At 61.6% G+C, this 89,902-nt stretch carries 77 protein-coding genes; 35 read left to right on the top strand and 42 right to left on the bottom strand.

Annotated features, from left to right (window positions below):
- The first annotated feature begins 174 nt into the window (after positions 1-174).
- From HMPREF2874_RS09575 to HMPREF2874_RS01870, 4 genes are all read left to right on the top strand, one after another.
- A complete protein-coding gene (locus tag HMPREF2874_RS09575) occupies positions 175-600 on the top strand; it encodes a metal-sensitive transcriptional regulator (protein WP_070648748.1) in 426 nt (141 codons plus the stop codon).
- A 63-nt stretch (positions 601-663) separates the two neighbouring features.
- The gene (locus tag HMPREF2874_RS01880; RefSeq protein ID WP_005507682.1) at positions 664-879 is read left to right on the top strand and encodes a heavy-metal-associated domain-containing protein; all 216 of its coding nucleotides are present in this window, start codon (positions 664-666) and stop codon (positions 877-879) included.
- Between the two features lie 75 nt (positions 880-954).
- Positions 955-1,341, top strand: coding sequence for a chorismate mutase (locus HMPREF2874_RS01875; protein ID WP_070648747.1), 387 nt, complete (start codon positions 955-957; stop codon positions 1,339-1,341).
- 299 nt (positions 1,342-1,640) lie between these two features.
- Entirely contained in the window at positions 1,641-4,031 is a 2,391-nt protein-coding gene (locus HMPREF2874_RS01870) for a heavy metal translocating P-type ATPase (protein WP_256388355.1), read from the top strand.
- Positions 4,032-4,227: 196 nt separating this feature from the next.
- Here HMPREF2874_RS01870 and HMPREF2874_RS01865 read toward each other — a convergent pair whose 3' ends face one another.
- From HMPREF2874_RS01865 to HMPREF2874_RS01855, 3 genes are all read right to left on the bottom strand, one after another.
- Positions 4,228-4,884 (bottom strand): NAD(P)H-dependent oxidoreductase, encoded by a 657-nt coding sequence (locus HMPREF2874_RS01865; protein ID WP_070648745.1) that lies wholly within the window; start codon positions 4,882-4,884, stop codon positions 4,228-4,230.
- Between the two features lie 123 nt (positions 4,885-5,007).
- Positions 5,008-6,426, bottom strand: coding sequence for an MATE family efflux transporter (locus HMPREF2874_RS01860; RefSeq protein ID WP_083309810.1), 1,419 nt, complete (start codon positions 6,424-6,426; stop codon positions 5,008-5,010).
- 86 nt (positions 6,427-6,512) lie between these two features.
- The gene (locus tag HMPREF2874_RS01855; RefSeq protein ID WP_005507918.1) at positions 6,513-6,905 is read right to left on the bottom strand and encodes an RNA-binding S4 domain-containing protein; all 393 of its coding nucleotides are present in this window, start codon (positions 6,903-6,905) and stop codon (positions 6,513-6,515) included.
- Positions 6,906-7,252: 347 nt separating this feature from the next.
- On the opposite strand from HMPREF2874_RS01855, the gene HMPREF2874_RS01850 reads away from it, so the two are divergent.
- Positions 7,253-8,080, top strand: coding sequence for a UDP pyrophosphate synthase (locus HMPREF2874_RS01850; RefSeq protein ID WP_070648744.1), 828 nt, complete (start codon positions 7,253-7,255; stop codon positions 8,078-8,080).
- Positions 8,081-8,223: 143 nt separating this feature from the next.
- On the opposite strand, the gene HMPREF2874_RS01845 is transcribed toward HMPREF2874_RS01850, so the two are convergent.
- On the bottom strand, positions 8,224-9,432 hold the full coding sequence (locus HMPREF2874_RS01845) for an AAA family ATPase (RefSeq protein WP_246823744.1): 1,209 nt from the start codon (positions 9,430-9,432) through the stop codon (positions 8,224-8,226).
- 159 nt (positions 9,433-9,591) lie between these two features.
- Between HMPREF2874_RS01845 and HMPREF2874_RS01840 the strand changes: the two genes are divergently transcribed.
- Together HMPREF2874_RS01840 and HMPREF2874_RS01835 are read left to right on the top strand one after the other, a co-directional pair.
- Positions 9,592-10,215: a TetR/AcrR family transcriptional regulator gene (locus HMPREF2874_RS01840; protein WP_070648742.1), complete on the top strand. Its 624-nt coding sequence runs from the start codon at positions 9,592-9,594 to the stop codon at positions 10,213-10,215.
- A 113-nt stretch (positions 10,216-10,328) separates the two neighbouring features.
- Positions 10,329-11,453: a sucrase ferredoxin gene (locus HMPREF2874_RS01835; protein WP_070648741.1), complete on the top strand. Its 1,125-nt coding sequence runs from the start codon at positions 10,329-10,331 to the stop codon at positions 11,451-11,453.
- 152 nt (positions 11,454-11,605) lie between these two features.
- On the opposite strand, the gene HMPREF2874_RS01830 is transcribed toward HMPREF2874_RS01835, so the two are convergent.
- From HMPREF2874_RS01830 to HMPREF2874_RS01820, 3 genes are all read right to left on the bottom strand, one after another.
- Positions 11,606-13,285, bottom strand: coding sequence for an NAD-dependent succinate-semialdehyde dehydrogenase (locus HMPREF2874_RS01830; protein ID WP_070648740.1), 1,680 nt, complete (start codon positions 13,283-13,285; stop codon positions 11,606-11,608).
- Positions 13,286-13,666: 381 nt separating this feature from the next.
- Positions 13,667-15,271, bottom strand: a complete 1,605-nt coding sequence (locus HMPREF2874_RS01825) for a glycerophosphodiester phosphodiesterase (protein ID WP_239665956.1) — start codon at positions 15,269-15,271, stop codon at positions 13,667-13,669.
- Between the two features lie 369 nt (positions 15,272-15,640).
- Positions 15,641-16,153: a PTS sugar transporter subunit IIA gene (locus HMPREF2874_RS01820; RefSeq protein WP_070648739.1), complete on the bottom strand. Its 513-nt coding sequence runs from the start codon at positions 16,151-16,153 to the stop codon at positions 15,641-15,643.
- A 335-nt stretch (positions 16,154-16,488) separates the two neighbouring features.
- On the opposite strand from HMPREF2874_RS01820, the gene HMPREF2874_RS01815 reads away from it, so the two are divergent.
- Positions 16,489-17,070 (top strand): arsenic metallochaperone ArsD family protein, encoded by a 582-nt coding sequence (locus tag HMPREF2874_RS01815; RefSeq protein ID WP_070648738.1) that lies wholly within the window; start codon positions 16,489-16,491, stop codon positions 17,068-17,070.
- A 159-nt stretch (positions 17,071-17,229) separates the two neighbouring features.
- On the opposite strand, the gene fbaA is transcribed toward HMPREF2874_RS01815, so the two are convergent.
- A complete protein-coding gene (gene fbaA / locus HMPREF2874_RS01810; RefSeq protein WP_070648737.1) occupies positions 17,230-18,258 on the bottom strand; it encodes a class II fructose-bisphosphate aldolase in 1,029 nt (342 codons plus the stop codon).
- A 293-nt stretch (positions 18,259-18,551) separates the two neighbouring features.
- Here fbaA and HMPREF2874_RS01805 point away from each other — a divergent pair, with 293 nt between their 5' ends.
- The 3 genes from HMPREF2874_RS01805 to HMPREF2874_RS01795 all read left to right on the top strand — a co-directional run bounded on the left by HMPREF2874_RS01805 (position 18,552) and on the right by HMPREF2874_RS01795 (position 22,167).
- Entirely contained in the window at positions 18,552-18,941 is a 390-nt protein-coding gene (locus tag HMPREF2874_RS01805) for a cobalamin ABC transporter ATPase (protein WP_070648736.1), read from the top strand.
- A gap of 379 nt (positions 18,942-19,320) precedes the next feature.
- Positions 19,321-20,940 (top strand): amino acid permease, encoded by a 1,620-nt coding sequence (locus tag HMPREF2874_RS01800; RefSeq protein ID WP_070648735.1) that lies wholly within the window; start codon positions 19,321-19,323, stop codon positions 20,938-20,940.
- Positions 20,941-21,114: 174 nt separating this feature from the next.
- Positions 21,115-22,167 carry an ornithine cyclodeaminase gene (locus tag HMPREF2874_RS01795; RefSeq protein ID WP_005504242.1) on the top strand — a complete coding sequence of 351 codons (1,053 nt, stop codon included), beginning with the start codon at positions 21,115-21,117 and terminating at the stop codon, positions 22,165-22,167.
- Positions 22,168-22,391: 224 nt separating this feature from the next.
- Here the strand turns inward: HMPREF2874_RS01795 and HMPREF2874_RS01790 are convergent, their stop codons facing one another.
- The 5 genes from HMPREF2874_RS01790 to HMPREF2874_RS01770 all read right to left on the bottom strand — a co-directional run bounded on the left by HMPREF2874_RS01790 (position 22,392) and on the right by HMPREF2874_RS01770 (position 26,952).
- Positions 22,392-23,198: a hypothetical protein gene (locus HMPREF2874_RS01790; RefSeq protein WP_070648734.1), complete on the bottom strand. Its 807-nt coding sequence runs from the start codon at positions 23,196-23,198 to the stop codon at positions 22,392-22,394.
- Between the two features lie 264 nt (positions 23,199-23,462).
- Complete coding sequence (locus HMPREF2874_RS01785) at positions 23,463-24,164, bottom strand: TrmH family RNA methyltransferase (RefSeq protein ID WP_070648751.1); 702 nt, start codon at positions 24,162-24,164, stop codon at positions 23,463-23,465.
- Between the two features lie 171 nt (positions 24,165-24,335).
- Positions 24,336-24,917, bottom strand: a complete 582-nt coding sequence (pyrE, locus tag HMPREF2874_RS01780) for an orotate phosphoribosyltransferase (protein ID WP_005504234.1) — start codon at positions 24,915-24,917, stop codon at positions 24,336-24,338.
- Positions 24,918-24,996: 79 nt separating this feature from the next.
- Complete coding sequence (locus tag HMPREF2874_RS01775; protein ID WP_070648732.1) at positions 24,997-26,592, bottom strand: anthranilate synthase component I family protein; 1,596 nt, start codon at positions 26,590-26,592, stop codon at positions 24,997-24,999.
- A 27-nt stretch (positions 26,593-26,619) separates the two neighbouring features.
- The gene (locus HMPREF2874_RS01770) at positions 26,620-26,952 is read right to left on the bottom strand and encodes a rhodanese-like domain-containing protein (protein ID WP_070648730.1); all 333 of its coding nucleotides are present in this window, start codon (positions 26,950-26,952) and stop codon (positions 26,620-26,622) included.
- A 310-nt stretch (positions 26,953-27,262) separates the two neighbouring features.
- Between HMPREF2874_RS01770 and HMPREF2874_RS01765 the strand changes: the two genes are divergently transcribed.
- From HMPREF2874_RS01765 to HMPREF2874_RS01745, 5 genes are all read left to right on the top strand, one after another.
- Positions 27,263-28,723: a peptide MFS transporter gene (locus HMPREF2874_RS01765; RefSeq protein ID WP_070648727.1), complete on the top strand. Its 1,461-nt coding sequence runs from the start codon at positions 27,263-27,265 to the stop codon at positions 28,721-28,723.
- Between the two features lie 319 nt (positions 28,724-29,042).
- Positions 29,043-30,233 carry a Fic family protein gene (locus tag HMPREF2874_RS01760; RefSeq protein WP_070648726.1) on the top strand — a complete coding sequence of 397 codons (1,191 nt, stop codon included), beginning with the start codon at positions 29,043-29,045 and terminating at the stop codon, positions 30,231-30,233.
- Between the two features lie 246 nt (positions 30,234-30,479).
- The gene (locus tag HMPREF2874_RS01755) at positions 30,480-31,004 is read left to right on the top strand and encodes a DUF4242 domain-containing protein (RefSeq protein ID WP_049332333.1); all 525 of its coding nucleotides are present in this window, start codon (positions 30,480-30,482) and stop codon (positions 31,002-31,004) included.
- A gap of 29 nt (positions 31,005-31,033) precedes the next feature.
- The gene (locus HMPREF2874_RS01750) at positions 31,034-32,119 is read left to right on the top strand and encodes an acyl-CoA dehydrogenase family protein (protein ID WP_070648723.1); all 1,086 of its coding nucleotides are present in this window, start codon (positions 31,034-31,036) and stop codon (positions 32,117-32,119) included.
- A gap of 235 nt (positions 32,120-32,354) precedes the next feature.
- Complete coding sequence (locus HMPREF2874_RS01745; RefSeq protein ID WP_070648719.1) at positions 32,355-33,689, top strand: uracil-xanthine permease family protein; 1,335 nt, start codon at positions 32,355-32,357, stop codon at positions 33,687-33,689.
- A 276-nt stretch (positions 33,690-33,965) separates the two neighbouring features.
- On the opposite strand, the gene HMPREF2874_RS01740 is transcribed toward HMPREF2874_RS01745, so the two are convergent.
- The 3 genes from HMPREF2874_RS01740 to HMPREF2874_RS01730 all read right to left on the bottom strand — a co-directional run bounded on the left by HMPREF2874_RS01740 (position 33,966) and on the right by HMPREF2874_RS01730 (position 36,435).
- The gene (locus tag HMPREF2874_RS01740) at positions 33,966-34,778 is read right to left on the bottom strand and encodes an HAD family hydrolase (RefSeq protein WP_070648717.1); all 813 of its coding nucleotides are present in this window, start codon (positions 34,776-34,778) and stop codon (positions 33,966-33,968) included.
- A gap of 62 nt (positions 34,779-34,840) precedes the next feature.
- A complete protein-coding gene (locus HMPREF2874_RS01735) occupies positions 34,841-35,386 on the bottom strand; it encodes a YbhB/YbcL family Raf kinase inhibitor-like protein (protein ID WP_070648715.1) in 546 nt (181 codons plus the stop codon).
- A 113-nt stretch (positions 35,387-35,499) separates the two neighbouring features.
- Entirely contained in the window at positions 35,500-36,435 is a 936-nt protein-coding gene (locus HMPREF2874_RS01730; protein WP_070648713.1) for a carbohydrate kinase family protein, read from the bottom strand.
- Between the two features lie 286 nt (positions 36,436-36,721).
- Between HMPREF2874_RS01730 and HMPREF2874_RS01725 the strand changes: the two genes are divergently transcribed.
- Positions 36,722-38,158 (top strand): glyceraldehyde-3-phosphate dehydrogenase, encoded by a 1,437-nt coding sequence (locus tag HMPREF2874_RS01725; protein WP_049344577.1) that lies wholly within the window; start codon positions 36,722-36,724, stop codon positions 38,156-38,158.
- A gap of 266 nt (positions 38,159-38,424) precedes the next feature.
- Here the strand turns inward: HMPREF2874_RS01725 and HMPREF2874_RS01720 are convergent, their stop codons facing one another.
- The 5 genes from HMPREF2874_RS01720 to HMPREF2874_RS01700 form a co-directional block, all read right to left on the bottom strand.
- A complete protein-coding gene (locus tag HMPREF2874_RS01720) occupies positions 38,425-39,009 on the bottom strand; it encodes an NAD(P)H-dependent oxidoreductase (RefSeq protein ID WP_005504206.1) in 585 nt (194 codons plus the stop codon).
- A 119-nt stretch (positions 39,010-39,128) separates the two neighbouring features.
- Positions 39,129-40,325, bottom strand: a complete 1,197-nt coding sequence (locus HMPREF2874_RS01715) for a putative glycoside hydrolase (protein WP_070648711.1) — start codon at positions 40,323-40,325, stop codon at positions 39,129-39,131.
- Positions 40,312-42,030, bottom strand: coding sequence for a GT4 family glycosyltransferase PelF (gene pelF, locus HMPREF2874_RS01710; protein WP_070648709.1), 1,719 nt, complete (start codon positions 42,028-42,030; stop codon positions 40,312-40,314). Before pelF ends, HMPREF2874_RS01715 begins: the two co-directional genes overlap by 14 nt.
- Before the next feature lie 89 nt (positions 42,031-42,119).
- Positions 42,120-43,475, bottom strand: a complete 1,356-nt coding sequence (locus tag HMPREF2874_RS01705) for a membrane protein (protein WP_049344570.1) — start codon at positions 43,473-43,475, stop codon at positions 42,120-42,122.
- Between the two features lie 508 nt (positions 43,476-43,983).
- On the bottom strand, positions 43,984-48,855 hold the full coding sequence (locus HMPREF2874_RS01700) for an NAD-glutamate dehydrogenase (protein ID WP_070648707.1): 4,872 nt from the start codon (positions 48,853-48,855) through the stop codon (positions 43,984-43,986).
- A 313-nt stretch (positions 48,856-49,168) separates the two neighbouring features.
- On the opposite strand from HMPREF2874_RS01700, the gene HMPREF2874_RS01695 reads away from it, so the two are divergent.
- Positions 49,169-50,092: a shikimate dehydrogenase gene (locus HMPREF2874_RS01695; protein ID WP_070648705.1), complete on the top strand. Its 924-nt coding sequence runs from the start codon at positions 49,169-49,171 to the stop codon at positions 50,090-50,092.
- 90 nt (positions 50,093-50,182) lie between these two features.
- Here the strand turns inward: HMPREF2874_RS01695 and HMPREF2874_RS01690 are convergent, their stop codons facing one another.
- Entirely contained in the window at positions 50,183-51,475 is a 1,293-nt protein-coding gene (locus HMPREF2874_RS01690) for an MFS transporter (protein WP_049347513.1), read from the bottom strand.
- 214 nt (positions 51,476-51,689) lie between these two features.
- On the opposite strand from HMPREF2874_RS01690, the gene HMPREF2874_RS01685 reads away from it, so the two are divergent.
- Genes HMPREF2874_RS01685 through HMPREF2874_RS01675 form a run of 3 tightly spaced genes read left to right on the top strand, consistent with a single transcriptional unit; the run spans position 51,690 to position 54,891 of the window.
- Positions 51,690-52,676: a glycosyltransferase family 2 protein gene (locus HMPREF2874_RS01685; RefSeq protein WP_049347514.1), complete on the top strand. Its 987-nt coding sequence runs from the start codon at positions 51,690-51,692 to the stop codon at positions 52,674-52,676.
- Between the two features lie 31 nt (positions 52,677-52,707).
- The gene (locus HMPREF2874_RS01680; protein WP_049344558.1) at positions 52,708-53,703 is read left to right on the top strand and encodes a glycosyltransferase family 2 protein; all 996 of its coding nucleotides are present in this window, start codon (positions 52,708-52,710) and stop codon (positions 53,701-53,703) included.
- A gap of 60 nt (positions 53,704-53,763) precedes the next feature.
- A complete protein-coding gene (locus HMPREF2874_RS01675) occupies positions 53,764-54,891 on the top strand; it encodes an acyltransferase (protein ID WP_070483123.1) in 1,128 nt (375 codons plus the stop codon).
- 74 nt (positions 54,892-54,965) lie between these two features.
- Here HMPREF2874_RS01675 and HMPREF2874_RS01670 read toward each other — a convergent pair whose 3' ends face one another.
- The 5 genes from HMPREF2874_RS01670 to HMPREF2874_RS01650 all read right to left on the bottom strand — a co-directional run bounded on the left by HMPREF2874_RS01670 (position 54,966) and on the right by HMPREF2874_RS01650 (position 60,766).
- Complete coding sequence (locus HMPREF2874_RS01670) at positions 54,966-56,426, bottom strand: hypothetical protein (RefSeq protein ID WP_239663176.1); 1,461 nt, start codon at positions 56,424-56,426, stop codon at positions 54,966-54,968.
- Positions 56,427-56,528: 102 nt separating this feature from the next.
- A complete protein-coding gene (locus HMPREF2874_RS01665; RefSeq protein ID WP_049332308.1) occupies positions 56,529-57,404 on the bottom strand; it encodes a glycosyltransferase family 2 protein in 876 nt (291 codons plus the stop codon).
- A gap of 50 nt (positions 57,405-57,454) precedes the next feature.
- Positions 57,455-57,832, bottom strand: a complete 378-nt coding sequence (locus tag HMPREF2874_RS01660; protein WP_049332306.1) for a DUF2304 domain-containing protein — start codon at positions 57,830-57,832, stop codon at positions 57,455-57,457.
- 2 nt (positions 57,833-57,834) lie between these two features.
- Positions 57,835-58,566 (bottom strand): glycosyltransferase family 2 protein, encoded by a 732-nt coding sequence (locus tag HMPREF2874_RS01655; protein ID WP_049347517.1) that lies wholly within the window; start codon positions 58,564-58,566, stop codon positions 57,835-57,837.
- Between the two features lie 181 nt (positions 58,567-58,747).
- Positions 58,748-60,766, bottom strand: a complete 2,019-nt coding sequence (locus tag HMPREF2874_RS01650) for a DUF6541 family protein (protein ID WP_049347521.1) — start codon at positions 60,764-60,766, stop codon at positions 58,748-58,750.
- Between the two features lie 407 nt (positions 60,767-61,173).
- On the opposite strand from HMPREF2874_RS01650, the gene HMPREF2874_RS01645 reads away from it, so the two are divergent.
- From HMPREF2874_RS01645 to HMPREF2874_RS01635, 3 genes are all read left to right on the top strand, one after another.
- On the top strand, positions 61,174-61,716 hold the full coding sequence (locus tag HMPREF2874_RS01645) for a flavin reductase family protein (RefSeq protein WP_049347522.1): 543 nt from the start codon (positions 61,174-61,176) through the stop codon (positions 61,714-61,716).
- Between the two features lie 120 nt (positions 61,717-61,836).
- Positions 61,837-63,066, top strand: coding sequence for an acetylornithine deacetylase (gene argE, locus HMPREF2874_RS01640; protein ID WP_070648704.1), 1,230 nt, complete (start codon positions 61,837-61,839; stop codon positions 63,064-63,066).
- A gap of 433 nt (positions 63,067-63,499) precedes the next feature.
- Entirely contained in the window at positions 63,500-64,105 is a 606-nt protein-coding gene (locus HMPREF2874_RS01635; RefSeq protein ID WP_049332290.1) for an aquaporin, read from the top strand.
- 221 nt (positions 64,106-64,326) lie between these two features.
- Here HMPREF2874_RS01635 and HMPREF2874_RS01630 read toward each other — a convergent pair whose 3' ends face one another.
- The 9 genes from HMPREF2874_RS01630 to HMPREF2874_RS01595 form a co-directional block, all read right to left on the bottom strand.
- Positions 64,327-64,953: an ArsR family transcriptional regulator gene (locus HMPREF2874_RS01630; RefSeq protein WP_141754196.1), complete on the bottom strand. Its 627-nt coding sequence runs from the start codon at positions 64,951-64,953 to the stop codon at positions 64,327-64,329.
- 32 nt (positions 64,954-64,985) lie between these two features.
- Positions 64,986-65,627 carry a VanZ family protein gene (locus tag HMPREF2874_RS01625; RefSeq protein ID WP_049344543.1) on the bottom strand — a complete coding sequence of 214 codons (642 nt, stop codon included), beginning with the start codon at positions 65,625-65,627 and terminating at the stop codon, positions 64,986-64,988.
- A gap of 223 nt (positions 65,628-65,850) precedes the next feature.
- Positions 65,851-66,303, bottom strand: a complete 453-nt coding sequence (locus HMPREF2874_RS01620) for a fluoride efflux transporter FluC (RefSeq protein WP_049344541.1) — start codon at positions 66,301-66,303, stop codon at positions 65,851-65,853.
- On the bottom strand, positions 66,303-66,779 hold the full coding sequence (locus tag HMPREF2874_RS01615; RefSeq protein ID WP_070648702.1) for a fluoride efflux transporter FluC: 477 nt from the start codon (positions 66,777-66,779) through the stop codon (positions 66,303-66,305). Before HMPREF2874_RS01615 ends, HMPREF2874_RS01620 begins: the two co-directional genes overlap by 1 nt.
- Before the next feature lie 73 nt (positions 66,780-66,852).
- Positions 66,853-67,932, bottom strand: coding sequence for an MMPL family transporter (locus tag HMPREF2874_RS09465; RefSeq protein WP_246823741.1), 1,080 nt, complete (start codon positions 67,930-67,932; stop codon positions 66,853-66,855).
- Complete coding sequence (locus HMPREF2874_RS09460) at positions 67,895-69,544, bottom strand: MMPL family transporter (RefSeq protein ID WP_246823740.1); 1,650 nt, start codon at positions 69,542-69,544, stop codon at positions 67,895-67,897. Before HMPREF2874_RS09460 ends, HMPREF2874_RS09465 begins: the two co-directional genes overlap by 38 nt.
- 348 nt (positions 69,545-69,892) lie before the next feature.
- Entirely contained in the window at positions 69,893-70,594 is a 702-nt protein-coding gene (locus HMPREF2874_RS01605; protein ID WP_070648700.1) for a TetR/AcrR family transcriptional regulator, read from the bottom strand.
- 153 nt (positions 70,595-70,747) lie between these two features.
- Positions 70,748-72,409: a sensor histidine kinase gene (locus tag HMPREF2874_RS01600; protein WP_053090124.1), complete on the bottom strand. Its 1,662-nt coding sequence runs from the start codon at positions 72,407-72,409 to the stop codon at positions 70,748-70,750.
- A 159-nt stretch (positions 72,410-72,568) separates the two neighbouring features.
- Positions 72,569-73,312 (bottom strand): response regulator transcription factor, encoded by a 744-nt coding sequence (locus HMPREF2874_RS01595; RefSeq protein WP_049344534.1) that lies wholly within the window; start codon positions 73,310-73,312, stop codon positions 72,569-72,571.
- 285 nt (positions 73,313-73,597) lie between these two features.
- Here HMPREF2874_RS01595 and HMPREF2874_RS01590 point away from each other — a divergent pair, with 285 nt between their 5' ends.
- The 6 genes from HMPREF2874_RS01590 to HMPREF2874_RS01565 all read left to right on the top strand — a co-directional run bounded on the left by HMPREF2874_RS01590 (position 73,598) and on the right by HMPREF2874_RS01565 (position 79,384).
- Positions 73,598-74,461: a PRD domain-containing protein gene (locus HMPREF2874_RS01590; RefSeq protein WP_049344532.1), complete on the top strand. Its 864-nt coding sequence runs from the start codon at positions 73,598-73,600 to the stop codon at positions 74,459-74,461.
- A 608-nt stretch (positions 74,462-75,069) separates the two neighbouring features.
- Positions 75,070-76,050, top strand: coding sequence for a mannose/fructose/sorbose PTS transporter subunit IIA (locus tag HMPREF2874_RS01585; RefSeq protein WP_070648698.1), 981 nt, complete (start codon positions 75,070-75,072; stop codon positions 76,048-76,050).
- Positions 76,047-76,913 (top strand): PTS mannose/fructose/sorbose transporter subunit IIC, encoded by an 867-nt coding sequence (locus HMPREF2874_RS01580; RefSeq protein ID WP_070648695.1) that lies wholly within the window; start codon positions 76,047-76,049, stop codon positions 76,911-76,913. The genes HMPREF2874_RS01585 and HMPREF2874_RS01580 overlap by 4 nt, the downstream gene beginning before the upstream one ends.
- 11 nt (positions 76,914-76,924) lie before the next feature.
- On the top strand, positions 76,925-77,779 hold the full coding sequence (locus tag HMPREF2874_RS01575) for a PTS system mannose/fructose/sorbose family transporter subunit IID (protein ID WP_049332279.1): 855 nt from the start codon (positions 76,925-76,927) through the stop codon (positions 77,777-77,779).
- A gap of 171 nt (positions 77,780-77,950) precedes the next feature.
- The gene (locus HMPREF2874_RS01570) at positions 77,951-78,724 is read left to right on the top strand and encodes an HAD-IIB family hydrolase (RefSeq protein ID WP_049332277.1); all 774 of its coding nucleotides are present in this window, start codon (positions 77,951-77,953) and stop codon (positions 78,722-78,724) included.
- Between the two features lie 156 nt (positions 78,725-78,880).
- A complete protein-coding gene (locus HMPREF2874_RS01565) occupies positions 78,881-79,384 on the top strand; it encodes a hypothetical protein (RefSeq protein ID WP_193389323.1) in 504 nt (167 codons plus the stop codon).
- Positions 79,385-79,487: 103 nt separating this feature from the next.
- Here the strand turns inward: HMPREF2874_RS01565 and HMPREF2874_RS01560 are convergent, their stop codons facing one another.
- The 4 genes from HMPREF2874_RS01560 to HMPREF2874_RS01545 all read right to left on the bottom strand — a co-directional run bounded on the left by HMPREF2874_RS01560 (position 79,488) and on the right by HMPREF2874_RS01545 (position 83,429).
- Positions 79,488-79,811 carry an ATPase gene (locus HMPREF2874_RS01560; protein WP_080978767.1) on the bottom strand — a complete coding sequence of 108 codons (324 nt, stop codon included), beginning with the start codon at positions 79,809-79,811 and terminating at the stop codon, positions 79,488-79,490.
- 9 nt (positions 79,812-79,820) lie between these two features.
- Positions 79,821-80,318 carry a hypothetical protein gene (locus tag HMPREF2874_RS01555; RefSeq protein ID WP_049332275.1) on the bottom strand — a complete coding sequence of 166 codons (498 nt, stop codon included), beginning with the start codon at positions 80,316-80,318 and terminating at the stop codon, positions 79,821-79,823.
- A gap of 174 nt (positions 80,319-80,492) precedes the next feature.
- Entirely contained in the window at positions 80,493-82,229 is a 1,737-nt protein-coding gene (locus HMPREF2874_RS01550; protein ID WP_049344524.1) for a cation:proton antiporter, read from the bottom strand.
- Positions 82,230-82,478: 249 nt separating this feature from the next.
- The gene (locus HMPREF2874_RS01545) at positions 82,479-83,429 is read right to left on the bottom strand and encodes a biotin synthase (protein WP_070648693.1); all 951 of its coding nucleotides are present in this window, start codon (positions 83,427-83,429) and stop codon (positions 82,479-82,481) included.
- Positions 83,430-83,721: 292 nt separating this feature from the next.
- On the opposite strand from HMPREF2874_RS01545, the gene HMPREF2874_RS01540 reads away from it, so the two are divergent.
- From HMPREF2874_RS01540 to HMPREF2874_RS01520, 5 genes are all read left to right on the top strand, one after another.
- A complete protein-coding gene (locus tag HMPREF2874_RS01540; RefSeq protein WP_049332271.1) occupies positions 83,722-84,324 on the top strand; it encodes a TetR/AcrR family transcriptional regulator in 603 nt (200 codons plus the stop codon).
- Between the two features lie 243 nt (positions 84,325-84,567).
- On the top strand, positions 84,568-85,965 hold the full coding sequence (locus HMPREF2874_RS01535; protein ID WP_049332270.1) for a galactokinase: 1,398 nt from the start codon (positions 84,568-84,570) through the stop codon (positions 85,963-85,965).
- Positions 85,966-86,415: 450 nt separating this feature from the next.
- Complete coding sequence (locus HMPREF2874_RS01530) at positions 86,416-86,619, top strand: hypothetical protein (RefSeq protein WP_070648691.1); 204 nt, start codon at positions 86,416-86,418, stop codon at positions 86,617-86,619.
- Between the two features lie 554 nt (positions 86,620-87,173).
- On the top strand, positions 87,174-87,494 hold the full coding sequence (locus HMPREF2874_RS01525; protein ID WP_049332267.1) for a glutaredoxin domain-containing protein: 321 nt from the start codon (positions 87,174-87,176) through the stop codon (positions 87,492-87,494).
- A gap of 1 nt (position 87,495) precedes the next feature.
- Positions 87,496-88,314 (top strand): shikimate 5-dehydrogenase, encoded by an 819-nt coding sequence (locus HMPREF2874_RS01520; protein ID WP_070648689.1) that lies wholly within the window; start codon positions 87,496-87,498, stop codon positions 88,312-88,314.
- Positions 88,315-88,658: 344 nt separating this feature from the next.
- On the opposite strand, the gene HMPREF2874_RS01515 is transcribed toward HMPREF2874_RS01520, so the two are convergent.
- Both HMPREF2874_RS01515 and HMPREF2874_RS01510 read right to left on the bottom strand, forming a co-directional pair.
- Positions 88,659-89,480: a rhomboid family intramembrane serine protease gene (locus tag HMPREF2874_RS01515; protein WP_070648687.1), complete on the bottom strand. Its 822-nt coding sequence runs from the start codon at positions 89,478-89,480 to the stop codon at positions 88,659-88,661.
- A gap of 46 nt (positions 89,481-89,526) precedes the next feature.
- Positions 89,527-89,902, bottom strand: a 376-nt coding sequence (locus HMPREF2874_RS01510; protein ID WP_141754198.1) for a rhomboid family intramembrane serine protease, incomplete at its 5' end; no start/stop codon positions are given.

The raw sequence follows: 89,902 nt of genomic DNA, 5'->3' as shown, positions 1-89,902 counted from the left end.
CCTCCAACCACACTCAACTCTGAAGAGCCGCTAAACCATGGCACAAATTCTGCACGGGTTACAGCCCCGTAGCGAAAATTCTCGGCGTAAAAAGTCTCGGCATGAAAACCCATACCGCGTAACAACTCGTAACACCCCCTTGCGGTATACCCCCCTAGGGTATATACTGGAGCCATGGAAACCACTAGCAACCAGTGCTGCCACAGCACATCCGACCAGGTCAGCACCGCATCCGACGCACCCGCCAAGGAACAGTCCGAGGCGCACACCGGCGCATGCTGCGGCGGCGAGGCGCCCGAAACCCAGCACGGTTACGCCTCCAACAAAGAGGCGCACCTCAAGCGCCTGCGCCGCATCGAAGGGCAGGTCCGCGGCATCGCCCGCATGGTCGATGAAGACAAGTACTGCATCGACATCCTCACCCAGGTTGCCGCGGTCTCCAAGGCACTCCACGCCGTCTCCCTGAACCTGCTCGAAGAGCACATCGGCCACTGCGTGACCGGCGCCGCCGTCGAATCCGAACGCACCGGCGACCCGACCATCGCAGAGGCCAAGGTCAAAGAGGCAACCGCCGCCATTTCCCGCCTCATGCGCAGCTAAACGCCCCGCACCTAAACACCGGGCGGACCCAAGTTTTCAACCCATTACCGAAAGGAAATCATTATGAGCACCACCACCGTTAAGGCAACCGGCCTGACCTGCAACCACTGCGCTATGAGCGTCAGCGAAGAGATCAGCGAAGTTCCCGGTGTCACCGGCGTGAACGTGGACGTCGTCAAGGACGGCGTCTCCACCGTGACCATCGAGCACGAGGGCACCCTCAACACCCAGGCTGTCGCAGACGCTATCGTGGAGGCTGGCTTCACCCCCGCCGTCTAATCGACCGCCACACAACAGCCCCGGGACAACTCAAACCGGTACGCTAGACATAGCAACCCACACCCAGGAGTCACCATGGCATACCCGGCTAACTACATCGCAATGGTCGTCGGCGCGGTTCGCACCCTCGTCGGCGTCGAAAACATGCACCTGCGCGACGCGATTGCCCGCGTCGCCCGGCAGATGAGCCTGGACCCCGCCCTGGTCGACTCCTGGGTCAAGCAGAGCCCCGAATATACGGCGCGTGAGGATGCGCCCGGCGCCTCACGACGCGGCGGCACCAGCGAAAATAAGCGTTCCGCCGAGCACGAGCTGGGTCTGAAGGCGCGTGAGAAGGCGAACGCTTCGCCGTTCCCGCGAGCTGCCGTGAAGCGTGCCTACGGTGTGTCTGATCGTGGCGCGAAGGTGACCGGTGTTCGCCCGCACACGACCCGCCCGGACGGGCTGCCCGGCGACCACTAAGCCGCCACAGCATTACTCCCGCCGCAGCTTTACTCCCGCCGCCGCGTTTACAGCCTCGCGCGCACTCAATGCCGCGTCCTGATAATGCACCAAGCACCGTCCGGGGCGGGGTCCTTCGGGGCCCTCCCCCGGCTTGGTGCGTGCCTTTTCTACCCTCCCGTTTTTATTTTTGAGGAAGTATTGTGTCTTCTACACAGCCTTCAACGGCACTCCAGAAGCCCTCATCACAGAGTGAGCGCTCTCTTTTTAATGCCGCCGGAACGACCGTAAAATCAACGGAGTCCACCCGAATCATCCACGTGGATATCCAGGGTATGACCTGTGCATCCTGCGTGGGTCGCGTGGAGCGTAAGCTCCGCAAAATCCCCGGCGTTGACCCGGCGGTGAACCTGCCGCTGGAGTCGGCGCGCGTCATCGTACCCGAGGGCGTGAGCGACGAGCAGATCGTTGAGACCATCAACAATGCCGGCTACAAGGCGCACCTCAAGAACGGGCCGCGCGCGGGTGCCGCCACTGATGCGAGCACATCCGACGGCGGCGGGCAGCACACCACCCCGAGCATGAAGGGCGGCTTCACTGACCGCATTATTTATGCGGCGATTTTGGGTGTGCCGATTTTCTTGATTTCGATGTTCCCGTCGTTCCAGTTCCCGAATTGGGGTTGGGTTGTGGCGGTTCTGACGGCGCCGGTTGCGTTTTGGTGTGCCGCGCCGTTCCACCGGGCGGCGCTTATTAATGCGCGTCATGGCTCGTCCACGATGGATACGCTGGTGTCTCTCGGCGTGGTGTTGGCGTATTTCTATTCGCTGGCGCAGCTACTCATGAACCCGGCGTTGACGGCGCATGTGCATCATGCGGGCGGTAGTTTCTGGTCGATGTTTACCGGCAACCATGCGCCGCTGTATTTTGATTCGGCGTCCATGGTGACGCTGTTCTTGCTGATTGGTCGCGCGATTGAGCACCGTACTCGCAATCGTTCTTCGGAGGCGCTGCGCACCCTGCTGAGCATGGGCGCGAAGGAGGCGACCCTGCTGCGCACCGACAAGCAGGGCGTGACCAAGCAGGTTCAGGTTCCGGTGGAGGACCTCATGCCGGACGACCTGTTCTTGGTGCGCCCGGGTGAGAAGATTGCCACGGACGGCGTGGTGGTTGAGGGTTCGTCGGCGGTGGATGCGTCCCTGCTGACGGGTGAGTCTGTGCCGGTTGAGGTGCATCCGGGCGATACGGTCACGGGTGCGACGGTGAATACGTCTGGTTCGTTGACGGTGCGTGCGACCCGTGTGGGCGCTGAGACGACTCTGGCGAAGATGGGTGAGCTGGTGGCGAGCGCGCAGGAGACGAAGGCTCCGATTGCTCGCCTGGCGGATCGTGTTTCTGCGGTGTTTGTGCCAGTGGTTTTGACGATTTCGGTGCTGACCCTGGTCGGTTGGTGGCTGATTTCTGGTGACGGTGCGGCGGCGTTTAATGCGGCGGTGACGGTACTGGTGGTGGCATGCCCGTGCGCCCTGGGTTTGGCTACTCCGACGGCGCTGCTGGCGGGTACGGGTCGCGGCTGGCAGTTGGGCATTTTGATTCGTAATGCGCAGGTGTTGGAGGCGACGAGCACGGTTGATCGCGTGGTGCTGGATAAGACCGGTACGGTGACGACTGGTGAGATGTCTGTGGCATTCTACGGCACCTTTGGTGACTATGAGTCGGCGGGTGACTTGTCCGGTATTTCGCCGGATTCTATCGGTTCCAAGAACGAGCGTTCTCTGTCTGTTCTGCGTGATGCCGCCGCCGTGGAGGCGCTGAGTGAGCACCCGATTGCCCGCGCGATTGCCGGTTTTGCCCGTGAGCAGGGCGTGCTGGCGGAGGGCGCTTCGGCACCGAGCGTGAGCGGCTTTGAGGGTGTTCCCGGCGGCGTACGCGGCGTGCTAAGCGGCGCGGGTGAAGATGCCGAGAATGGCGCCTCCCAGCTGGTTGTGGTGGGTACCCCCGAGTACCTGCAGGCGGCGGGTGCGCAGCTGAGCGAGGCTCAGTTGGCCCTGCTGGACCAGGCTCGCCGGGCGGGTCTGACGACGGTGGTTGTCGCCCGCGGTGAGGCTCCGAATAACGAGGCCGCAGAAAACGCTCCCGCCCCGCAGCCGGTCGGCATGATTTCGGTTGCCGACACCCCCAAGCCGGAGGCGGCAGAAACCATGGCGCAGCTGCGTGAGCTCGGCCTGGAGCCGATCCTGCTCACCGGTGACGCCCCGCAGGTTGCGCAGGCGGTCGCCTCGAAGGTCGGTATTTCGGCTGAGAACGTGTATGCCGGCGTGACCCCCGAGGGTAAGTCGCAGGTGGTGCGCCAGTTGCAGGAGGCCGGTCACCGCGTGGCGATGGTCGGCGACGGCGTGAATGACGCCCCGGCGCTGGCTCTTGCTGAGCTGGGCATTGCGATGGGTTCGGGCACGGACGTTGCCGCAGAGGCAGCCGATATTGTGCTGACCCGTTCGGACGTTGCTTCGGTGGTGACGGCACTGCGTCTCTCCCGCGCTACGCTGCGCACCATTAAGTCGAACCTGTTCTGGGCGTTCGCCTACAATTCGGCGGCTATTCCGGTCGCCGTGGCGGGCCTGCTGAACCCGATGATTGCGGCTGCGGCAATGGCGTTTAGTTCGGTGTTTGTGGTGCTGAATTCTATGCGTCTGACGGCGTTTAGGAAGTAACGAAATATAGCGCGAAATTGCCCGAACATTAGCTATACAAAAGCCTGAACGAAAATTTCAAAAGTACAGCTCACCGTGCTTTTTGCACGGTAAAAGATATAAAGAAATGCACCGCCCGTGTAAGGGCGGTGCATTTCTTTATATTTAGTTTTCACGGGCGGCGGCAAGAAAACCTCGCCGAGAACCCGGCAGAACCTTACGCCCAGGTGACCAGGTCCTCGATGGAGCGGCGGCTCTTCGGCGCGATCTCGCGGGCACGGTAACCGAAGGTCACAGCCACGGACACACCGAACTCCTCCGGGTCGAACAAGCCAGCAGAAGCCAGCAACTCGTTCACTGCATCGTAGTCCATACCCTCGATGGGGCAGGAGTCGATGCCGAGCATAGCGGCGCCGGTCATCATGTTGCCCAGGGCGATGTAGGTCTGCTTGGATGCCCAGTCGAAGAGCGCGCGGTCGTCTTCCAGAACCTTAATGCAGTTCTTCTGGAAGTCGCTGTAGCGTTCGAGTGCTGCCTGCATCTGCTCCTCGGTGAGGTTGCGACCTTCGAGGGTGCGGCGCATCCACGGGGTGTCGTAGCGCAGGCCCTTCTTCGCCAGCAGTACGACCAGGTGGCTTGCGGCATCAAGCTGACCGACCATGCCCCAGGCGATCGGCTTGAGCTTTTCGCGCAGTTCGGGGTCCTGGATGACCAGGAACTTCCACGGCTCGGTGCCGACGGAGCTGGGCGACAGGCGCGCAAATTCGAGGATTGCGGCGAAGTCTTCGTCGCTGATGCGGCGGGCGGGGTCGTAGGCGCGGGTTGCGCGGCGGCGGGCGAAAATTTCGAGGGCTTCTTCGCGGGTTACGGTCACGGTTTCATCCTTTGCATGAGGGTTTCAATACCCCGTCATGCTACACCCGCGGCGGGCGCTGGCGGTACGAAATGTGGCGAGTTACGCCCGCAGAAAATACGCGCGAGCACCGTTACCTACCCCCTACTCGGCGCCGGCCTTCATCCACACATCCGAGGCGGCACGGCGACCGAAAATGACCGCGCGGATTCCCTGGAAGTACAGAATATACGCCGCCCACAAGCCGCAATACCCGGCAAGCGCATCCATGGCACCGGCACCAACAGCCCAGTGCAGCCCGAGCATGACCGGCACGTACATGACCAGCATGATGAAGCAGCCGATTGCCAGGTATTTCACGTCCTGCGCGCCCATGAGGATGCCGTCCAGGGTGAACACGTACGCGGCGATGGGCTGGCCGAGCGCAATGATGACGGTGGCGATGGTGAAGAGGAACGCCACCTGCGCGTCCTGCGTGAACATCCAGGAGCCGAAGAAGCCGATGAGCGGGCAGATCAGGCCGGTGATCACGCCGTAGATGAGGCTCATGCGCAGCAGCCGGTTTTTCAGCTGACGCACCTTCACGCGTTCGGATTCTACGTTCAGGTCGCGTTCGCCGAGCTCCTTGCCGAGTAGCGCCTGCGCGGCGATGGCGAGGGAGTCCAGGGCGTAGAGGAAGAGGTTAAATACGCCCATGCCGAGCTGGTAGGCGGCGGTGTGTTCGGTGCCGAATCGCGCCACGACGAACACGGTCAGCAGGGAGGCGATACGCATGGACAGGGTGCGCAGCATGAGCCAGGAGCCGAGCGAGAGCACCGAACGCATGCCGGTCGCGTCGGGTGCCCAGCGGACGGCGTGTTCGCGGGTGCCGCGCATCATGACCACGCCGAGCGCGGCCGCCATACCCCACTGGGTGAGGGAGGTGCCGGTCGCCGAACCCGCAACACCCCAGCCGACCGGGTAGATGAGCAGCCAGTTCAGCGCAATGTTCACGACGGTGCCGACGGTGGCGACCTTGAGCGGGGTGACGGTGTCTTGGAGCCCTCGGAGCGTGCCGACCTGCGCGAGGATAATCATCATCGGCGGGATGCCCCAGAGCGAGTGGTGCAGGTAGTCCAGGGCGTAGCTGATGGTCTCGTCGGTCGCGCCGAGGCCGCGCAGCAGCGGGTCCGCGAAGGCGTATCCGGCGATCATGAGGAGCATGCCGAGACCGAAGGCGACCCACACGCCGTCTACGCCAATCTGCCAGGCGCGGCGCAGGTTCTTCTCACCGAAGGCACGCGCCACGGCGGGCGTGACCGAGTAGGCGAGAAAGTTCATGAGGCCCACAACCGTGGTGACGAGCGTGGCGGCAATGCTCATGCCCGCGAGTTCCGCCTTGCCGAGTTGGCCGATGAGGGCGGAGTCGGTGAGCACGAAGATGGGTTCGGCGATGAGCGCACCGAAGGCGGGTACGGCGAGCGCGAGGATGCGCCGGTTCAGCGAAGGCTCGGCGGTGTTGGTGCCGGCATTGGCGCTGGGGCTCGCGGCAGACGCGTTGTTCGGGTGCTTCTGTGTGCTCATCCTTCTAGGCTACTCCCCGCCGCCGCGGCGGGTGCCTGCGCGCGGGGCGGGGTGCACTCTACGAGATAAGTGTGCGAGATGCGCGGTTAGGCGCCTCGGCCGCGCAGTTCGTCGAGGGCGCGGCGTTCCTTCTTGGTGGGGCGGCCGCTGCCTCGTTCGCGTTTGGCAACCGGCGGCATGGAGAGGTAGGCGGGGCGCGGGCCGGAGAGGTCCTCGTAGCAGGTGACGGCGATGGGTGCGCCTACGCGTTTGACGAGGAGTTTTTCAACTTTGAAGACGCGTTCCCAGCCGGGGTAGCGCACGCGCACCACGTCGCCTTTTTTGAGTTTTTGGGAGGGTTTGGCGGGGGCGTCGTTGACGCGCACGTGGCCGCCTTTACATTCGTCGGCGGCGAGGGAGCGGGTTTTAAAGATGCGCACCGACCAGAGCCATAGGTCGAGCCTGGCGCTGGTTAGTGCGTTGGTGTCTTCTGCGGTCATGTGTTCATTGTGGCGCGAGGCGGGCGGGGCACCAAATCAGGTGCGCCCGCCTGCGCGTCCTGTCTCTCCACAGTTTTCGCAGTGATTCCACCGTATTTTTGCCGGGGTTTCGGCGGGGTTCCACCATGGCTTCGCCGAACCGCGCTGCAACCGGCTCAGAACCCGCCACGCGGCAGAAAATTTTCTATTGCACGCACCAGCCTATTGAGCACAAACCCGCATCCACTAGGGGTATTGTTAAGTCACCTTCTCAAGAAGTGTTCTCAAGGCCACCTAGTTCGCGTGGTCTACGGGGGGGGGTGTGGCCGCGACGCCACGGGCTCCCCGTAACAGATTGGATATACACCATGTCAGCTTTGAAAAAGCTTATGGCGGCTGCCCTCATCAGCACTGTGCTGTCTTCTTGCTCCTTCGGCCCTTCTCTGGAGAAGGACGAAAGCGCCCGCGCGATTTTCGACGCAGAAAATGATCGGGTGATCCTACCCCTGGACGCTTACAACACCGACGGCAAAGACGAATACTTTACCAAAGCCCTTGAGCTCGCCCGCAAAAAGTGCTTTGCCGAACACGGGCAACACTACAAGATGTTTGTCCGCACCGAGGGATCCGGCAGGAACCTGGGCAGGACCTACGGAATCTGGAACGTTGAGTACGCCCAAAAATACGGCCTCCACAAGAGCGAAGACTCGAATACGCTGGATCTGTCCTCCCCTGCGCCCTCATCCGACCCCGGGAAGGATGTCAGCACCGAATGTTATCAGCGCGCCAGCGAAGAGATGGCAAAAATCGGAGAGATACCATTCGGCTCCGCCACGTATAGGCGTTTGGAGACCGACGCTCGAAACGCCGCAGGCGATAGGCAGCTCAAAAAATCTCTCGACGACGAATGGAAGCGATGCGTCAAGGACAAGGGTCTCACCCCCGATAGTGAGATGACCGTCAAGGAAGAAAAGAATATTCGTCAGAGCACCACCCCCTCAGAAGAGGAAATTCGAATCGCTACTATCGAGGCGCAGTGCAATCAGGATGTAGGCCGTTCGCAGAAGCTCTACGACCTGGAGGCGCAGTACCAGAAGCCACTCGTCGCCAAGAACCAGGCTGCCCTGGAGAATGAGCTCAAAGAATTCAAACGCCGGGACGAGCAGTTCAAACAGTACGTTCTCGACAACCAGTAACAGCGAATAGCAGCCGGTAATAGTCGGTGTGCCGAAAGGGTGTGTGCCGTGTTCGGTGAACACGGCACACACCCTCTCCTGTTGTACCAGCTATGTTGTACTGGCTACGTTCGTACCGGTGGTCCAACCCGCGGCGGGGAGGTTTATGCCTCCACCTTTGCGGGGCGACGCTCTTTGAGAGCCCAGCCAATCACGCCGGTCAGTAGACCGAACGCAATCCAGGAGCCGAGGACCAGCCACTGGCCGCTCGTTGCGGCCTCCGGGAAGTACGCGATGGAACGGAGCAGTGTTGAGGAGGCACCCGGCACCATCATTTGACCGATCTGGCCCCAGGCACCGGGCAGGAACGCGCTCGGCATGGACGCACCCGAAATCGGGTTACCGATGAACATGGTCACCACGGCGCCCAGGCCCAGGCCGGCGGCGGGAACCAGCAGGGCACCCATACCAATCATGAAGGACGCGGTAGCCAGGTAGGTTGCGGCGAACGCAGCCCACAGGGCTGCGAAGTCACCGGGAATGAAACCGAACCAGGTGCTCAGAATCAGGGCGGTCAGCGCACCGGCGATGACGGCGTACAGGGTTGCGGTGGCGAAACGGCGCCAGGTGCCTTTGATCAGGGTCAGGGAGAGCACGCCGCCGATGGTTCCACCCATGACCAGGGGGAAGGCGGCAATAGCCAGGCCGGTACCGGAGGAGTCACTCTCGCTCAGGGGCACCACGGCGGTGGTCTTCACCGCCATCGCGGATGCCTGCTCGGCCTGCACCTTCATCTGCTCCAGCTGGGCGGCAGCCTGTGCGCCCTGCTCACCGCCGGCCTGCACCGCCTGGGTGAGGGCCTCGGTCTTAGCGGCGAGCGCCTTCTGCTGAATCTGCGCGTTCAGCTGGGTGGCTACGCCGTTGAGCATCTGGGTTGCTGCGGCGTTCGCGGCGGGGGCGGTCAGCACCTCGGGGGCGGCACCTTCGGTGAAGATGATTGCGCCGTAGGTTTCGCGCTGCTTGATCTGCTGCTCGGCCTCTTCGCGGGACGATGCCTGCTTCAGCTCGAAGGTTTCGATGCCCTTGTCCTTGAGGGACTGTTCGAACTGGCTGACGGTCACCGCGGGGCCCGCGATGGAGACGGGCAGGTTCTTTGCCTCCATGGTCTTGGTGGGCCAGGTGAAGGCGAGAATAACGACCGCGACAATCAGGGATGCCAGCAGGGAGGTACCGATGACCTTGATCCAGGAGGAGCGCTCGGCGGTTGCGGCGCTGGTGTCTGCGCCCTGGGCGGCTACGTTCTGGGATGCGCGCTCGGGGGCTGCGGCGGTCACCGATTCTGCGGTGACTGCAGTGGTGGTTTCGTTGTTCACGACAATCTCCAAACAAAATGCTTATTTCGTTTATGGATTAGAACTCTACTCCTGGTTTTGGCCACACACAAACAAAATAGCTATTTTGTTTGCAATGTCACAAAAAGAATCAGCATTGTGTTTATGCCTTCCGAGACCCAAACCCCCTAGACTGGAACCATGCCCCGACTAACAGACGCCACCAAAGCCGCCCGCCGAGCCCAAATCATCGAAGCTGCCATCGACTGCTTCCTCGAACACGGCTACACCAACACCTCCATGAGCGACATCATCAAAGCCTCCGGGCTGTCCTCCGGGTCCATCTACTCGCACTTCTCCGGCAAAGAAGACATCCTCATCAGCGCCATCAACGAGCGCCTCAACAACGTCAAGGAGCTCTACGCCGCCCTCCCCGAAGGCGCCGGACCCCAGGACATTCTCGAAACCATCTACACCAACCAGCTGGTCAACGAGAACTTCTCCGCCATGCTGCGCATCCGCCTTGAGTCCCTCCACGCACCCGAAATCGCCAGGGCAACCGCGAACGTCATGCCCCTATTGCAGGGCATCATCGTCAAGACCCTCACCCCCTGGGCGGCCGAACAGCTGAGCGTTCTGCACGAGATCGACCCCGATCCGGCACAGCGCACCCCCGAACAGGAGGCGCTCATCACCGACTACGCCCGCGATACCGCAGACGCCTTCATGATGGTCTTCCAGGGGTACATGCTCCGCTCCTTCTTCGGCACCCCCGAAGAGAAGGAGCACCTCCACCGCGTCGCTTTGGCGCTCCTTCCTGAGTAGTTGCCCCCCCGATAGGCCCCAAAAATCACCCTTGGACGGTTGTTTTTCAGCATTTAGACCGTACAGGGGCAATATAGGTCATTCACATCCTGCAGGCGTAGAATCGAGAAACCATGACTGAATCCTGCACCCCCGCAACCCCCGAGCCGCGCGCCACCAACCCCGCCGAGCTGAACAACCTGCGTGTCGCACACGCGGACGAGCTCTCTTCACGCACCCGCGCCACAAGCATCCCGGCAGACTCCTGCTCACTCTACGACGACGAGGCGCTCGGCGGCACCGCCGGACGCGCCACCGCATGGCTGGCACTCGAGCACGTGGGTCACTGGGGTCGCGACGTGCTGGACGGCTCCGCCCTCGGTGAGGAGCTTTCGGAGGCGTTGGGCGAGGCAGTCTCGCAGGCGGGGCTGAAGTTCCTGCTGATCCGCCAGGCGGGCAGGGCGGGGCGTGTACTGCACGGCGCGCCGGATGCATCCGGCAACCCGACCCACCGGGTGCTCTACGCGCTCTGCACCCCGGGTGAGGAGAAGCTCTACTCGTTCAGTGTGAGCACCCCCGAACAGCTCCTCGACCTACCCCTGGGCAACCCCCAGGAGTTGATTCAGGCGACCGGCGCAGAGCTCATAGATTCCCCCGCCATTCTCGTGTGCACCCACTCCAAGCGTGACCGCTGCTGTGCCCTGCGCGGTCGCCCCATTGCGGCGCACCTGGCGGATATCCTGCCGGGTAATGCGGTCTGGGAGTGCTCGCATACGGGCGGTCACCGCTTTGCCCCGGTCGGCATTATGCTGCCCACCGGCTACACCTACGGTCGCCTCTCGGAGCCTTCGGCGCTGGCGGCGTACCTGTCGCTGGCGGGCCGTGCCATTCCGTCGCTGCACGGCCTGCGAGGCCGCAGCACGGATACCCCGGTGGAGCAGGCGGCGGAGGTTGCCGTACGCCTCGAACTGGAGAAAAAGGGTGAAGAAGTAACCTCTGGAGGTTTGGTTTCACGTGAAACATCGGTGCAGGAGGCGCTGGATGCACTCAACGCGGCGAGCACCAACCCGGCGGCAGGCCCCTCCCCCGAGCTTTCTGCCGAGAACCCCGCCCTGGAAGCGGCGCGCGTAACGCTGCACGACGGACGCGCCTGGGTCGCCTTCTTTGAGCGGGTCACCCTCGAGCCGCGCCCCAACTCGTGCGGCAAGGGGCCCTCGGATGCGTTCAGCCGCGAGCTGCGCGGGCTGTTCCAGCTCTAGCACCCGCGCATGACTTAGACAGCACGAAGCCCCGGCGGGCACCTTCTCGGGTACCCGCCGGGGCTTCGCTGTATCCAGGATTCACTGCATCCAGGCTTCGCTATATCCAGGGTTCGTCGTAACCGGTATCTTGCCCTATCCGGCAAACAGCCTTACCCGGCGAACGGGTTCGGCGCGCCGATGTACTGCAGCTCGGTGTACTCCTCCAGGCCTTCGGGGCCGCCCTCGCGGCCCATGCCGGACTGCTTCACACCACCGAAGGGCGCCGCAGCGTTCGAGATGACGCCCGAGTTGTAACCGATCAGGCCGAACTCCAGGCCTGCCGCCATGCGCGTAAAGCGCGGGTGGTTGCTCGTGTACACGTACGCCGCCAGGCCGTACTCGGTGTCGTTGGCGAGCTTCAGGGCGGTGCGTTCGCCTTCCTCGCCGTAGCCGCCGAACGTGGCAATCGGGGCGACGGGGCCGAAGATTTCTTCACGCCACACGCGCATCGAATCGGTCACGCCGGTCAGCACGGTGGGGTTGATGAAGTTGCCCTTGTTGAGGTTCCTGGGCATGCCGCCGGTGTTGCCGTAAACCTCCGAGGGCAGTTCGGGAATGTCGCCGCCACAGGCGAGGAGCGCACCCTTTCCCAGGGCGTCTTCCACCATAAAAAGCATGGATTCAACCGCTGAAGGTTGAATTAGCGGCCCACATTCGGTTCCGTCGATGGCTCCGTCACCCACGACGGTCGCCTCCATGCGTTCCACGAAGGCGCGCGTGAACTCTTCGGCCACGTCCTCGTGCACGATGAATCGGTTGGCGGCGGTGCAAGCCTCGCCCATGTTCCTCATCTTCGCTGCGTAGGCGCCCTCAACGGCGGCGGGGATGTCCGCATCCTCAAAGACGATGAACGGGGCGTTGCCGCCCAGCTCCATGGAGGTGCGCAGAACGTTCCGCGAAGCCTGCGCGAGCAGGGTTCGGCCCACGGCGGTGGAGCCGGTGAACGAGACCTTCCGCAGGCGCTCATCAGCCATCAGCGCGGAGACAACCTCGCTGGTGCGGGAGGTGGTCACCACGTTCAGCACGCCGTCCGGTAGGCCCGCCTCGCGCATCAGGTACGCGAAGTACAGGGAGCTGAGCGGGGTCAGGGAGGCGGGCTTGAGCACCGCGGTACAGCCCGCCGCGAGCGCCGGGGCGACCTTGCGTGCCGCCATGGCGAGCGGGAAGTTCCAGGGGGTGATGAGCAGGCAGGGGCCCACGGGGCGGCGCACGGTGGTAATCTGCAGGCCAGATTCGGGGGCGACCGCGGTGCGGCCGAAGTTGCGGGCAGCTTCTTCGGCGTACCAGCGCAGGTAGTTTGCCGCGTAGGCGACTTCTCCGTGGGACTGGTCGAGGGGTTTGCCCATTTCGAGGGTCATGAGCCGGGCAATGACTTCGGTGCGCTGCGTCATGAGCGTGTAGGCGCGGTTGAGGATGTCGGCGCGTTCGCGGGCGCTGGTGGCCGCCCAGTGGGCGCGGGCCTCGCAGGCGGCGTCGAGCGCTTCGATGCCCTGTTCAACGCTGGCATCGGCGACGTGCGCGAGAAGCTGACCGCAGGAGGGGTTGTGCACAGGGAAGGAGCCGTTGTCGCCGGTGACCCAGCTGCCGCCGAGGAGCAGGTCGGTGGGCACGTTGAAGAAGGGGTAGGAGGGCCGTTCGTAGGGGTCGATGGGTTCGCACTGCGGCATGTTGAAGCTATGCATGTGCGGTTCGGTGCGGCCTCGCAGCTCGGCGGACTTTGCGGTGGGCCTTTCGGAAGTGGGGCTCTCCGGTGCCGTGTTTGCGGCGGGGTTTTCGGGCGAGGGGGTCATGGCGTGCCTTTCGGGTTGGGGCGGCCGGTACGGTCGACTCTGACGCTTTTAATTCTAGTCCCGCGCTTCTCCCCTACCCCGCGGCCCGCTACACGTCCCATAACGCGCGCGGGGTGCCCTCGCGCGCCACCGCTGCCCCTCTCCCGCCCAATCATCCCGCCGCCCAACCCGCCCGAGCACGCCGAAGGGGGCCGCATCCGCCACGGATGCAGCCCCCTTCGGGGTGGATTCCCGCTCGGTGCGCGAGCAGCTGGGGATTATGGGGGGCCTAGCCCGGAAGGGATGCTCGGTGTGCATCCGCGAAGCCCTGCGCCTCGCTCTCCGCGGTGGTGAGCCGCGAGTGGCGTGGCGCTCGGCGGTGGTTTAAGCCCACCTGCGCTCTCAAACCCAGGACTGGCGTGCTTCGATGCGGGTCAGCTCCAGAGGACCACCATCGTTCGTACCGTGGAAGCGGCCGAAGTGCACGTACGGGCCGCGGTAGGCGCTGTGGTTAATCGGGCTGGAGTACTGGCCGTTAATCGTGTAGTAGAAGCTGTTCTTGTTCACCACGATCTTGCAGTTCAGCGCCTGGCCGGTGGTGACCTTCTGACGCAGCTTCATGGTGTGTAGCACGCGCGGGGTGGACTGGCCGGGGGCGAAACAGAGAATCTGCGCGACCGAGCCGCCCTGGTACGAGGGGCGCACCGCGAGCAGGTAGGTACCGTCATCCTGCTTGGCGGCGAACTTCTTGCCGATGCCGAAGGCGCCATCGTGCTGGCGGCCGAAGGCAACGTAGCCGTAGTGGCTCTGCTGCTTGGGCAGTTCACCGGTCCACTTCATGGAGAAGTCCAGGGTGTACTTATCGCGGGTGGTGAAGTTAGACAGGGGGCCGAGCAGCACGGACTCGTCGTAACGCTGGCGGTGCACGATGGCCTTGCCGTTCAGTTCGGGCATGTCGGCCGCGGTGGAGGGGTCGGCCGGCAGGATTCCGTGCTGGCGACGGCCGGTGTTAATCTTCACGCTGGAGTCGAAGGGGTCGCCGATCACCCAGTAGGGGTCGGGGCACATGAAGCCCTTCACACCGAGCGCCTTGTAGTTTTCGTAGACGGAGCGGCGGTGGACCTCCCACACGATGACAGCCTTGCCAAGGCCCGTGAGGGTGCGCACGGCGTCCTCGCTCATGGAGCCGTAGCCCGCGCCGGTGGGCTTCTCGTAGAAGGGCACGCCGAGGGCGTCCACGTTCTTGTGGCGGGCCATGGCGGAAATCTTGTCGATGGGGTCGCCGCCGTCGAAGTAGCACCAGGTGCCGCAGCCCGCGGCGTTCACGAGCTTGAGGTAGCGAGAAGTGGGGTTGAAGCCGCCGCTGCCGTCGCGGTACATCTTGATGACGGTGCGACGCTGCAGGCCGCGGTCGGTGATGAACTTGAGCAGGCCCTGCTGTGCCGGGCCGTCCTTCGCCTCGATGAAGAGCACAACCTTCTTGCCGCCGATGGAGGCGTATTCGCCGCCTTCGGGCACGTTGTTGATGGCTTCGATGGCCTCTTCGAGAGTGGGGATGTCGTACAGGCCGATGTTATCGCCCAGGTTTTCACGCATGTCGACCCGGTGGCGGCGCAGCTCATCGAGGTTGGTGTCGCGGACGACCAGGTTGGCGCCGGTGGTGCGCTTGATGCTGGCGTCGTGCATGCAGACAAATTTGCCGTCGCGGGTGGTGCGCACGGAAATTTCGACGGCCAGGGCGCCGCGGCGTACGGACTCGGCGTAGGCGTAGGCGGTGTGCTCGGGGCTGATGTTGCCCGCGCCGCGGTGTGCGATGAAGAATTCATCGGTCTTGTACAGCAGCTGGTGCGCGGGGGATCCGCTGCGCACAGCGGCAAGCTGTGCGGTCGTGTTGGCGGCTGCGTGGGCCTCACCGGTCTGCAGCGCGAGGGCTGCGGGCACGAGTGCGGAGGCACCGAGGAAGCCGCGGCGGCTCATCTTCTTGGTGGTGTTCGAGAGTACGGTCACCGTAGTGGTCCTTTTTTCTGTAGTGAGTTGAGCGTTATGTGTGTGGTTGGGTTCAAAGTTTCCGTTTATAGCTGAGATGCCGGAATCTCTCAACTCAAACTGTAACTCTAAGTAGAATAACGATTTTTTATCGTTTCTTCACGGGTATTTAGGGATTCTGGGGTACCATGCACACCTCCTTTTTACTCTCGGTGCAAGGGTGGTCGGGTGTTTCACCTTTTCCGCCGCTTTTCGGGTTTAACGCCCCGGGGGCGTTAAAAAATTTCTCGAATAACGAAAAAGGCCGCGTCCTAGACTCGTGCGAGCCTGCAGAACGCGACCTTTCGTGCGGTCACTGCGCGGGATCTTTACCCAACGTAGGGGCCTCGATTACTTCTTGGTAGCCTGGGCTACGCGGTCACCGGCGTTGACGGGGCGGCGTGCCTCGGAGTCCTTCGAGATGTTGAACTTGGCGGTGTTGGTAATCATCACCATGGTTTCCTTGGAGGGGATACGGCCCTCGATGGCTGCCCAGTCCACCTCGATGATGGGGGCGCCTGCCTCCACCTTGTCGCCCACGCTTGCGATCTTGGTGAAGCCCTCGCCGCCGAGCTCAACGGTGTCGATGCCGATGTGCACGAGCACCTCACCGCCGTTGTCGGTGCGGAGCATGAAGGCGTGCAGGGTGTCCTGAATCAGGGCGATGGTGCCCGCGACGGGGGCAACGATGGTACCTGCGGTGGGGTTCACGGCGTAGCCGTCACCCATGACGCCCTGGGAGAAGACCGGGTCGGAAACTTCGCTCAGCGGCAGGTACTCGCCGGTGACGGGTGCGACGTAGACGTCTGCGGATGCGGCTTCCTGTGCGGCGGCTTCCTTCTTCTTCTTGCCGAAACCAAACATGTATGCTCCTTCTCTAGCGCTAGGGGTAGCGTATTTTTCGTAGCGCAGGCTCGTCCGCGACGGATGCGGCGTCATTGCCTGATGGATTCCGCACCGGGGCTCCCGGGGAGGCCAGTTGAGGGAAGCCGCTCTAGACACTCCGGTGCATATGAACTCAGAATACCGCACCCGGGGCCGCTACATATGAACCACAATCGGTTTCAGCGAATTTCTGCAAATATTCCGCGAATCTGGCATTTTAGCCTCGCTTCAATGCGCGGGTAGCGCGCGAGTACACTTAGGGAAGAACCGGCGCCGCGAACAGGTGCGCGCCGAGAGAGTAAGAAGGCTACACGATGACTGAAACGGCAACCGAGACCGTTCTTGAAGTATTTATCCCCGGCCCGGGCGAGAACCCGGAGGACCCGCAGGACATGGAGCGCTCCATCTTCCTGGGGGCAGCTCAGGAAGCCCTGGATTCGGGCGTTGAGATTGAGGTGTACTCCACCGATTCGTACCCCTCTGCATTTGAGGAGTGCGCCCCGGTGGCCGAGCAGATTGAGATGAACGGCCGCGAGGTGCTACCGCTCATGCTCGTCAACGGCGAGGTGAAGGTGTCCTTCACCTACCCGACCGCAGAGCAGATCAAGCGCTTCTCCCGCGCGCACATGGTGTCGCAGCCGAAGGCGAACGCGGCCGCCGCGGCGTGCGGCCCGACCGGTTCCTCCATGGTTCCGAACCTCAGCCCCCTGGCCGAGCCCGCCGGTTTTGCGGCAACCCTGGCCGGCAAGACCACCCAGCCGGTGGGCGGCCCGGATATCGGCAACCGCGTGAACCTCATGGGCGGCGACACCGGCGACGGTATTCCCGCCTCCGGCTCGGTGGCCGTCAAGTCCGGCGGCTGCGGATGCGGTGGTTGCGGCTGCGGCGGCCACTAGTCGACCGCGGCGGTGGTCAACCCCGCCCAGCTGAGACCCGGCGCGAGCGTCGGCCCCGGCCGGCCCTCACCCGAGATTTAAAAGAGCGGTGCCCGCCCCCTCGTGAAGAGGAGGCGGGCACCGCTCTTTGCTCTGCGGCTGCGCTAGGCGCGCGGTACCTTACTTGTTGAGGGAGGTACCGACGGAGCCGAGCTGCTGGCAAGCCTCGACCACGCGTGCGGCCATACCTGCCTCAGCAGCGGCACCCCAGACGCGGGGGTCGTAGGTCTTCTTGTTGCCGACCTCGCCGTCAACCTTCAGCACACCGTCGTAGTTGCTGAACATGTGGCCAGCAACGGGGCGGGTGAAGGCGTACTGGGTGTCGGTGTCGATGTTCATCTTGATAACACCGTAGGACACTGCGTCTGCAATCTCCTGCTCGGTGGAGCCGGAGCCACCGTGGAACACCAGGTAGAAGGGCTTGTCGCCCTTACCGTACTTAGCGCCGACCTCGGTCTGGATTTCCTTGAGCAGCTCGGGGCGCAGGTGTACGTTACCGGGCTTGTACACGCCGTGAACGTTACCGAAGGTCAGGGCTGCCATGTAGGTGCCCTTCTCGCCCAGGCCGATGGCCTCAACGGTCTTGACGGCGTCTGCAACGGTGGTGTACAGGGAGTCGTCGATAGCGCCTTCAACGCCGTCTTCCTCGCCACCAACGGCACCGATCTCAACCTCGAGCACGATCTTTGCCTTGGAGGTACGCTCGATCAGCTCGGATGCGATCTTCAGGTTCTCGTCCAGGTCAATTGCGGAACCGTCCCACATGTGGGAGTTGAAGATGGGGTCTTCACCGCGGGCGACAGCCTTCTCGGACTCTGCCAGCAGGGGCAGAACGAAGCCCTCCAGCTTGTCCTTGGGGCAGTGGTCGGTGTGCAGTGCAATGTTCACGTCGTACTGCTTAGCAACTTCGCGTGCGTAGGCTGCGAAGGCCAGGGAGCCAACGACCATGTCCTTCTTGGAAGCGCCGGACCAGTATGCTGCACCACCGGTGGATGCCTGGATGATACCGTCCGAGCCGGCCTCTGCGAAGCCGCGGATTGCGGCGTTCAGGGTCTGCGAGGAGGTCACGTTCACTGCGGGGTATGCGAAGCCCTGTTCCTTCGCACGCTGCAGCATTTCTGCGTAGACTTCGGGGGTTGCAATAGCCATATGCTGACTCCTTGGATAGATGCGACCGGACACCTAGTGGACCGGTTCACCATTTTGTTGGCGCGCGGGGCGCCTCCTACTCGCACTATTTTACCAAGGCGTAACTAAGAAGCTCTATCTTTTTGTGGGGTTTTTTGGGGTTTGCTCGGCCGGAGATTCCGCGGAATTGCGCGGTAAAGTAGAGGTATTAATGACCTAATGCCTCGAGTGGGGTTCGGCCCGCGGTTCAATCACCAACCCGGCCCGCTACGGGGATAACGCACGCGATATTGCGGCACCGAAAGGGGACTCTCATGGGCGCATCAAAGGCAAAAAATAGCGCGAAGCGGCGCGAGCTTAACCGCGAAAAGCGGGCTCGCCAGGCGCAGCGTCGCGCCGAACGCGAGCATCCGAACGCCGCCGCTATTGCCCCGGTGCGCGCCCGCCTGGATGCGGTGCTGGAGCGCAAGAACCGCCACGTGATGGGTCACGGCGATGTTGCCAAGTCCCTGGCGCTCATCGAGCGGATGCGCGCCGAGGGTGCGGAGGACCCGCAGATTGACGAGGCGCTGGCGAAGGCGAAGCTCCCCTCGGTCGTGCAGGTGGGTCGCCGTTCGTTCCTGCACTGGCCGAGCTGGTGGTGGTTGAACCGTCGCGAGCGCGCGTTGCGCGCGAAGATTGCGCGCCTTATGGAGGAGGGGTAGCGGGGAGGCTCCTCGAGGCCCCTCCGTCACGCTGCCGTCGTTTCCCGCCCTGCGCCTTCTTTTCGGGTCACGTTCTTTTTCACGCTGCGCCGCGCGGTGGCGCAACCGATACCTCTCGGGCTACCGTGTTACACCCGTGTAATTTGCATATATAAAACATATTTAATTTATCTCACATAACAATTAAAACAACACATTCCAACATACCCAAAAACAAACCCTAAATATACATTTCATGAATAAAAATCTAAACGTGACCGGGGTTATATTTCATGTATTCACTGTGCTATGGTCTTAATAATTCATCGACGTGTTCCCAACCACATCCTTCACTCACCTCACGCGAACACGCCCCGCACAATACCCCAGGAGGCCAAGCATGAGCACCCCAACACCCCAAACTCCGGGTAAGCCCGCATCCGATCCGCACATCAAGCCCCCCACAGACGACCCGTTCGCACACGAGCAGGAAGGCTTCCACAAGGGGCTTGGCGCACGCCAGCTCCAGATGATCGCCATCGGTTCCGCTATCGGTACCGGCCTATTCCTGGGCACCGGTAGCCGTCTGCAGGACGCAGGCCCCATGCTCGCCGTCATCTACGCCGTCATCGGCTTCTTCGGCTACCTGATTCTTCGAGCCCTCGGCGAGCTCATCCTCCATCGCCCCTCCTCGGGATCCTTCGTCTCATACACCCGCGAATTCTACGGCGAAAAGGCCGCATTCGTCTCCGGATGGCTGTACTGGCTGAACTGGGCAATGACCGCCGTTGCAGATGCCACCGCCATCGCCATCTACATCAGCTGGTTCGGTCGATACAACCAGTTCTTCGCAGACATTCCCCAGTGGCTGAGCGCATTCATCGTCGTTGTCATCACCGTTGCTTTGAACCTCATCTCCGTGAAGCTCTTCGGTGAGCTGGAATTCTGGTTCGCACTCATTAAGATTCTTGCCCTGCTGTCCTTCATGGCGGTGGGTATCTGGTACCTGGTCTTCGGTGAACCCATCAACGGCGTCCGCCCCGGCCTGGAACTCATCGCAACCCACGACGGCTTCTTCCCCAACGGTATTCTTCCCGCTCTTATCGTGGTTCAGGGCGTTGTGTTCGCCTACGCCGGTATTGAGCTGGTCGGCACCACCAGTGGTGAAACCAAGAACGTTGAGAAGGTTATCCCCCGCGCTATCAACACCGTGATCTGGCGTATCGCGATCTTCTACGTTGGTTCCGTGGTTCTGCTCTGCCTGCTTATGCCCTACACGGCATATAAGGATGCCGAGTCGCCCTTCGTGACCTTCTTTGATGCCATCGGCATTGAGGGTACCGCACCGATTATGCAGTTGGTCGTTATTACCGCGGCGGCTTCCTCGCTGAACGCTGGCCTGTACTCCACCGGCCGTATCCTCCACTCGATGGGTGTTGCAGGTTCGGCACCGAAGTTCACCACCAAGGTGTCCCGCTCCGGCGTTCCGGTAGCAGGTATTCTGCTGACCGGCGTGATCGGCCTCTTCGGTGTTGTGCTGAACTTCTTCGTTCCCGAGCAGGCGTTCGAGGTCGTGCTGAACATCGCCTCGGTGGGCACCATGGCGAGCTGGGCGGCTATCGCAATGTCGCACCAGAAGTACCTGAAGCTGGTCGGCGAGGGTAAGTACAAGCGCCCCAACTACCGCGCACCCGGCGGTCGTTTCAGCGACTGGGCCGTGATGGTGTTCCTCGCGATTGTGATTGTGCTGATGGCACTGGATTACCCGGTGGGCACCTACACCCTGGCGTCGCTGCTGGTGGTTATCCCGCTGCTGATTATCGGCTGGTACACGGTTCGTGACCGCGTCAACGAGATTGCTCGCGTGCGTGAGGGCTATACGGGTGCTGTGCCCGTGATTGCGGCTCGCCCCGTGGTGCAGAAGCTCGTCTCGGAGCCGCGCACCCACATCGCGCTCGACGAATTTGCCGACGATGAAGACCACGGCACCGCACATAAGGGCCACCACGACAAGCCCTAACCCACCCGCCCGCGTGCACGGTGCTTAGCTCACCGTGCACGCGCCAAAAACACAAAATACATTTTTTAAGAGTGTGTTCTGGAGTATTTTTGGCATAATTATTGCTAATATCCGCGCTAAACGCACTCACTGCCAACGCATTGTTTGCAGCATAATTATTCAAAGGAGAAAATCATGACTGAACGTCCTAGCGCACACGCGGTGGAATTTGTTGACGTCGCCTCGATGGCAAAGTGGATTCAGAAGGACGGCGTAGGCAACATCATTGCCGGCATGGTCGACTTCCTCGAAGAAGATTTCAAGAAGTGGCAGAGCTTCGACAAGATTCCGCGCGTCGCCTCCCACACCCCCTTCGGTGTGATTGAGCTGATGCCCACCTCCGACAACATCACCTACTCCTTCAAGTACGTGAACGGCCACCCGTCGAACCCGGCACGCGGCTTCCAGACCGTGACCGCGTTCGGTCTGCTCGCTGACGTGGACAACGGCTACCCCGTGTTCCTGGCTGAGATGACCCTGCTGACCGCGCTGCGTACCGCCGGCGTGTCCGCCATGGTTGCTAAGCACCTGGCACGCAAGGATTCGAAGAAGATGGCGATGATCGGTACCGGCTCGCAGTCTGAGTTCCAGGCGCTGGGTATGCGCGCGGTGCTCGGCATTGAGGACCTGTCCGTCTACGACGTTGACCCGCATGCGATGGAGAAGTTCCGCCGCAACCTGGAGCCGCTGGGCTTCCGCATCCACCTGGCTAAGGACGTGGACGAGGCTGTTGAGGGTGCAGACATTATTACCACCTGCACCGCCGATAAGCAGCAGGCGAAGGTTCTGCTGGACCGCCAGGTGAAGCCCGGTGTGCACCTGAACGCTATTGGTGGCGACTGCCCCGGCAAGACTGAGCTGGAAAGCGAAATTCTGGACCGCTCCACCGTGTTTGTTGAGTTCCCGCCGCAGACCCGCATTGAGGGCGAGATTCAGCAGAAGGACCCGGACTTCCCGGTGGTGGAGTTCTGGAAGGTTCTGACCGGTGAGGAGCCGGGCCGCGTGTCGGATGAGCAGATTACCCTGTTTGATTCGGTGGGCTTCGCGATTGCTGACTTCTCGGGTCTGCGTTATGCCCGTGCGGCTACGCAGGACACCGACCTGCAGCAGTTCATTGACCTGGTTGCTAGCCCGGATGATCCGAAGGATCTGTACTCGCTGGTGAACGTTAACGTTCCGGTGGGCTAAAGGGCTAAAGCAGCCTGACGCTGAGTGGCCGTGAGCCGGCGAGCCGGTAAGGTGCGCCGGCGTAGGCTGCGAGGTTGAGAGTGAATAAAGTGAGGGCCGGGGAGTGGTGACACTCCCCGGCTCCTTCTTGTGGAATTTGCTTATGCGCGGATTTTCTTGTGCACAACCTGCAGGTGCTTCGCTCGTTCTGCCCCTCATGCGCTGATACCTACTGGCGGATGCGGCTACTGGCGGGTGGCGATAATTTCACGCGCCTTCGCCACACGCTTTTCTTTCTCCTCTTTCAGCTGGTTGAGCTTCGCCTGGTTCTTTTCGATGAGAGGCCCCTGATAGGACGCCTCAATATCACCCAAACGCTGGGCCATACCCACCTTCTGGTTACATTCCGCTTCAATCGTTGCGAGGCGAATTTCTTCCGGCTTAGCTTCTTCGTTGCCTTGGGAGGAGGTCATAAGATGCGCGCCTTCTTCCGACATCCAGTCGCTCTCTCCTTCCCTGGGGGTTAGCCCGCGTTCACGCAGGCAGGTCCACCATTCTGAGCGAATATTTTTCCACTCATCGGTTTGGGAGGCGTAGGTGTATGCCTGTGAGTTGAGCTCTCCTACGAACCGGTATTCTTTTTCGTCAAGTTCGACGTCGGAGAATGCGGCTTTCACCTCTTCTTGGCACCGGGTGTTGATGTCGTCCGGTGCTGAATCGTCTGAGCCTCGGGATTCCTTCTGGGAGTACCCGTACTTTTTGGCGTACTCGACGTTCCAGCTGCCGTATAGGCCGCCCGGTTGCGGGGTGTCTACTGAGGGCACGGCGTAGGACTGCCCGTGGTGCGCATAGCATTCGGACATGAGCGTATGCCACGCCGTGCTCACCGTACGGAGTGTGAGTTCATCGAAGGCGTACTCGTCCAGTGGAAGGTGTACGTAGTTCTTTGAATAATCGAGAACAGCTTTTCGTGAGGTGTCCCGCTCGGCGTTACTGGAACAGGAGCTTAAAGCTAAAGCAATGCAGGCGAGTAGGGCAGCAGATTTCTTCATTGTTACCGACTCCTTTCAGGGGAATGACGCCGCGGTCATTCATACCCGCAACCCGCAACCAATAGCGAGCCAAAGTCAGGAAATCCATCGTACGCTCCGACAAAAATTGAGAGTGCGATTCTCATATCTCCTGTGATTTGCGTTAACACTAACACGCCTAGGTAATTCCATGCGTGGTTTAAGCCGTCCAAAGCCCAACAGAAAAGGTTCCGACGCGCACACAACGCATCGGAACCTTTAAACACCTCATAAACAGCCGCCAAACTACGACGGAATCTGGCCAAACACATGGCGGCGAACCCACGCATGCATCGCAATACCCGCAGCCGTCGCCGCATTCATCGAACGCGTCGACCCAAACTGCTCAATCGACAGAGTATCCCTAGCCGCCGCGTGCAACTCCTCCGACAAACCCGGACCCTCCTGACCAAAAACCAGCACGCACTTCTTCGGCAGGTCATACGTCTCCAGGGGCACCGAATCCGGAAAAATATCAATACCAATAATCTCCAGGCCCTCAGCCTGCGCCCACGCCACAAAATCCTCAATCGTCGGATGATGACGCACATGCTGATAACGATCCGTCACCATCGCCCCACGACGATTCCAGCGGCGACGCCCAATAATATGGACCTCCTTCGCCAACATCGCATTCGCAGTACGCACCACCGTGCCAATATTCAAATCATGCTGCCAATTCTCAATCGCCACATGAAAATCATGGCGGCGCGTATCCAGGTCAGCAATAATCGCGTCCATCGACCAGTAACGGTACTTATCCACCACGTTACGGCGGTCGCCCTCACGCAGCAGCTCCTCATCCCAATGGTCACCCTCGGGCCACGGGCCCTCCCACGGGCCCACACCCACCTCAAAACGGGCAGTACCCTGCTCGGTACCCTCAATAGCCTCAGCTGCAGCCGCCTCAGCAGGCACAGCCTCAGTCGCCTCACGATTCTCAACCATCACAACCACCTTCAGGCCAACAACCAGCGCCACTCCGGCGCTCACAGAGCCATCTTACAGACAAAAACCCGCACCACCAGCCACACACAGCAGCCAGCGGCACGGGTTCACCCGCCACAGCGGGAATGCCTTAAAAAATCACGAGGTCCTCAGAACTCAGTCCAATAGAGACTAGTCCAGGCCCAGCTCGTCCTTCGAGTACGCGTACAAGCACGGAACGCCCGCAACCTCTTCCACATGCTCCTTAGCGCCGGTCGCACGGTCAACAATCACAGCAACCGCCACAACCTCAGCGCCAGCCTTACGCAGCGCCTCAACAGCAGTCAGCGCGGAACCACCGGTCGTGGAAGTGTCCTCAACAGCAACCACGCGGCGACCCTCAACGCTCGGGCCCTCCACCTGACGGCCCATGCCGTAAGACTTCTGAGCCTTACGCACCACAAACGCGTCAATCGCACGGTCCTGATCGCCAGCAGCACGCATAATCGCGGTACCCACCGGGTCAGCACCCATGGTCAGACCGCCAGCGGCCTCAAACTCGATGCCGTTCTTATCCAGCAGGTCCAGCATGACCTGACCAACCAGGCGAGAAGCCTCGTGGTGCAGGGTGATGCGGCGCAGGTCAACGTAGTAGTCGGCTTCCTTGCCGGAGGCGAGGACCACGTGCCCGCGCACCACAGCCAGCTCCATAATCAGCTGGCGCAGGCGTTCACGGGCTTCTTCAATGGGGAGGTTTTCAGAAAGCTTAGTCATAGTTCCAGTGTAGCGGCTCACGTGCAGGCAACGCAGGCTATCCTGCGCTATCCCACTACCGCGTTATCCCGGCGCTAGGCTATTCCACCACGCGGCCCACCGACGGCGGCAGGGCGGCGCGCAGCTTCGTCAGCATCTCCTCGTATTCTGCGGCAGGATCGGAATCGGCAACCACCGCACCACCGGCAGCAAGAGTCACCGTGCCGTCATCGTGCGCCACGAGCGTGCGAATCACAATCGACAGGTTCGCCGAACCATCCGCCGACACAAAGCCCAGGGCACCCGAATACACGCCGCGAGCGTGATTCTCCAGGCGCTCAATAATCTGCATGGTCGAGGGCTTCGGCGCACCCGTCATCGAGCCACCCGGGAAGCACGCCTGCGCGGCAGCCACCGCACTCACGCCCTCGCGCAGGCGCGAGCTGACCGTAGACACCAGCTGGTGCACCGTCGAGTAGCTCTCCACGCCCATGAGCACCGGCACGCGCACCGTGTGCGGCTCGGAAACCAGCGACAGGTCGTTACGCAGCAGGTCCACGATCATGAGGTTCTCGGCGCGGGTCTTCTCATCGGTACGCAACCAGACGGCGGCGGCCTCGTCTTCCTCCGGGGTGGCGCCGCGGGGCACCGTGCCCTTAATCGGCTTCGTCTGGGCGTTACGCTGCTCATCCACGCTCAAAAAACGCTCCGGCGAGGAGGAAAGCACCGAAAAATCACCGCACCGCAGATACGCCGCATACGGCGCGGCATTGTGGGCGCGCTGGCGGCGGTACAGCTCAAAGAAAAGCTCCGGGCTCGGGTTCTGGATGCGCGCGACCGTCTGCGCGGTCAGGCACACCTCGTAGCTGTTACCCTCGTAGATTTCGTGCTGACTAGCGCGAACAGAGTCCATATAGGCTTCCGCGGCGGGTGCCGGGAAGAGCAGGGGCTCGGTAAGCTCAGGGGCATTTACGGGGGTGCTGTCGGAGGCAATTTCCGAGGCGCGCTCCCCCGCCGCGCTCAGCACCGGATCCAGCGCCTCGCTCAGCAGTCGCTCCGCCGCCTCACACCACGACTCATCGCCCACCAGCCAGCTCCGCGCGGGGCGGCCCGGGCGGGCGTGCTCGTGCACCAGGTAGCGGACCGCCGGCAGCCACAGAGAATCCGGGGTCGGCGCCTCATGCGCCGGCAGGTAGCCCGGCACCGGGTGGCCGTGCTCCAGGCCCATGGCGGCACGCGCCTCGTAGCCGAAATAGCCCACGTAACCGCCGCGCAGACCCGCAGGCAGGCCGGTTGCCACCGCGGTCTCCGGATGCACGCGCGGTGCGCGGGCGAGCGCCGCCTCCAGCTGGGCGAAGGGGTCTTCCGCGCCGGATTCAGCCGCCGCGCGCGCCGAATCCACGCGCAGGGGCGACAGCTGCGCCGGAACCACACCCACGTACGAGGCGACCGACATGGGCGACTCCTCGCGGGCCGAATCCAGCCAGAACGAGTACTCGGCACCGGCGGCCAGCAGCGGGTACGCGTCCTCGCAGTTCACCGCGAAAGGCAGCGGGCGCACGACAAGCTCCCGCGTCTGCGCATCCCACGGGATGCTCTGCAGAATACTCGGCAGGGCGTGGGAATCGGGCGCAGAAGCGGGAGCGTTCGAGGTAGAAAACATACGGTCCGCGGAAGTTTCAGTCACGGACTCCATTGTATGGCGTGCAGGCGAACCGGCGGTTTAGTGAACGACCGCGGGAGCTTCGCCGTTCTCGCTGGTCATCGGCAGACCGGCGGCGAACCATGCGCTGGTGCCGCCAGCAATGTTGTGGGCCGCGTAGCCGCATCCGCGCAGGAAGGTTGCCGCGCGGTTCGAACGGCCACCGCCGTGGCAGATGACGTAGAAGTCCTCGCCCGGTGCGGGCAGCTCGGTTAGACGCTCGGCGATGGTGTCGAGGGTGATGTGCTTTGCGCCGGTCACGTGGCCACCCTCCCACTCATAGTCTTCACGAACGTCGATAATGGTCGCACCGGCGGGAACGTCGCGGGGGTCAACCTGGGGTACAACAGACATGGGGTTCTCCTTTGAAATGGTTAAAAATGCGCCGGTCGGCACGGGCTGGTGCACTGCGGACATAGTTGTAGTTCCACTCTATCGCGTTCGGGGCAGCGAGCGCATCTAGCCCGGTATTTGGGGGTTTGTGAGATTCAGAAGCAGTGCATACGAAAAAATCGAAATGGTTTTTCATGCACTGACTAAGAGTTTATTCTGTGAAATATAGGTGTGTACCATGTATACATATACATAGATAAGGGTATACACTTGTAAATATATTGTCCGGGTCACACAGAACCCCGGGCTTGCACAGAAAAGAATTACCACCATGTCTCACACCATCACAGGTGCCGAACCCAAGGACACCAAGACCTTCTTCGGCCACCCGCGTATGCTCGCGAACCTGTTCACCGTAGAAATGTGGGAGCGCTTCTCCTTCTACGGCATGCAGGGCATCATGATCTACTACCTGTACTACACCGCCGACAAGGGCGGCCTGGGCCTCGACAAGGACCTCGCCACCGGCGTTATCGGCGCATACGGTGCAGTCGTGTACCTCATGGCAATCCTCGGCGGTATCCTCGGTGACCGCCTCCTCGGCCCCGAGCGTACCCTCTTCTACTCCGCTATCGGCATTATGGCGGGCCACATCTCCCTCTCCCTCATCCCCGGCGTGCCGGGCGTGGTGATTGGTCTGCTGCTGGTCGCTATCGGCTCCGGCGGTCTGAAGAGTAACGCATCCGTGCTGGTCGGTTCACTCTACAGCGACAACGACTCACGCCGCGACGCGGGCTTCACCATCTTCTACATTGGCGTGAACACCGGTGCACTCCTCGGCCCGCTCCTGACCGGTTGGGGCTGGACTGCCGGTGGCTTCCACCTCGGCTTCGGCCTGGCTGCCATCGGTATGGCCGCCGGCCTGACCCAGTACGCGCTGACCCGCAAGAACCTGCCCGCCTCCGTGCACCACGTGGGCACCCCCTTCACCGGCGCCCAGAAGCGCAACTTCGCCCTGGCACTGGTCGGTATCGTGGTCGTTATCGGTATCCTGCTGGCAACCGGTTTGATGACCGCAGACAACCTCAAGAACTGGGTCATGGGCTTCATCTTCATCGGCGCTATCGCCCTGTTCGCACAGATGCTGACCGCCAAGGACGTCACCTCCGATGAGCGTTCCCGCGTCACCGCGTTTATCCCCCTGTGGATTGCAAACGCCGTGTTCTGGGCGCTGTACCAGCAGCAGTTCACCGTCATGGCGGTGTACTCGGATGAGCGCCTCAACTGGAACATCCTGGGCATGGAGCTGAGCCCGAACCTGGTCAACTCCATCAACCCGGTCTTCATCATCATCTTCGGTATGATGTTCTCCGCCCTGTGGACCAAGTGGGGCGACCGCCAGCCGGTCACCACCCTGAAGTTCTCCGCGGCGCTGATTATCATCGGTCTGGCGTTCTGGATCTTCCTCGCTCAGGCGGGCGTTCAGAGCGTGAACGTCGGCTGGATCGTACTGATTCTGTTCGTCTGCACCATCGCCGAGCTGATTATTTCGCCGGTGGGTATTTCGCTGGCGACCAAGCTCGCACCGAAGGCGCACCGCGTGAACATGATGGCGCTGTACTTCACCTCCGTGGCAATGGGTACCGTGCTCTCCGGTTGGTTGGCTCCGTTCTACACCATGGAGACTGAGGTTCCCTACTTCACCTGGATGGGTATTATCACCATCGCGACCGGTATTCTGCTGTTCCTGGTGCACAAGCCGGTTCAGAAGCTCATGCGCGGCGTGAAGTAACCGCAAAGTTGCTTGCCTAGACCGCTGATTCGCTGTTTTCGGGCGGCGTGAGCGTGTAGGCGAACGCATATAGGCTAGGGCCCCGAATCCTTGAATTACCAAGGGTTCGGGGCCCTGCTGTATACACTGCTGCATGCCCTGGTGTATGCGCCGGTAGCCGGAGTAGCGACAGGTTCAGGGGTGTTTTCCTTAATGAGACAATCCGCACGGATTTTCTTATTAAGCGCCTTAATAAGAAAATCGAAGTGTATTGTCTTATTAAGACCCCCCATACGACCAGCAAGACGACACCGATGAAGAGGAGGAGGGAGGAGGAACCATGCCCACAGCCATCACCTGGCCCGCCCTCACATGGGAGCCGCAAACCCCCTGGGTTCACCGCGACGCCCTCGCCTCCCGACGCGCAACGCGCCGCAACTCCGGCACCTTCTCCAGCGCCGTACCCGCCCCCATTGCCACACTCAACATCGAACTCAGCCCCGCACTGCGAGCGCGCCTCCAAGAGAACGCCACCGCAATGACCCGCTTCGATGAGCGGCTCCACCACATCGGCGGAATCCCCTTCTCCGCGGTTCTTCTGCGCGGCGAATCCGCCTCCAGCTCACAGATTGAAAACCTCACCGTTAGCGCACGCAGGCTCTCACTAGCTGTCCTGGGTGCAAGCGGGTCGAAGGTCGGAGTTAACGCCGAGCTGGTGGCGCGCAATGTTCACGCCATGCGTGCAGCCTTGAATACCGCAGAAAACATTAGCGTCGATAATATCCTCGCGATGCACCGCGAACTGACCCGCGGTCTGCATCAGGACTCCGGTGTACTCCGCACCCAGTGGGTGTGGATTAAGGGTGATTCGCCGGTAACCGCCGACTATGTAGCACCGCATCACGAGAGAGTTCCTGCCGCCCTCGAAGACCTTGTAGCCTTCATGAACCGCCGCGATATTGATCCCCTCGCGCAGGCGGCTATCGTGCACGCCCAATTTGAAACGATTCACCCCTTCACCGACGGCAACGGCCGCACCGGACGAGCCCTCATCTCCGCGCTCCTGCTCGCCCGCGGTGTCACTCGCCACGTGATTCTGCCCGTCTCCTCCGGGCTGTTGCATGATACCGACGGGTACATTCAGGCGCTCACCGACTACCGTGCAGGCGATGCCGAGCCCATCATCGAGCTCTTCATCGACGCCGCACAAAAGGCAATCACCAACGCAGAAATCCTGGCGCAAGACATTGAAACCCTGCGCGATGAGGTGCTGTCCATTGCCCAGCGTAAAACCCCTCTCCTGCGTTCCCTCACCGACCTGTGCTGCACCGAGCTCGCCTTCACCGCACACATGGTGGAGGAGCACACGCGGGGGTCCCGAGCTAGCGTGTATCGCCTCCTCAACCGCATGGTGGAGCTGCAGATTCTGCGTGAAGAACGCGTCAAAATTCAGGGGCAAAAAGTGTGGACTGTCCCCGCTCTCAACCGCGCCCTCGATGACTTTGCGGCACGAGCAGGACGCCGCGGATAGATGCGCCATCGGGTTCGATAACCCGCGCGAAAATTCTGCGGCCGTAGGCGGGTTCCCGCGCGCGGAACTGTGACGATTTATTTCTTCACATGAACGCACATGACGGAAATCAGAGTCAAAAAAGGACTCATTACGCCACGAACGGACATCTATTAGACAGCCCTCAACTACAGGTCTAAGGTGATTCCAGAACGGCCGGAAAATACGCGGCCGGCCACCCCAACGCAACCTCCCAAGGAGAACATCATGGCACTGTACCTGGTAGAACTGACCCCCGCTAACCCGTCCAAGGAAGAGGCAACCGCCCTCATCGAGACCGTCAACTCCTCCCTGACCAACGGCGCGGAGCTCATCGAAACCCAGGTCTCCGCAGACCACAAGATCGTCTTCGTCATCATCGAAGCCGAGAACACCGCATTCGGCCCCGACCTCGCCGCAGCTATCGGTGAGCGCGCCTCCGTCGAAGGCCCCGATGCCGTCCGCCTCGTCGGCGCTGAGCTCGATGACATCAAGAAGCTCAAGAAGGACGCCGACTACCTGGTCGAGTGGGACATCCCCGCAGAGATCACCATGGAACAGTACCTGACCCGCAAGAAGGCCAACGCCCCCAAGTACGCCGAGGTGCCCGAGGTTTCCTTCCTGCGCACCTACGTTCGTGAAGATACCGCTAAGTGCCTGTGCTTCTACGATGCACCCGACGAAGACGCTGTCGTCCGCGCCCGCAAGGCCGTCAGCACCCCCATCGACCGACTGTTCAAGCTGCACGCATAGACACGTGCTTCCCGCTTAGGAGAAACCACATGTCCGACTTCACCCTGGAACCCCTGTACGACTACCCTCAGCGCGAGCAGGTTCTCACCCTCGCCCGCACCAATGCGGAGGCCGTTGACCGCGGCGAGCGTTCTCCCTTCGAGACCCTCCGCGAGATTGCCAAGGACGGCCTGATTACCCTGGGTCGCGACGGCGGCTCTCTGGTTCCCCAGGTCGCTGTTGCATTCGACCTGGCTACCGAGGACGCCACCACCGCCTTCTCGCTCTGGGCTCACCGTTCGACCATCGCGTTCTTCGACGCCGTGGGCCGCGAGCTGCCCGAGGGCCTGGCCAATGCGACCGTCAGCGGCACCACCGCGATGGCGGCGGCGTACAAGGAGGCGTCGGGTCTGGAGCCGATCAAGGTGAAGGGCACCCTCGTTGAGGGCGGTCTGAAGCTCAACGGTTCTATCTCCTGGGCGTCGAACCTGTACCCGAGCGGTGTAATTGTTCTGCCGGTGGCCTTGGAGAACGCTCCCGAGGGTCACCCGGACCGCTACATCGTGACGATTCGCCAGGATGTGCCGGGCCTGGAGATCTACTACCACCGCAACCTGCTGGCGCTCAACAGCACCGAGTCGGGCACCCTGAAGTTCGAGGACGTTTTCGTGCCGAGCGAGGATATCCTGAGCGATAACCTCGAGGCGTTCCTGCACGATGTCACCGCACCGTTCCTGCTGGTTCAGTCTTCTTTCTGCCTGGGCCTGGCCGCAGGTGCTCTGCAGGAGGCCGCTAAGCACCTGGACGTGTCGAAGGGCATCTTCCGCCCCGAGTTCCCGCTCATCCTCTCCGAGTACGAGAGCCTGCGGGAGGAGCTGATTCGCCTAGCGTCCGAACCGGAGCGCGCCGAGCGCCGCGACCTGCTGAGCCTGCGCCTGGGGGTTTCGCACTTCGCGACCATTGCTACTCACTTTGAGCTGCAGGTTGTTGGAGGCGCCGGTTACGTGGCCGAGTCCCCGACCGCTCGCCGCCTGCGTGAGGCTTCCTTCCTGCCGGTGCAGTCCCCGACCGAGGGCCACCTGCGCTACGAGCTGTCGAAGTACGATCACCTCGAGGTTCTTCAGGAAGCTCTCTAAACGTTAGCGACGCTGTCTTCATCAATACCGTCGCCCTCTATATGCAATATATTGCATATAGAGGGCGACGGTATTTTTATGTGCCCCGCACCCATCAATCAGATAGCGAATTGGGAATATAAGCGGTTTAGGGGTATCCCTGCTCATATTTATAGGCATTTAGCTGTGACCTACGCCCATAGGCGCGTAGAATAATGTGGAATTTTATACACCACATTCACTTCAGGAGCTCCCTTTGAGCATCTCTAAGCTTTTCGGCTTCGACTGGTCGATTCACGGCGACGGCCGCAGCATTAAGCCCGGTTCCTTCGTCGCCCCGAACGAGCGCCTCGCCTGGCCGATTACCATCGGTATCGGTGCGCAGCACGTGGTCGCCATGTTCGGCGCAACCTTCCTCGTGCCGATTATCACGGGCTTCCCGCCGGCAACCACCCTGTTCTTCTCGGGTATCGGCACCGTCCTCTTCCTGCTGATTACCCGCGGACGCGTCCCCTCCTACCTGGGTTCCTCCTTCGCGTTCATTGCGCCCCTGGCGGCTGCCATGAACTCGCACGGCCCGGCGGGCGCCCTCGGCGGCATCGTCATGGCGGGTGTGGCGCTGTTCCTCGTTGGTCTGATTGTTCAGTTCGCCGGCACCGGCTGGCTCACCAAGCTCATGCCCCCGATCGTGACCGGTTCGATCGTGGCCCTGATTGGCTTCAACCTGGCGAAGAGTGCTAAGGACAACTTCATGGTGGCACCGGTGACCGCGCTGGTGACCCTGTGCTCCATCATCCTGATTTCAGTGCTGTTCAAGGGCATTATTGGTCGCCTGTCCATCCTGCTGGGCGTGGGCGTTGGCTACATCACCGCCGTGATTCGCGGCGAGGTGGACTTCTCCAAGATTGACAAGGCTGTGCAGACTCAGGGCATCATCGGTCTGCCGCACTTCCAGACCCCCGAGTTCCACTGGGAGCTCGCCGGCCTGTTCATCCCTGTGATTCTGGTGCTCGTGGCAGAGAATATCGGCCACGTGAAGTCAGTGGCTCAGATGAGCGGTGAAAACCTGGACGACTACTCGGGTCGCGCCCTCATGGCTGACGGCCTGGCAACCACCATTGCCGGTATGGGCGGCGGTTCGGGTACCACCACCTACGCCGAGAACATCGGCGTGATGGCTGCGACCAAGGTGTACTCCACCGCGGCATACTGGGTGGCGGCAATCTTCGCGATTATCCTGTCGCTCTTCCCGGGCTTCGGCGCGGCCATTGCGACCGTCCCGGCGGGTGTTCTGGGCGGTGCCGCAACCGTGCTGTACGGCATGATTGGCATGCTCGGTGTGCGCATCTGGAGCGAGAACCGTGTGAACTTCTCGAACCAGATCAACCTGACCACCGCCGCCGTGGCGCTGATTGTAGGTATCGCGGACTACACCTGGACCTTCGGTGAGCTATCCTTCGCCGGTATTGCTCTGGGTACCGCGGCAACACTGATTATCTTCCACCTGATGACCTTCATCGCGAAGTACACGAAGGCCGCTGGCGACCCGCTGGAGCCTTTCGACGCAGAGAAGAGCACCGAGGTGCACTAGGCTCCTCACCGCCCGTTAGGAGTGACGCTCCTGATGCGTAGGGTGCAGAAAAGCGGCCCGGATGGATTAGTTTTCCATCCGGGCCGCTTTTGCGTCTTCTGGGTCTTATGTACGAACGACTACTTTGCTTAGACACACGTCAGATGTAAATCAGACACAAAAATTTGAGTCTAGACATAAATTTTTATGTCTAGACTCAAATTTTTTATGTGTAGACATAAAAGTTGATGTCTGAGTTATGTCTGCGGAAGCTCGCCTAACCGCAGTGTTGGGCGGCTAGGACCGCTCGGCGAGCATCGCCTCAATGGTCTGTGCCACGCCGTCCTCGTCGAAGGGCGGGCAGGTGCGCCCCACCTTCGCAATGAGCGCCGGCTGACCCGACGCCATGGCGAAGCCCTCGCCCGCCCAGCAGAGCATCTCAGCGTCATTCGGCATGTCACCAAACGCCATCACCTCGTGCGCCTCAATGCCGTGGCGTGCCGCGAACTTCTCCAGAATCCGGCCCTTGTTGACGTCCTTGGAGCCCATCTCAATCAGGGGTTCGCCCACCACGCCGCGCGTGACGGCCACGAGCGATCCCACGGCCTGATGCACGCGCGCCTGCAGGATGTCCGGGTCCATGCCGGGCACGCGAATCAGGTACTTAATGACGGGCGTGGAACCGATGCGTTCGAGCGCCTCGACGATGCTCGACTCGACCACGCGGGCGCCCTCGAGCACCTCGCCGCCCTCGTGCGGCCCCTGGATAAAGACGGTATCCACGGTCTCCAGGGTGTAGGTGGCGGACGGGAAGATGGGTTCCAGTAGCGCGTGGGCGCGGGCGATGACCTGCGGGTCGGCTCCGTTGACCTCCTCCACCTCATCGGCACCCAGTTGGAAGACCACGGCGCCGTTGGAGCAGATGGCGTAGGAATCGAAGTCGGTCTGCTCGCGTAGCGGAGTGAGCCAGCGGCTCGGGCGGCCGGTGACGAAGACAATCTCAATTCCGGCAGCCCGGGCGGCCTCCAGGGCGTGCAGGGTCCGCGGACGGAAGCGGAAGTCGTGCCCGATGAGGGTGCCGTCCAGGTCGCTGGCGATGAGCTTGATCATGCGGTCTATTGCCTTCGGTTGATGGAATCGAGGTGGTGTCGGTGGAAGCGTTCCGGCGGAGGCTACTCGGCCGGTTCCGCGTAGGTGACGGTCAGGAACGCGCGGCCCAGGCCGTGGCCCAGCAGGTTGAAGTTCACGACGGCGGGAGTTGCACTCTCGTCAATGTCGAGCTTCTCCACGTCCACGGCGGTGACGCAGAAAATGTAGCGGTGCGGGCCGTGACCAGCCGGAGGCGCAGCGCCCAGGAAGCCCGCCACACCGGCGTCGTTGCGGTGCGTCAGGGCGCCGGCAGGTGCATCCGCGCCGGTGTCAATGCTGGTCACCTCGGCGGGAATATTAGAGACGGTCCAGTGCCAGAAGCCCGAGGGGGTCGGCGCATCCGGGTCAAAGCAGGTGAGCACGAAGGACTTGGTGCCTTCGGGGAATCCACTCCAGGACAGCTGCGGGGAGCGATCCTGACCGCCTGCCACGCCGAAGAGGGCGGAGCGCATCCACTCGGGGGCGGTGCCGCCGTCTTGAATGTCGGTGGAGGTCAGGGTGAATTCGGGCAGTTCGGGCAGACCTGCGTAGGGTTCACGGGGCAGGGGCGCGGAGCCAATGGAGCTCATGGTTCTCCTTGTGTTTTCTCGCGGTGGTTGGATTAATTTTTCACGGGGTAGGGGCCGTGTATATGACGATGCCGGCGGATAGGGTGAGCTATCCGCCGGCTGTGCGTCATTTTTTAGCCGTTTAGAACGGCGACGAGTTCCTCGCGGGTGGGCGGGTTGGCGCCTGCACGGGAGACGGTGATGCCGGCTGCGGTTGCGGAGAAACGTAGCAGGTCGGCGATGTCTTCTGCGGCCAGTGCGGCAACCTTGGCACGGGCCTCGGGGCCGGCAATACCGCGGTCCAGCAGGCCCGCGATGAGGGCCGCCATGAGGGAGTCGCCGGCACCGACGGTGTCCGCAACCTCCACGCGGTGTGCAGGCTGGCTGATGCCCTCAGGGTACGTCTTGCTGTAGGCGATGGGGCCGTCTGCGCCGCGGGTGATCACCATCAGCTCGGCGCCGAGGTCCAGCCAGGCGCGGGCGGTGTCTGCGAGGGAACGCTCGGGGTAGAGCCACTGCAGGTCCTCGTCGGAAGCCTTGACGACGCTGGAGAGGGAGACGAACTTTTCGGCCCACTGTCGTGCCTGCTCCACGTCGTGAATGAGGGTGGGGCGGCAGTTGGGATCGTAGCTGAGCAGGGCGCTGTCGCGGGCGGCCTCGAAGGCGGCCGCGACAACGTGTGCGCCGGGCTCAAGCATGGCGGCGATAGAACCGGTGTGCACCGCGTCGGAGGTGCGGGCCAGTTCAGCCAGCTCCTCGGCGATAGCGTTCAGGGCCCACTCGATATCGAATTCGTATTCCGCCGCGCCGTCGGCGCCAATGGTGGCCTGGGCGACGGAGGTTCGCTCCGCGGTGGGTTCGAAGGGCAGCTGCACCGAGGAGGCGTTCAGGTGTGCGTTGATGCTTTCACCGTAGGCGTCCGGGCCGTAGTGGCCGACAAAGTTGGTGGGGTGGCCGAGGCGGCATGCGCCAACGGCGACGTTCATGGGGGATCCGCCGGGGTAGGCGTGGGTTTCTCCGTCGTGCTGGTGGACGACGTCTACGAGTGCTTCACCGATTACAGTCAACATGGTTTCAATTCTACTCGGCCAGCCCGTTCCGGAGAGTGCGTTTTTGTGGGGATTTCAAGTGGTTTTGCTTTCCCTTCTGACGGGTTCTGTTGGCTTGCCGTGTGGGTTCACAAACTGCCTTCGGTCTCTTCTGACTTTTAGCCTCAATATCGCTGATTTTGAGGCTCTAGAAGGGTTTGTACGGGTTAGACTTAAACCGACGCCGGGTCTTACGCCCGGCCCGGTATTGACGCGACAGCATCGTCGCGCCTACCCTCCGACAACGAAGTTAGGAAGAAGGTCATACGTGACGACTGCAACCGCTACCTGGGTTGACCGTGAGGCTACCGCAGAGGAGCTGATCCCCCTCATCGGTAAGCTGCACCGCGAGAACGGCGTGGTGCTGAGCATTCACGGCCGCAGCCTGGTCAACAAGTCCGTCATTGAGCTGCTGAAGCTGCACGATTTCGTATCCCACATTGATGGTGCGCCCCTGAACCCCGCGCACTCCCTCGAGCTTGTTCGTGCTCTGACTGAGCTGAACCTGGGCGCTTGCTCGATTAACATCGCTGCCCTGCACAAGGCACACCGCGAGGCTGGCTCCCCCGAGCTGTCCATGTGGCTGCCCGAGCAGCTGGGTTCCTCCGTGAACCACCAGGGTGACCAGCCGAAGGAGCAGGACGTTGTGCTGTACGGCTTCGGTCGTATTGGCCGCCTGCTGGCCCGCATCCTGCTGGAGCGTTCCTCCTCGCCGCTGGGTTCCGGCCTGAACCTGCGCGCCGTGGTGGTGCGTAAGAACGGTGATAAGGACCTGGTTAAGCGCGCCTCCCTGCTGGAGCGCGACTCGGTTCACGGCCCCTTCAAGGGCGTTATTGAGGTGGATGAGGAGAACAGCACCATCATCGCTAACGGTGTTCCGGTTCGCTTCATTTACTCCTCGGACCCGAACACTGTCGACTACACCGAGTACGGCATTAAGGACGCCCTGCTGGTGGACAACACCGGCCGTTGGCGCGATGTTCCGGGCCTGGAGCAGCACCTGAACCGCCCCGGTATCTCTCGTGTTCTGCTGACCGCTCCCGGCAAGGGCGACATGAAGAACATCGTGTTCGGCGTGAACGACGACGTCATCACCGATGAGGACAAGATTCTCTCCGCCGCTTCCTGCACCACCAACGCGATTACTCCGGCGCTGAAGGTTCTGGATGACGCCTACGGTGTTGAGCGCGGCCACGTTGAGACCGTTCACGCGTTCACCAACGATCAGAACCTGATTGACAACTTCCACAAGGGTGACCGCCGCGGTCGCTCCGCTGTGCTGAACATGGTCATCACCGAGACCGGTGCAGCTAAGGCTGTTTCTAAGGCTCTGCCGCAGCTGGAAGGCAAGCTGACCGGTAACGCTATCCGCGTTCCCACCCCGGACGTCTCCATGGCAATCCTGAACGTGAAGCTGACCAAGCCCGCAGGTTCCGCTGAGGAGCTGAACGAGCTGTTCCGCCGCGAGTCCATCGACGGCGAGCTGCGCCGCCAGGTGGGCTACTCGGATTCCCCTGAGGCTGTTTCCACCGACTTCGTGGGTTCCCGCACCGCAGGTGTTGTGGACTCGCTGGCTACCGTGGTGACCGATGACTCCGCAATTGTCTACGTCTGGTACGACAACGAGTTCGGTTACTCCTGCCAGGTGATTCGCGTTCTGGAGCGTATGGGCGGCTACGAAGTGCCCTCCTACCCCGCTAAGTAAGCTACCCCAGCTCATCTAGCACGCATATAACAAACCCACCGGTACATATAGCCATTTGGTTATATTGCCGGTGGGTTTGTTTATGAGGTTATATGCGCAAATAAGGGGTGTCGCACAGAAGCTCAGAAAAGCTACGCGAGCGGTGAATTACGCCTTACGGCGGTACACCACACCCTGATGCACCCGCAGCGTGAAGCTCGAGGGCACCGGGCGGTTTTCCGCATCCACCTCAGACATGCTTATGAAGGCATGCAGGCTTAAAACCCTTACGCCTGACCGAAGACCTCGTTGAGGTGGGCAGTATAGTCAGCGAGATACTGTTCGACCTGCGGATTTTTAATCACGTCATAGCAAATAAAGGTGGGCAACTGGGTAGTCCCCATGAACTCATGGGCCTTATGAAAGTGCATATAGAGGGCATCTACCCCGAGTCCCTCAAAGAAGTCGCCCTCCCGGGTAAAAGCTTCGCGAGGCGCGTTCCACGTCAGCGACAGCATATGACGCCGCCCCTGAAGAAGACCGCCCGTGCCGTATCCTTCAGTGGGGCTGACCCTGTGGCGACCATCATTAGCGTACAGGGTACCCGCACCGGCGGTAAACACCTCGTCCATATATTTTTTCACGGTCCACGGCTCGTGCATCCACCAACCGGGCATCTGCCAGATGACCGCATCCATCCACTGGAATTTTTCTACTTCCTGGTGAATATCGTACCCGTCGTCAATCACAGTTTCTCGCACATGATGACCGAGCGCCGATAACGTATCACGGGCTACTTGATGCAGGGTGTGGTTCAGACGACCCGCCGAGTGGGCGAATGCTTTACCGCCGTCAATCAAAAGAATATTCACTGTAGTTCACTCCTTAAACTCAACACCGCGAGAACGGTTGGCTATATTCCAGCCGCTTGTTTCATAGTACAGGGCTACTACGCTGTGAATCAGCCCTTAAAATTACCGCTTACGGTAAATTACGCCTTACGGCGGTACACCACACCCTGATGCGCCCGCAGCGTGAAGCTCGAAGGCACCGGGCGGTTTGCCGCATCCACCAGATGAGAGGGAACCTTCACGGTCACATCCTTCGAGCCGGTGTTCAGGGCAGCCCAACCGCGCGTAAAGGTGCGGGTCTGAACCGTTCCCTGAACCACGATGCCGCCCGCGGCATCCCCCAGATCAAAGGTGAGCTCGGGGGCGTGGGGAATCTCGTCGTAGGCGTCATGGTGGGTCGCGCTAATACCGGTGAAGTTTCCCCCACCAAAGACCCAGAAGCCGGCCAGGCCGTAGAGGAAGTTCTCGTCCGTGCCGGTCAGGGGCGACTTCCGGTCGCTCAGGGGGGTGCGCAGAATCGTCACCTTCTTCTGCGTGGAGGCACCGCGCTTCAGGCCGGTGAGGTACACCCCGAGCGACACGTCGCCACCGGAACCGCGCGCAATATCGCGGCCCTGCATCACGGCGTAGGGCGAAGCCAGGTAATCGTTCGGGCCCCAGCCAAGCCACACCTCCTCGAAACCGCCGCCGTAGGCACTGTGGCGTTCCCACTTGCCCCAGCGCAGGCGCGACTCGGCAATATTGGGCACCAGAATCTTGCCGATGCCATTTAGTTCGGCGCCGGCAGAAGCCACCAGGCGGTCCAGGCCCTCACGAATCGTGGTCATAGACGGCACGCCCTGAATGGGCAGATTCAGACCGTAGTAGTCGTTCTCCACGTCGTTATCGCCCATAACGCCGTCGAAGGGCGAGTCGCGCATCTCGCGTACCACTGAATCCACCCAGTACCAGCGGTAGCCGGGGTTCCACACCTGCATCTGATAGTGCTTGGAATAGCCCTTCCACTCGATGCGGTCGCCGTTGAGGCGATGCGCAAAGAAATCCTTACCGGAATTCGCCAGCGAGACGGCCTGCGCGAAAGACAGACCCGAGGAGTAGATGGGACCCGGCTCGTAGGAGCGGGTGGAGGACAGGCACTTGTAGGCCAGGACCACCATCTGCGGGGCGTGCTTCTTGAGGTAGCGGGCAGCCTCCAGCTCCCAGGGCTGCAGAATCGCCACGGAGTAATTCTTGACCGCAAAGTCGAGCTGCTGCTGGGTGATGGGTTTTCCGCCGTAGCGAACCCAGGCACCAAACTTTCCCGGGCCACCGAGTCGTTCGAACTTACTCGTCGCCATCGTACTCCGGGGAGAACTCGGGGTCGCGCGGAGGCATCTTACCCAGCTCGCGGTAGATCGTGTTGTAGCGGTCCATGACTAGTCGCAGCTGGAAGAAGCTGACGATACGGTCGTAGGCGTTCACGCAGTAGCGTTCGTAGATGCTGGGCTCCTCCATGAGGGTGCGCAGCGCCGCCGCGAAGCCGTGAATATCGCCGGGGATGGTCAAGATACCGCAGTTACCGATTTCGTGGCCGTCGGGGGCGACCAGCACATCGTCGATGAGCTGGGACATACCGCCCACGTCGGTGCTGACCAGCGGGATGGACGCAGCCATCGCCTCAAGCGCCACAATCGGCTGACCCTCATTGTAGCTGGGCATGAGCAGCAGGTCGAAGCGGTCGAGCATCGCACGCACGTTCACGGTGCCGTGGAAGGTGATGTACTCGCCCATGTTGAGCTCTTCGATGGTGCGCAGGCACAGCTCGTAGTACTCGGGCAGGTGGTCCTTGGGGCCGAGCACATCCAGGTGGAAGTTCACGAGGCCCTGGTCGCGCAGCACCGCGAGGGATCGAATCAGGTCGGTCAGGCCCTTAATGGGCACCACGCGGGCGATGAACACGAAGCGCCACACGTGGCCGCGCCCCTCGGCGAGGATGCGTGCACGGGCCGCCTGGCGGGCGTAGTAGGCCTCGGCAACGGACTCGATGAGCATGCCGTTGGGCAGGATGATGGCGCGGTCCTTTTCGCCCTCGTTCATCTGGTCGATGGGCGCACCGATGCCGCGCGCCTCCTCCAGTGCCTTGGGGTACAGGTAGGTGGCCATATCGGCGCTCGGGTAGCAGAAGCGACCCATCTCCAGGAACCAGACGGACCAGGCTCGCTCGTCAAGGGTGATGGGGCCCAGGCCCGGGTGCTCACGCTCCTCAGCGAGGAAAGCGTAGTCGGTGGTAATCGGCTTCGCCATGTTGCGCTCGAGCTTGGTGTTGATGGTGTCGCGAATGTACAGGTTGTGCTCGGTCAGCAGGAAGCTGGTGCCGTGGTCACGGGCCGCAGCGGCGGCGATGAGAGCCGCGTAGCCGGTGGTGTGGGCGTGGTACACGCGGGCGTGGGGCATCCGCTCGTGCAGCAGCGCGAAGAGGATGGAAACGAAGTCGCGCACCTTCCAGAAGAGCTCGCCGAAGGGAACCTCGCTGAAGAACCCGAGGTTGGCGATAACCTGCATGAACTCGCGGGTACCGAAGAGCCCAAAGAGGTTGTAGGTGCGGGTGGCGGGGTTGATGCCCTCGTCGTAGAGCTTCCAGAGGGGGTTGACGTCGCCGGCGATGAGCGCGTTGAAGCCCTGGATGAGTCGATCAGCCAGCTCTCGACGCTGCGGCATCTTCATGTGCAGGCTGTCGGGATCGCACTCGGCGGCGAAGGCGGCACGGTTGACGTCGAGGCTCAGGTAGATCACCTTAACCCACTTGACGTTCTTGAGCATGCCGTAGAGATCCTCGTGCGGCGAGTTCTTATCCCACGCGATGTGGATAATGCCGAAGGAAAGGTCGGGGTTCTCAGAGACGATATCGTGCACCACCGCGGAGACGCCACCCTTGAGGTAGGGGTAGGTGGACTCCATGATGATGGCGACATCGACATCCGGGTACTCGGGATCGGTGTAGTGCTCTCCGGGCTCCGGAAGCTGCAGGGGAGCATAGTGGTTTCGGTACATCTGTTCAGTCATTGGTTGTGTCTTTCGCGGGCCGTGCTACGTGGTGTGTTCTTGGCCGGGCCCGCAGAACGATGTCTGCGGACCCGGTGTGCGGGCAGGCGTTACCAGGCGAGTGCGCGGCGCCAGAAGAGAGAGTATTCGGGTGATTGCCAAGCCTGACGGTACACCCGGTAGCAGGCGTACGCAAGGACTGCCTCGCCCACGATGATGGGCAGGTATCCTGTCTCGTTCGGCAGGATTGCGAAGCAGATCATGAGCAGAATGAGGTGCGCCGCGGAGAGCACCTGCACGGTCTTGAACATGGTCATGTACTCAATCTGGTAGATAAGCAGGGCGACGGCCACGAAGAGGAACGCGACGACCAGACCCATCAGCGCCAGCGGGAAGGAATCCGGCATGAAGATAAACATCAGGATGCCGGTAATGATGCCGCTACCGATGTAGACGAGTAGCGAGTTGCGAATCGAACGGTCGGAGGCACGGGTGGCCTTATGAGCCTCTTCGCGAACGCGGTTGTAGGGCAGGCGCTCGAACACGGTCCACAGGTACTGAATTGCGTCGTTGACGCGATCGGCCTCTACCACGAAGAAGTAGTTGTAAGCGATCACGGCGGGAATCAGGCTCATGTAAATGGCCACGACGTTAATCTCACCGGAGGTGGCCAGGAAGAGCATGTACTTATCGGCCCAGATGATGGAGCCGGTCAGGAAGCCACGCAGAGCATCCTTTGCGACGTCCTTGAGCGGAATATGCGCAAAGCGGAAGAGGTGCACAAAGTTCTTACCCAGGCCAATCAGCAGGATAAGCGAGCCAACGAGCGGCGGCAGGAACCAGATGATGGGGAAGAAGTACAGGGCCAGGGTGTAGCCGAGCCAGGCGATGAACCAGATAACGCGGTTCTTCGCGAGGTTGGGGATGACCAGCAGCTGCGCGAAGGCAATGTTGAGCACGCCGAGTACGAAGAAGGCACCGACGGCAGTCGCGTTCCACTTCAGTACGAGGGCAACCGGAATTGCGAAAAGCAACACCAGCGGCATGGTCACGAAGAAGAGGTAAATCCAGTTGCGGCTGAACGCGGCCAGGTCGGTAATGTCCTGGAACTGGGGTTCGTTCAGACGCTCGCGGGTAGCCTTCGCCTCGGCACGCTTGAGCTGATTCTCGAGCGTCTCAGCCTGGATGCGCAGGGTTTCGCGGGCATCCGCAATCTTCTTATGCTCCATCTGAATGGCTCGATAGAGCGGCAGGCAGGCGGCCTGGCTAAGCCAGGGCACGGTGATGGATGCAGCCAGAATCACCTGAATCAGGGGCACGCCACCCAAGTTGTACCTGTTGATGGTGGGCGTGACGATGGGGAAGACAGTGGTCAGCAGCGCGACCGGGGAAACGTATAGCAGAAAGTTAATGAGGAGGCGCCACGCGCTAGCGCGCTGTTCCTCGCTACCGTGGTTGGTGGACAACGTTGAAGACTTTCAGTCGAAATAGAGAGTATGCGGGCCCGGCCCGCAAACGGGCCGGAGATTAACGTTGAGTGAGTGATGGTGTCGTGCGTTATGTCGTACAGAGATGGCACCCCTCGCGGCGGCCAGGTGGGCCATCGGATTCGTACCGTCAATGCATGCCGGATCAGCCTCATCCACCCGAGGGGGTTATTTGGCCGGGCAAGCATCCAAGACATCGCGTGTGGAGCCCCTCCCCTACGCCTAATTTAGCGCGGAGCTTGCGCACGCAACGATGCCGCCGTCATCAATATACTGTACGCGTCAAGCAAAATGTTGAACTTTTATTCAACCCTAACTTGAATTTTAGGCGATTTGGAACACATTTTGCTCTCATGTTTATATGCCGTTAGGTGCATATGCAAGGCATCCCGGCCCCTCCAGCAGGAGGAAGCCGGGATGCTCAATGTACGGTTACCGTACCGCATTCACCGCTGTGCGACGGTACGGCGCGGCTACCGCCTCGCGTTTAGGATGCGCTAGCGAGGGTGCGCAGGGCCACGGAGACCACAGCCAGTCGCGGGTGACCGGTTGCATCCGGAGCTGCCTCAGCAATCTCGTCGAGGATGCGGTCGATGTTACCCACGCGGGTCGGGTGCTCCTCAATCCAGCTGGCCAGAGCCTGCTGTGCACCGTCCACGGTGGAGAAGTCACCCTTCGCGCCCTCAGCCACGGACAGTGCCAGCTCTGCGGCGGTCTCGTAGAGGCCACCGCGCATTGCCTGGCGTGCCAGAATCTCCCAGCGGTCGCTACGGGGCAGCTCGGTGATAAGGCCGAGCAGCTCGTCCACCTTGAAGCGGTCGTAGGTGGCAAAGTAGACCGGTGCCAGCGAGGTTGCCTCGAAGTCGTGATCGGCGGCCGAACGAATCACGTCCAGCAGGGCGTAGCCCTCGAAGCCGCGAATCCAGATGATGATGAGGTCCTCGGGCAGGCCCCATGCCTCGCCCGCGTCGCGCTTTGCACGGACGCGAGCGCGAGAGATGCCGGAGAGGTACTCGGGCAGGTTGCGACGCATCTCGACGACGGAACCGAAGTTCTCGAGCAGCTCGGAGATGGTTGCGCCGGCAACCACGCCACGCTCGGTGATGAACCAACGGACCGCACGATCCAGAACGCGCTGGTTGTCGCGCAGCACGGTGAACCATGCGTCCAGCGGGGTCTTCGGGGACAGCTCGCTGTGCAGCTTAGCGGCGGTGCCGAGCTCGAAGAGCTCGCGGGCCACGATGAAGGCGCGGGCGACGGAGTCGATACCGACGTTGAACTCCTCCATGATGCGGTACGCGAAGGTGATGCCACCAATGTTGACCAGCTCGTTGGCCACGCGGGTGCAGATGATTTCCTTACGCAGCGGGTGCGAGTCCAGGTACTGACCGAAGCGCTCGACGAGTGCTGCCGGGAAGTAGCTGCGCAGCACGCCCTCCAGGTAGGGGTCGTCCGCGAAGTCGGTCTGCTCCAGGGCGTGGGTGAGGTAAATCTTCACGTACGCAGCCAGGACAGCCAGCTCGGGGCGGGTCAGGCGGTCACCGGTGGTCTCCAGGCGCTCGTCCAGCTCCTCGTCGGTGGGCAGGAACTCGACGGCGCGGTTCAGGCCGGCGTGCTCCTCCAGGTCGTGCATAAGGCGCTTGTACAGGTTGGTGCCCAGGAAGGAACCGTGGAACTCGCCCTGCAGCAGTACGTTCTGGTTGACGTTGGTCTCGAGGACCTTGCCGCCAACCTCGTCCTGCAGGGACTCGATGAAGGAGGCGCGCTCCTCGCTGGAGAGCTCACCGCGAGCCACGAGGCGGTCCACCAGAATCTTGATGTTGACCTCGCGGTCACTGGTCTCCACACCTGCAGAGTTGTCGATAGCGTCGGTGTTGAGGATGACGCCGTTACGTGCGGCCTCGATGCGGCCCAGCTGGGTGAAGCCGAGGTTACCGCCCTCGCCCACAATCTTGGCGCGCAGATCCTTGCCGTTGACGCGCAGGGCGTCGTTAGCCTTATCGCCAACCTGTGCGTTGGTCTCGGTGGAGGCCTTCACGTAGGTACCGATACCGCCGTTGTAAATCAGGTCGACCGGTGCCTTGAGGATGGCGGAAATCAGCTCGGTCGGTGCGAGCTCGGTGACGGACTCGTCCAGGTCCAGAACCTCGCGCACCTCGGGGGTGATTTCGATGGACTTCAGGCCGCGGGAGTACACGCCACCACCGGCGGAAATCAGCTCGCGGTTGTAATCCTGCCAGGAGGAACGGGGCAGGTTGTACAGGCGCTGACGCTCCTCGAAGGAGACGGCTGCGTCCGGGTTCGGGTCCAGGAAGATGTCGCGGTGGTCGAACGCTGCGACCAGGCGGGTTGCCTTGGAACGGAGCAGACCGTTACCGAACACGTCACCGGACATGTCGCCGATACCGACGGCGGTGAACTCTTCGGTCTGAGCGTCGTGGCCGAGCTCGGCGAAGTGACGCTTGACGGACTCCCAGGCACCGCGTGCGGTGATGCCCATTGCCTTGTGGTCGTAACCGACGGAGCCGCCGGATGCGAAGGCGTCGCCCAGCCAGAAGCCGCGCTCGAGGCTGATAGCGTTCGCGGTGTCGGAGAATGCGGCGGTACCCTTGTCCGCTGCGACCACCAGGTAGTAGTCGTTCTCGTCGCGTGCGATGACGCCCTCGGGGCGAACGACGGTCTCGGAGCCGTCGGTGCCAACCTCAAGGTTATCGGTGACATCCAGCAGGGAGCGGATGAAGACCTTGTAGGACTCGCGGCCCTCGGTGATCCAGGCGTCGCGATCCACAGCGGGGTCGGGCAGCTGCTTGGGGTAGAAACCGCCCTTTGCGCCGGTGGGGATGATGACAGCGTTCTTCACCATCTGAGCCTTGACCAGGCCCAGAACCTCGGTGCGGAAGTCGTCGCGGCGGTCGGACCAGCGCAGACCGCCTCGTGCGACGTCGCCGAAGCGCAGGTGGACACCCTCGACGCGCGGGGAGTAGACGAAAATCTCGAACTTGGGGCGGGGCAGGGGTGCGAAGTCAATCTGCTGCGGTGCAACCTTGATGGCGAATGCCTCGCGGCCCAGGTAGGCGTTGGTGCGCAGGATGGCGCGAATAACCTTGCTCAGGGAGCGCAGGTAGCGGTCGGCGTCCAGGGTGGGAATCTTGTTCAGTTCCTCAACCAGGGCCACCTCAATCTCTTCGCGGCGTGCGTTGCGCTGCTCGTCGTTCAGGCCGTTGTTCGGGTCGAAGCTGACGTTGAAGAACTCCACCAGGTGCTTGGTGATGCCGGGGTTGGCGAGCAGGGTGTTCGACATGAACGAGGGGGTGTAGCCCAGGCCCAGCTGAATCAGGTAGTGGTTCAGGGCGCGGAACAGGCGTACATCCTGCCAGGTGAGGCCCTCGGAGAGAATCAGGCGGTCCAGAGTATCGGACTCGCGCTCACCGAGCAGGTAGGCGTTCAGGGCATCCTCGTAGAGGGATGCGACGGCGTTGGGGTCCACGCCCTCGGGGAACTCGACCCCGAAGTCGTAGAGGTAGCCGTACTCTTCGCCGTCCTCAGGCTTGAACTCGTAGGGCTTCTGATCCACAACGACCAGGCCCATGTTCTGCATCACCGGCAGGAGCTCGGTGAGAGTGTGAGGTGCGGACAGGTAGGTCTTCAGTCGGGTAGTGTTGGCTTCGCCGGCTTCAACCTTGATTGCGGCGGGCTTCTTGCCCGAGAGAGATTCAAGAATCACGATATCCTCGATTGCTTGTTCTACTGTGTAATCGGCTCGGTAAGCTGCGCTGCTTGCGTCGGCCCAGGCTGACGCGAGTCGGCGGCCTTCCGCACCGGGTTTCCATGCCTCAATGGCAGCTGCGGTGGATTCCACCCAGGAGCGAGTGACCCGCTGCATCTGCTTTTCGAGAGCTTGATAATCCGTGGTCGGCACATCATTGGGGTTGGTGAGCCGAATACGGAAGAATAGGCGGGCCAGCGACGAGGAGGACAGGTACACCTCGTAGTCGATGGCACTCAAATCAAATTCCTGTCGGAACACCCGCTCGATGCGGTACCGCACGTCAGTGTTGTAGTGATCGCGGGGCAGGTACACCACGGCGGTAATGAACCGATTAAATCGATCCGCGCGCAGGAAGAGACGGGTCTTGCGGCGCTCCTCCAGGCCCATGATGCCGCTGAACGTCTCGGTCAGCTCGTTGACCGAGGCCTGCAGCAGCTCCAGGCGCGGGTAATCTTCCAGCGCCCCGAGCAGGGCCTTATCAGAGTAGGAACCGGGGTGGTAACCCAGGCGGCGGCGCACCATGGCGATTCGCTCACGCACCAGGGGAGTCTCAATAGCGGGTAGCGAGTAGGCCTGCCGGGTAAACAGGCCCAGAATCACGTACTCACCGATAACGCGGCCGCTCATATCGAAGCGGCGCACACCAATGTAGTCCAGGTAGTCGTTGCGGGCCACCGTGGAACGGGAGTTAGCCTTCGTGATGTACACGGGGCGGGGGAAGAGAGCTCGGTCCAGGGTGTCGCCGGAAAGCGGGATGCGGCTCTTGCCCTCGGTCGAACGCAGGATGCCGAGCGCCGAACCGGGGCGGTCCACCAGGGCGATAGCGCCGGAGGTGCCGTCAAGCACGCGCTCCTTAACGCCCATGAACACGAAGTTGCCTCGGGTGAGCCAGCGCAAGAAGTCCTGCGCAACCTCCACGCGGGAGGCGGGCTCCACACCGCGCGGGTTGGCGGCGTAGGATTCCTCGCCGTGGCCGAGAGTGGCGCCGCGCAACTCGTACATGGCCTGGGAGATATCAAAGACCGCGGTGACCATGCCCTCCAGGTCGGTGTAGCAGGCGCGCACATCGGCGAGCACGCGACGCACATCGTGCTCCAGCAGGCGCAGGTCGTCTTCGTTCAGGCAGCGGGTCAGGCGAATCGCAATCCAGGATTCAATGGTGACCGTGGACCCCTCGGGAGCGCCCTCGGAAAGCTGCAGGGAGGGCATACCGACGGCGGCGGTGTCGCCGCTGGCCAGGTTGGCTCGGGTGCCGGTGCCGCGCAGGCTGATGAGCTCACCATCCATATTGCGTTCGGCAAGGAAGATGGGGTGGAAAATCGCGAGGAATCCGCCGAAATGCGCCGAAAGATAGGCGGTCAGGGAGCTTACGATATGGGGCATGTCGTCCGTGGCGACGTACAGCGTGGTGTTGTAGTCATCATTGCGCGCGGCAACGACGGGCGTCTTGGGGACGCGGATTTCGGCTAGCGCACGATGGGTGCGAGCCAAATCCTCTAATTCTGCCGGGGTGAATTCTTCACGCTCATCGTCAGGACTGTTCAGAAAATACTGCTCGATCCATGCATCGGCGCCAGCGAAGCGTGCCATAGCCTTGTCAGTCGTTGACAATCTATCCTCCGAAGGTAGGTATCACTTCACTGTGACGGTGTCTGTGCAACTCCACGCGGGTCGCGCGGACGGCACCACCCAAATGGGTTATATCCAGCTTATACCCTTACGGTGAAGATGTCAGATATATTCGCCATATTCGCTCGACGGGCCCAAAATCTTATCGAAAAATACTCGCTCCGCACCTCTGCCCCCTCGCCCGACGGCTCGACGGGGCGGCTCGACGGGGTTACCCGTGAAATTGTCCGGCCCCCGGTTCCCCTCCCCCGGCGCCGACTCGTAGAGTGAAACCATGAGTTTACGTACTGAATCTTTCCTGGTGGGCCTCATCGGCGATGGCATCACCTCTTCCCTCACCCCGCCCATGCACGAGGCCGAGGCCGACGCGCACGGGGTGCGCTACCTGTACCGCCCCGTCGACCTGGACGCTCTGAACCTGGACGGCGCATCCGCACCGGCGCTTCTGGATGCGGCGGCACTGCTCGGCTTTAACGCTTTCAACATCACGCACCCGTGCAAGCAGTCCATCATGGAGCACCTGCACGAACTTTCGGATGCGGCGCGTGCCTTGGGCGCGGTCAATTGCGTGGTGATTCACGAGGACGGTACGTTCTACGGGGACAACACGGACTATTCGGGATTCATTGCGGGATTGAAGCGCGGCCTACCGCAGGTGGCGGAGGATCCGGCGCGCCTGGAGCACGTGGTGCAGCTGGGTGCCGGCGGTGCCGGTAGCGCCACGGCGTACGCCCTGTGCCGCCTGGGGGTGCGCCGCCTGAGTCTCTTTGAGCGTGACGCGGCGAAGGCGCAGGGGCTTGCGGAGCAGCTCGGTGGGCTCTTCCCGCAGACTCAAATCGAGGTGCTGACCGACGATACGCTCCTCATTGAGGCTCTGCTGGAGGCTCAGGGTCTGGTGAACGCGACCCCGGTGGGCATGCACGTGCATCCGGGCATGCCGCTGAGCGAGTCGGTGCAGGCTGCCGGGGTGTTGCGCGAAGGCCTGTGGGTCGCGGACGTCATCTACCTGCCGCAACAGACGCAGCTGGTGCGCGCGGCGCGTGCCGCCGGATGCGAGGTGCTGACGGGTGGCTACATGGCGGTGGGCCAGGCGGTGGATGCATTCCGCCTCTTCACCGGGCTGGAGCCGAACGCTGAGCGTATGGCGGCACATTTTGAGGCGCTGATTGCAGCCCAGCAGGGGGTAACTAACGCCTGAAACGCCAGAGTATAGAATACGGGTGGGGCTGGATAGTTAGCTATCCAACCCCACCCGTATTTATTCTACATACAGAATATATTGCGTGGGCTATGCATCCAGCTCGGCCAGGGACTTCTTGTAACCCTCGCGAGCGGTGAGTGCACCCAGCGCCACGAGCACGCACATGGTGACCGTGAACGCGGCGGGCAGCACCGCGTTATGCAGGTCGGCACCGGCGAGGCTCGTCGCCACAGCGGGGGCAACGCCTCCAGAAATTGCGAAGCCAATCTGGGTGCCAAGTGCCAGGCCGGTCACGCGCACGCGGGTCGGGAACATCTCCGCGTAGAAGGCGGGCCACACGCCGTTCGCCATGGAGTAGAGCGCGCCGTGCATGAGCACGCCGTAGACAAAGATGCCCACCCAGTTACCCTCGGTAATCGCGCCGAGGTACGGGAACATCACCAGGGACGAAGCAACCGCACCGGTAATGAACACGGGCTTACGACCGATCCGGTCGGCAAGCATGGCGGCGAGCGGAATCGCAACCAGACCGAGGGTGTTGGAGGCGACCGGCACCAGCAGCATGGTACTGCGGTCGAGGCCGTAACCCTTGGTGGCGAAGGACAGCGCGAAAGTCGTGAAGACCATGTTCACGGTGTTAACCATGGCGCACACAGCAATGGTGAGCACGGCACGCTTGTGGTGCTTGAAGACCAGCACGAGCGGGGGCTCGGTGAGCTTCTCGCGCTGCAGGTAGGCGGGCGGCTCGGAGAGGGTGCGGCGAATCAGCCAGGCGGTAATCACCACGAATGCGGAGAGCCAGAAGGGTACGCGCCAGCCCCAGGTGAGCAGGTGCTCATCCGGCAGGGCCGCGAAGGGGATGAACACGGCGGTCGCCAGCAGAGATCCGAACTGGGTGCCCTGCAGGGTCCAGCTGGTGGTGAAGGCGCGCTGGTGCTCGTGGGCGTGCTCCAAAGAAATGGAGATGGAGCTTGCCTGCTCGCCGGCGGCGGAAAGGCCCTGAAGCATACGGCAGGCCACCAGCAGGATGGGTGCAAGAATACCCGCCTGGCTATAGGTCGGCAGGCAGCCGATGGCAAAGGTCGCGCTACCCATCAGGAAGAGCGTGAGCATCAGGACGAATCGGCGGCCGTAACGGTCACCGAGGGGGCCGACGATCATAGCGCCGAAGGGACGCACGACGTAGGCAACACCCACAACGACCATGGACTTGAGGATGCCGATGGCGGCGGTGTCCTCGGAGAAAAAGATGCGGTTGAGCACAATTGCGGCGGCGGTGCCGTAGACGGCGAAGTCGTAGTATTCGAGGGCGGAGCCTATCCAGCTGGCGAGGGCAGCTCGTCGTGGTGATCGGGCGGGCGCGTCGGTGCGTCGGCTCATGCGCGGCTCCTTCGGTGGTACACCTGGCGGGTGGTGCGGGGTGGGCAACCCCTCGGTCATTAATGTGCCCTTCCAGTCTAGGAAGCACCCCATGCGTTTTCCATAGGGTTACCTAAGTTCCCAGAGTGTGAAGCTGGAATAGGGGTCAGATGCTCCTAGCCCCCGTATGATGTATCTATATGTAATTCCGTCATCAATGCTCCAAAGGGGTACCATGTCATCACCGCGCACCAGCATCATCATGCCGGTCTACAACACGGCTGATAGCGTCGTCGCCGCAATTGAATCCGTTCTGGCGCAGACCGACCCCGACTTTGAGCTGCTGGTGGTGATTGACGGCTCCCCGGATCGCTCCTCCCGGGTAATTCGCGAGTTCCTGGAGGGCAACCCCGATCCCCGCATCCGCCTGTTCGACAACGAACGGAACGCCGGCGTTTCCGCGGCACGTAACCAGGGCCTGGATGAGGCTCGCGGCGAGTGGATTGCCTTCATCGACTCCGACGACACGTACCGTCCCGAGTTCCTGGAACGCCTGCACGCTGCGGCGGCGCGTACCGGCGCGGATGTGGCAACCTGCGGTCACACCATCCACCGGGCGGATGGCTCCACCCTGGACCGCCCGCAGAACTCCCCCGGCACCTACACGGGCCGCGATATTGCGATTAACTACCTGCAGGACCGCTTCACGGGTTTCACGCCCGATAAGATTTTCCGCGCCTCGCTCTTCTCGTCGGTGCGCTTCGCGACCGATATTCACCGCGCGGAGGACGCCCTCGCCGTCTTCCAGTGCCTCATGCAGGCCAAGACTCTCGAGGTGATTCCGGATTGCCTCTACGTGTACTACATGGGTGCCGAAGGCCTGACCTGGGGCCGCGTCACCCCTGTGGAGGAAAGTATTCGCCACACCCGCTACATGCGCCAGGCCGGTGCCGAGCTGCTCTCCACGAAGGAAGGACGCCGCGCCCTCAACACATCCTCGGCCGTCACCTACCTCAACAACGCCCAGCAGGCGCTCATGAGCGATAGCGCCGACTCCGCCGCGGTAATTCGTGAATGTCGCCGTCAGATTAGGTGGGAATGGGTCGGCCAGGCCCTACTTTCGAGCCCCGTGATGGGTGCGGCGAGCCTGCTGTTGAAGCTCTCCCCCGCCCTGTACCGCACCCTGTACGGCGTGTACGTTCGACGCGCCTACGGCATGTAAGTCCTCCGCACTCCCTCAAGGTTTTATGCACATGTCTTCCACCCCTCGCACGAGCATTATCATGCCGGTCTACAACACCGCCTCCACCGTCATTGCGGCGATTGAGTCGGTGCTGGCGCAGACCGACCCCGACTTTGAGCTGCTGGTCATGATTGACGGCTCCCCGGACGATTCGGCGCAGCTGATTGCAGACTACCTGCAGCGGAACCCGGACGAACGCGTGCGCGTGTTCGACAACCCCGAGAACCGGGGCCCCTCCGCGGTGCGCAATCAGGGCCTGGATGCGGCGCGCGGCGCATGGGTGGCGTTCCTCGACTCCGACGACACGCTCTACCCCACCTTCCTGGAGCGGCTGCACCACCACGCGGAGCGCACGGGCGCGCAGGTGGTCAATTGCGCCCACACCATGGTGGCAACCGACGGCACGACCACGCAGCGCCTGAAGGGTGCCCCCGGCACCCTGACCGGGCAGCAGGCGGCCTTCGCTCTACTCAAGGACGAGCTGTCCCCCTACCCGTGGGATAAGCTCATCGAGCGTTCCCTACTGGAAGGCGTCTACTTCCCGGAGGATATTCGCCGCGCCGAGGATGAGTGCGTCATCCTCGACTGCTACCTGCGAGCGCAGAGCGTGACCGTCATCGACGAGCCGCTCTACGCCTACGCGGTGAACGCCGGAAGCCTGACCTGGAGCCGCATCACTCCCCTGGCCGAGACCCGCCGCCTGCTCGACTACTTCGCGAAATCCCTGCAGCGCACGAGCACGTACCACCTGCCCGAAGGTCAGGAGGCGCTGACCGTCGCCCGGGTTCTTGCGTACCTGAATAACGCCCAGCAGGCGCTCATCGTGGGCGGTGAGGATGCTCCGGCAACCCTCGCCGGGTGCCGTCGCGGTTTCTCGGTGCGCGATGCGCTACTCGTCCTCCGCCGACGCCCGGTCTTCGGTGCCGCCGGCCTGCTCCTGAAGACCAGCACGGCCCTGTACCGGGTTCTCTACGGCGCGTACGTCAAGCGGGTCTACAACATTTAGGTTTCACGCCCCGACTCCGGGGTTCTCTCTCATCACACTCACCCAGATTGGAGCAAATCTATGTCCTCTCTGCCTGCATCGGCGCAGGTGGCGTCCTCTCCCTCCGAGGATGCCCAGCCCGACGGCCGACCGGCTCGCGGGTCCGCCGCGCACCGCCCCAAGCCCGGGCGAAAGGTGTACCTGGACTGCATTAACGTCCTCGCCATCATCGGCGTCGTCGCCCTGCACAACCGGTTCAACTACCGGGTGGATTACGATTCGCCGGGCTGGGTCCTCGAGAATATCCTCTCGGGTACCGCGGTTGCCGCCGTCCCCCTCTTTTTCATGGCCTCCGGCATCACCCTCCTCAACTTCACCGAGCGGGAGAGCGTCGGCACCTTTTACAAGAAGCGCTTCACGAAAATCCTGGTTCCCCTGCTGATTTGGGGGCAGATTTACCTCTTCGCGCGTAGCTGGTTCACCCATACTCCCCTGCCAAAGGGTGAGGAGATTCTGGCTGTACTGCTGGCACCGAGCACCGTGGGCGTGACCCTCTGGTACCTGGAGGCGCTCATCGGCGTGTACCTGGTGCTCCCCATCTTCTCCTACGCCCTGCGTGGTGCCGGCGAGAAGAAGGTGCGCCTGGCGTGGCTCATGGCCGTGCTGGGGCTTTTCATGCCCATCGCGACCACCACGGTGCATAAGATTAACCCGCACATTATGCCTGAGTTCACCGCCCCTATCGTGGGGTACGTGGGCTTCTGCTTCCTGGGTTATGCGCTGGCGAATACGAGCTTTAGCCTGCCGTGGCGCCTCGTCATCTACGTGCTGGGTGTTGCCGGTTCCCTGACGCACATCCTGTACGGCCCCTACCTGACCCTGAACCACCACGGCCTTGAGAGTCTGGCGATGTCGTATCTGTCCATCCCGACGATTTTCTGGGCCTCGGCGGTCTTCGTGTTCTTCAAGTCTCTGCCACTGAATCGTCTGCCGCAGGCGGCTCAGACGGGTCTGCGTAAGCTGTCGGCGCTGACCTTCGGCGTGTACCTGATTCATCTGCTGATTATTCAGGGCCTCGCAGCCTACGGCTGGCCGCTGGTGGATTACCGGCTGGAGGCTCCCTACGCTCTGATGGTGTGGGCTTCCTCGCTGATTCTGGTGTGGCTGCTGCGGTGGATTCCGCCGGTCCGCAAGTGGCTGGTGCCCTAGCCGGCTATCCGCTCCGCAACGAAAACGGGAGGGGCGCGTACGTGACGTACGTGCCCCTCCCATAAGTTTTAAAGCTACTCGGCGCGAGTTTCCTCCGCGCGGGAGGCCATGGACACACCCACCATGTGCACCACGAAACCGCAGACCGGGCCGACCGCCAAAGCCACCACGGCGCGCGGCACCAGCGGTGCGGGCAGCAGGAACGCCAGGCCCAGGGTTACCACCGCGGCAACCACCCAGCCAGCCAGGTAGATGCGGTGCTGGTTCACCGCAAGCGCCATATTGCCCGAGAGGGTCATGAGCGCCAGCAGCGCGGAGGCAAACACCAGCGCACCCAGGGAGAGGCCGGAGGCGGCCGCCTCGTACGCGGACTCGGTTCCTGCGGCAGGCGGGTAAATCAGGCGGAAGAGCAGCGGACCCACCAGGTAGGCCGCCAACGCGCCCACAGCACCCACCGCCACCACCGCGGCGGCGGGCTTAATGAACGCCGCCACGGGGCGGTGACGCTGCTTCAAGAAGGCAGAAACCGCCACGCCCTGAAAGGCCTGCAGGGGAATCATAATCGGCGAGCGCGTAATGGAAATCGCCAGAATCAGGGTGCCCAGCACGACCGGTTCGCTCTCCGCGGCGCCACTGGCCTTCAGTACGTTCGGGAAGCCCATCATCAGCATCGCTGCGGCGGCAGAGGACAGGAACGACCAGAGGATATTGACCGTCAAACGGCCCGCGGGCACATCCGCGCGGGCAACCCACAGGCGGCGGCCCGAGAACGTCACGAGCGCCAGGATGAGCCACAGACCCATCGGAATGACCGTTGCCACTTCAAGACCCGCCAGGGAAGGAATGAGTAGGGCCACCGCAAGCATGAGGAGGAGGCGCCCGGCAGATTCCAGGCCACCGACCGTCGCGAAAAGGTACCAGCGGTCCTCACCGGCGGCCACACCGCTGATGGTCGCCTGCAGGGCGTAGAGGAACACGCCCACGGCCATGACGGTCACGCCCACCGCCGCCGAATGTGGAATCTGCTGACCCGCCCACAGCGGAGAACTCACCAGAACCAGCGCACCGGCGACAGCGCCGAGCGCGGCCGCAACCGTCACCACGCGGGCACCCTGCGGTGCGGGCGTCCCGTCGGATGCGGGGTGGGCGGATGCTACCCCGTCAGCTAAAGCCCTGTCAGCTACAGCACGGGTGCGCGCCGTACCCACCGCGCGGGTAATCTCCGGCTGAAGGCCGGTAATAATACCCGTCACCGTGAAAAGCGCCGACCAGAAGAGCAGGAACTCCGTCAGCTCCGACCCGGTCAGGGCGCGCTGAGCAATCATGGTTACAATCAGCGTGGACGCCGCCGCCAGCACCGACGATCCCAGCAGCGCCAGGGACTGGTAGCGGTTGACCGTGCCCGAAGGCTGGGCTTCCGCAGTGTCCTGGGTTTCCGCAGTGTCCCGGGCATCCGCGGATTCTTGAGGCTGAGTCTCTCGAGAGTTCCGCTCCCGTGCCTCGCCTGCATCAGGATTCTGTACCGGCTCGCTCACCGCGTCCTCCTCGCTCCTAGCTGTCACTCAACCAATCATTCCATACGCAGATGCGCCGCACATCCACCGTAGGATGTACGACGCATCGCACACGTATAGGGTTTACTTCACCACGTGCTCGGCAAGGTTCTTCACGCCCTGCCACTTCTTCGCCAGGGCCGCCTTCGGCAGCAGGGTCAGCGCGTGAGCGCGCGAGGAGAAGCGAATACGAGCCACGCGGGCGGCCTTCTTCCAGCCCAGGGCGCTCATCTCTTCGACCATGGTGTTGTAGTAGCGGCGCTCCTCCTCAAAGCGGGTGCCCTCCAGGGCACGCCAGGACGAGTCGGAACCACCGTGACGACGGTACATGAACGCGACCTGCGGGTCGTAGTACAGGGAGCCGCCGCGCATCGTGATGTCCAGAATCAGCGCCATGTCCTGGATGACGTTCAGGCCCTCACGGAAGCCGGTGCCCACGATGGCGTCCGCACGCCAGCCCAGGGACGGGAAGTAGAACCACGCGCCGCGCAGCAGCGAGACGGCCAGCTCTTCGCCCTTCAGCACGGCCTCACCCTTGGGGCGGTAGAACGCCTTAGTCTGCTCCACCAGGGTGTTCGACAGGCCGTTGTGCTCGTCGATGACGACCACGCCGGGCTGGAAGATGGACGCCTCAGGGTGCTTAGCCGCCGCATCCACGAGCCACTGCACGTAGTTGGGGAGCATGACGTCGTCGGCACCCATGACGGTGACCAGTTCGTTCTCCACGAAGGTCAGGCACTTGCGGTAGTTTGCGTTCGCACCCAGGTTGGTTTCGTTGCGCATGTAGGTGATGCGCTCGTCCTTCAGGGACTCGAACCAGCCGGGAATCGAGTCGTCCGGGTAGCCGTCATCCACCACGATCAGGCGCCAGTCCGGGTTGGTCTGACCGACCACGGACAGCACGGCCTGCTTCATCATGGCAACGTCGCCGTAGTACGGGAACAAAATATCAACGGTCATGGGGTATTACTCCAACTCACAAAGGGGTGAAAAGTCTCGACGGTAAAGCTTTAAGAGTCCTGCTGGTCGCGCTTCCTCGCACCGGAGGCGCCCTCCGGCTGCTCCTGAAGCGCCTTTAGGATGGCGACTTCCTCGGCCAGGATGCGGGTCTTCTCCGACAGGCGTGACAGCTCCAGGGTCAGGTGAATACTCACGCCCATCAGCAACAGAATCGACAGGAGGAACAGCAGATTCACCGGCAGGGCCACGCCCACGAAGTCCGCCACACCGTTGAGGAGATTCGGGAAGGCGCCCAGCACGATGATGATGGCACCGATAATCAGCCACAGAGCGGCGTACCGTTCCTTCATGCGCTGATGACGCACCTGAACCACCACGAAGGTGCAGACCAGGATGGCAAGAATCAAGAAGAAAACACTGGCACTCACGGCTACTTCTCCTCCCGGCGGCGGCTCACCGAAATGCCGTAGGAGAACAGCGAGCGAACCAGATAGACAGCAGACTTCAGCGGACCGGAGGAGGGCGTACCCCCCTGACGTTCACGCATGTGCACCGGCACCTGACGCACCCGCAGGCCATTGCTAATCGCCATGGCGGTGATATCGATCGTATCGCCCAGGTATTCGGCGGGCAGGTTACGGCAGTAAAAGTCGATACCGCGACGGTTAGCGATCTTAAAGCCGCTCGTCACGTCCGTGAACGGGGTACCCGCCGAGCGGGTGAACAGGAAAGACAGCAGGCTCATCGCCCACTTGCGCGGGCCGGACACCTCGTAGTCATCAGAGCCCTCGGCGAAGCGGGACCCAATCACAATATCGTAATCCTGCACCGCATCAATCAGCGAGGGGATGCTCTCGGGGTGGTGCTGGCCGTCCGAGTCCACCTGCATGGCGTAGTCGTAGCCCGTGCGCTGCGCGTACTTATAGCCGGTGCGCATAGCGGCACCCACACCCATGTTGTAGGGCAGGTCAATCACAAAAGCGCCCGCCTCACGAGCCACAGCGGAGGTGTTGTCGGTGGAGCCGTCATTGACCACCACCAGGTCCACGTAGGGCACCGTCTCCTGCAGCTCGGCGATGGTGCCGGGCAGTGCTTCTTCCTCGTTCCAGGCGGGCATAATCACCAGCGTGCGAGGGGTATGAGGCGATGTGGGAGATCCCATAGGGCTGCTACCCCTCCTAACGAATGTGTCATACCGTGCGTGCGAAAGCCGGCATGTCCAGTGGACATACCGGCTTTCATCATATCAGTGCTTCAGCGGCATTAGGATTCGTCACAGAATCAAGACCGCGATGCGGCCCCTCCCCGGGCGCATACATCCCGGGCGGAGTTGCTGCCTGCGTCTAGTTGTCGCAGGCGCTAATACGGTACAGAGTCATCGGGCCGGAGGAGTACACCGGGGTCAGAACATCCGTATCGATAGCGGCCACCAAGCCGTCGTAGTTCTTCTGCTCGCTGGGGCCGAAGTTGCCCTGGTTTTCCAGGTGCACGTACCAGTGGGCCTTGTACTCGTTCACCTCGCGGCAGACCTCCGGGTTCGTGCGGGCATCCTTCAAATCGTTGATGATTGCCGCATACTTCGGAGAAATCTTGAACTCGAAGTGGTAGCTGGTCAGGTGGCGGTCGGCCAGCGCGTAAATGTAGGCGCTACCGTCCCAGGGGTTGTTCACGATGGTGTCGCCCTTGGGCACAATCTTCGGGATCTCGTTAATGACGTTCATCTCGTCCTGGTTCAAGACCTCGGAGGTCGGGGTCACCTGGTACCGCTGAGCGACCACCAGGGTCGCGTCGTGCATCGCGGGGGTTCGCGAGGACAGGCCGGCGACCACCAGCACCAGCACCGCGGTGACACCCATGCCGGCCGTCGCCACGTTCAGGCGTGCCGTGCGCGGAACGCGACGAACCACCCAGGAGAGCGCACCCTCCAGGGCGCCGCCCAGGCCGATACCGGCCAGAAGCACCGAGGGGAACACCACCAGGGCCGCCAGGCGGAAGTGGTCCGTGTACCAGGGGCCCACCATCAGCAGGCGGAAGTCACCGCGCGGCACCGAAGCCGCGATAATCCACATGTAGCCGACGAGCATCCAGCTGCCAATCAGCCACAGGTTGCGGCGCTTGTACAGCAGGTACCCCACGCCCCACAGGGCCAGGAAACCCATCAGGTAGGCGGGAGCGAAATTACCGCCCAGCGGGTTCGCGTTCTCCAGGCCCAGGAACAGGAACTGGTAGACCGCCTCGCCCTCGCTCATGACGGCGGTCCACAGGTCGCTGGCGTCCTCGCTCGGGCGCAGCACGGACCAGGCAGTCACGCATCCGGCAATCAGCGCAACCAGAACGCCGGTACCCACCAGACGCTCACGCACGGAGGCGTCGTGGACGCGCCACATCTGAACCACACCGCCGAGGAGCATGGGCACGGCGAATACCGCCGCAGAAACCACCGCGTTCGGGTGCACCAGGGCCAGGCCGCCCAGGCCCACCAGAATCGTCAGGGACAGGGAGAGAACGACGGAGTACTCGCGATGCACCATGACCTGAATCATGTGCGATAGCAGCGCCACAAAGGCGGGGAGCAGGGCATAGCCCAAAAGGTTCGGGAAGAGCACACCCCAGAACAGCAGCAGACCGGGGAAAGCAAAGAAACCGCAGGTCAACGCCGGAATAGCGAGCGCCTGCAGGCGACGTAGATGCGGGATGCTCAGGCACATCGCAACCAGGGAGCAGGGCCAGATGACGCCCGCCACCAGTAGCACCATGACGATGGTTGCGGTCGCGATGCTCGTGCCGGTCGTGTTGTAAATCAGGTACACGAAATCATGCCAACCGGCGGGGTAGAAGTACGGTTCCTGGTTCGTTCCGGAAACCGCACCCATGGTCAGGCTCGAGGCGTCGCCGTGCTCCTGGATCCAGCGAATCGCGTTCAGGTGGAAGGAATTATCCAGGGTCTGAGAGAAGGCCTCCGGGCCAAAGACCATATGCTGGGTCGCGTGCAGGGTCAAGAAACCGCCCAGCAGGGCGCCCACCACGGGCCAGGAAAGCGGCACCGTGTTACCCGGCCAGCTCACCGAGGATTCGTCGGAACCCGCTACGGCCGAGGGCCAGCGGCGGCCTACCAACCACATCAGGCCCGCCGCCGCAGCCACCAGCACGGCCGCGACCACGACGAAGGAAATCAGGCTCCACGCGATGCCGGTCTTACCCAGCACAATCGCCGAGACAGCCACCAGGGCAAAAGTCAGGAGCGGGGAGAGGAAGATGCGCAGACGCGCGGGGATGCGCAACGCCCAGCCCATCGCGTATCCGGGAACGAATGCCACCACGACCGCGAAAAGCAGCAGCGGAATAGTTGCCAACCAGCTCATAAACCCTCATCTCACCACAGTGAACGCCCTGAAACCCCTCGTGCGGGGGCCCGGTGCGCTTTCGTGTACCAAGCAAGGATACCTTAGAGGCCTCTACACCCCCGAGAAACCCCCAGAAGACCCCCGCAAAACCCGTCTAAGGCCCCGCGGAGGCGACCCTCGAGGTGAAGCAGGGGGCTCTCCCGCGCAAACCCCGCCGGGTGCCTCCGCATCCCCTGCACACCCCCGAATATGACGTAATATTTCGCCCCTCCCGTCATGAAAGGTAGGCCTAAGAAACATAGGGCAATAAATAAGGTATTCGCTACACCAAAGCTTTACCCTGAACATATCTCCCCTACTCACGGGAACCGCCCGCACACACAACCCGGGCCGAACCCACGCAGCCGCAGAAGAAAGGGTCGATCATGACCGAAACCATTGCAGCACAGGCACCCATCGCCGACACCTCCGAGCAGTTCAAGCTCGCCTTCGGCCACCAGCCCGCCGGCGTCGCCATCATCACCGCCACCGACGAAAACGGCGAACCCGCAGGCTTCACCGCCTCCTCCCTGACCTCCGTCGCCGCCGAACCGCCCATCATCGCCTTCTCCCTCAAGGCCAACAGCGGCTCCGCGGCAAAGATTGCTGCGGCTTCCTCCTTCCTCGTGCACATGCTCGACGCTGAGAATGTCACCCTCGCTAAGAACTTCGCGACCCACGACTACCCCCGCTTCGCCGACCCGGCCGCGTGGGAATTCGTCCACACCGGTGAGCCCCTCGTCCACGGCGTGCGCCGCGTGCTGCGCGCAACCCCCCTCAGCCGCGTTGAGGCGGGCCCCGCGCTCGTCTTCACCGCCCAGGTTGAGGAGTTTATCCGCAACGATTGCGAGGGCACCCCGCTCGTCTACCACTCGCGCAACTTCCACGCGCTCGGCGATCACTCCAACGTCAACAACTACGTCATCTAGTCCGGCCGCTCAGGCCATTCACGGGGCGGTATTCGGCGGCGACCACGCGACGAATACCGCCCCGCGGCGTACCCTGAACGTAGCCACCCCGGGCACAAACGCACAGCAGAAAGGTTCCTCATGACCGCACAGACCACTCAGCCGGCGTCCCTCCCCTGGCTCGAAAAGCTTGTCTCTATCCCCACCGTCTCCGGCAGCTCCAACCTGGAACTCATCGAGCTTCTCGAAGCCGAATTCGGCCGCTACGGCTACAGCGGCGTGCGCACCTACAACGAGGACGGCACCCGCGCTAACCTCTTCATCACCGTCCCCGCAGCGGACGGCACCACCCGCGGCGGGCTCGTCCTCTCTGGCCACACCGACGTCGTGCCCGTCGCCGGTCAGGACTGGGCCAGCGACCCGTTCACCCTACGCGTGGAGGGTACCCGCGCCTACGGTCGCGGCGTGTGCGATATGAAGGGCTTCATCGCTGTCGCGCTCTGGCTGCTGCCGCGCGTTGCCGAGGCGAAGCTGCGCGTGCCCCTGCACTTCGCCTTCTCCTACGACGAGGAGATCGGCTGCGTCGGCGCTCCCTCCCTCATCGAGGAATTCGTGGCCCGCGACCTCGCCCCCGACTACGCGATTGTGGGTGAGCCCTCCAGCATGCGCATTATCGACGCACACAAGGGCGCGCACCGCGGCCGCGTTACCATCACCGGCGTGCCCAAGCACGGTTCCCTCGCAACCCACGGCGTGAACGCCGTCGCCGCCGCCGGCGAGTTCATCACCTTCTTCACCGACATGGCCGATGAGTGGGAGGAGGAAGGCCCCTTCGACGAGGCGTTCATCATTCCCCACTCCACCGGCAGCGTGAACCTGGCAAACGGCGGCCTGCAGTACAACATCGTCGCTGAGCAGGCCGTGCTCGAGTACGATGTGCGCACCCTGCCGCGGGTGACCACCGAGTCCTTCGTCGAGCGCATTGACCGCGAGATTTCCGAGGTGATTCTGCCCGACCTGCAGGCGCGCGCCGCACGCGCCGAGAAGCTGACCGGCGCGGAGCCCGGTAGCCTCACCTCCCGCGTGGGCGTGAAGCACGAACTGCTAGCCACCGTGCCGGGCCTGGGCACCGAAGACGATGCGCCCATCGTGCGCCTCGCCCACGAGTGGCTCGGCACCAACGATGCGCCGCAGAAGGTCACCTACGGCACCGAGGCGGGCCAGTTCCAGCGCGCCGGTGTGGAGAGCATCATCTGCGGCCCCGGCGATATTGCGCAGGCTCACTCCCCCAACGAGTGGATTGAGCTGGAGCAGCTACGCGAATGTGAGCGTTTCTTCGAGGCCATCCTCGGCTGGGCGAGCGCAAAGTAGCGGCCAAATAGCAACCGTGTAGCGGCGTAAAACTCAGCTCACTGCGGCTCATATAAGCCGCACAAAAACCATAAAGAGATGACAGAAAACTGCCCGGGCACCCAATTGAGGGGCCCGGGCAGTTTTGTGTTTTATGCAGGCCGACACGGGAGTCTGCACACCACACGTCCCCCCTGTGAACTACGCCCGATTTTTCCCGCATCCACCACATTTATTTTTAAATAAAAAACCCAAAAATAGCTTATCTATAAGGGTGAAATAACACTAAAGTATTGCCCAGTAAGGGCATTCAGGGTTCCATAGATGCCAAAGGTTAACCCCACCGCCCGGGCGGTATAACCCCACACAAAACCACACCTCCCTCACGCTCGGCACTGCGCACCCGACCGAATCCCGGTATACCACCCGCAGTTCACTACCTGAAGGACACCCTGTGTACACTATTAGCCCCTACCTTGCTGAATTTCTTGGCACGCTCATCATGTGCACCATCGGCTGCGGCGTCATCGCCAACGTCGAACTCCGCCGCTCCAAAGGCCACGGCGACAACTTCTTCACCATCGCCTTCGGCTGGGGCTTCGCCGTCACCTTCGGCGTCTACGCCTCCCACGCCTACTCCGGCGGCCACCTGAACCCCGCCCGTGACTTCGGTCCGCGCCTCATGCACGCCCTGCTGCCCATCCACGATAAGGGCACCTCACGCTGGTTCTACGCGTGGGTTCCGATCTGCGGCCCGATTGCCGGCGGTTTCATGGGTGGCGCATTCTTCAAGCTCTACTACGAGGGTCAGGTCAGCCCGTGGCTGTTCGTTTCCACCGCCCTGGCGGTTGTGGTTCTGCTCTTCGCATGGTGGGCAAATAGCCACCTGTACCGCGCACCCAGCGCCGAGGTTATCCCCGAGTTTGAGGACACCCACGCTACCGCGGCGGCACGCGCGGCAACCTACACCCCGACCGGTCCCATGCCGGTCCTACTCCCCGAAGAGGTGAAGGCAAACCGTAGCACCCGCGTCGTGAACCGGGTGACCGAGGACGAGTAGTCTTCCCGCCCGAGAACTTCCCTGTATAGGGTTTCATCGAGCCGGGTTTATCTGAATAGATATATCCGGCGAGGTTTCATCTAAAAACAGCGAACCCCTCATTTTCATAACCTGCACAATATCGGTCAGGTTATGAAAATGAGGGGTTCGTTGCGTCTACCTCACGGAAGGAGGTTCATTCAGGGGTGCCGAAAAGAAATACAGTATAGAAAGGTCCCAGCTTAGGCTTCAGCGTCGACATCATTCACCTCCAGCTGCCCAAAGAGAACCTCCATAGGACGCGACCGCACAGTCTGCACGAAGCCATCCTGCGAGTTCCAAGCCTCAGGAGATAGCCGCTTCACATTCACCTCATAGCCAAGCTTCTGCTCAGCATCATCGATAGCCTCATATAGCTTCTGACGCGAAGGGGAACCAACAACCAGTACATCAATATCGTTCGGCACGTGCCCGGCCACCCCAGAACGACGGCTAGCCCACGAGCCATAAATAGCGGCACCCTCAATATTGGAAACACCCTGCAAAGTATCCCGGAGCACCGGAACAGGACCATAAGTTACCAGAATCAACTGACGCATCGCCTGGCCCACAGGATTATCAACCTTAGCTTGCACCATGCGGGCCTTGCCAACATTCTGGACAGTCACCAGACCAGATTGATTTAGACGATTCACTTCTCGGGAAACAGTCGGCAATGATGCACGTGTCGCATCAGCAATCTGTGACACCGTGTATTGCTGCTCAGGGTGAGAGAACAGCAATGCCATCACTTCACCCTGCAGGTCACTACGCAAGATGGGAAGGAGGCTAGGAGCAGACGTTTTCATAACATGAATTATATCAATCATGTTATGAAAACATCTGGCAATCCAAGAATCTGCTACGCCGCGGCGGATGCCATCTCCAGTACCCGCTCGTGCTTAGCCGCGCGGTGCTTCTGAATTGCGCGCACCGTCCAGACGCAGACCGCGCCAAGGACCGCACCGGTGGTGTTGTTCACGATATCGTCCACGTCGAAGGTGCGGTAGGTGAAGCCTGCCAGGCCCCAGTTACCGGTCAGCTGGCTCAGCTCAATGAAGGTCGACAGCGCGAAGCCGCTCAGAGCCGTGGCGCGTAGTCCCCAGCGCAGGCAGCCCGCGGTGAAGAAGCCCAGCGGAATGAACATCGCGATGTTGAAGAAGAGCTGTGCGTACACGGTCGTCGCGAAGCGGCGCAGACCCATGCCTTCGGTCAGGTTCCAGGCCTGCTGCCAGCTCCAGCCCACGTAGAAGCGCGGGTAGTACAGCTCGGGGTTTGTGACGCTATTTGCGCTACCGATCGGGGTGAGCGTCAGAGAAAGAATAGAAGCAAGGAACAGCGCAAAGGACGCAGTCAGCAAGTACTGGCGGATGCTGTGCGCTCGACCGGTCTTCTTGGCGCGCAGGCGCATCGCCACAAACCCGATGAGGGTCAGAGCGATTGTGAGCACCGCAATTTCAAGGGCGAAGGTGCCTATCATGTGCTTATTCAGTAGTTCCTGCATGCCGTGTGTTCCTAGCGTCGTGAGATTGAAATATATGCACTCCACCCGCATATATATCTGTTCATTCATATATTTTAGGTGGTATATAGCGGGCTTCTGTTCGTGCCCGTCGCATATCGTTCACCACCAGTGTAAAAGACGGCTCTATGGGTCACCCTTAGTAAAGCTGTGAAAAAGCTGTGCGGTAGCCGTTCACTATTAAACCGTCTAACGACTCAGCGCATCAGTACAGAACATCCGGCGGGAACACCGGCGCGATATAGCGCCCAAAAATCAGGCTAAACAGCCAGGCGCCCACAATCGCGGCCACCACGGCACCCAAAACCTGCACCAGCCACAGCATCAGGAACTTGACGGTCTTCCCCTCGGAGCGAGCCGTCAAGGCCTCTACCATGGCGGTCGAGAAGGTCGTAAAACCACCCAGCATGCCGGTCGTAATCACCGTGCACCAGAACGCCACCTGATCCGTAGCGTTGTAGTGCACGCCCAGCGCACGCGGATTCGACACCGGCATAATCAGCAGGCCGTACAGGAATGAACCCACCAGGTTAATGACGAACACCGGGCTAATAATCGAGGACTCCGTGCGCAGGCGAGGAGACATCGCCTTATCCAGGAAGAAGCGGGTCATCGCTCCCAGACCGCCGCAGAGAAAAATCATCAGGGAGAAAAACATTAGCGGCCCTCCTCGTGTTCGGTCCCCGGCTCCTCGCTGGGTGAGACGTGCACCAGCCTCGCGGCCAGCATGCGGCCCACGAGCATGCCGGAGGCTGCGGCCGCCAGGCCACCCACCAGCAGCACCAGAATCGCCAGTACCATGTACCCGCCGTGCACCGTATACGGCAGAAAAATCGTCTGCGCCATGACCGCGGCAATAGACGAATAGGTCGTGTAGCCACCCATCATTCCGGCACCAAAGAGCAGGCGGAAGGAGTGAATTCGATCCTCACCATCGCGCGCCGCGTACGCGTTCCATAGAACCGTCAGCAAACCCATGGTGAACGAGCCCAGAAGATTCGCCACCAGTACGCCACCTGGGGTGTGCACGCGGCACAGCGCACCCAGGCCGCCGCCCAAAAAGACAAGAAAAGGGGCAGGTACACGGTTTAGAACGGCCCCTATCCTCTGCCGGATACTCACGCGGTTCCTCATCACCGTGTACCTGCCCTTTCGAGTCGTATTAGTCTTCAGTGTGCGCCGTGGTGCGCAAACGCATACTAATACTTTAGCGGCTACTCGAGCTTGTCACCTGAGTTTGTTGTCCGAGCCTGCAACCGGCAGACTCTCGCTCGTGCTGAATCTTCTCACTCAGTGCGGCGCCCTCAACGTCCATATTCGGGGTGAGGCGGTCCAGCCACTTCGGCATCCACCACGCCTTATCGCCCAGCAGAGCCATAATCGCCGGGGTCAGCGTCATGCGCACGATGAACGCATCCACCAGCACACCGAACGCCAGGCCGAAGCCCATCGGGCGAATCATGGTCGATTCAGCGAAGATGAAGCCGCCAAACACCGAAATCATGATGATCGCGGCAGCCACCACCACGCGCACCGCGTGGTTATAGCCACTCACAATGGCGGTCGCCGCGTCCTTACCGTGCACGTATGCTTCACGCATGCCGGTCACCAGGAACATCTGGTAATCCATGGCAAGGCCGAAGAGAATACCAATGAGCAGGGTCGGCAGGAAGGACAGCACCGGGCCCGGGTGGTCCACCCCGAAGAGGGAACTCATGAAGCCCAGCTGGTAAATCGACACGACGGCACCGAAGCTTGCCAGCACCGAGAAGAGGAAGCCCATCGAGGCAACCAGCGGAACCAGAATCGAGCGGAACACCAGGATCAGCACCAGGAAGGACAGGCCCATCACCACGCCCAGGTACAGGGGTAGCTTCTGCGCGAGCACCTCGGAGACGTCAATATTGCCGCTGGTCTGACCCGCAATGCCTAGAGACACCTCAGAGCCCTGAACCGGAACGGTCACGGCTCGCAGCTCGTGGACGAGCTCTTCAGTCTCCACGGAGCTTGCACTGTGGTCAGGAATCACCTGGAAAATCATGAGGGTACGGTCGTCCGTCATGCCGCCGGGAACCACAGCCTGCACGTTCGCGCCGCCGCGTTCCTTGACCGCAGAGGCGATATCAATCTGCGCCTGCTGAGCCTGCTCCTCGCTCATGTTCGCGGGGGTGTGCGCGACCGCAACCAGCGGAGAGCTCATACCCTCACCGAACTTGTCCTTGATGAGTGCGTACGACTTATACGCGGCGCTATCGGAGGAGTAGTTCGAGGCATCCGGCCGAGGCATCCGGCAGGCCCAGACGCATCTGCGACATGGGGGCGGCGACCGCCAGCAGCGCCACAGTACCGACCACCAGGGTCAGCAGCGGACGCGCCAGCACGAGGCGCAACCAGCCATTGGACTTCTCGGTGCGTTCGGCATCCTGCGCGCGGCGCTCCGCAATCTTCTGCGGGGTATCGATGGAAGCCCACAGCTTCTTCGGCATGATCTTGGTGCCCACCACGGACAGCACCGCCGGGGTAAGGGTAACCGCAATCAGGGCGGCAACGACCACGCAGAACGCGGCGGCGTTACCCATCACGCCCAGGAAGGGAATACCGGTCACGTTCAGCGCCACCAGCGCAATAATCACGGTGGTCGCCGCAAAAATCACGGCATTACCGCTCGTTCCGTTCGCCAGGGCAATCGCCTGAACCTTCGGCATGCCCTCCAGCAGGTTCGTGCGGTATCGGTTCAGAATGAACAGGGAATAGTCGATGCCGACCGCCAGACCAAGCATCAGGCCCAGGGTGTAGGCGGTAGAGCTCATCTCCACGACGGACGAGAGGGAGAGCGTGCCGAGCACACCCACCACCACGCCCACCAGAGACATCAGAATCGGCAGGCCGGCCGCCACGAGGGTACCGAGCATGACCATGAGCACGATGAAGGCGATGGCCATACCCGCAACCTCACCGGTGTGCGAGCCACCCCCAAGCGCGGATTCACTCAGGTTCGCGTCGAACTGGACGGTCGCCCCGTGCAGGTCCGCTGACTCAATATCAGACATGACCTTCTGCAATTCGGCGGACGGCACCTCGTAAATCTTCTTCTTAAACGAGACAGTCGCAATCGCCGTGGACTGATCCTCCGAAACCATACGGTAGCCGGAGGCGAAGTCGTACAGCTTCTGCTGGCGCTCCAGCTGCTCACGCTGGGCGGGCAGCTCGCTCTCGGTCTTCTGCAACTGAGTGCGCTGTTCGTCCAGCTTCTTCTGGCCCTCGGCCAGTTCCTCCTTCTTGGAGGCGATTTCCGAGCGACCCGCATCGACCTGCTTCTGGCTTTCAGTCAGGGTTTCACGCTGCTGGTTGAGGGCGTTCTGCTGCGCGGTCAGCTGCGCCTGCTGCGCGTTCAGCTGTTCCATCATCTCGGCGGGTGAGCCTGCCGCCTCAGCCTGAGCGTAGCCGTTCTTCAGCTGCGCCTGGGCATCGTCCAGCTGCTTCTGTGCGGAGGCTAGCTGCTCCTGCCCCGAGGTAATCTGCGCCTGCGAGTCGTCGAGCTTCTTCTCATTCTCGGCAATCTGCTTGGTGCCCTCTTCAATCTGGGATGCGGCGGCACTCAGCTGCTTTTTACCGTCCTCAATTTGGGCGGGGGCGGCGTCAATCTTGGCGTGCGCCTCGTCGAGCTGGGTTTTTGCCTCGGCAAGCTTGGAGGTGGTAGTGAACGGGTCGGTGACCGCATCCACGGAAGAAACCTCGCCGGTGAGCTTGTTCAGCGCGGTGGAGAACGCCTGCTTCTGTTCCTCGGTGAGGGCGGTGCCGTCGCCCGTAGTGAGGATGATCTGCCCGGAGCCGCGGTTGGCGCTGGGGAAGCGCTGGGCGAGCTCGTCGGAGAGCTGCTGGGTCTGCGTTCCGGGCATGGTGAAGGTGTTACTGAGCTTGCCGTGGAACGCGGTGTAGGCGCCGGCTACACCCGCGATGACAAGCGCCCAAGTGAGGATAACGGCTCACGCTCGGCGGGCGGCGAAGTTGCCGATGCGATAAAGCCATGTTGCCATGATGAATTCCTTGAGGTGGGGTAGAAGGATCGGTGAATAAGCGGGTCGCGGCGTGCGACTTCCAGGTCTTGCGAATGCATCGTCAGGCAGGTCAGCTGTAGAGACAAAACAGACGCGTACTCCCGCTCCAGATGTCCCCGTTAGGTGCCGTGTGGCCACCTGTCGGAAGACCCCGGAACGGGAGTATCCGTCTACTAGTGTTTTACGTTTTTAGGCTGCAAATTCGCCCTGGACCAGGCGACCCAGGTAGTCGAGGGCCTCGAGAACGCACTGGCGCATCGCTTCGATAGCGAGCGTTTCAGGGTGGGTGCCTTCGGGTGCTTCTGCCGCGACCTTGGCCGTCACTTCTTCAGCGCGGGTGAGGTAGTAGTACACGCCCTCACCGATGGTTTCGGAGAGGTTCGAGGCGAACACGGCGACGCGCAGGTAGGGCAGGTCGGGGTAGGCCTCGAGGTACTTCTCCAGGAAGATGTCGTAGGTGCGTTCTAGGATGACGTGGGAGTACTCCTCGAACTTTGCGGGGCTGTCCATCTCGAGCGCGTAGAGCAGCTGGGCGAAGGGAGCGATGTACTCCTCCAGGGTGTTGCTCATGAAAACGTTACGGGCGATGGAGAGCATCTCGGTCTCCATGCTGGGGTTCTGTCCGGAGACGGTGAAGTCGCTCTCTTCAAAGATGCGGTTGAAGTACTGGTTCAGGCGGGTAACCAACACGTCGTCGACGGACGCGAAATGGTTAAAGATGGTGCGGCGGGAGACGCCGGCGCGTTCGGCGAGCGCTTCGGCGTTCAGCGCGCCGTAGCCGCCTTCAAGAATGAGGGATTCTGCAGCTTCGACAATTGCGATGCGATTCTCCGCTTTGCGGGCAGAGCGCTTATCTGCAATGTTTGCGGGGGATTCAACGAGTTTTGCCATAGTTTCACAATACGTGCAATTTGCACTGCCAGCAAATAATAAACGGGTTAGATTCACCACATATCTGCACTGGAGGAAATAACTCTCAGGTGTAGATTGAAACTTTACATGGCGATTGTCCGCCGAGATTTACCATCCCGACCCCGCCGCACCCTACGATTCGGCGGATTCCAGCGGCAGTCGCACCGTAAAGACGGTGTGTCCGGGCTGGCTCTGCACCTGAATTGAGCCGCCATGCGCCTGCACGATAGCCTGCACGATAGCCAGCCCCAGGCCGGTCGTACCGTCCGAGCCGGAGCGTGCCTTATCCGCACGCGTAAAGCGGTCAAAAATTTTCGGCAGGAAGTCCGGGGCAATACCCGGGCCGTTATCAACCACCGAAATCACCGCCTCACGGCGGGTGTGGTCTACAGAAAGTCCCGCAATCACACGCGTTCCCTCATCCGTGTGCTTGCGCGCGTTCGAGAGCAGATTCAGGATGACGCGCTGCATCTGCGAGCGGTCCGCAACCACCTCGACGGGCTCGTGGGGCACATCCAGGTGCCACACGTGGGTGCGGGCGGCTGCCTGCATATCCGAGGTACATTCGACGAGCAATTCAGTCAGGTCCACGGTTTCCAGCTTGGGTTCACGCCCCTCATCCAGGCGCGCGAGGGTCAGCAAGTCCTCCACGAGGCGAGACATGCGCTCGGTCTGCGAGTCGATGCGGGCGAGCGAGGACTGCCCGGAGTCACTGAGCGGTTCGGTCCAGCGCAGCATGTCGGAGTATCCCTTAATGGCCGCCAGCGGCGTGCGGAGCTCGTGCGAGGCGTCTGCAATGAAGGCGCGAATCTGATGTTCGGTCCTCTCTCGTACCTCCAGCGCCGAGTTCACGTTATCCAACAGCTGGTTGAGGGCGTAGCCCACCGCGCCAACCTCGGTGCGAGGGTCAGAATCGCGGGGCTCCACGCGCACGGCCGATGAAATCGTGTGTTCCTCAAGATCCAGGTGCGCCACATCCGTCGCCACCGCGGAGACGCGCTCGAGCGGCTTCATGGTGCGGCGAATAATGTAGGATCCGGCTACGCCCGCACCCACCATCACGGCGATTGACCCGATGGACACGACGATCACAAAGATGGTGAGGGTCTGCTGCACGTTATGGAGGGGGATGCCAACCACCTGCGCGTCGGAATCGCTGCTTGCCTTCGGGGTAATCCGAATGAGGTAGGTGCCCGCCTCCAGCTTGACCTCACGCTCTTCGCTCTTAGTGGAGTTCAGGGCCAGGGTTCCAAGGGTTACCTGGTCGTTGGCGGAGAGGCTCTGAATGGTACCATCACTGCCCAGCTTGCTGGCGATCTCGACCGACCCCTCGGAGTCCACACAGGTGATGAGGGTTCCCGAGGCCTGGCCGGGCGCGAAAATGGACTTATCCTTCTTCAGGTCGTCGCAGTCCACTTCTTCCTGCTTACCATTGCGCGAGGTGGGCTGCACCACGCGGTGGCTGGTTTCCTTGAGGTTGCTTTCAGCCTGCTGATAGAGGGAGTTCTGCAGGGTGACGTAGGTGGACAGACCAATGATGAGGCAGGCCACGCCGAGCGCCATCACCAGGATCGCGATGAGGCGCGAACGCAGGTGCGGCACGTACCCCATTTCCTCGGGGGAGGCGTCGGGGTTCTTCATGCTCCGCCAAGCCGCGCGGAAGCGAATGTAGAGGTGCTTCATCGAGGCTATGCGCCCTAGACCGGTGTGGCCATCACGGGTGTCACCGGTGCGGAGGCGACGGGTGGGCTCGGCATCGGGGGAGCCGGAATCACCGGGCGTGTAGGCGCTCATAAACACCTTTCTTTCTACATTCTAAATACGGAATACAACCACTGTGGCGCGGCATTTTCGGGAATACTCGCATACTCCAGAACATACCGCGCCACCTGAGCAGATAGTGCGGAACGGATAGCACCTACCCGTTCCGAGACGTTGAAAACGACGTCGAAATTACAGTGCCGGACGCAGCACGTAACCGGCACCGCGCACCGTGTGAATCATCGGTTCGCGGCCGACGTCAATCTTCTTACGCAGGTACGAAATGTACAGCTCGACAATATTGGCCTGGCCGCCAAAATCGTAGTTCCAGACGTTATCCAGAATCTGGCTCTTGGAGACCACGCGCTTCGCGTTTTCCATGAGGTAGCGCAGCAGGTCGAACTGGGTTGCGGTGAGGTTAATCTGCTCACCGCCGCGGGTGACCTCGCGGGTGTCCTGGTTCAGCACCAGGTCGCCCACCACCAGCTCGGCGTCATCGATGGCGGCCACGCCGGAACGCTGCACCAGGCGATGCAGTCGAATCATGACCTCTTCCATGGAGAAGGGCTTGGTCACATAGTCATCGGCGCCGGCGGCCAGGCCCTCGATACGGTTATCCACCGAGTCCTTAGCGGTCAGGAACAGGCAGGGCACCTCGGGGTAGAACTTGCGGATGCGGTTGAGTAGCTCCAAACCGTCGAAGCCGGGCATCATGATATCCAGCACCAGCACATCGGGTCGCCAGTCGCGGGCAATGTTCAGCGCGGAGGGGCCGTCGCCGGCGGATTGCACTTCCCAGCCAATCATCTTCAGAGCCATGCTGACGAGTTCTTTCAGCATCTCCTCGTCATCGACGACGAGGGCCCGGATGGGGCTACCATCCGGGTGCTCCAGGGTGGGAAGGTTCTTTGCGATTTCGGTTGCTTTACTGCTCATAGGTCTAGGGTACCGCGAGGAATCTCACTCGGGCGTGCCGAACGAATATTTTCGCGGCAAACATATGGAACGCATGTGCCGGTCACAGCTGATACACAGATTGCAGGGATTTCTCTTTGGACCGACTCATACCCCCTTCAGACAACCGGTCTCTTCTGTAAAATTTGTACTAGATTAGGTAACGCTCAATCGCTTTTCGTGGTGCCGCCACCGGCTCTTTTTCCGGGCGTTACGCACCGATAACCGACTACCGCACGACCGTCGCATCACCGCAGAGGAGGGCGCATGCGCATCAGCCGCATCTATAACAACAATGTCGCCCTCACCGTGAATCACCTCGGCCAGGAGGCCGTAGTAATTGGCCGTGGTATCGCCTTTGGTAAGCGCAAGGGTCAGATGATTGATCCTGCCGCGGTCGAGCAGACCTTTGTGCCCGAGCAGGGCATGTCGGGCGAACGTCTCAGCCTGACCCTTTCCGAGATTCCCGCCGAGATTCTGTCCATCGCCACGGGTCTGGAATCACGCGTGCGTGCTGACGGGGTGCTGGAGCTCTCGAATTCTTTCATCATTCCCTTGGCTGATCACATGCACTACGCGGTGATGCGTGCCCGCGAGGGGGTGCGCGTGGACTACCCGCTCGCTCCCGAGGTGACGCTCCTGTACCCGCGCGAGGTGGAGTACGGCCGTTCGGTGATTGCCGCGGTGCGCGAGCGCCTGCAGGTTCAGATGGATCCCGGCGAGGCCATTCCGCTGGCGTTGCACCTGGTCAACGCGCAATTTGCGACGGCGGATATGTCGCAGGCCTTCCGCATGACGGAGGTGTTCGCGCAGGTTTTCGAGATTATTGAGGCCAGCTACGAGCGCACACTTGACTCGGATTCCGTGAGCTCGGCCCGCTTTATCACGCACCTGCGCTACCTCTTCGTGCGCGCTAGTCGAGAGGGTGAGCCCCAGGAAATTGATGGTGTCTCGCAGCCGAGCCTTTTGGCCGCTCTGCGTGCGGATGCGCCCCGCGCCTTCGCCTGCGCGCAGAAGGTTCTGCTGGTGTTGCAGATGCAGCTGAATCATTCGCTGACTCGGGACGAGCTGACCTATCTGACGATTCATATTGCCCGCCTGGCTCGCGAAATGTGGGGTATCAAGGAGTAGCGGTCGGTACCGGCCGGGGCGTGGCCGTTAAAGGCGGCTTATTGTATTCGTGAATATTCGGGATTACGAGGATACATGTTGGCGGGTGCCTTCATCGCGCTTTAGCGCGTCGAGTAACTTTTAAAAGTGGCGATTTCAATCGGGGCGCCCCTGAAATACCATTCCGTGGACAGACCACAGAAAAATGTTGGGTTTTTCTAAATCCCACACGTTTTACTATTACAGCCTCCCCTGCGAGGTATTTTCCTTGTAAATATTTTTCCGCTTTCTTGGATTTCCGATATTTTATGTCAAACGTGTGACAGATTCATCCAGCGACTCACCTTTAAAACATCAATATTTCTATTTTGGGGGCGGAATAGCGCTTCTTCTCACTATCCTCCGAGCACTTCAAGCTTTTCTTCTCGAGATTTTCGGACGCACTAAAAATACGCGTTTCGAGGCCCGAAAACCCATATTCCAACACCGGTAAAAACGTCACGGAAACCTAAAGTGAGCATCCTTGAAAAAACCCACAAAACAAAAACCGAAAATGCTACCATACGAGGGTTACGGGACCCTGAACGGGGTTCATAACACACACCCAATACGCATACGAGAGGACCATTATGGTCACCATCATTGTGGCGGCACACGGCGAGTCGGCCCCGGCTCTGCTGAAGACCGCCGGCATGATCCTCGGTAACTTCGAAAACGTCCACCCGGTCACCTTCCTGCCGGGCCAGGGCCCCGAAGATCTCGTCGAAGAGTACACCCGCATCGTTGAGGCGTCCGAGGCAGAAGAAACCCTGCTGCTCGTTGACCTCTTCGGTGGTAGCCCCTACAACGCCGGTGCGCAGTTCGCGGCCACCCGCGAGGGCGTGGATGTCGTCTCCGGCGTCAACGTACCGATGCTCATCGAGGTTATTTCCGCCGCCGGACGCAAGAGCGCAACCCTCAAGTCCCTGGTCGCTAAGGCGCACAAGGCCGGCACCAAGGGTATTCGCTCCTTCCAGGATGCGAACCAGCCTGCGGCCGCCAAGCCCGCCGAGGCGAAGCCCGCCGAGGCTAAGGCCGCAGAAGTTCCGGCCGCCCAGCAGGTTCCCGGCGGCACCATGGACGCCGTCTTCACCCGCATCGATTCCCGCCTGATTCACGGCCAGGTGGCGGGCACCTGGGTTCCGTTCATCGCGCCGCAGACCTTCATCGCGGCCTCCGATAACGCGGCACACGACAAGCTACGCAAGTCCCTGCTGTTGCAGGTCGCGCCGGCGGGCGTGAAGACCAACGTCCTGGATATCGCCAAGGCGGGCCGCGTGTACAACAACCCCAAGTACACCGGCATGAAGACCATGTTCGTCGTGGAATCCCCCGTTGACGTGGTGCGACTGCTCGACGAAGGCGTCAAGATCAACGAAGTGAACGTTGGTGGCGTCACCTTCAAGACCGGCATGGTTCAGCTTTCGGACGCCGTGTACGCCTCCGAGGAACACCTCGAGGCCTACCGCGAGCTTCTCAAGCGCGGCGTGAAGCTGACCGTGCAACAGCTACCCAACCACTCCCCGGTTGACCTGGCAAAGATCCTCAAGCAGAAAGGCCTGGACGCATGACCGCCCTCACGTTTATTCTCGTTGTTCTCGTGGCGTTCATCGCGGGTGTCGCATCCGTGGTGGACGAACGCCAGTTCCACCGCCCCCTGGTCGCTTGTACCCTGATGGGTTTCGCACTGGGTGACCTCACTACCGGCATCATACTCGGTGGTTTCCTGGAGCTCATCGCACTGGGCTGGATGAACGTCGGTGCGGCTATGGCTCCCGACTCGGCTCTGGCCTCCACCATCTCCGCCCTTGTCGTGATTCAGGGCCACCAGAACATCGACACCGGTATCGCCATCGCCGTGCCGCTGGCCGCAGCCGGACAGGTTCTGACCATCTTCGTTCGTACCATTACGGTGTTCTTCCAGCACCAGGCCGATAATTTCGCCAAGACGGCTAACTTCCGCGGTATTGAGTTGATGCACGTTAGCGGTATGGCCCTGCAGGGTCTGCGCGTGGCCATCCCGACCGCCATTGTGGCGCTGATCAGCTCCGACGAGCTGACCCGCCTGCTGAACATGATTCCCGCCGAGGTGACCGTTGGCCTGCGCATCGCCGGCGGCATGATCACCGTGGTCGGTTTCGCAATGGTCATCAACATGATGCGTTCGAAGGCCCTCATGCCCTTCTTCTTCCTCGGCTTCATCGCCGCCGCCGCTATCCCGGCAACCCAGTCGATTTCGATTGCTGGCACCGAGGGCGCGAAGGATCTCGTCGCAACCCTGTCCGGTCAGGCACAGTTCAACCTGGTTGCCATCGGTATTGTGGGTGCCTGCCTGGGCCTGCTGTACACCCAGCTGAACCCGCTCTTCCACAAGAGCGAGGCACCCGCCGCTGCACCGGCCGCCGTCAATGACCTCGACAACGAGCTTGAATAAGGAGCATCACCATGACTGAGAACAAGAACGTCGAGCTCGTTGAAGTTCCCGAGCTCACCCAGCGCGATAAGGTCGACACCTACATCCGCTCCACCTTCCTGCTCGGTTCGTTCAACTTCGAACGCATGCAGTCCATCGGTTTCGCGGTTTCCATGATTCCGGCCATTAAGCGCTTCTACACCAAGAAAGAAGACCAGGCGGAGGCGCTGACCCGCCACCTGGAGTTCTTCAACACCCAGCCGTGGGTTGCATCCTCGATTATGGGTGTGACCGCTGCGATGGAACGCGAGAAGGCAGCCGGTAAGGACATCGACGAAGCCGCCATCACCAACGTTAAGGTGGGCCTGATGGGCCCACTGGCCGGTGTGGGCGACCCGATTTTCTGGGGTACCGCACGTATTGTGCTGGCGGCTCTGGGCGCATCCCTGGCGGTGACCGGCAATATTCTGGGCCCGCTGCTGTTCTTCTTCGGCATGACCGCAATTCGTTGGGCAACCCGCTGGTACGGCTTCAAGTACGGCTACGAGAAGGGCACCCAGATTGTGACCGAGGCGGGCGGCAACACCCTGCAGAAGATTACTCAGGGCGCCTCCGTGATGGGCCTGTTCGTGATGGGTGCTCTGGTGTACCGCTGGACGAGCGTGAACATTCCGTTGCCGCTAACCAGCTACAAGAACCAGGCTGGCGCGATGGTGGATGTGACCGTCCAGTCCGTGCTGAACGATCTGCTGCCGGGCCTGGCCTCGCTGGGTCTGTGCTTCCTGTGCATGTGGCTTCTGAAGAAGAAGATTAACGCCATCTGGTTGATTTTCGCCCTCTTCGGCGTGGGCATCCTCGGTTCGTACCTGGGATTCCTGGCCCTCTAAAAATCTGAGGGATAAACCCTTTCACCCTTCTATGAGGGCGTGAGATTCAGGGGCTATATCTCAAGTGGCGGGGGTGCGGTCGGTACACTTAAAAGTACCGGCCGCGCCCCGTTTTTTATGGGTTGCGGCGCGCAGTTCGCGGCAACGTAGCCCTTCCGTGAAGGAGTTTTGATGACCAAGTTGATGGCTTTCGATTTGGACGGCACGATCCTGTTTAACCGAGCCGTGGAGCCTGCCAATGAGCGGGCGATTGCCCGCTGGCAGGCGGAGGGTAACCTGGCGGTCTCGTGCACGGGCAAGAGCATCTTTGCCACGCAGCTGGCGTTGAACCCGACCGCCATCCGCTTCGACTACCACGTGCTGTACACCGGCGCGGTGGTGACCGACCGGGATTACCGGATTATTTACCGCCAGACCCTCCCGCTAAGCGTTGTGCGGGCCTGCTACGAGCATTTCAGCAGCGTGGACGGTGTGGCCCTGTTCGCGACGACCCTGGATAACGATTACAGCCTGTGCGACCGGGTGGGCTCCTCGACGAATATTCTGCCGGAGTTCACTCCCCTGGCACCCGAGGACCTGCAGAACCACGAGTACGTGGGTGTGCCCCTGTGGATTCCGGATGTGCAGGTCCGCGAGGCGGCGTACACCTGGATTCTTGAGCGTTTTGGCAACTCGGTGGACTGCCACAAGAACCAGGATTTCCTGGATATCGTGCCGCCCACCTGCACGAAGGGCACCGGTCTGCAGCACCTGGTGGAGTACCTGCAATCCGAGCATCCGGGCACCTCCTATGAGGTGCACACGATTGGTGACTCGTGGAACGACATCGACATGCACCGCTACGCTGACCGTTCGGCTTCCTTCAGCTACTCCCCCGACGAGGTTAAGGCCGTCACCACCGATTGCGTGGATAAGGCGTACGAGTTTATTGAGGCTTCCCTGTAGAAGCTCTCTCGGCAGCATTTAGGCGCGGCGAGCGCTGAGCCTGCCAGCCACTTCCGCGTGCTCGCCGTTTCTCTCGCGCGTGCTCGCCGCCTACTCCCCCGTTTCACGTGAAACGTCCGCTTCCCGTTACTCCCCGTGTATCCCCGTGAGGTTTCTATGTGCCCCGCTCAACCCCCAAAGAACCAGCCCGGCAAGAATCAGTCCCGGAAGAGCCAGCAGCCCGATTCTGCCCAGTCTTACGACCCGTCCAGCTTCTCCGACACTTTCCGCGCTATGGCGCGTGAATCGCTCGTGAAGAACCAGAAGAGCCGCCCGGACTCCCCCATCGTCTCGATTTCTCCGGTGCTGATTGTTTTGGGTGCCATTGCGGCGGCGCTGTACGGGCTGTGGCAGAGCTGGGCATGCCTCATTCCGCTGGTGCTGATTCTGGTGCTCATGTGGGTGCGGTACACGATGCAACGGCAGGCTCTCAGGGATTTCGCGGAGCTGGAGGCGGCACGCACCGCATGGAAGAAGACCCGGGATCGCCAGTATCTGGAACTCATGGCGGCGCAGTCCGAGCGCATCCTGAACGAAAATAAGGCGCTGGCCGAGCAGGCGCGCGCCCACGTGCAGGAGTACGCCGAGTACGCGGCGCAGAGGCTCGACGCGCGGGCCTAGCCGCCAATACTACCCGCCCTAGGATATGAAGAACCCCCTCGAACCAAAGGTCTGAGGGGGTTCTTCACGTTAGCTATTGGGCGGCCTCGCGACCGAAAACGGTCTAGCGGCTTTCCTCTGCGACCTGGGTATCCGATGCTTCGGGAGCCTCGGCAGGCTCATCGGCGGCGGCGGTAACGCGCCGCACCACGGGTGCCGAACGCTCCGAGAAACCGCGGCGCAGCGTGCCGGCGGCCGCGCGAGCGTCCATCGCGTAGAGCTGTTCGCGGTTGGTCAACACCACCAGGGTCATAGCGTTCAGGCACACACCAAGGATGCACAAAATCCACCCGATGAGCATGAACCGACCACCCGAGAGCACCGCACCCGAGAGTAGCAGCGCGATGGAGACCAGGTACGCCGGGGAAAGCAGAAACTTTGTGTTCATAACCCCCACCTAGCGAACGTTCGAGCGGGGCTTCGGGGCACGGCCAGCCGCGCGGGAACGAGAAGGCAGCACACCCAGGCGACCAGCAGGGGCCTGCACGACCGGCTGAGACTCCGTGGGTTCCTCTTCGCGAGGCTCGTCCTGAGCCGTTTCGGGCTGAGCCGGCTCCGCCTCCTGCTCGTGAGCCTCTGAGGGCTGTTCGGCGGCGTGGGCGTCTTCTTCCTCACGGCGCCCGCGCTCTTCACGGCGGTGCTCGGCGCGCTCACGGATGCGGGTTTCAACGGAGGACTCCAGTCCGTCCAGGTTCGTCACGAGCGCCGGAACGGGGTCACCCTTTGCCTTACCCACCGAGAGCAGCACGGCCAGAACGTTCAGGCACAGGGCGGCAATCAGCAGAATCCATCCCAGCCACAGAACCCAGGGGGTTGAGGAGCCGATCAAGAGCGCGCCACAAAAAATCGCGCCAAGGGAGGTCAGGTACGCGGGCGAGAGAGTCTTGAAGTCCATGTCTACTTTCAATGCATTGTGAGTTTGAGAGAGCTACAGCGTGTTCAACGCTTCCTGTCCCATTTTAGGTGATGGTTGAGCGTTAGTCTTCCTTATTCCCTACTCCAGGGCATATATACCCCGGAGCGGGAATCGGTAGACCTACCAACCGGCCGTCGGCCTTCTCCAGAGAGGTTAGGAGCCCTCCCCCACGGAGGGCAGAGGCGAGGCGGGCGCGTTCTTCACGACCGGGATGTTCTGGGTGCTCGGGGCGTCCTGGTGCTTCTTCCAGAGGTTGTAGCGTTCCAGGGCCACGGCACCGGCCGTCATTGCGGGCAGAATGAACATGCCGGAGGAGCGGATACTCTCGGCCTGCGCCAGGATGTCCAGCTTGCGGATGACGCGAGTCACGTCGTGGGAGTCGTAGCGGTCCTGAGCCGAGATGACCTCCTTCTGCGCGGCGACGAGGGCGGCGTCGCGCAGGCGCACGAAGTCGTTCCTCTTGCCCTTAACCTTCTCCATGTGCTGCTTGTATTCTTCGGGCAGTGCCTCGCTGATTTCGTCGCGGCGGGTAATGGCGGCGCACATTTCCTGCACGCGGGCGTAGGTCTCAGGGTCGGTGGTTGCCTTCGCTTCTGCCTGCAGCGCCTCCAGGGCGGCGACCTGCGCAATTTGGAGCAGCTCGGGTACGGCAGTTTCTTCTTCGTGGTTGGATTTCACACCCAGGACCTTCACGAGCATGGGCAGGGTCAGGCCGGGTAGCACGAGGGTGAAGAAGAGCACGGAGAGCATCATGACGATGGCGTCCTGGCGGACCTGTTCGGTGCCGTTGACCACGGGGATGGACAGGGCAAGAATCAGGGTCACGAGGCCTCGCATGCCGGACCAGGTCATAACGATAACTTCAGCAAAGCTTTCGGGTGCACCCTCGTGGATGGGGTTCTTGCGTCCTGCCAGCCAGACGATGGTGAACCAGATGAGGCGCACCAGGATGGCGACCAGTGCGACCAGGGCACCGTCAGCGAAGAGGCTTGCGATACGGGAGGGGTCGGCGGTGGCGATGATACTACTTGCCTGCAGGCCGATGAGGCCGAAAGCGACACCGGTCATGAGCAGCTCAATAATCTGCCAGAAGGAGGTGGAGGAGAGGCGTTCTTCCGCTTCGAGTGCCGCCATGTATTTGGTGCTGGTGAACTGGATAGCGCCGATGACCACGGCAATAACGCCGGAGGCGTGCACGCTTTCAGCAGCGAGGTAGGCGCCGAAGGGGATCATGAGGGTCACGGCGTTGCTGGTGACCACGTCGTGGGCACGCTGGCGAACGTAGCCGCCAAGCCAGCCGAAGATATAACCAATAATGACCGCGAGGATCGAGCCGAGCACGAAGTCCTTGGCGACCGAGAGCGGCTCGATGTGGTGGCCGCTGGTCATGGAGTGGATTGCGGCGTGGAAGAGAACGATTGCGATAGCGTCGTTGAAGCTACCTTCGGTCTGCAGAGTACCGATGAGGCGGCGGGGGATGCCGACGGGCTCAGCGACTGCTTCCACGGCGACGGGGTCGGGCGGGGAGACGGCGGCACCGACGGCAAGGGCGACGGCGATGGTCATACCGGGGACCCACCACATGGCTGCGCCGGCAATTGCCAGGGCGGAGACGGTGGTGAGAAGGACCGAGTAGAGCAGTACGGATCTCCAGCGGCGGCGCAGGGTGCCCCAGGAGAATTTAACGCCGATGGCCCACAGTAGCGGCGGAAGGAAGATCGGCAGGATGATGTCGCTGTCGATGGTGATGTCCGGTCGGTTGGGGATGAAGAGCGCGGCAGTGCCGAGCAGGGTCATCATGACCGGCCAGGGGAGGTTGAGTCGATCACCAATGCTGACCATGAACACGGTCGCAATCAGGATGATGACAATAACGGAGAGGTAAAGCATTGGTCCGGTGTTGTTCCTTTCGCACGGCTAGGGTTAGTCGGCTACGTCTTTCTACTCTACCGGAGGGGCTCATTCCGTTTTTCGGATATGGGGGTTCTGTAGCGTTTATTGTGGTGTTGTTTACCTCTAAGCCTAATGCTTTATGTGGAATATAGAGTTTTCCCCTGAATATCCTCACTTTTCAGTAGGTTATTCAGGGGAAAATTCTATTTTTGAAATATATTGCTTGGGGTGGCTACCTCTAGCGGATTACTTAGAGCCGCATCCACCAGCACCGCAGCCGCAACCGCCAGCGGGAGCTTCCTCCACGACCGGCTCGGGCTCGTCGTGGCCGCCGCAGCAACCACCCTTTTCTTCCTTCGGCTCGTCGTGGCCGCCGCAGCAACCGCCATCACCGTGGGAGTGGCCGTGAGCTTCAGCCGGAGCTTCAGCGGAGGAACCGCATCCGCCCGAGCCGCAACCGCAACCACCGGCGGAAGGTGCCGGCTCCTCGTGGCTACCGCAGCCACCCGAGCCACAGCCACAGCCGCCACCGTCGACCGAACCGCAGGCGGAGCCGCGTGCATCGCGGTGACCCATGAGGTCCACGCCCAGGTCGGAGAGGTAGCGCAGGTAGCCTGCGAGGGCGTCGCGTCCACCGGTGCCGGAGATGACAATGCCGCCGTGGCGCAGAGACTTCAGAATCTCGTTGACCATGGGCCACTGCTCAATGTCGTCGGTAATAGTAATGGCGCTGACCACGTGCATTGCGAGGGAAGTCAGCGAGCGCAGGGACTGGTCGTAACCCTCGGGCAGGTGAATCACCTTGGAGGGGGCGGCCAGGCGCAGAATCGACAGCACACGCATGAGCATCATGGGCACAGCGTTCTTCGGTAGCAGTACGGTCACGCCAATAGCGGGGGAAGCGGCAATGCGCTCAATGGTCTCGGCCAGCTCCTCAGAATCAATGTCGCGGGAGATGTCGAGAACGTCGTAGGAGTCCACGGCAATGGAGCGGGTGCCTAGAGCGTCGGCAAGTTCCTCGTTCTCGGTGTGGACAGCAATCATGTTGCGGAATTCGTTGCGGCGCAGAATGGAGGCCGCTTCAATCAGGGCGAAGTCCTGACCCTCCCCGTCCACCAGGAGGGTGTGGATCTCATCGCGGGTCAGGGGCTGTTCGGAGCCCGCCCGCTCGATTAGTTCAGAAAATGCATTGCTCATACCGGCTATTAAACACCCGTGCGCCAGGGATGCGCTCGCGAGGTTCGCCTGCATTGGCGGTTTTTAGGGGCTCCGGGAGCATTTTTATGCCCAGAGCGTGGCATATCTCGTGCCACTCAACTTCTTAGGAGCACCTAATAGCGAAGTCGCTTTTAGAACGCGAAACGTTTATTTCTGAGCCGTGAGAATCACCAATTATTACACCGCTTCTCTCGCGTAATTTACGTGTTTTCTGTTTTCCAGCCGGTGCATGATGTCAATGACGGAGCGCCAAACACCCTAAAATAGAGACGTGGTACTTTCCCGTGAAAAGATTCTAGATACCGCCTACGAGGTCTTGGCGACCTACGGTCTGGCGGACCTTTCGATGCGCCGCCTCGCTCAGGAGCTTCACGTGGCTCCCGGTGCCCTGTACTACCACGTGAAGAATAAGCAGCAGCTACTCATTCTGCTGGCGGACTACATCCTGGCCCGCGCCCCGAAGTCGATGTCGGAGGAGGCCGAGCCGACGGTAGAGGCTGTGCGTGCCTCCATGATTCAGCGCGGCGACACGCTCTTCTCACTGCTGTACCCCATCCGCGAGTGCCCCGAGGTGGTGCGTCTGAGCCTGGCTCTGCACCCGCGGGAGCTGAAGCCGGTGGTGGCGATGGCTCACGAATTTCAGTCGCTGGGCATGGGCCATGCGGAGGCATTGCGCCGCGCCCGCCTGCTGACCCACACCGCGCTCAGCCTGGTGGAGGAATACCAGACGCTACCGCTCATTTCCCCGCAGGAGGCGGTGGCAAGCGGCGATGTTCCGCTCATCGAAAATGCTTTTAACCGTTACCGCAGGGATCTACAGTCGGCCATCGACACGATGATGGTTGTTCAGCCCCCGTACACTCAGGAGGACTAACCTCCGTACTCGCCCCACTCAGCCTTCTATTCGTAGGCCCCGCACCGCTACGGCGCGGGGCTTTTGCGTCACCTAGCGTCCAAGCGCTCACCACCCAAACCGCCCGTGACTCGAGCCGGAACGTCCCTCTGCCGTAGTCTAGAGGGGATACCTCTGCGCCGAGTTGCGTGTTCCGGACGTATTCGTCGCGGGGAGGTACGCACAGATTCCGTATGCCCCGCGGGGCGTAAGCGAGGTGTCCCCATGTCCATGACCGCTACTGCCCAGTGGGCGGCCTTCCCCAGCCACACCGCGGAGATTGCCCGCGTCCGCGAGGAGTTCATTACCGCCTACGGCTACGAGCCGGACGGCGTGTGGTCTGCGCCGGGCCGTCTGAACCTGCTGGGCGAGTACATTGACTTTCTGGGGGGCTCGTGCCTGCCTATGCCTCTGCCCTACCGCACGTATATTGCGGGTGCTCTGCGCCGCGATGGCGTGCTACGTGCTTCCTCGCTGCAGATGCCGGGGGACGAGCGCACGGTTGTGGTGCGCGATATCCAGCCGGGCCATTTGAAGGGTTGGTTCACGTACGTGGCGGGCGTGGCCTGGGCGATGAATCAGGAGGGCGGGCGCGACATCATGCTCCCCGACGCGTTCGGCGCGGATCTTCTCATCAACTCTCGCGTTCCGGTGGGCGGTGGCCTGTCTTCCTCGGCTGCGCTGGAGTGCTCGACGGCGCTCGCACTGCTTGAGCTTTCGTGCCCCCTGCGCCCGGACTGCTCGGAAACGGATGCAGCCCCGGCCGATAATGACACGCTGCGGGCCCGCCTGGCTCAGGTGTGCATCACGGCCGAGAATAAGGTGGCGGGTGCGCAGACGGGCGGCCTGGATCAGACGGCGTCGCTGCGTTCTTTCCCGGAGCAGGCGCTTGTGGTGGATTTCCGAGACTTTTCGATTGAGCCGGTGCGAGTGGACATCGCCCAGCACGGTCTGAGCTTTTTGGTGATTGATACGAATACCCCGCACGAGCTGACGGACGGCGGATTTGCGGCTCGCCGCGCGGCCTCCGAGGCATGTGCGGAGGCCCTGGGCCTGCGTTTCCTGCGCGATGCTCTGCCGGAGGACCTCTCCTGTAAGGGTATGGATGCGCGTACCGCGAAGGCGTGGCGCGCCGACCTGGTGGACTCTTCGGTAAACCGCGCGCTGGATGCCCTGGAGGACTCGGGGCGTCCCTGTTCGTTCCCGCGCGGCTGGGTGCGTCACGCTTTCCACGATATGACGCTGGTTGGTCGCGCGAGCTACCTGCTGCAGCACGCAGACGAGCTGGGGTTGGCGGCTTTTAAGGAGGCCGGCCGCATCTTTACGGAGTCGTTCGTGTCGATGCGCGATGAGCTGTGCGTTTCCCGCCCGGAGATTGACGAGGCGGTGCGCGTGTGCCTGGAGCACGGGGCGCTGGGCGCGCGTATTGTGGGTGGCGGCTTCGGGGGTGCGGTCATGGCACTTATCCCGACCGAACGCCTGGAGGAGGCGGCCCAGGCGGTGGCGACGAGCTACGCCGTGCACGGCTATGCGGCCCCGCGTTTCCTGCCGATGACTGCGGGCTTTGCGGCTTCGCACGACTGGTCGGCGGCGACTGATATGACCGATATTCCCGTGAACTAGATGCTCGCAGAGTACCCTCGCCACGGTTTCCCGCGCCTCGATTTGAGGGGGAAGCTTGCGATGCGCGCGGGGCGGTGAACCCCGCTCTTTCGGGCGTTAGCCCGTCGCGTGCGGCACACGCAACGGTTTTGAACACAACTCTTATCTGAAAGTTTCCTGCGAGTTTTATCTCACCGCCCCGCTCCCCCGGCCCGCAATAACCCCTGGATAAGCCACGATTGTTTGAGCATTACTCAAAAAAATAACCCACCAAACAACAGCCTGACTCTTCCTGCTTTCCTACATGGGTAAACTTATCGAGAAGGCCAGTCTGTAAGCCATAAAGTTTCACCGCGGCGAGCGCCGGGCGATTTAGGCAACAGGTTCTTTCGCACATCATATTCCGGTTCTCCGTTGGATCCGGAATATACATCATATGAGAGCGCGCGATTGCGCAGAGAGGAGACCCGCATGGGCCTCGACAACATCAAGAACACCGTTGAGCAGAACCTCGACAAGGTCAAGGAGGCCGTTGAGCACGGTCTGGACAAGGCTAAGGAAGCCATCAACGACAAGGCCGGCAAGGACGTTGTCAGCAACGAGCACGTTGCCAAGGTTGAGGATGCCGTCAACGACAAGATCGACGAAGTTTCTCAGAAGCTCGGCGACAAGTAAACCTCCTTTCCGCGCTTTGCGGTTATTTCGGGATGCGGCTTGAAGCATCCCACGGTTCTCCAGGGTTTTGAGCTCCGCATCAGCGTGGTTCAAAGGCCCTGGAGAATCCTTCTGTGCGGATGCGGCTGAACGCCCCGCGTCCGGCGGGCGGCCTTTAGACGGGCCGCTCCCTTTAGGTTTTCACTCAACCACCAATGGTGGGGTTCCACCTCGTTTCGGGTGCTTCCCATCGATGCTGTACCCGAAGCATCACTCAGTAGCGGCATGTTCATGCCGTGTATCGCTCTCCTTCTCATCTCTCACTCTCGCAAGCGCCCGCGATATCTCGCGCCTGTGCACGCCCCGCGTTCCTGCCCCTGCGGCTTGGAGCACGGGGCGTGCGCCGTTAACGCCCCGTCTTCCCATTCGCTGGCAGAAGTTCCCCTTTAGAAAATCCGCAAGCTCAATTCCGCTCACCGGGATATGCTTTAAACGGTAAGTATTAGCGCGCCCGGGCCGGGCTCTCCCGCGTGATTCACACGATCCGTCCGGCGCATCCAACACACGGAGGAACTATGCTCGAACGTCAGCAGTCCAGCCAGGAGCAGGCCCGCGAGGTTATGAAGAACGGCGGTGTCGTCATTTACTGGCGCCCCGGCTGCCCCTACTGCGAGGCTCTGGACGCCAAGCTGGGCGACCTCGGCAACTACGCCACCTGGGTCAACATCTGGGAGGATCCGCAGGCTGAGGAACACGTCAAGGCGCTCAACGAGGGCAACGCCGTCGTTCCTACGGTCGACACCGGCGACACCCACTTCGTGGTGGCCGACCTGGTGAGCCGCAACAAGGTAAAGAAGCTGATCGAGAACACCCTCGACTCCGGTAGCGAGGCCTAAGATGGGTCGCCCTCCGCTGAATCGTGATACGACCGTCTGCATTTCGCTGTCGGGCCGCCCGTCGAATCACGGCATCAAGTTCCACAACTACCTGTACGAGAAGCACGGGCTGGATTACCTGTACAAGGCGATGACCACCACCGATATTGAGGGTGCTATCGCCGGTGTGCGCGCCCTGGGTATTCGTGGGTGCTCGGTATCTATGCCGTTCAAGCAGGCTGTTATCCCGCTGATGGACGATATGGACCACTCGGCAGCGGTGATTGGTGCGGTGAACACGATTGTGAATACCGAGGGCTTGCTGAAGGCGTACAACACTGATGTGATCGCGGTGGCCTCTCTGCTGCGCTCGCACCATGTGGATCCGTCTCTGCCGTTCCTGCTGCGCGGTTCGGGCGGCATGGCGGCTGCGGTGGCTGGCGCCTTCTTCGACGCTGGTTTTGCGCAGGGCATGATTATCGCGCGTAACGAGGAGACCGGCCGGGCGCTGGCTGAGCGTTACGAGTACGCGTGGGCGCCGGAGGTTGGCAACCTGCGCGCACCGATTCTGGTGAACGTGACCCCGATTGGCATGGCCGGCGGCGAGGAGAGCGAGGAGCTGTCCTACCCCGAAGAGGCTATCGCCGAGGCTCAGGTGGTCTTTGACGTGGTGGCGATGCCCGTTGAGACCCCGTTGATTCGCGCGGCTCGTGCGGCCGGCAAGGAAGTTATTCACGGTGGTGAGGTGATTGCTCTGCAGGCTGCCGAGCAGTTCCGCCTGTACACCGGCGTGGAGCTCACTCCCGAGGAAGTTGAGGAGGCGGAGGCTCAGGCGAACTAGCCTCGCACCCGCCACTTCTTCGCCCCCGTAAGGGGCGCGACGCGTTAGAGGGCCCGGAAGGATTTATCCTTCCGGGCCCTCTTGGCTTTATCCGGCGCTTTGCGCCGAAATTTTTTGTAATTACACACAGCCTGGTACTTAAGGTTTTCCACATCTGTGGAGAAATCTGGGGAAAACTCTTACACCGGTGTAATTCATGCCGTGTGATTCACCCGTTTTGGGCTGTATCCACAGGTTTTAAACATGTACTCACACTCTTGGAATTACACGAATGTAGTTATGCACAGTGTGGAAAACCTCTGTGGATAACCCTTCTCTACGGCGGATTTCCGCGGGTTTCAGGCTCAAAAGCGGCCCTTGAACCACCGCTGCAGGCCCTGTTGCGGCGGTTCCGAAGACTCAGATGACTCGGGCTTCTTCACGAACGGAATAATCAGCAGGGTCGCGAGCGCGCCGCCGACAAAGCCCCCGAAGTGTCCCGCGTGGGAAATATGCGGGTTGAAGAGACTCTGCACCACACCAATGCCGATGAGCAGAATAAAGAGGCGTGCCGTGTCCTTCTGCTTCCGAAGAAGCAGAAGGACGAAGAACGCACCGTAGAGACCGTACACACCGCCTGACGCGCCCACGGCACCACGGTAGTAGTCGAAGAGGTACACGCTGCAGCCGGCACTCACGGTAGCCGCCATATATACGAAGAGGAACTTCCAGCGCCCCATCATGCGTTCGAGAGACACACCGAAGATGAAGAGGTAAACCATGTTCCACAGCAGGTGCGTCGGGTCGTTTTGTGAGTGCACAAACCCGTGCGTGATGAGGCGGTAGTACTCGCCGTGGTGAACACGGGGACCAGACATCATGCCGAGATTGTGTACCCAGCGGAACGGAATGATGAGCTGCAGGCCATACACCACGACATTAATCAGGATGAGCGTGTACGTAATATGCCAGTGACGGGCGATGAAGGAACGCGTCGGGCTCGAGGCGCCTCCGTTGAGCTCGCTGTAGCAGTCGGGACAGACTACGCCTGCACCCTGTGCCGTCTGACACTCGCCGCAGATGGCCCGGTTGCATCGTCCGCACCGGGTATAGCTGACGCGGTCGGAGTGGTTAACGCAGACCGTGGGGCTCTGCCCGTAGTTCATATAGTTGGGGAAGTTCTCCACTGCCTCTCCAAAGATTTTTATGCCGAATTTCCGAGAATTTTCAGGTTCAGTACCTGCCGTTTTGCCATTGCTGCGGGCTCTGCTGCGGCGGCTCCGAGGACTCGGGCTTCTTCACGAACGGCACGACTAGCAGGGTCAGCAGCACGCCGCCCACAAAGCCACCCGCGTGGCATGCGTGGGAAATATTCGGGTTGAAGAAGCTCTGCACCACACCAATGCCGATAAACAGCATAAAGAGGCGCGCAGTATCCTTTTGCTTCCTAAGAAGCAGGATGACGAAGAATGCGCCGTAGAGGCCGTACACGCCGCCTGAGGCGCCCGCCACGCTCGTTGAAGGAGCCAGCACGTGCACGCCGAAGGCACCAAAGACGATTGAGCCCAGGTACACCACAAGGAACTTCCAGCGCCCCATCATGCGTTCG

The sequence above is a fragment of the Rothia sp. HMSC068F09 genome (assembly GCF_001812775.1).
GTDB lineage: Bacteria > Actinomycetota > Actinomycetes > Actinomycetales > Micrococcaceae > Rothia > Rothia mucilaginosa_A.
This window is presented reverse-complemented; position numbering and strand designations above follow the sequence as displayed.

Bases quoted from the DNA above. Each gene is read 5' to 3' on its own strand.
- HMPREF2874_RS09575 (WP_070648748.1), top strand. From the start codon at position 175: ATGGAAACCACTAGCAACCAGTGCTGCCACAGCACATCCGACCAGGTC.
- HMPREF2874_RS01880 (WP_005507682.1), top strand. From the start codon at position 664: ATGAGCACCACCACCGTTAAGGCAACCGGCCTGACCTGCAACCACTGC.
- HMPREF2874_RS01875 (WP_070648747.1), top strand. From the start codon at position 955: ATGGCATACCCGGCTAACTACATCGCAATGGTCGTCGGCGCGGTTCGC.
- HMPREF2874_RS01860 (WP_083309810.1), bottom strand. From the start codon at position 6,426: ATGAGCACACAGAAGCACCCGAACAACGCGTCTGCCGCGAGCCCCAGC.
- HMPREF2874_RS01855 (WP_005507918.1), bottom strand. From the start codon at position 6,905: ATGACCGCAGAAGACACCAACGCACTAACCAGCGCCAGGCTCGACCTA.
- HMPREF2874_RS01850 (WP_070648744.1), top strand. From the start codon at position 7,253: ATGTCAGCTTTGAAAAAGCTTATGGCGGCTGCCCTCATCAGCACTGTG.
- HMPREF2874_RS01840 (WP_070648742.1), top strand. From the start codon at position 9,592: ATGCCCCGACTAACAGACGCCACCAAAGCCGCCCGCCGAGCCCAAATC.
- HMPREF2874_RS01835 (WP_070648741.1), top strand. From the start codon at position 10,329: ATGACTGAATCCTGCACCCCCGCAACCCCCGAGCCGCGCGCCACCAAC.
- HMPREF2874_RS01830 (WP_070648740.1), bottom strand. From the start codon at position 13,285: ATGACCCCCTCGCCCGAAAACCCCGCCGCAAACACGGCACCGGAGAGC.
- HMPREF2874_RS01820 (WP_070648739.1), bottom strand. From the start codon at position 16,153: ATGTTTGGTTTCGGCAAGAAGAAGAAGGAAGCCGCCGCACAGGAAGCC.
- HMPREF2874_RS01815 (WP_070648738.1), top strand. From the start codon at position 16,489: ATGACTGAAACGGCAACCGAGACCGTTCTTGAAGTATTTATCCCCGGC.
- fbaA (WP_070648737.1), bottom strand. From the start codon at position 18,258: ATGGCTATTGCAACCCCCGAAGTCTACGCAGAAATGCTGCAGCGTGCG.
- HMPREF2874_RS01805 (WP_070648736.1), top strand. From the start codon at position 18,552: ATGGGCGCATCAAAGGCAAAAAATAGCGCGAAGCGGCGCGAGCTTAAC.
- HMPREF2874_RS01800 (WP_070648735.1), top strand. From the start codon at position 19,321: ATGAGCACCCCAACACCCCAAACTCCGGGTAAGCCCGCATCCGATCCG.
- HMPREF2874_RS01795 (WP_005504242.1), top strand. From the start codon at position 21,115: ATGACTGAACGTCCTAGCGCACACGCGGTGGAATTTGTTGACGTCGCC.
- HMPREF2874_RS01790 (WP_070648734.1), bottom strand. From the start codon at position 23,198: ATGAAGAAATCTGCTGCCCTACTCGCCTGCATTGCTTTAGCTTTAAGC.
- HMPREF2874_RS01785 (WP_070648751.1), bottom strand. From the start codon at position 24,164: ATGGTTGAGAATCGTGAGGCGACTGAGGCTGTGCCTGCTGAGGCGGCT.
- pyrE (WP_005504234.1), bottom strand. From the start codon at position 24,917: ATGACTAAGCTTTCTGAAAACCTCCCCATTGAAGAAGCCCGTGAACGC.
- HMPREF2874_RS01775 (WP_070648732.1), bottom strand. From the start codon at position 26,592: ATGGAGTCCGTGACTGAAACTTCCGCGGACCGTATGTTTTCTACCTCG.
- HMPREF2874_RS01770 (WP_070648730.1), bottom strand. From the start codon at position 26,952: ATGTCTGTTGTACCCCAGGTTGACCCCCGCGACGTTCCCGCCGGTGCG.
- HMPREF2874_RS01765 (WP_070648727.1), top strand. From the start codon at position 27,263: ATGTCTCACACCATCACAGGTGCCGAACCCAAGGACACCAAGACCTTC.
- HMPREF2874_RS01760 (WP_070648726.1), top strand. From the start codon at position 29,043: ATGCCCACAGCCATCACCTGGCCCGCCCTCACATGGGAGCCGCAAACC.
- HMPREF2874_RS01755 (WP_049332333.1), top strand. From the start codon at position 30,480: ATGGCACTGTACCTGGTAGAACTGACCCCCGCTAACCCGTCCAAGGAA.
- HMPREF2874_RS01750 (WP_070648723.1), top strand. From the start codon at position 31,034: ATGTCCGACTTCACCCTGGAACCCCTGTACGACTACCCTCAGCGCGAG.
- HMPREF2874_RS01740 (WP_070648717.1), bottom strand. From the start codon at position 34,778: ATGATCAAGCTCATCGCCAGCGACCTGGACGGCACCCTCATCGGGCAC.
- HMPREF2874_RS01735 (WP_070648715.1), bottom strand. From the start codon at position 35,386: ATGAGCTCCATTGGCTCCGCGCCCCTGCCCCGTGAACCCTACGCAGGT.
- HMPREF2874_RS01730 (WP_070648713.1), bottom strand. From the start codon at position 36,435: ATGTTGACTGTAATCGGTGAAGCACTCGTAGACGTCGTCCACCAGCAC.
- HMPREF2874_RS01715 (WP_070648711.1), bottom strand. From the start codon at position 40,325: ATGGCGACGAGTAAGTTCGAACGACTCGGTGGCCCGGGAAAGTTTGGT.
- pelF (WP_070648709.1), bottom strand. From the start codon at position 42,030: ATGACTGAACAGATGTACCGAAACCACTATGCTCCCCTGCAGCTTCCG.
- HMPREF2874_RS01700 (WP_070648707.1), bottom strand. From the start codon at position 48,855: ATGGCACGCTTCGCTGGCGCCGATGCATGGATCGAGCAGTATTTTCTG.
- HMPREF2874_RS01695 (WP_070648705.1), top strand. From the start codon at position 49,169: ATGAGTTTACGTACTGAATCTTTCCTGGTGGGCCTCATCGGCGATGGC.
- HMPREF2874_RS01690 (WP_049347513.1), bottom strand. From the start codon at position 51,475: ATGAGCCGACGCACCGACGCGCCCGCCCGATCACCACGACGAGCTGCC.
- HMPREF2874_RS01685 (WP_049347514.1), top strand. From the start codon at position 51,690: ATGTCATCACCGCGCACCAGCATCATCATGCCGGTCTACAACACGGCT.
- HMPREF2874_RS01680 (WP_049344558.1), top strand. From the start codon at position 52,708: ATGTCTTCCACCCCTCGCACGAGCATTATCATGCCGGTCTACAACACC.
- HMPREF2874_RS01675 (WP_070483123.1), top strand. From the start codon at position 53,764: ATGTCCTCTCTGCCTGCATCGGCGCAGGTGGCGTCCTCTCCCTCCGAG.
- HMPREF2874_RS01665 (WP_049332308.1), bottom strand. From the start codon at position 57,404: ATGACCGTTGATATTTTGTTCCCGTACTACGGCGACGTTGCCATGATG.
- HMPREF2874_RS01655 (WP_049347517.1), bottom strand. From the start codon at position 58,566: ATGGGATCTCCCACATCGCCTCATACCCCTCGCACGCTGGTGATTATG.
- HMPREF2874_RS01650 (WP_049347521.1), bottom strand. From the start codon at position 60,766: ATGAGCTGGTTGGCAACTATTCCGCTGCTGCTTTTCGCGGTCGTGGTG.
- HMPREF2874_RS01645 (WP_049347522.1), top strand. From the start codon at position 61,174: ATGACCGAAACCATTGCAGCACAGGCACCCATCGCCGACACCTCCGAG.
- argE (WP_070648704.1), top strand. From the start codon at position 61,837: ATGACCGCACAGACCACTCAGCCGGCGTCCCTCCCCTGGCTCGAAAAG.
- HMPREF2874_RS01630 (WP_141754196.1), bottom strand. From the start codon at position 64,953: ATGATTGATATAATTCATGTTATGAAAACGTCTGCTCCTAGCCTCCTT.
- HMPREF2874_RS01625 (WP_049344543.1), bottom strand. From the start codon at position 65,627: ATGCAGGAACTACTGAATAAGCACATGATAGGCACCTTCGCCCTTGAA.
- HMPREF2874_RS01620 (WP_049344541.1), bottom strand. From the start codon at position 66,303: ATGTTTTTCTCCCTGATGATTTTTCTCTGCGGCGGTCTGGGAGCGATG.
- HMPREF2874_RS01615 (WP_070648702.1), bottom strand. From the start codon at position 66,779: ATGAGGAACCGCGTGAGTATCCGGCAGAGGATAGGGGCCGTTCTAAAC.
- HMPREF2874_RS09465 (WP_246823741.1), bottom strand. From the start codon at position 67,932: ATGCCTCGGCCGGATGCCTCGAACTACTCCTCCGATAGCGCCGCGTAT.
- HMPREF2874_RS09460 (WP_246823740.1), bottom strand. From the start codon at position 69,544: ATGCCCGGAACGCAGACCCAGCAGCTCTCCGACGAGCTCGCCCAGCGC.
- HMPREF2874_RS01605 (WP_070648700.1), bottom strand. From the start codon at position 70,594: ATGGCAAAACTCGTTGAATCCCCCGCAAACATTGCAGATAAGCGCTCT.
- HMPREF2874_RS01600 (WP_053090124.1), bottom strand. From the start codon at position 72,409: ATGAGCGCCTACACGCCCGGTGATTCCGGCTCCCCCGATGCCGAGCCC.
- HMPREF2874_RS01595 (WP_049344534.1), bottom strand. From the start codon at position 73,312: ATGAGCAGTAAAGCAACCGAAATCGCAAAGAACCTTCCCACCCTGGAG.
- HMPREF2874_RS01590 (WP_049344532.1), top strand. From the start codon at position 73,598: ATGCGCATCAGCCGCATCTATAACAACAATGTCGCCCTCACCGTGAAT.
- HMPREF2874_RS01585 (WP_070648698.1), top strand. From the start codon at position 75,070: ATGGTCACCATCATTGTGGCGGCACACGGCGAGTCGGCCCCGGCTCTG.
- HMPREF2874_RS01580 (WP_070648695.1), top strand. From the start codon at position 76,047: ATGACCGCCCTCACGTTTATTCTCGTTGTTCTCGTGGCGTTCATCGCG.
- HMPREF2874_RS01575 (WP_049332279.1), top strand. From the start codon at position 76,925: ATGACTGAGAACAAGAACGTCGAGCTCGTTGAAGTTCCCGAGCTCACC.
- HMPREF2874_RS01570 (WP_049332277.1), top strand. From the start codon at position 77,951: ATGACCAAGTTGATGGCTTTCGATTTGGACGGCACGATCCTGTTTAAC.
- HMPREF2874_RS01565 (WP_193389323.1), top strand. From the start codon at position 78,881: ATGTGCCCCGCTCAACCCCCAAAGAACCAGCCCGGCAAGAATCAGTCC.
- HMPREF2874_RS01560 (WP_080978767.1), bottom strand. From the start codon at position 79,811: ATGAACACAAAGTTTCTGCTTTCCCCGGCGTACCTGGTCTCCATCGCG.
- HMPREF2874_RS01555 (WP_049332275.1), bottom strand. From the start codon at position 80,318: ATGGACTTCAAGACTCTCTCGCCCGCGTACCTGACCTCCCTTGGCGCG.
- HMPREF2874_RS01550 (WP_049344524.1), bottom strand. From the start codon at position 82,229: ATGCTTTACCTCTCCGTTATTGTCATCATCCTGATTGCGACCGTGTTC.
- HMPREF2874_RS01545 (WP_070648693.1), bottom strand. From the start codon at position 83,429: ATGAGCAATGCATTTTCTGAACTAATCGAGCGGGCGGGCTCCGAACAG.
- HMPREF2874_RS01535 (WP_049332270.1), top strand. From the start codon at position 84,568: ATGTCCATGACCGCTACTGCCCAGTGGGCGGCCTTCCCCAGCCACACC.
- HMPREF2874_RS01530 (WP_070648691.1), top strand. From the start codon at position 86,416: ATGGGCCTCGACAACATCAAGAACACCGTTGAGCAGAACCTCGACAAG.
- HMPREF2874_RS01525 (WP_049332267.1), top strand. From the start codon at position 87,174: ATGCTCGAACGTCAGCAGTCCAGCCAGGAGCAGGCCCGCGAGGTTATG.
- HMPREF2874_RS01520 (WP_070648689.1), top strand. From the start codon at position 87,496: ATGGGTCGCCCTCCGCTGAATCGTGATACGACCGTCTGCATTTCGCTG.